We start from the raw sequence: 115,343 nt of genomic DNA on the forward strand, positions 1-115,343 counted from the left end.
TCTACCAATTACGTGAAGAATTTGGCTTCTCAGTATTATTTATTACTCACGATTTAGCTTTAATGAGCCAATTGTGCGATCGCATTGCCATCATGCGCTACGGAGAAATCGTAGAAGTGAACAAATCTCATGAGATCCGAAATAACCCGCAGCATGCCTATACACAAAAGCTGTGGAGTTCATTCCCTAATATTCACGAAACTAAACAAGCAATCGCTAGCTAGGAGCTCACATGACGCAACCAATAATGCAAGTTAAAAACCTCGTCAAAGAATTCACAGTCGGCGGCGGATTAGGAAAAGAAGACATATTCAGAGCCCTGCATGGCGTTAGTTTCGATCTTTACGCAGGTAAAACCCTAGCTTTGGTCGGTGAGTCTGGCTGCGGAAAAAGTACCTGTGCAAGGTTGATGACAAAAGTATACCCGCCTACAGAAGGCGAAATTTTGTTTGAAGGCAAAGACATTCGCGAACTAAATAAGCGAAAAGACGTGTTGGACTACAGAGGAAAAGTACAAATGGTATTTCAAGACCCATTTGGCTCTCTTAACCCAACTCACACAATAGAACACCACCTTACTCGACCTTTAAAGATTCATAAGCAAGTCAATGGCAATGCGCAATTACAAGACCGTTTACTTGAATTACTGACGCTGGTGGAGCTGCCTAAAGAAACGTTATCTAAATACCCACATGAATTAAGTGGTGGACAACGACAACGTGTGAACTTGGCACGTGCATTAGCAGTTGGTGCAAAAGTCATCCTAGCGGATGAACCAACATCGATGCTCGATGTATCCATCCGATTAGGTGTATTAAACCTCATGCAACGCATGAAGAAAGACTTAGGAATAGGTTTTCTATACATCACACACGATCTCGCGACCGCCCACTACATCGCAGAAGAGACCGCTGTGATGTACAAAGGGCAAATTGTCGAGTGGGGTTCAACGGAATCTATTTTGACGAACCCTCAGCACCCTTACACAAAATTACTGATCTCTGCGGTACCCGATCCTGATTTACCATTTGGCGAACTTGTTAAAAATGAACCAAACTATTCAATAGACGCAGATGTAATTCGAGAACAAAGTGGCGTCGTTCAAGAAAATGTTCATCAAGTTAATGAAAATCACTTTGTTAAACAGTGGGATAATGTCGCATGAATGATCTAGATGCATGGTTAGAAACGATCAGTGCTTGGTATAAAGACCAGAAGCATGATCAAGTATTAGCACTACAACCTTTGATCTTAAATCCGCCGGAAACCGTTTGGGGACCAACGATTACAGATCAACAAAGCAAAGGCATTGCTTGCTGGCTTGATGGCTGTTTGCGCTTACATACTTTCTACCTGCATCATGATTGTGAAAAAGCATATCAATACCTCATGCTGGCATACAGTAAGTTGCAATCTGTATGTTGTGACCCAATGGCAGAACAAGGCTTGAAAGAATGGTGTGTAAAGCGGATACAGCATCTGTGCGTTTTAGCGCTTGAATTTAGTAACCAACAACGAGACACCACTTGGCAAAAAGAATCGGAAAGTTTGATCGAATCACATGTGAAATTCATGGCTTCGATTTCTTGGAACGATGATCAAGTGATGCCTTCAGTAAGATCGCACTAATTAAGGAAGCATGATCATGGAGCATCGTGATCATGCTTCATAATACTCATATGATCATCACCTTGAATTTTAAGCAAAAAAAAGCGAGTTCATTAAGAACTCGCAAAAATCAATTCAGTATGATGTAACAATATGAGCCAATCTATTAATCATCAGAAAGGACAAAAAGGTTGTCTATTCGGGATAAATAATAACCAGCCAGCGGGCTGGCTATGTCAGTTCATTGTCAGCGTTATGTTCAATTATCATCAAATCTTGGATTTAGCGGTTAATGACCAATCGCGACTTCATCTAAAGCTAAAAAGACGTTTTCATCTAAATGGCCTTCATAAACTTGTTTACACACTTTACGTCGAACCGCTAAGCCAGAAATTAAACGCTCAATAGATAAATGCTTATTTGAACTTCGGTCGTTATACAACTCAATCACCTTGCTCAAAGTTTCGTAACTTAACACTTCACCATCAACTCTAAGCCAATCAAGCTTCTCAACTAGCTCTGTGCATTCGTCTTTGATTGAAGCATGTGAATGCCCTGTCATTGCTGACAATGCCGTTATACTGCGTTCTAGGGCTTCTGCTGACGTGTATTTGGATAGAGTAATCATTATTTCATCCGCATTAATTTCAACAGAGTGCTTACGTAATTTAACGCGGCGCCCTAGCTTCCCTCTTGGAGAAGGTGCTTTACGCTGAATAGGCTCAAACTCACCATCAATAATCTCCGAAAGTTCCTCTAGTTTCTGTTTAGAAACCATTTCGTTTCGTAGTGGGTTTGGCAGCGTCGGAGCCATATTTCTCTTACCTGCGTTCGTGGTACGAGCACGAGAATAACGCAATACCTCTTCAACGTTACATTTGATATCTACCTGATAATCCGTCGTTTTTCCTTTATCACTTAAAGTATTGATCGTTAAGTGGTAGCCCCAAAGGTTAACCTGGAAATGCTCAGCGGTGATTTCGACTTCCCCTAACTTTCTTAATTCTCGAATAAGATCCATAGAAAAACGGCGCCAATCGATATTACGAGCAAGTTTTTGATTAAGTTCACTTAATAACATGCTATCTGAATGACGGCGTGCCATTCGGCTTCTGAAATAAGAATACATTTGGAAAACAAGCGTATGTTGCTTAAGAATTTCAGGTGGAAATAAGAAGAAATAATCTCTTGTCAGCAGCTCTTCATAAAACGACGGTTCCCAAACCAAGATATATAGGTTTGGTTTAATGCGTATTTCGCCGTCAGCGCCTTCTGTAGGGGCTTCTTCTGATGCAGTGATAGTACGGGCTAGAAATCTAAAACGATCGCTCTTAAAGCCCTCTGGCATGTTTTCACTTAACCAGCGTCCTGTTAGCTCATGTAATTGAAAATCAGTAAATTCAATGCGATCAATACTATCGCGAATCGAGTCACGTGCAGGACCACTGTCTTTTTTGCCGCGAAGAGACAAAATATCAGTGATATACAAAGGTGTTTTATTTGGTGTGTGCTTAGCGTCTAGGTGATAATCGTCTTGATGGTGATCATGATATTGAACAGTAAGCGTAAACAACGCAAACAACGTCATAAGATCATCAACAGTCATAATATTTTTAGAAGATCGTGTCTCGATCACAGCTCGAGTTCCAGAGATCGAAACCATCGACTTTTGGTAATTCTTACGAGTTCTTGGTGGAGCAAGCGCTTGATCAATGATTCCAGCCCAATTTGTAGGAGAAACAATAAATTGGTCTGCTTCATCTTTCATTGAAGGTGGTGTGTTTAAGCCATGTTCTGTCAGTAAACGCTTGTTAACTTGCGTTTGAGCCAATGCTTTTGAGCGTTTTTGCTTTTCTGATTGTTTTACTGATTCAGTAACTAAGCTTGTTGCTCCCAATACAGATATAAGCTGGCTAGGATTAACAAAACGGTGAAGCATGGTTTTACCAGCTAAACCTTCTTCAAATCTAACAGGATGTTGTTTAAATAAACCAATGTTTACCGCAGCTCTTAATCGTTGCTGAAGTGCCGCTCGGGTAACTTGCCCATCCGTTGATTCAATTATTTCTGTTGTAGAAACATAGCCATCTTTGCTACTGAAGCCACGTAATGAGATTAAATTGAGTAATTCTACGATGCTTTTGGTGACACCTTTGAAATGCTGATATTGATCAATCCACTCCACAGCTGCTTCAGATACTTCAAACAGGTGGCCATCTTTATGGCTGCGGGCTTTTATTAATAATTTGTCTTCAGGTTTCATTGTTGATCCGTATCACACTAGCCGTAATATCACTATAGTTCCTGAAGGATAAAGAAATTTTGATCATAAATAAAGAGAATTTATTGGCTTTTAAATAACTGATCTTTTTGATTAATATGATCTATATTGATTAAGTGATCTAATGATCTGGTTGGCTTTTTGCTTTTATCTTATTGTAAATAAAAGACTTATTTTTTTTGTCTTTGAAAGCATGATCATAAGATCACCGAAACGATGATCATTTAATCTTGAAAGTATGATCACACTTATCTAGAAACATGATCATTACCTTGCTACAAAGATGATCAAGTAAGTCCCGAAAGAATGATCATCTTATTTAAACACGTTATCCACAAGCAAGAGTTTGTAAGAGAAGTTCTCTAGACCTTCACTCGTTTAATTTGGAATATTCTCTATGGAAGAATGATCAAGTAAAGTGAGTATTGGATGAAATTTGCGCATATATAACGCTTTATGTGTACTTGCATGACTTACTGTATTTAATCTACTGAAATTCACATAATTAGTATTTCTTTAGATAAACCTGAAAGCATGATCAGGAAATGAGCTAAATATGCTTATCTATTATGTTTGTTCATTGGATTTCGAGGTTACTGATATAAATTGAGCTCAAAAGCCCAGTACATCTACGTTTATCCGTAATCTAGACCGATAATATCATTCTTCCGATGTTTGTTTGTCTTGATCATTTTTCCGAAAGTAGATCTTATTGATATGACCAATCATAAGATCAATATAAGCGTATTTAAGCCTTGATCATGTTTCCTTATCAGCCTGTAAATGATTTATCCCTATCACTTTGCCTCTTGATCATTCTTCCAAAGTAAGTGATGTATTTATATACAACGATATGAGTAAATGACCACATTGCCTAATTATTTTCTAAGCTGAGACTTCGTTAGCCTCCATTATTAAATAGTACAATCCAAATCACATTTGCCGTAGTTTGTGCATAAATTTCAATCGTTCCGAGAGTTTTACTTTCACTCGTCATTTACATTGTAAATAAGTGATGCTGTAACACTTTTGTTTTAATTGTTTTTGTATGGTGTTTTATCCAAGATTTACTAATATATTTGTTCATTATTTCTATCGATTTACACAAACTATCGATTTGTTAGTTTATTTTATGTGATATTGCTCCTGAATGTATGTTCATGTTTTTGTTGGTTTTGGTGTTTATTGCTGTACAATGTGGGCAGGTTAATCATTACGGATATTGGCAATGAAAAGAGAACAAACGATTGAAAATCTCTATCAACTAGCCGAACAGACACAACAGGTTCAGGCTGATCGCATTGAGATTGTTTTAGAAGAGAGAAGTGATGAGCACTTTCCTCCTATGTCTAAAGCTTTAATGGAAACGCGTTCGGGTTTAACTCGTCGTAAGTTAGATGATGCGATTAATAAGCTTGAAGCTGAAGGTCATCAGTTTACTAAGAATAATGCTAACCATTATTCTATTTCTCTTGAAGAAGCACACATGCTTATGGATGCGGCTGGCTTGCCAAAATTCCATGAACGCAAAAAAAACGTGGATCATAAACCGTGGATTATCAATGTACAAAACCAGAAGGGTGGTACAGGTAAATCCATGACAGCGGTTCATCTTGCAGCTTGTCTATCGCTAAATTTGGATAAGCGTTACCGCATTTGTTTGATTGACTTGGATCCACAAGGGTCGCTTCGTTTGTTCTTGAACCCTCAAATTAGTGTATCCGAACACGAAAACATTTATTCAGCGGTCGACATTATGTTGGATAACGTGCCAGAAGATGAAGAAGTCGATATTGAATTCTTACGCAAGAACGTTCTATTACCGACTCAATATCCTAACTTAAAGACGATTTCGGCATTCCCTGAAGACGCAATGTTTAACGCAGAAGCGTGGCAGCATCTTTCTCAAAACCAGTCTTTAGATATTGTGCGCTTATTGAAAGAGAAACTGATTGATAAGATTGCTGATGATTTTGACGTCATCATGATTGATACCGGTCCACACGTTGATCCACTGGTTTGGAATGCAATGTACGCCTCTAATGCGTTACTTATTCCATGTGCCGCTAAACGTTTGGATTGGGCTTCTACCGTTAACTTTTTCCAGCATTTACCGACAGTATATGAAATGTTCCCTGATGATTGGAAAGGGTTGGAGTTTGTTCGACTCATGCCAACCATGTTTGAAGACGACAATAAAAAGCAAGTTTCAGTTCTGACTGAGATGAATTATTTATTGGGTGACCAGGTAATGATGGCGACCATACCAAGAAGCCGTGCATTTGAAACTTGCGCCGATACTTACAGTACCGTTTTTGATTTAACAACAAGCGACTTTGAAGGGGGTAAAAAGACACTTGCCACCGCTCAAGATGCTGTTCAAAAAAGTGCTTTAGAGTTGGAACGCGTACTTCATAGCAATTGGTCATCACTAAATCAGGGGTAAGTAACACATGGTAATTAAAACTTCAGACTTAAACGCAAAGCTATTTGGAAAAGCGAATAAGCGTCGTGTTGTGACTCCTCAAGAGGCTCAAACGGCGGCGAAAGAGCAGGCTCAAATTATTGAGCTTTCTGTCGCGGGTGAAGACCTAGTTTCGTTTGAGTTAGTACGTATTCCTGCGGATCAGGTAGCGAATAAAACGGTAGTATTTGAAGAAAATGCCCGTGAACAATCATTTCTAAATGAGCATGCACTATCGGATGTTCTTACGACTTTAAAAGAACGAGGTCAGCAATATCCTGCTGTCGGTCGTAAGAATAAAGATGGCAAGATTGAGGTACTTGACGGTAGTCGTCGTCGTATGTCTTGTATTCTTGCAGGGAAAGAGTTCTTAATTTATGTTGCTGAAGATATTAATTCAGAGCATGCTAAGTTTCTTTCTGATGTCGCTAATGCTCATAAGCCACTTTCGTTATATGAAAAAGGCAAAGAGATGCAAGCGAAACTAGACAAAGGTGAAGCTGAAGATCAAAAAGCACTCGCTAAAATTTTCCAGTGCAGTGAAGCATTAGTAAGCGGGGCGCTAAAAGCCGCGGCGTTACCACTTGAATTACTGCAAGCTTATCCTAATGTCAGTGATTTAGGTCGTCCAACTATTGTTAAACTGCATAAACAATTTGTTGGCTTAACTAGCGAACAGCAAATCGTTTTACTTGAAAAGTGTACTGGCTCAGAAGGGTTTGTTTGGCAAAGAAGCGATGCTCAAGGTGTGGCTCGATTAACAAAAGATGTGACTGAAACACTAGAAGCTTGGATTTTAGAATTGGCTCCAGCGCCTGTGAAAAAATCATCATCAAAAGTTGAGCTGATAAAAGGTCGTGCAAGCTACAGCCGTAAAGGTTCTAACTTGGCGCTTAATCTTAAGAAAGTCGATGATGCGACAATGCAAGATATCTTAGCTTTTGTTGAATCTAAACTCGTTTAACTTTTACACTTATATAAAAAGCCGCTCATGCGGCTTTTTTTGTACCTGTGGTAAACTGCATGGCAGATAAATCTGGATGCAATTTATGACTACTCAGCCGCTTAATTTTCTTACCGATCTTTCTTCTATCGCTCAGCACAATGACCATCGCTATGGGGTTGTTTTACGTGGCTGTGATAATTGGCAAGATGGTGTGATTCACTCTTATCTAGTGAACAATCCTGAATTGAATGCCTTTCAACTTGGGGGAGCCACCAGAGAAGGCGTGAATCATATCGTTATCAATAAAGGTCAGCAATTATTAGGACGTGAATGTCAGTTGCTGATATGTGATTTTAGGTTTGAATTTGATGCTAATAGTTTTAGTGCCGCGCTTGGCTCAATTATGGGTGGTGGGCTAGCGATCATATTACCCCCAGAGAAACATGAAAACCCCTCTATCGACCAAGCATGGTTAACTCAACATTTTGCGAAATTATTGCAGCTTGATGAAAACCATCCGCCTTCAGATCTACCTAAAAAAAACATAACAGCAAAAATAACCGATAAATTTAGCCAACAAAATCACGCTATAGAACTAATTTTGAAAGTGCTGTCTGGTCATCGTAAACGACCACTCGTGCTAACAGCTGATCGCGGGCGTGGTAAAAGTAGCGCGCTTGGTATTGCGACGGCACAACTTCTTTTGATGCGTTCGCCATTTAACGTTGTGGTTACCGCGCCTTCTATTAAAGCTGTGGAACCCATTTTTTATCACGCTCTGAATTTATTGGATGGAGCAGAGCGAGAAGGGAAGGGGACGCTTAAATTTGGTCAGTCTAGAGTGACCTTTGTTGCCCCGGACGAGTTACTTCAAACTAAGCCTAATTGTGACTTACTGCTTGTTGATGAAGCTGCCGCTATTCCTATTCCGATGCTGAAAAAAATGGTTGAGAGCTACCACCGTTTAGTTTTTTCAACCACGTTACATGGCTATGAAGGCAGTGGAAGAGGGTTTGGATTAAAGTTTGAATCTTGGCTTTCTAAGGTAAGACCGAATTGGAAAGCCTGCTCTATAGAACAGCCTATTCGCTGGAGTGTTAACGACCCTCTTGAAAACTGGCTGTTCGATTGTTTTCTATTGAATGTGGATATCAATCAAGGGGAGCAAGTCTTAGAAAGTGGTATGCGAGCTCGGTTAGAAGCGACTGCATTAGAGCTCTCATCAACTCAACTATCTAGGCAAGAAAATGGCGGTCATAGCCAGCGGATAAGTGAATCTCTCCTATGGGAAAAACTACCTAAGGCTGAGTTTGTTACTCATCCGGAGAAGCTGAAACAATGCTTTGCTTTATTGGTTGGTGCTCATTATCAAACAACACCCAATGACTTAATGCAGATATTGTCTAATCCATCAGTCGAGCTTTATGCATTATTTAATGGGCAAGTTTGTTTAGGATGTATTCTAACGGTGGGAGAAGGAGGGTTATCTTCTGATGTAATTAAAGATATCCAGCTTGGAAAGCGTCGTCCTAAAGGTCATTTAGCACCTGCTATATTAGCCAACCATTTAGGTTTTACAGAATCAGCAAGTTCTCGCTGTATTCGAGTCATGAGGATTGCCACTCACCCTTGTTATCAAAATCAGGGGCTAGGCAGTTTAATGTTAGATAACCTTTCAAGCTCATTATCCGATGTTGACTATCTTGCAACAAGCTATGGCGCAACGAGTGAACTGGTTAGCTTTTGGAAAAATAATGGATATTCTCCAGTTCATTTAGGGCATCAAAGAGACCAAGCGAGTGGTTGTCATTCTTTACTTATGCTTAAGCCTGTACAAAGTAACTCTCAACACTGGATAGGTGATGCTGTTCATGGCTTTGAACAAAGCTTCCTTTATTTAGCTTCTAGTTCTTTAACTTCACTTGAACCTCAAATGGTAAAGGCACTATTACCGAAGTCTTCAGGTTTGGAACTGTCTGCATCTGAAATTGGTTTGCTTGGATATTATGTTCAAGGTGGAAACAGTTTTGATAGCGTTGCTTATCTTCTGGTTAAAGCGATTCTACTCATCAATTCAAATGGAAATGATGAGGTTTCACTTTTATTGATATCTAAAGTTGTTCAGCAAAAAACGTGGTCTCAGTGCATTATTGAGCATGATTTTACTGGTCGTAAACAAGCTGAATCACAAGTTCGTTTGGATGTAGAAAAGATTATCTGCAATTTACAGTGTAAATAGAATCTGCCGCTGATTTGTAATTCCACTTTACAGTGTAAATTGAAAAACAGAATCAATTTACACTGTAAACTTCTACTTTATCCTTCTCATACAAAACTCTTCTATCCTCACCCAATTGAATTAGTCATAAAACTATTTGACGAATAACTACTGATAATTTCATTAACCCAACTCTGTGTTTAACTTTGAAATTAAATCCCATACATTTCTTAAACAAATGCTTAGGCTGAATTAACCTTGTTAGATTTGATAAATGGATATTCCAACCTACACTGAATAATAAGCGACAAGTTTCAAGGGTTAATACTTACGTTTACTGGCTAGCACTTAGGTTTATTGAATATTTGAGTTTCATGAACACTAAGTTTCGAAGGGATACATATGGAATATGTACTGGAAGAGTCCTTAGAGATTTCAACAGTTCTCAATTCGAAAGAAAAATATCTACAATGGCTTACTCACAATGAATCAATATCCATTGATGCCTCTAAAGTCACACGTGTCGACACTGCAGGTTTGCAAGCATTAGCATCTCTGTTTGTTTCTGCAAAGCATGTTGGGCTAGATATTCGAATTAAGAATACATCTGAAATCTTAAACGACTCGATTGCTTTGCTCGATCTCAAAGCGCAGTTTTACTCATAAATGGATGTTGAGGGTTTCAAATGAAGAAAATTTTAGCGGTAGATGATTCAGTATCGATTCGTCAAATGGTTAGCCATACTTTGAAAGACGCAGGCTACGATGTTGAAACGGCAAATGATGGAAGTGATGCATTACGAAAGTCTAAAACCACAAAGTATGATGTGGTTATCTCCGATGTAAATATGCCAATCATGGGTGGCTTTGATCTTGTTCGAGCTATTCGAGGCATTCCCCAATATAAGTTCATTCCAATCCTCATGTTGACGACGGAAACCAGTGTGGAAAAAAAGCAGGAAGGAAAATCTGCAGGTGCTACAGGCTGGTTAGTGAAACCGTTCAATCCAGAGACATTATTAAAAACGCTAAAGCGAGTGCTATAGCAGTTTAGATTCCAAAGAACTAATTCGGTAGTAACAAAAAATAGTAGTGCTCAACTCAGGGTAGGGACAGTTATGGCTTTAGACATGGACCAGTTACGTAAAATGTTCTACGAAGAATGTTGCGAGAACTTAGAAGTACTTGAAGAGATTCTTCTCGATCTTGAACCTGAGACTGTCGATATTGAAACCATTAACACTATTTTTAGAGCGGCTCATTCCATTAAAGGTGGTGCGGCAACATTTAACCTTTTTGATATTAGCGAGTTTACCCATTCCGTAGAAGCCTACTTAGATAAAGTCAGAAACAATGAAATGCAACTAACGAAGCAAACTGTGGATGTTTTGCTGAGAAGTTGTGACTGCATTAAAGCAATGCTGGAAGGGCATGAAGATAAAGTAGATGTAGATTTAAATTTCAAAGAGTCCGTCAGTAATGAATTAAGAAATTTGCTTGGTTCTGAACAAGTTCAAACAGCGAGTGGTGGCGATAACTTTGAAGATGAAGCTCTTACGAATCTCGAGAATTCAACGAATGTTGTTGATGGTGAAGTATTGGGGAATTGGAGTATAACCTTCATCCCACACTCTGATTTGTTTTTCAGTGGCAATGATCCGCTAAGAATTATCAGAGAATTAAAAGATTTAGATTCAGACATAGTGGTAACTAATACTCAGTTGGAACTACCTCATTTAGCTGAGCTAGAAGCAGAACTGTGTTATTTGAGTTGGACGTTTGAATTAAATGGCGAGATAAATAAAGAGGATATCGTTGAAGTATTCGAATGGGTTGAAGACGAATGCGACCTAAACATTGAAAAACAGGTTTCACCAAGTACTGAGAATGAAACGCCACCTTTAAATACACCTCTTCCCACTTCAAAAGAAACTCCCACTGAAACGACTCCTCCAGTTACAGAGGCTGAAGCTAATACTAAAGAGACGCAACAACAGCCAACCCCAGCAAAATCAAATAAAACAGATTCAGGTGTCAGCTCTATTCGAGTTGATATCGATAAAGTCGACGGGCTGATAAACCTTGTGGGTGAGCTTGTTATTACTCAGTCAATGCTGACAGAAATAGGCAATGATTTTACGGTCGATAAGCTTGAGAAACTAAAAGCAGGATTAGACCAACTTTTACAAAACAGCAAAGACCTTCAAGAGAATGTGCTCAACATACGCATGTTGCCAATGAGCTTTGCATTTAGTCGTTTTCCTCGTTTAGTTAGAGACTTGTCGGGTCGTTTGGAAAAACAAGTCGACCTTCAAATTATTGGTGAGAATACCGAGCTGGATAAAACCGTACTCGAAAGGATAGTCGATCCCCTCGTGCATCTCGTGCGAAATGGTATTGACCACGGGATTGAGATTCCCAAGCTACGTCAAGAAAGTGGTAAAGCGGAAATGGGGGTTATCAAACTCACAGCTTTCCATCAAGGAGGGGCAATCATTATAGAAGTAGAAGACGATGGCGCCGGAATTGATTGCGATAGATTGTGGAGTAAAGCTGTAGAAAAAGGCGTAGTGGTCAGTGACGCTCGCCGAGAGGAGATGACAGATAAACAAGTCTTAAACTTAATATTCGCCCCTGGTTTTTCTACCGCTGATCAAGTGTCTGATATTTCAGGGCGTGGCGTGGGTATGGATGTTGTGAAAAGAAATATTGAAGAACTCGGCGGACATATCGAGGTGGAATCAAAATTAGGCAAGGGCAGCAAATTCACCATTAGCTTACCTCTTACCTTAGCCATTCTTGATGGACAACTTGTTAAAGTCGGCGGAGAAGTTTATGTCATTCCACTTCTAACCATTATTGAATCTATCCAAATTGATACTCACTGCGTGAAGCATGCATCAGGCGGTGTGGAGCTATACCGACTTCGTGACGAAAATATTCCGATTTTACGTTTGCAAGAAGAGTTTGGTATGGGAGCAAGTGGGGATCTCCATAATCGAATTCTCTGTTTTGTTGAAGCGGCTGGTAACCGAGTCGGTTTACTTTTGGATGAGCTGCTCGATCAGCAGCAAGTGGTCATCAAAAGCTTAGAGTCTAATTACAATAAAGTGCCAGGCATCTCTGGTGCCACTATTTTAGGTGATGGCTCGGTTTCATTAATTCTCGATATCCAAGGTTTGATTACCTCATTTTTAGATAAGGCTTCAGACAGTAAAGTGAATAAAGGCGGTATCGCTGCCTAGCACTAATGGGGTTTCGCAGAAAAAAGTGACGAACCCATTATAGAAAATGGCTACGAGAAACCTTAAGCGATGGTGCCATAAACAAAATAAAACAAACCAAGCAAAGACAAACGAAGCAATGCAAGGAGCAAGTATGGAGCAACAAGTAGCGACTGATGCATCTGATTTACCGACTCATGTGATGAATGCTGAAATCAGCGAGAATGCTGACTTTCTCAGTTTCTGCTTGGCAAACGAATTGTATGGTGTCGTCATTCAAGATGTTGAAGAAATTCGAGTCTGGGAAAGACCTACTCCGATACCTCGTTCTCCAAGTTTTGTTAAAGGGGTGATAAACCTGAGAGGGATGATCGTTCCTATTGTCGATTTACGATCTCGCTTTGGAATTGGCACTTGCGATTACTTGCCTACCACGGTGGTGTTAGTTTTGCGTTCAGAAGATGACGAGGGTGAAAAGTTAATGGGGCTTGTAGTAGACGCCGTTTCCGACGTAGTTAGCCAAGGTGAAAATGAACTTTATCCTGCCGTTGGAGAGTCCCAAGTTAATCCATTTATCCAAGGTTTATTGAATGTCGATGATCAAGTGATGTCTCTGTTTGACACTGCTGAGTTACTTAATATCGAGCTCATCTTAAAACACACTAACCAGACACTTCCGCGAGGGTAAGGAAACCATGGCAGCAGAAGAGTATTTAAGCTTTATTTTGGAACATGAAGAGTACGCAGTGCCTATTTTGGATGTACGTGAAGTGCGTGGGTGGAGTGAAGTTCGGAGTGTGCCTAATTCACCTAATTATCTTAAAGGAGTGTTAGAAATAAGAGGGGAATACGTACCGATTGTTGATCTTCGAATGCGGTTCAATTTGCCCCCGTCTGTGATTAATCACACAACGGTGGTCATTGTTTTGAATGATGAACAAAAACATCCTTTAGGCATCATTGTGGATGCCGTGGCTGAAGTGTACGCATTCGAACCGACAGCAATTAAACCTGCTCCACATATGTCTGTAACGCTTGATGAAAGCTACATCAAAGGTATTGCATCAGAAGCTAATGGGCATCTCATTATAATAAATCTTGAAGCTCTATTTGATGTAGACGAGCTCAATTCGACGACAGTAGAAGACGCGCTAATGTGAGGTAAATATGTCATTTTGGAATAGAAAAAAGGAACCTGTTGCTCAGTTTGCAGAAGCAGCATCAGATGTATTAATGGAAGAAACCTCAGTGGAAGAGGATGGCTTATCCAAAGAACAATTACTTTCAGCTTTAGGCGCGGCTAAAACCGCTCTTATGATGGTAGATAGAGACTTTAAGGTCACTTATATCAACCAGCAATCCATTACTTTATTAAAAACACATGAAGCGACGTTTCAATCTGTGTGGCCAAATTTTCGAGCAGACAAAGATTTCATGGTTGGGTTTTGTATTGATGGCTTTCATGCCAACCCACAACACCAGCGACAGTTATTATCTAACCCAGCAAACCTTCCTTATAGCACCACTATTACTGTTCAAGATGTACTGCTCGAATTAAATGTTGGGGCGATTATTGATTCCTCGGGTAATTACGTTGGGAATACTTTGGAGTGGCAAGATGTTACGGCATTGCGAGCGCAGGAAAATAATGTTGCTCGTTTGCAAGCGGCGGTAGATCAAGCACAAACTGCCATGGTGATGATTGACCGAGATTTACTGATCACTTACATCAATAATGAAACTGTTAATTTATTTAAGAAACATGAAGCGACTTTAAGAAGCGTTTGGTCTGGATTTTTAGCCACAGAAGAATGGTTAATGGGCCGATGTATTGATGAGTTTCATAGAAACCCCGCGCACCAACGACAGTTACTCAGCAACCCCAGTAACCTACCTTACAGTACTGATATCACGATCGGACATTTAAAAATTGAACTTAATGTCGCGTCTATTTTTGATACCAAAGGTGATTATATTGGGAATACTCTAGAGTGGCGCGATGTTACCGAAGAGCGTGCAAAAGAAGCTGAAATTGGTCGTTTAGCCTCTGCAGTTGAAGGTATGACCACAAACCTCATGATGGCGGATGAAGAAGGCATTATTCAATATGTAAACCCATCTCTTTCTACCTTATTGAAAGGTCGTGAGAGTGAGATGCGTAAAGTGCTTACCGGCTTCGATGCGAGTCATTTAGTGGGTAAAAATATAGACATCTTCCATAAAAATCCTGCCCACCAGCGAAGTATTATTGCCAATCCTGACCGCTTACCATTTTCCTCCGATATAAAAGTCGGCTCATTAGAATTCAATTTAACGTGCATCGCCATGCGAGATGGTAACGGCAACTATATGGGACCTGCATTGCAGTGGGTTGATATAACAGAGCAACAGGATGGGCAGCGCCAAGTAGAAAGTTTAATCCAAAAGGCGACGGCGGGGCAGTTAGCCGAACGCATCGACACCTCGGTTTACAGCGGTTTCATGAAAGAGTTGGGGGATGGGATTAACGGGCTATTAGATACATTGGTTGAGCCATTAGGGCAGTGTATTGATGTCATGAGCAAAGTCGCTGATGGTGATTTAAAAAGTACGATGCCAGACAGTAATCAAGGTGAGTTTGGTCGTTTAGCGGATGCGGTAAATACGTCTATTTTAAATATTCGAAATATGGTCGAGAAGATAACTACCTCGTCAGCAAGAGTCGCGACAGCCTCTACTGAAATAGCCGAAGGCAATAATGACTTGAGCCAAAGGGTGGAAGCGCAAGCTTCGAATCTAGAAGAAACGGCAGCCAGTATGGAACAGATGACCGCAACGGTTAAACAAAATGCGGAAAATGCCAAAGGTGCTAATGAACTGTCTGATGATGCGGCGAAGAAAGCGGGGAAAGGAGGGGAAGTCGTTGGCCAAGCTGTGTCTGCTATGTCCGAAATTAACAGTGCGAGTAAGAAGATTGCCGACATTATAGGTGTCATTGATGAGATTGCATTCCAAACGAATTTGTTAGCTTTGAATGCTGCGGTTGAAGCAGCGCGAGCTGGTGAGCAAGGACGCGGTTTTGCTGTCGTTGCAGGAGAGGTAAGAAATCTTGCGCAGCGAAGCGCAGCAGCAGCAAAAGAAATTAAAGGTTTAATTAAAGACAGCGTAGAGAAAGTAGATGAAGGCTCCCGTTTGGTTGATGAATCTGGTGAAACTCTGAATGAAATTGTTGAAGCGGTAGCCAGTGTTTCACATCTTATCCAACAAATTGCCGAATCGAGTTTGGAGCAGTCGACAGGTATTGATGAAATAAACCGAGCCATTACCACCATGGATGAAATGACTCAGCAGAATGCGTCATTAGTTGAAGAAACGTCGGCTGCCAGCCAGTCATTAAGGTCTGAAGGTAAAGAGCTACTTAATCTCATGAATTTCTTCAGTACCGACAGTAATGTTGCTCAGTACAACGCTCAAAGTAATCTTTCATCTGTTCCTAAACGAGGCAATGTGAGCGAATTAAAAAACGCTAAGGTTGTTAATTCTGGAGTGACGTTTCGTGAGGATGGGGATGAATGGGAAGAGTTCTAACCAAGCAGGTTGATCAGTCAGAAAAGGTAAGCTCAATGGACCCAAGAGCGTCTTCTGTGAATCCAAGTTTAAATTCGATGAATCTCGGTAAGCAAGAGTTTGAGTTGACAGAAAAAGACTTCAAATTTGTGCAGTGGTTTATCCATAAGAATGCGGGTATTCATTTAACCGATCAGAAGTACGCGATGGTGTATGGACGAGTCAGTAGAAAAATGCGTGAGAAGAAGGTGGGACGCTTTGCTGATTATCGAAAGATGATTGAACATTCTAAATCTGAACAAATAGCATTTGTGAATGCTCTGACGACTAACAAAACGTCATTTTTTCGAGAGCAACATCATTTTGATTATCTTGAAAAAACATTGGTTCCAAAGTGGGTTAACCAACGAAAACAGGAAGTACGGATATGGTCGGCAGGTTGTTCTACCGGTGAAGAGCCGTACAGCTATATGGCGGCATTAAATCATGCGAATGCGTTCGAACATTTTTCTAAGGTGGCACTACTGGCAACCGACCTTGATACAAATGTGTTGGCTCATGCTAAGGCTGGAGTGTATGACGAAGAAGCGATAGACAGCATTCCTAAATCATACCTCAAGGGAAACTTTGTTAAAGGCAAAGGCGAGTTTTTAGGAAAAATAAAATGCGCCATAAAGCTTCAGCAACAAGTGGTTTTTAAGCAGCTCAATCTTTTAGAAAGCTGGCCAATGACAAAGAAATTTGATCTGATCTCTTGTCGTAATGTGATGATCTATTTTGATAAAGAAACGCAAAAATTGCTGATAGATAGATTTTGCCAGCAGCTTAATGAAGGAGGTTCTCTGTTTATTGGTCATTCCGAAAGTGTAGGGGCAGATTGCCAACAGTTTGAACACTTAGGCAATACCATCTATTTGAAGTTGTAATGTGCCCAACATCGGATGTTGAGCAGAGATGACTAGGGCGTAATGAATCGGTCATAGAGCGTCTAAATGGAACATATGGAGTGTGTAATGAAAGAATTTAGCCCGTGTTAGCCAAAGAGCAGGGCGCTTACTACAGTCGGTTTTATCATGAACTGAGGCAGCAACATGTTGTTAAAGTACTGCCTGGGGGGTTGTACTGCACAGCCGAAAAGGAAGTCATCAGCACGGGGTTAGGTTCTTGTGTCGCAGCTTGTATTTGGGACCCTTTTGCTCAGGTTGGAGGAATGAACCATTTCTTGTTACCGATGGTACACAGCAGTGAACATCACCACTGGTCACATGATGATGTGGTGTCGACAGCCTCTCGATATGGTAGCTATGCAATGGAAATGTTGATTAATCAATTGATTTCTCTTGGTGCAAATCGAAGTCGAATGCATATGAAGCTTTTTGGTGGTGCGCAAATGCACGGCATAAAGTCAGCCATTGGTGAGAAAAATGTCGACTTTGTTTTACGTTACGCTAAGCAAGAAGGCTTCGAACTTGATGCTTACGATTTAGGAGGATTAGAGCCTCGCAAGATTATTTTTGATCCACTTTCCGGAAAGGCTTGGCTTAAGAGGATTCCATTTGCCGAAGTGAGCCATTTAAGACATGAAGAAGACCATTACGCTCAGCAGGTTGAGTCTGATAGTCACCAACCCAACGACGATGTGGAGTTATTTTAATGTGTAGAAAAATTAAAGTGATCGTTGTGGATGATTCGCCCGTGTTCCGAGCATTGTTATCGGAGTTGATCTCGTCGGATCCCGCTTTGGAAGTGATCGCAACTGCTGAAGATCCTTATGAAGCAAGAGCTTTGATCAAAAAGCATAATCCAGATGTGATCACGCTTGATATTGAGATGCCGAAAATGAATGGCGTGCAGTTTCTAAAAAACCTTATGCGTTTAAGACCTATGCCTGTCGTGATGATCTCCACTTTGACTCAGCATGGAGCAGAAACCACGTTGCAAGCTTTGGAATTAGGCGCTATCGACTACTTTCCAAAGCCTGCGATGGACAGTACAGGAGACATGCTTAGCTATAGATCATTGATCAATAAAAAACTCAAAATGGCAGCTAAGGCTAACGTAAATGGGAAACCTCTAGAGAGTATGTCCAGTGATGTGGATTTAGCTCCAGTAGCGCCGGGTCATTCTAATATTGAGTTGATTGCAATAGGAGCATCCACAGGAGGAACGGAAGCTGTGCGTCATGTTTTATCAGCCTTACCAAGCGGGCTTCCTCCTATCGTTATTACTCAGCATATTAGCGCTTTGTTTACTAAACCCTTTGCAGCCCGTTTAGACAGCGTAAGTAAAGTCAACGTTCAAGAGTTGAGTGACGGCACTGTGCCGCTTATTCACGGAAGAGCGTATGTTGCTCCCGGAGATAAACATCTCGTGATTATACGTAAGGGAGGTAAGTTATTTGGCCAGGTGGACGATAGACCTCCTGTTAACCGACATAAACCCTCGGTCGATGTGATGTTTGACTCCGTTGCTGAAGTGGTGAGCGATAAAGCGCTGGGCATTATCTTAACTGGAATGGGCAGCGATGGCGCAAATGGCATGTTAAGAATGATGCAAAACGGTGCTATTACTATCGCACAAGATGAGCAGTCTTCAGTGGTATGGGGGATGCCCAGAGTCGCGGTTGAAGTAGGGGCAGTGCAGCATGTTAGAGCGTTATCAAAGATCCCCAAGGAGATTCGAAAGTGTGTATCTAGCGAATAAATACTCGAGATAACTTCAAAAATTAGAATGCAGAAATAGAAGAATGTCAGGGACGGCTTATGAACAATGAAATGACGTTACAGTCAAAAATGAAATATGCAGTCGTAATCACGACACAAGTCATATTGTTAGCAATTGCGGTGTTGTACGCAACATCGAGTATTCAGATAGGGCTAATGATAGTTGCAGCGGCTCTGCCTTGGTTCACTTTCCCTTCGGGTTTACATGTCAAAGAGAGTGATCCTGACCTTTCACAAGAAAAATCCGATCAGGTGAGCGCGCAGTTGATGAACTCGGTGAATCGCTTTTACTCCGATAACTTACCTAACATTCATCAGTCTTTAAATCGACAAACTCAAATCATCGAAGAATCAGCGGAAACGCTAAATGATAGCTTTTTTGGATTACAGAAAGTCAGCGAAGAACAAAGCCAAGTATCTGAAGGGTTAGTGAATGACATGCTTGCTAATCAAGATAGTGAATACAGCTTGTCGAGAGTACTGCCTCGTACCGAAGAAATTATTGATCAATTCGTAAAAACGCTGGTCGACATTTCTGAAAAAAGTATCTCGGCGGTCCACAGTATTCATGACATGTCAGACAAATTAGATACGGTATTCAAGCTACTAGAAAGAGTGAGAGGGCTTTCAGAGCAAACTAATTTGTTAGCGTTGAATGCAGCAATTGAAGCGGCGAGAGCGGGTGATGCAGGGCGAGGCTTTGCTGTTGTGGCGCAAGAAGTTCGAGAATTGTCAGTCAAAGCGAAAACATTGAATGATCAAATAGAGAGCGAAATAAACATAGCCCAAGAAACCGTAAAACAGGCGAACTCTACGGTAGGGGATATGGCATCTATTGATATGACGATAGCCATTGAATCAAAAGAACAAGTGGATGACATGCTTACTGGTGTTCAAAAAGTGAATGTCGCGGTAGAGAAAGAAGTACTGAAAATTAGAGCGCTTGGGCAAGAGCTTTCACAGCAAGTAGGGAATGGCATTCGTGCATTGCAGTTTGCCGATATTGTTTCCCAGCAAGGGGAGTATGCGAATAAAACGTTGTACTTGTTTGATGAGGTCGTACAGCTAGTGAATGTTTTCAATCGACAGGAAATTTCGGAAGATGAGTTTTCGTTAAGGCTTGAAGGATTACTGGATGCTTCACGAAATAGAGGCGGTCCTGCTGCGAATCAAAGCAGCATTGATGAAGGTGAAGTGGAGCTGTTTTAGACGGTAAATTGTTTTAGAAGGTATACCGAGAAATCTTTTAGAGAAAGTTGTGAGTTCAGAGCAGCTTTTGTCGAAAACAAGCGGGGGTAAGCGATGTCGCTAACAAGCACGGTAAATCACGGAAATAACAATATTGAAATTGCGATTGAAGGCGCTTTTGGCTTTAACTTAGTGCAGGAGTTTCGCCAATGTTATTACGAGAAAAAGGATTTCAACTACACCATTGATTTTCGACGAGTGGATTACATTGATAGTGCGGGGCTCGGCATGCTTCTTAATATGCAAAAGTATCTTTCTCCTAATCAAAAAATCACGATTACCAACACTATGCCTCAGGTAAAAAAGATTTTACTGATATCGAGGTTTGATAAGAAATTTATGATCGAATAGCACCGTTTTAAGGAGAGCAAGTATGCGAATAGTTGTTGTGGATGATCATGAAACAAACCGAGAACTGTGTCGGTTTATGCTCAATGATATCGCTGAGCAGTTTTATGCTTTCGAAGATGGTGCAAGTGTCGTTGAATCCATGAAAGAGATGTCAATATTGCCGGATATCATCATTTTAGACGTGATGATGCCTGTTAAAGATGGATTCGAAACCGCCAAAGATATTCGAAAGGCTTTCCCTGATCACCATATCCCCATTTTGTTTCTGAGCGTATTAGACGATAAAGATTCCTATAAAAGGTGTTTAAACCTTGGGGACGACTTTATTCCTAAGCCTATTGACCGGTCTGTTTTATTAGCGAAGGTTCAAGCGCACTTTCGAATTGCGCGCATGCATAATGAGCTTCGTGAGCAGAGAGATGAGCTCCACCACTTTCACGAACAAGTCAATTATGACCATTCGATAGCAGAATCAATTTTTACCAATTTGATGGATGAAATGAGTTCACTACTCTCGAATATTTCAGGGCTCAAATACATATCGACACCTTCAACGGTTTTTAATGGCGATCTTATTCTTGTGGCTAACCGCCCTCATGGTGGTGTTTACGTCATGATAGCAGACGCCACTGGGCATGGTTTACCCGCCGCTATTTCTGCAATTCCTGCTACTCGTGCATTTTTTTCTATGGCAGCCAAAGGCTTGTCACTAGGGGAAATTGTCACTGAAGTGAATGATTCTCTTGTTCGGTTTTTACCTATGGGAATGATGTTAGCGGCCAGTGTCTTCGAAATTAAAAGCAATGGTCTTGATGTGAGTTGGTGGGGAGGGGGCTTACCCGATAGTTATGTTTTAGATAGTGAAGGAAATATTCTTCACCAACTAAGATCAAGCCATATGCCGTTAGGTGTACTAGATAAACATGAGTTTGAAGTGAACTTAGTTAATATGAAGCTTGAAAAAGGGCATCAAATTATTAGCTACACCGACGGGGTTACTGAAGCTGTGAATTTAGACGGTGAACAGTTTGGTCAAGACCGTTTGGAATCGACCTTTCAGCAGCCATGTGCGGTACAGTCGGGCTCTATTATCGAAACCTTGTATGAAGAAGTGCATCATTTTTCGACTGAGAGAGAAAGTGATGATGTGTCTATTTTGCAAATGAATTTTCCGATCAAAAACCGCCAGCCACAAGTGAGTACAACTCAAGCGAGTGGTATTAGTAATGTCCCTAGTAGTGCTTCTCTGTTTTTTCCAAAGTCGGTGCTTACTCAGGTGACGGTTATGGCGGAAGTCAGGCAATACCTGACAGGGATCATATCTGGTGGGCAAGATCTTGATTTTGTCTGTTCGGTACTTTCGGAACTATTTGCGAATGCCATTGAACATGGCTTATTGAACCTGGACTCGAAAATGAAAGATGACCCTGATGGTTTTTACTCATTTTACCAGTTACGTGAGCAGCGATTAAGAAAGCTTGATGAAAGTGCGTGGGTGCAATTGAAACTCGATTTCAAACCAGAAGAAAGCCAGCTTATTATGCAACTAGAGCATAACGGCAGTGGGTTTGATATTAATCGGTATAACCAACCTGATGACATGCAGTCTTATGGAAGAGGGATCATCCTGGTGTCTCATTTATGCCATTCACTTCACTACTACAATGAAGGAAAAGGCGTTACTGCTGTCTATTGTTTAGGGGCCGCTAATGAATTTTGTGAATGATCCATGATTATTTAAGTATTTTTATGTAATTCTCATTATTGAGATGTTGTTTCAGGAATTAAAGTAAGTGATGTGACCCTGATAATTGTAATCAGAGCATTTTATCAAATTTATTTATTATATAGACTAATCCTTAGACACTTTTCTTGGAAGCCGTAACCTTATGTGGGATAGCATCGTTACATTATCAGAAAATAAGCAACAGGTTGTAGCCAAGCTGCAGTCTGGCTTTGTGGTTGATGCTGTGTTTGACCCTAAAGGTTTACCTGAAGTATTAGAAACGCTAAAAGTAACGGATTACTTCCTTATGGAAGATGAGGTACTTAGATTTGTTAACTTAGCGAAAGAAGGTAAAGGCGAAGCCTATGACGGTGTAGTGATAGCCGAAGTACGTAATGCGTCTGCTGAGGTTGAAGTTTCTACTGATGAGATGCTAGCAAGTATTATTGTCACGGGGGCTTTTAAAGGTCGAGGCTTACGTGGTAATGAAATTGTACATTGTTTGGCTCAAGCTCATATCACTAAAGGTATAAACAAGCTGGCGCTAAAGAAAGTCTTACTGATGAGTAATCAGCTTAAGCCTGGTGAGCAATTTACACAGGCGGTGGCGCAAGGCAAACAAGCGACAAAAGGTAAAGATGCTCAGTTCATCCCACTTGTAAAAGATGTCTCTAAACAAGTGCTAAAGCCAAGAAGTAATGACTCCGGCAAACTCGACATGAGAGACCTAGGTAAAACCATTACCGTAGGTGAAAATGATGAGGTTATGAAACGCATACCTGCGACAAAGGGGCAAGCGGGCTTTACGGTTCAAGGTAGAATTATTCCCCCTCTTCCAGGCAAAGACAGCCTGTTAAAAGCCGGTAAAGGCACTCATATTTCGTCTGAAGATCCGAACGTATTAGTCGCGACAAACTCTGGCCTTCCCATTATCAAAGAAAAGAGCATTGAAGTGGATAATGCGCTTTGTCTAAATAGTGTGGGAGTGGGAACCGGGCATGTGAAATTCAAGGGTAATGTATTTGTTTCTGGAGACATAGAAGCTGGTATGGTGGTGAAAGCTTCAGGTAGTGTCACTGTCGGTGGCTTTATTGAATCGGCGGAGGTTCAGGCTCAAGGTGATATCACGGTAGGTAAAGGGATTATCGGGCATACAGTCAGCGATGGTCAGCCGAAAAGCTGTAAGGTTTTTACTAAAGGTAATATTACCGCCAACTATGCTCAATTTTCTGAACTGCAAGCAGGACAAGATATTCAGTTAAGCGTGCATAGCATGAGTAATGATATTCGCTGCGGGCATGATTTACTTGTGATGGATGCGATGAAAAAGCATGGCACATTAAGCGGTGGTGAAGCCAAAGTTGGTGGAAGCGTGAAATGTGTTCTATTGGGTGTTGAGGGCGACACTGCGACGAAAGTACACGCGTTTGCAAAATATGACAGCTATAAGCAAAAAATTGTGGCTTTGAAAGATACCTATAAACAAGCTCAAGAAGCGACTATGGAAGTCATTCGCAAAGAATTAGAATTTAAGAAAAAACCTAAAGCGGAAAGAACAGAAGAAGAACAACGTTCAATCGAAGATATGAAGGTTCAAAATAGCCAAGCACTCGATGCTGGGCAATCTCAACTCGAACTACTTGAAATGGATTTCGAAGAACACTTACAAAACTGCAATATTGAGGCTTTCGATAAAGTATATACGCGAGTGTCTGTTCAGTTTGGTGATGAAGTGGTCACGACAAAGCGCACCCATGGCGGTAGCGTGTTCACATTTAACCAGTATGAGATTCAGTGTTCATTCAAGATGGATGATGAAGACGTCGCGGTTTAGTGGGCTTCTTTAGGTGTTATATTTGATGCGATGCAGCTTTGACTTGGTATAGATTGGAAATGGCATCGCATTGAATCGTAAGGTCGTTTTTAATATTGAATCATAACGAATTAGAAAAATAAAAAGGGAGCGTAATCGCTCCCTTTTTGTTTCGCTTAACTAACTAACTAACTAACTAACTAACTAACTAACTAACTAACTAACTAACTAACTAACTAACTAACTAACTAACAGCCCTGACTTTTCCTTGCTTCAAGTCAGACAAAACTTGCTGTTTAGGTCCGTCAGCAATAATGCTGCCTTTTTCCATCACAATTACTCGGTCGACAATATCAAGCATCGATGTTTTATGAGTGATGAGAATAAGAGTCTCACTTTTCTTCATTTGCCCAAGCTGGTGTTTAATATGCATTTCAGAACGGTTATCCATGGCGCTGGTCGGTTCATCCATTAATAAGACGGGTGGGCGACCTAGCATTGCACGGGCAATGGCAACCGCTTGGCGCTGACCTCCGGAAAGCTGAGCACCACCTTCTCCTACTTGCCTCTCTAAGCCAGCAGGGTCTTGCTGAGTAAATACCGTCACACCAGCTCGGTTGGCAGCGTCCATAACATCTCTGTCATCCACAAGTGGGCGTCCTAATGTTATGTTGTCGCGAATTGAGCCAAAGAATAAATTACTGTCTTGAGGTACACAGCCTATGTTGCGTCGTACGTCGACATGATGCAGTTGTTCGATGTCAGTATCATCAATACGAACATGTCCTGCTGTAGGCTTATATAGCCCCATAATGAGGCGTTCCAAAGTCGTTTTCCCCGAACCAATTCGCCCAATAATGGCAACTTTCTCACCAGGGTTGATGGTTAAGCTGAGATCTCTGATTGATGCTACTGATGCTTCCGGGTAGCTGAAGCTGACCTTATCAAGTTCTACACGTCCTTGAACTATAGGACGGTGAATATAGCGCTTACCTTCCTCTTGCTCATCTGGCATATCCATAACCTGTTCAATAATTGTCATGGATGATTTCGCTTGATTATACCGTGTTGAAAGCAAAGATAATTGAACCAGAGGACCAATAGCACGACCACTCAACATTGTCGCGGCAATCAACCCGCCCATAGTCAAGTCGCCTTCCGCAATCAAGTAAACACCTAGAATAATCATACCAACATTGGTGCTTTGCTGAACAAACCCGGCTGCATTTTGAATGCTGTCCGTGATTCGGCGGCTCTTGATATTCCATTCGGCCATGTGCGCGACAGCTTCTTCCCAACGGTATTGGAATTGACTTTGAGCACTGAAAATTTTTACGGTTTCTAGTCCTGCTAAGCTTTCTATTAAATTCGCGTATTTTTGCGAAGCTAGACGAGATCCTTCTTCAATGGTTTTACGCAATGGTCCTTGAATGAGCATTGCGTGAATAATCAAAATGACGACTCCAATAATTGGAACCAGTACTAAGTTGCCTGCCATTAGCCAGATCAGTAATAAAAACAGCATAGCAAAAGGTAAATCGATTAATGAACTAATCGTGGCAGAGGTAAAGAACTCACGAATAGACTCAAATTCTTGTAAGTGTCTTGCGAAAGCCCCGACAGAAGGCGGTTTTGCTTCCATTCGGATCCCTAAAACTTTGCTGAAGATTTTAGATGAAATCAGAATGTCGGACTTTTTACCGGCAACATCAATGAAGTAACTTCTCATCAATTTCAAAGCAAAGTCGAAAAGGAAGACAACAAAGATACCACTCGCTAACACCCACAGAGTTTCAAACGCTAAGTTAGGAACAACTTTGTCGTATACCAAACGCGTAAACATGGGGGCTGCAATAGCGAACAAGTTAATCAAAATCGAGGCGATTAATACGTCTCGGTAAATGTTTTTAGATTGCCAGATTGTGCTCCAAAACCAGTGACCATCGCGTGTTTTGAGTATTTCAGGTGATCGCTCGTCGTAGCGAAATTGTTTTTTTACTAGAAAGTAACGTCCAATGAATTGCTCTTTGAGTTCTTCCAAAGGGATTACAATTGGCACCATACCGCTTTCAGTTGTTGTAACTTCAGCTTCTGATTTTTCTAAATCGATACTGTTAAGAACACACGCTCCCCCTTGTTTAAGGAGCAAAATAGCAGGTAGGATCAGGTGTGGTATTTTATCGAGCTCAGCTCGGTTTTCTTTTGCTACTAGCCCTGCACGCTCTGCTGAGCGAGGGAATAAAAAAGGCGTAAGCTTGCCGTCTGTCAGTGGCAATCCATTGACCAAAGCTTCCGGCGAATTGGCTAATCCGTAATAACGACTTACGTAAATCAGCGAATTTAATAGTGGATCTTGCATGTAATTTGACCTTACAACTATTTGTCAACAATGAAGCCTTGGAACACTTCCACGAAGTGCTCAGACAAGAAGTCCAACTGTGTTTGAGTCTCTACACGTGAAGCAATAGTCGTAATACCTAAATTATGCGCAGTACGAGAAATTGATGTCAGTGTGAATTTCTGTTTTTCATCATCTAAATTATGCGTGAATAGGTAATCGAGTTTCACGTAACTTGGTCTGAACTCATTAATGTAATCCAGTGACTGGAAGTTTCGACCGTAGTTATCAACCCCGAATACTGAGTCAGCACTGCGTAATGTATTACATAATAGAGCTGTATAATGAGGTTCTTGAATGAAGCAGTTTTCAGGGATCTCAAAGTGCAGCTTAGGTGCATGAGTCGGATTTTTCTCAAGAATATTACCAACCCAGCGAATGAAACTTGGTTGTGCGACGCTGCTAGGCGAAATGTTAATTGCGACAGGATTTGTCACTTCACCAGTTTTCATTTTCTTAATCATTTGCTCAATTACAAATTGGTCAAGAATATGGCTTGATTCCAGTTGCTCTAATGCAAACAAGTACTGATTGGCACTGTAGCGAACCCCATCTTTTTCAATCGCAGAGAATACTTCTTGGTGGTAGGTAGAACCGAAAGTGTTATTAGCAGACTGTAGGCGGAAGGTCACTAATTCATCGTGGATCGCTTCTTCTACTAGATCACGCCACTGCTGTTTACCCATTATTGTTGCGTGGTCGTCACCGGAAATGTAACCGTACTTCTGCTCAGGGCTGGATTTTGCAATAGATAAAGCATTATCCACTAACGACATAATTTCTGTACTGGTCTTATTTTGACTACTGTAAGTCACACCTAAAGAAATAGCTGCGCTTGCTGTACCTGTCGGATCTGATTGTAAATCCTGTACGCATACGACAATGCTGTCGGCAATAATCTTTAATTCGCTTTCATCTACGTTTGGCAAAATAAAGCCAAATTCATCTTTTGATATACGAGCAATTGTAAGACCTGGGGAGGTGATCGATGTTTTCAGTTGGTCAGCAAGGTGGTGTACCAGAGAGTCACCTTCTTGATAGCCTTTTTCTTCGTATTCATCGGTAATGAACTGAGCTTGTAATACGGCCAAACCACCAATACTAGATTCCGTTAGCCATTGGTTTAATTGAGACATGTAGAACGCACGATTACCGAGTTGAGATACAGGATCGATGTATGCTCGCTCTCTTAATTTCTGAGCTTCTTTTGCTTGGTTCTTGAATGCCATCTCAACTTGAGTCGACATTTGATTAATACCATCAACCACCATAATTAAATCTTTGGTTTTAGGGCGAGTGAGAGGTTCTCCAAATTGGTTCCTAGCGATTTGGTCCATTTTCACGATGATAAGAGACAGCGGGCGTAATGCGCGTTTGAGTATCCATGAAATAGCCGCTAGCCCGATGATGAAAATTAAGCCGAACATAGTTAATAGTTTAATCAACGCTTGCCAGAGCTGCTCATAGGCAGCGCCTGGGTGGCTTACAATCTCAACTTCAGCCAATTGCATCCAGCCACTAGTGATTACACGACGTTCGTGAATTTGTCCGAAGAGATGTAAATCTGTAAACCAAGTCGGCACACCATTAGGTTTGACAGGATATGAGCGCAGAATTTCATCACTTGAATCAAGGAAAATTAAGCGTACGACAGAGTAAGAACTCCCATCAAAGAGAGCATTAATGACCGACTCGACCGCAATTGGGTCTTTATCTTCCAAATAAGGTGCTAACGCCAGCCCAACGGTATTTATGGTGTTATTCACTTCAGAGCGTTGTTGCTCTTCTAAGTGATCTCGGGTGGTATCAAATTCGATCATAAATACCGATGCCATAAGCAAGATAAAGACCGCAACCATTCCGACCACAAGCTGTTTATATAAAGTCATTGTACCTACTCGTCGTAATTGATAATGGGTTTGTTTAATTTTAGAGAGCGTTCACGTGAGCGTAAGTCGTTCCATAGACTCAATCGTGAAGACTTACCTGCTAGTTTTCCGTTACCTGCCTTGGACTTCATTAGCCAAAGGTTTTTACCATTGAAGCTATAAACAGGTAATAGGTCTCTTCGTTTTGAAGCGCGCATTATTTCAGGGTTAATGTTGTCTAAAATTAGCGGCTCGGCACTTGGTGTAGAGTAATACGCCAGTACCATGTGAAATTGGTTTAACTCAAGGGCTTTTACGTACACTAAACGTAGTTTTTTATCAGGTACGCCAAGCTCCAAAAGTGAAAAGTATTTAGCAATTGTGAAATCTTCACAGTCGCCGGCATTACTTCCTAAAAACTCTAAAGGTGTTGCCCAGTAGTCGTTTTTTCCCCACAAGACGTCATCATTCACAAAATACAGTTGGTTAAAAAACCGGTTAATTGAGGTTAACTTGTCTGCTTCACTTAAATTTTTATACTCGGAAATATTTGAGCGCCAAGTCGAAACTCGTTTGCCCGCTCTTTCACCGTATGTTTGGGTTACTGCACTAACCCATTGTTGATCTTTCGTATTCAGTGCTGAAGAGGCAAATGAAGCACACAGCGTTAAAATAAGCGCAGCACTGCTGAGGCTTTTAATGTTGTGTTTATTGCCGAGCTTCTTTCCTCGGAGGCTATATACCTTATTCTTTAAGGGCATTATTTTGAGCACTTAGTATTGGCTTCAATATATATTCTAGAACGGTTCTTTTCCCTGTAATGATATCAACTGAGGCGGTCATTCCTGGAATGATCGGCAGTTCTCCGTTGTTACCGAATGAATGCTGCTCTGTTCTAATTCTTACGATATAAAAGCTATTACCTTCCTCATCTTGAGTTGTATCGGCGCTGATATGCTCCAAAATTCCTTCTAAACCGCCGTATTTGGTAAAGTCATAAGCACTAAGTTTTACGATAGCTGCAAGCTGAGGGCGAAGGAAGGCGATATCTTGAGGTGCAATCTTTGCTTCAATTAATAGTGAATCTTCTGTAGGTACGATTTCTACAATGTCCATACCCGGCTGAATTACACCGCCGACTGTGTTAATGCCTAATGTTTTTACTGTTCCCGTTACAGGAGATACCACAACAGTTCGGTTTACTCTGTCAGCAAGACCAACGGCAGATTCTGTCAGTGCAGACAGCTTATCTTGTGCTTGGTTTAATTTCTCTTGTTGGTCTGAACGGAAATTAAGTGCGGCATCAATCCGGCTAAGTTGGGCTTCCTTAATCGCGGAGCGAAGTAGGGGGATCTTTAACTCACTAGAGGTCATCTCACGTCGAGTATCGTTCACTTGTCTTTGCAGTTTTAATAGCTCAATACGCGGTACAACGCCTTCATCAGCAAGAGGCTTTGTAATCTCAAGCTCTTTTCTAGCAAAGCGGTAGCTTTCTCGTAAGTTTTTAGTTCGCGCAAGAATTTCTACAAGGTCTTGTTGTTTCTGTTCGACTTGCTGGTCAAATACCGATAATTGGTTTTTAAGATTATTCAGGTCTTGTCTGTATTCTGCTTTTTGGCGACTAACGAGTTTTGGTTGGAGTTCGTAAAATTTAGGAGGGAAGGCTAATTTATTGAAATCAAGGCGGATGCTTTGTTCCCAATTTTTTTCAGCTGAATTTTCATCAATCACCACACTGGTTAAAGAAGCGGATAGCATCAAAACACTTGCTGTTAAGTTTGCAACTTGCTGCTCACGCTCACGAAAATCAGAACGAAAACGAGTGTCATCAATTAATAGTAACTGCTGGCCTTTTTGAACTTGTTGACCTTCTTTAACCAGAATCTCTTTTACTAAACCACCTTCAAGGTTTTGCACTACTTGAATTTGCGAAGAGGGAATGACTTTACCTTGTCCCACTGTCACTTTGTCTATTTCAGCCCATGCTGCCCACCCAATAGCAGCCACAAAAAATAGCACCATTACCCATAGCATGATGCGGGCACTTGTTGGAGTATTTAGTAGAAGTGCCGCCGTTTTGTCGTCGACATACTCCAATTCAGTGGTACTAAGCTTATTAAAACCTTTGTGGCTCATTTATTGTCCTTGTTTACGTAATAAAAGTAAGCTTCTTGAGTGTATTATTAGTTAATATAAATGTTAAGGCTTTGTTTTTATTTGCCCTTCAACTTAATGTATTTTATCAAGTCATCCATTTTTAAAATTGGTTTTATCAAGTTGGTGCTTTTTCAGTTTGTCATAAAGCGTTTTCCGAGATACTTGTAATTCTAGCTGCACATCTTTTAATCGTCCGTGATATCGATGGAGAACTTCAATCAACAGAGTTTGCTCAAACAGATCTATTCGTTGGTTGAGTGATTTTTGCTCATCGCTGGCCAGGCAATTGAGACCTGAAAGGTCACTTGGTTTGAGTGCTCTTAGCTCCGCATGTTGGCGTAGCTGCTTGATATTTTCTGACCATGATTTGTTTGTAAGTTGCTGAATTTCTTCTTCGGTAATAGTTGGTGGTGGTAATTGATAGCGACTCGCCGCGCTTCGTGCAAAGTGTTTAAACAATATACGAATGTCTTCTTTACGTTCACACAAGGGTAACAAATCGAAGCGACGGAACTCACTGTGAAATGTTGTCGGTGGGGTGTGGATCGCGATAATGACACTAGTTGCACATTCGTTGCACTCTAATTTTAAGTCAGTAAGCCAAGTCCATTGTTGAACGGTTAGTATGTCTGCTTGATAGAGGTAGATTGTGCCGATCTGAGGTTTAGAGAGCCTCTGAAAAAAAAACTGCTTAAACTCTGTTTCATTGTGAGCTGGTAATTCATGAGCAGCTAGTACGTAGAGCTCTGAATCATATGGGTGGTGAAGGTCGTGTAGGTATTGTGCGGTGATGCGCTTACCTGTGCCAGTATCACCGACCAATAACATTAAATTATCTTGCATTGGGTTCAATGCGACCAGATCCCGGCGCAGTTTGACCATCGATGGAGATTGCCCAAGGAGCTTTGGTCCTACGTGAGTCTGCATATCTAACTCTTTGCGAAGCAATACATTTTCTTGCATCAAGTCGAGCTTGTCAGTTGCTTTTTGGATTGCCGTTTGCAACTTATCAATCGCAAAAGGCTTTTCAAGAAAGTCATACGCGCCAGCTTTCATTGCAGACACTGCTGTTTGAACATCCCCATGCCCAGTTAAAACGATGACTTGGAAGTGGGCATTTTTTTCGAGTAACTGCTGAGTAAACTCAATGCCTGTCATTACTGGCATATGTATATCTGTGACAACGATACCTGCCTGCGAAGTGTCGATGCACTGCAAAGCTTCGACAGCGTTGGGGAAACAAGTGATCATTATCCCTTCAATAAGCATGGCTTGCTGTACTGAATCTCGAATAGCGGGTTCGTCGTCTACAAAGTAGATATTTGGCATGTTAACTCAGTCCTTCTGAATGCGTCACAGAATCTATTCATTCGTTAATTTTGGTGGGTGCGTTGTTTGGGGTGTTGAAAATTGTGTGGGCAGTTAACAACAGAGAAAACTGCATACCGGATGGCTTTCTTGTCTTAGCCTGTATTTCACCGCTGTAAGCTTCGATAATTCGTTTCGATATGGATAATCCGAGCCCTAACCCTTCTGATTTTGTTGTAAAGAAAGGATCGAATAATTTAGGCAGCTGTTCTGAAGCAATACCTGGTCCATTATCCCAGATGACTAACTCACATTGATCATTATTTAGATACCAGTCAATGCCTATTTGTGGACTAGGGTGTTGGTTAAGCGCTTGAGCCGCATTGTGAATCAGGTTAACGAGCACTTGCTCCAATTCTGTAGGATGAATGCTCAATAGGATGTTGTTGGGTATCGCCGAAAGTCTTAGCGTAATGCCTTGTTTAATCATGGCGGCACTGAGAATACTGGTGGCATTGCTAACTGCGTCGTGCAAGTTTGCTACGTGATGCTCTTCTTGGTTAACTTTACGGGTAAAGACTTTCAAGCGAGCAATAATTTCTCCAATCGACAAGTTAAGCTCAATCATCTTTTGGAGATTGCTTTTCACCATATCAGTCTGGTTCATTTCTAGCAGCTTTAAGCTATTTTCACTGTAAGTCCTCAGTGCAGCTAAGGGTTGGTTAATTTCATGATTAATACTGGCTGAAAGCTCTCCCAGTACGGCCAGTTTGGCGGTTTGAGTGAGTTCTTGTTCGGTTTGCTTGAGTTTTAGTTTGGACTCTTGGTATTGAAAAATAGTTTTCTGCAATTGTTGATTTGAGTGCTGTAAATATTGAGTGCGTTTGTCTACCGTATGTTCTAAGTGCTTATTAAGATCAGTCAACGCTATTTTGGCTGTGTATGTTTGTCGCCATGACCAAGCGATAAGCGCTAATAAGCTATAGATGATGAGAAAGATGAAGTCGGCTTGTAGCACTTTGATTTGCCCAATTCGGGCTTCTTTAAGGGCGATAACTTGATAATCACGGTTCTCTACTGCGATTGGATAAAGTTTAAATGCGTGATGGCTTAGTAACTGTGAGTGGGGCACAGAAGCATTCGGTGCAATGAGTGTTTTAAATTCATTAATGATCTGAATGGTGTTGCGACCGTATTGCCGGTTTTGATTAACTTCAAATTGTTGATCTTCATTAAGAGGACGAAAGGCTTGATATAACCAACGTTTATTCGTTGATAAGAATACTATTTTGTTGCTATCAAGAATCATAATTTCAAAACTATTGCTTGCTAAGATTGCCTCTATATTTTCCAAGCTAACTTTTACCGTAATCACGCCAGCGATTTCACCGTCAACAGTCAGTGGGGAAGAGATGAAATAACCCCGTATATTCGATAACGCCCCAAGCGCAACATACTGAGCTTGGTTACCTTGGATGGCCTCACTAAAATAAGGTCTGAAAGCGAAATTTTCACCTAAAAAGGTGCGTGGCTTTAAGTAATTACTAGATGCGATTACTTTTCCTGTTCGGTCGTGGATATAAATAGCATCAGCAAGGCTTTGATTTGACCATTCAAGTAGCAGTTCATTCAGGTTTTGCTTTGGTTCATTTGATGTTAAAAAAGTTAGTAGCCTTGGATCGTGTCGCAGTAAATTCGGAATTTGCTTAAATTTAGCTAATTCAGATTCAATTTGTAGGTTAGCTTTGTTGGCTGCGTCCTTTAGCTCTTTTGAAACCACTTTATCTTGGTATTGAGTAGCGATATGGTGGGTAGCATAGAGCCCAACCCCACCAAAAATTAGAGATAACATCAAAAAAGATTTCAAAAAAAACAAAGGTCTAACGTTCAAAATAAACTCAGTACAAATTAGCATTTTAAATATGTTATCAGTATGGGGAATGAAGTAACGAGATCTTGTTAACACCAAGGTTTTATACCGTGCAATATCCTACGTGATGGGCTTGTTTTTCAATAGATTAGAGCGCAAAATCACAGAAAATCCTAAGGAGCGACCAAATGGAACTGACAGATATTCGCCGCGAATACGCAAAAGGCGGGTTACGACGTAAAGACTTACATGCTGATCCAATCGACCAATTTAATTTATGGTTGGAACAAGCGATTGAAGCTAAGCTCACTGACCCAACTGCGATGACAGTGGCGACGGTGGATAAAAATGGTCAACCATTCCAACGCATCGTACTACTGAAGAATGTAGAAAAAGATGGATTTATTTTTTACACGAACCTTGGTAGCCGAAAAGCGCAGCACTTAGAAGATTGCAGTAAGATCAGCCTACACTTCCCATGGCATCCACTTGAGCGACAAGTTCATATTACCGGTACTGCTGAAAAGTTGACTGCTTTGGAGAACATGAAGTACTTTTCTTCTCGCCCAAAAGAGAGCCAATTAGCAGCCATTGCAAGTAAGCAAAGTAGCCGTATTTCAGCTCGTGGTGTTTTAGAGGGTAAATATTTAGAGCTGAAACAAAAGTTCGCTAAAGGTGAAATACCAGTCCCAACATTTTGGGGTGGTTTTAGAGTGAAGCCTGAAAGTATAGAGTTTTGGCAAGGTGGCGAACACCGCCTACATGACCGTTTCTTATTTTCGCGAGATGACAGCCGTTGGGATATTGATCGCCTGGCACCGTAGGTCACGATTCATAGCAAGCCTCTCGTATCAAATCGACTGTAATGTAAGCCGCTACTTTTCTATTATTTCAAGTCACTCAATCTATGGAGTGACTTGTTCTCATTTATTCGTTTAGACTCTTAATTGATTAAATTACGGATTACTTCTTCATACTTTTTGAGCTTGATGCATCACTGTGTAAAACGACTGATATCTGCTTCTTTAATAAGGTTTCAGGTATGACGGATCCTAACCCTGAGTCTAATGCATAATCCGTTAATTGGTTTTTGCTGGTGGCATTAAACTTGGTTTTGAGCCGCGCAACATGGCCTTCCACTGTCTTAATTGAAATGTTTAATGTGTTGGCTATGTACTGGGGCTTCTTTCCATAGAGCAAAAGGAATAAAACTTCAGACTCTCTTGTTGAAAGTGATTTAGATAATTTAGATTGGCGAGGCTTAGAGCCCGATAGTGAGCCTTCACCTACATCCGTGCTAGTTGCTCTACAAACCCAGTGTCCCACTTCAAGAATCGCCGTGTCGGTGAGTTCTTGCCCATAGAAAATCGTCCCATGGACTTTCCCATCTTCATTAAACCAAGGTGTTTTTGTGAAGATATGAGCGTGCCAACGCCCATCTGGGTAAGGGTGTATATCCAGTACTTTTAATGTTTTTTGTGTTTCCATCACGTACTTATCTTGGTCTCGAAACTCTTGCGCGCACTCAACTGTTTGGCTTGGCATGTCAAAATCAGTTAGCCCTTCACAACTGTCGCTATCACCTAACCCGATTAAGTCTAAGTAAGCCGAATTCGTATAAACGAAAACAGATTGAGTATCTTTACACCCCCAGCAACCAGGTAACTGTTCAAAGAGGGATTGTTGAAGATTAGGAGGAGGTGTCGACAAAGTTAAAATCTCTAATATAAGTCAAACTTAATGATACCAGTTTCTTATTGTGGTGTGTGCTGAAAAGCATGTATCAGTGCGCTTCAAAGTACTGTTCGCTTAGTAATTATCCAAAGTAGATTTGGCTTATTTTAAAGATAAAGATAAAGATAAAGGGATTAGGTGTGTTAGACGCTGAAATTTGAAAGCAAGGCAATAATAGATAGACGGCAAGGTATATAAACAAAAAAAGCCAGCCTGAAGAAGGGCTGGCTAAGGACAAGGAAAACCTTGTCGACGTGTAGAAGAGTTCTAAATGGGTTCACGAGGGTATGTAAACCCATTTAGAGACATCAAACGATGTCAGAGTGACTTACTACCCTGAAACGTAATTTACAGTGTGTGGCAAAACGAAAAAAGGGGGGATATCCCCCCTTTGTTGACTGGTAGCTAGTTAATTACAGCATTTCGGATTACAGTTCTCGAAGTACTCTAAATCCTAGGTAGTTTGCAGAAGTTGATGGCGCGATATTTAGCTCATTAAAGACTTTTGCTTCGTTTGGTGAGAAGCTCCAAGCTCCTCCTTTGGCACTACCTTGCGGGTTTTGTGTCCATTCCCATACGTTCCCTACCATATCGTAGAAACCTGTAGGTGTTGGTGGGAAGGTACGAACTGGAGAGGTACTGTTATTAGACCAAGGTGTACCAGACCAACCGGTATTCGCTTTCCCTGCACCAAAGTCATTTCCCCACCAGAAACTTGTCTCTTGACCTGCACGAGCAGCCACTTCCCATTCATCAGCTTGTGGTAAGCGGTAAGTGAAGCCCGTTTCTTTCGATAGCCAACGAGCGTAGTTCGCCGCATCACTTCGGCTAACGCATACTACTGGTGAGCTATCGGTCTGTTTAAAGCCAGGGTTACGCCAATAGCTATCTGGAATTGGCGTGATTTCAGTATTACTGATGCTATTGCAAGTATTGGTTAATTCAGCATCGGTTTGATAGCCTGTCTTTTCCACGAATGATTTAAACGCTTGAACTGTCGTTGGAGTTGCAGATAGAGCAAAAGGCTTATCCACAACCACTTGTCTCGCATTATTTTCACCGAGTAAGTAACGACCCGCACCAACCACAATCATCTCTGGGCTTTGGCTGTGATCAGGCATTGGGTCTGCAAACTTGCTGCCAACATTCAGTGAGTTTTGTTTCGCTTGCAGAACGGCTCTTAAATTCTGGTCGCGAGAAATTTCTAGTTCTTGATGGAAAGAAAGGTAGCCTTCCTTTGCAATGGTGATCATATGTTTGCCTGTAGGAAGCATTACTTCTACAGGAGTACTACCATACTTAACGCCATTGATAGCCACGTTGTCGTTGTATTGGTTTGAACGAACTACCAAATTTACCCAAGCCACTTCTTTTTGTTGATCGTTGGTTTGCTCATCGCTTTTTGTAAAACAACTTGATGACTTAATATTGAGTAGTCGACAAGGCGTATTCTTATCTGGTCGAGTTTCTAGATTAGCTTTTACAATTGCTTTGTATTTACTGCCTTCGTAAAAACTTGCGGTGGTTACGGTATGATCTAAAACATGAATATTTAAAGACGTTGATGCTAAGTTATCTTTGACTTGCTTCGTTTCCGTCGTGTTATCAATCACGCTGTTTTGAAATTGATTAACGGCTTTTTGAAGCGCTAAGGTAACCGTTTGATTTGAACATTGTGCAAGTGTCATATCGCTGCTGCAATTGTTCGTAAAGCTGACGGTTTGCGTGTCAGATTGAGTCAACTCACCGCGAAGGCGTTCTGCTCTTGCTCTTAATTTTGTGTTGTTCAGTGCCGCGATTGAAGTTTCTATTGAAGACTTTTCTGCTTGAATTGCGTTTAGTTCAAGCAATAAGGTTTGATGTACTTGCTCTGAATCACTCACCGCGCTTTTGCTGTCTTTTACTGTTTTCCAAGCCCCTTGGAAACGCTTTTGAGCCGGAGCAATATCAAAATCAGGTTCATCAATCATACGAGTGTAGTCTTGCTCTAAACTTGATTTAGCTTTTGCTAGGCTGCTTTCAGCTTGGTCTGCAAGTTTAGTTAAACGTACCGTTTGTTGCGCACGGTTATCAACTTGATTCTGCTTCTCTTCGAGTTTTTTCTTTAAAGATGCAAGGCTTGCATGTTCGTCAAATAACGAGCTTTCAATCTCCGTGACGGTAGAAACGCTGGTCACTGGTGAGGAAGAGGTTTGCGCTAGGACAGCAGGCGTCATGATGCAGGGAGCAAGTGCAAATAGTAGAGCAGGAAAACCTTGTCGCATGTTGGGCTACTTCAATCAATATTTAGGTGAGTAAGATATTCTAAACGAAAACGCCATTTTGTCTTAAGTTATCTTTTATAACTATCAACAAAATGGCGAATATTCATTCAGCTTTGTGAAATAGGCACGTCTATTTAGAAGTATTAGCTTTCTTTACTCGGAAGTAATTTTACCCAAATAGTATCGCTGCCATTAATGGTTACGGTGCGGTTGTAAGATTCGTAGCCATCTTTAGACACAGTAACTTGATGACGACCACTTGGTAAAGCCACCTCAATAGGTGTACTGCCGTATTTAATACCATTGATGGTGACAGAGTCATTGTACTGATCAGAACGAACCGTCACGTTAGCCCACTGTTTGTCATTTTTTTTGACTACAGCTGCTTGGCTACCGGTTAGACAGTAGCGAGTCGATACATTTAATAAGTTACATGCCGCAACAGCTTCTGGTTTTGCTTGAAGCTGAGCCTGAATCTGCATGAAGTAAGAGTTGTTGCCAGAGAAGCCACTTTTGATAGTTTGGCTATCTTGAACGTGAATATTCAGTTGAACATCTTGCAAGTTTTGTTTTGCTAACGTGTTCTCTGTGAGCTGTTCAAGTAACTGAGCTTTGAAGGTTTGAACTGCTTTTTGGTTGGTTAAGTATTTACCTTGCGAAGTACATTCACCAAGTGTCATGGTTGATGAACACGTTGTTGTGTAGCTGGTTTCAAGAACAGCACTCTCACGCAGCTCTGTTGCGATACGTTTAACACGTGCTTCAACTTTTGATTCTTTCAGGTTCGCTAATTCATTATTCAAGCGAGCTTGCTTTTGTTTGATTTGAGAAAGACGAATTTCGCTTTCACTCATCGCTTGTTGGTTATCAAGCAGAGAAGATTGATTTTCTTTAACTGCGGTCCAAGCATCTTGGTAGCTTTTCTGAAAAGAAATTAAGTCAATCTCTGGGTCTTCAAGTAAGCGGCTGTACTGTTTGTCCAGCACTGACTTACTTCTATTACGCTTAGCTTTTAATTCTTCGCTTTCACGTAATAACTTAATATTGGTATTTTTTAGCTGCTGTAGATCTTCAGTCGCTGATACTTTTGTCGCTGAAAGTTGCTCAATATCTGAGTTTTTATTATGTAATTTTGCATCGATAGCTGAAACGGGATCGACTTGATTCAGTTCTTCAGCTGATACCGATGCAGATACCCAAAAAGGGGATAGCGCAAGTAAAAGCGCTGAAATTCGAAAGTTAGTCATAGGTCCCTGCAGCATGTAAAAATTAAATTGGCTCATTCATTTAGTGTTAAATTTCTAGTTGTTGTTCATCAGTTATTAGCAATTAACACAATACTCTCCTTTATACCGTTTTATTGTATTCCAATCTACTCTAAAGCCTTGTTTCGGTACTTTCTCAGCATTTTTTGAATTTAAGACCAGCAATTTGAGCTTTATACGAAATTTAAAATAGAGAGTGTGAAGTAAAGGAGGGCTATTTTTCCAGAATTGATTTTACATAAACCGTAACTTAACACTTCTTGATCATCTTTCCGGAGGCATGATCATAAGGATCATTTTATTTTTTCATTCTTGATCTTCGAGATGTGGTGCTATAGCCGAAGCTATAACAAAGGATGCAATTTACAAATTCATCTTATTTCGATTTAGGAGTATCATTCATATCTTGTTGACCGGAATATTTATGCCATGCCTAAAACACCACTTTTTCCAAATATTGACCTTCAACCCCTTGGTTTATCAATGCCGCGCCCTGCGGAAATCATCACGCTGCCTTCACATATGGACTGCCATGAGCATCAGTATTCACAAGTTGTGATTGGCTTGAAAGGTCAGGCCGAATTTGAGGTTAGTGGTAAAGGTAATTTAGTGGGGCCTGGGCAAGGTTGTGTAGTGACGGCTAGCTCTGATCATGCTTTCGGGGGAGTTGTTGGTCAGTCGGATATTTTAGTATTGAATATGCCTATGCCAACCAATGATGATCCACTGATGCTAGAGAAAATTAATCAACTGGCTTCATCGAATATCTACTTTCAATTAGACATGCAAATTCAAAAGCTTATACAAATGTTAGTACAGGAAATGCAAGCCAGTCCTGATGATTTGTTGTTAAGCAGAGCATGTAATGACACGGTTATTGCCCTGCTTCAAAGACACATTTCTGAATTCGAAACATCCGTTAAAGATTCGCGTTTCGACCTTGATGCATTAGACAGATATATCGAACAGCACCTTTCTAATAAGATCTCAGTAGCTCAACTGGCTGGTAGCGTGTTTCTTGGCGAGAGCCAGTTCCACATGCTCTTTAAAGATCAAATGGGCATTACTCCCCATCAATATGTCCTAGGGAAGAGAATTGATCTTTCACGTAAGCTCATAGAACAAGGAAATTTAACCTTAGGACAAGTTGCCGAACTTTCCGGTTTTTCAGGTCAATCTTCATTCACCCATACCTTTTCTCGCTTACAAGGTATGTCACCATCTCAGTATAAAAAACAAAAACTTGTTAAATAGTTAAACAAAACGACATATTATTTTAAGCTTTTTCATGTGACCATGTTTTTATTTTGTTAATAAAGCGAGTTTTTAGCAAAAAACTCGGAGTTTTTGACAAGTATTCCTTATACACTCAAAATACACTGCTGCCATTGTAGAGATCCCGAACTAATTTCGGGTGTGAGATTAAGGAAAACGCATGTTTACAGCTACTGATGTGTTAAAGCCAGAATTTATTGAGCAGCCGCTTGATACACTTTGGACGCTTATCTCACCATTATATATGGTGGATGAAACCCAATGGCTAAAGCAACTACTGCCGCTAGCAACCCCTTCTGAGGCTGAAAAAGCGCAAATTACGGATAAAACGACTAGCTTAATTGAAGCTATTCGTGCCGATAAGTCATCGATCCAAATGATTGATGCACTGCTACTTGAGTACAGTTTAGATACCCATGAAGGGATCTTGTTGATGTGCTTGGCTGAAGCTCTTATGCGTATTCCTGATTCAGCGACCGCAGATGCTTTAATTCGCGATAAGCTAAGCGTGGCCGACTGGAAATCTCACCTTAAAAACTCTGATTCTGTTTTTGTTAATGCTTCTACTTGGGGGCTTATGCTCACTGGTAAAGTGGTTGGCTTATCTAGCAAAGAGCAGCAAAGCCCGACTCAAGCGGTTAATCGCTTAGTAAACAAACTCTCTGAGCCTGTTATTCGTAAAGCGATGCACCAAGCCATGAAAGTCATGGGGCACCAGTTTGTTCTTGGTCGCAGCATTGCTGAAGCTCAGAAAAACGGTAAACCCATGCGTGAAAAAGGTTTCACCTATTCGTTTGATATGTTGGGTGAAGCGGCATTAACTACTGCAGATGCGAACAAGTACTTTAAAGATTACTTGATGGCGATTGAAGCTGTTGGTAGAGATAACTTAAGTTCTAACAGTAGTAGCTCTAACAATGGCAGCGAAACAAGCCCGCTTCCCTCGGTTTCAATAAAACTATCGGCGCTTCACCCTCGTTACGAAGTAGCGAATGAAGATCGTGTCCTAAGTGAACTGTATGACACCGTGATTCAATTGCTTAACCGAGCAGTAGAGTTGAATGTTGCAATAACGATTGATGCAGAAGAAGCCGATCGCTTAGAACTGTCTCTTAAACTTTTCAAAAAACTGTATAGCAGTGATTTAGTTAAAGGCTGGGGCAAGCTTGGGATTGTGATTCAAGCGTATTCGAAGCGTGCTCTTCCTGTTCTTATGTGGTTGAACCGCCTAGCGAAAGAGCAAGGTGATTTAATCCCACTTCGTTTAGTAAAAGGCGCTTACTGGGACAGTGAAATTAAATGGTCGCAACAAGCTGGTTACGATGATTACCCTGTTTATACCCGTAAAGAGGCAACCGATGTTGCTTATTTAGCGTGTGCTCGCTTCTTGCTAAGTGAAGGCGTCCGAGGCAATATTTTCCCTCAATTTGCTAGCCATAATGCTCACACAGTATCTGCTATTGCAGTGATGGCTGAGCACAAAGACTATGAATTCCAACGTTTACATGGCATGGGTGATTCACTTTATAACCATGCAATGGAAGCGTACCAGCAGTCTGTTCGTATCTACGCGCCTGTTGGCAGCCACAAAGACTTACTGCCTTACCTTGTTCGTCGTTTACTTGAGAATGGTGCGAACAGTTCTTTTGTTCACCGTTTAGTGGATGCGCGTTGCCCAGTGGCAGAGCTCACTCAACACCCTGTTGATATGCTTTTAGCGTTTGATACGTTGAATAACACGAAAATCCCTTTGCCTTCACAAGTCTTCCCTGAGCGTAAAAATGCTTATGGCGTAAACATTGATATTGAAAGTGAAGCTCAGGTATTTGAGAAACAAGTACATTCTTTCCTAAATAAGCAATGGACAGCGGGTCCCGTGATCAATGGCCAATCTCTTGCTGAAAGCATGATCAAGGCGGATCACAATGTAGAATTGATTACCGCGCCTTACGATCGTCGCATTCCTGTTGGAAAAGTGGCTTTTGCAAACCTTGATCATGTTTCCGAAGCGATTCTGGGTGCGGAAGCTGCGTTTGGCGATTGGAAAGAAACATCTATAGAGATAAAGAGTGCTGCGCTAGACAAATTGGCGGATTTGCTCGAAGAGAACTTAGCGGAGTTGGTGGCGATTTGTCACCAAGAAGCGGGTAAAACCATTCACGATAGTATTGATGAAGTACGTGAAGCGGTTGATTTCTGTCGTTACTACGCAAAGCAAGCAAGTAACCTTGAAGCTTTCGAGTTGACTGGATTTGATGGTGTTTCCCGTAATGCTTCTCGCCAAGGTCGCGGTGTCTTTGTTTGTATAAGCCCTTGGAACTTCCCGCTGGCTATTTTCTTAGGTCAAATTACAGCGGCATTGGTCGCAGGTAATACGGTTGTGGCAAAACCGGCTGAACAAACCAGCTTAATTGCTGCTCGTGCTATGGAGTTGATGGCAGAGGCTGGGTTCCCAGCTGGTACTATTCAATTGCTGCCAGGTCGTGGTGCAGAAATTGGCAGCGCGTTAACTAGCCATAATGCGATTGCTGGGGTTGCCTTTACCGGCTCAACGCCAACAGCGCAGCGTATCAATGTTTCACTTGCGACTCGTAAAGCTAAGCCTGTTCCGTTTATTGCGGAAACCGGTGGTCAAAATGCGATGATCGTTGACAGTACTGCGCTTCCTGAACAAGTAGTACGTGATGTGGTGCGTTCTGCCTTTGCTTCTGCAGGTCAACGTTGTTCTGCTTTGCGTGTTTTGTTTATTCAAGAAGACATTGCAGACCGTGTGATTGGTTTGATTCAAGGTGCAATGGATGAGCTAAGCGTAGGCATTCCGCATTTACATAAGACAGATGTGGGTCCGGTTATCGACAGTAATGCCAAACTTAAGCTGCTGGCTCACTTAGAAACCATGACTCAAACACAGAAGAAAGTCGCGCAGCTGACGTTAGGTTCAGACTGTGAACATGGTGATTTTGTCCCTCCGAGTGCATTTGAAATATCCGACATCAGTTGCCTGAAAGAAGAACAGTTTGGTCCTGTGCTACACATCGTTCGTTTTAAGGCGAGTGAATTAACGCAAGTGGTTGAGCAAATTAACCAAACGGGCTTTGGTTTGACGATGGGCATCCACAGCCGTAATGAAACGACTTACCGCTGGATCGAGAAACATGTTCGAGTGGGTAACTGTTACATCAACCGTGACCAAGTCGGTGCTGTGGTCGGTGTACAACCCTTTGGCGGGCAAGGTCTATCGGGTACTGGTCCAAAAGCAGGTGGTCCACATTACTTGTACCGCTTTACTGACATTCAGTTTTCTCAATCTCAATGCAAGGCATAAGGAGCAGTATCATGGTTCATCAAGTGACGGGTTTTTCTGATGCTTTGCTGGCGTGGGAACAGTGGAATTTAACCGATTTCGATCATAAAAGTGCGTTTGTACTTTCACTTAAATCTGAAATCGAAAGTGTATCTCCAGAGCTAGCGGCAGTGGTTTCTTTCCATCTTCAGCAAGCGTCTTCGTTATTGGAAGAAGGGCACTCATTGGTTGGTCCAACCGGTGAAACAAATGAGTTATATGCTGCTGGTCGCGGTGTTGCATTAGTGGTTGTCGATCATTGTGATGCTTCTTTACAAGCTCAACAAACAGCGATGGCAATGCTCACTTCAGCGTTACTGGCTGGCAATAGCGTGCAGCTTTGTAGTGATGATGTGGAATTCACAAGCTTAATTGAAAAAGCGGTGCAGCAAGCTAGCTTTCCTTCAAACCTTGTTCAGGTTACACCTTATGATGCGGCTCAACAGCTGTTGTCATGCGATGTAAGAAGTGTTGGCTATGTTGGCAACACGGAAACAGAACAAGCTATCAATTTACAACTTGCTAAGCGTGACGGTGCTATCGTCGGTTTAGTGTCTGAAACGGATCTGAACGCAATGAATATTGCCCACGATCCACACCTATCGTTGCGCTTTATTACAGAGCGTACGCGAACTATAAATATAACAGCCGTGGGTGGTAATGCGACCTTGCTAGAGCTTGGAAGCGAAGCCCACTAACCTTCAATACTTTCCCACTTAAGCATCAATGTTTAAGTGGGTTCCCAGTACTATTTTTAATGCTGTGCAATACGGCAGTGGCGAGAGTGTGCTGGGCAGGGAAGGCGATTTTAAAATGAGGACTATCAAATGATAGAAAATAGTTTTGCAATAACATCCACGTTTATTGCGTATCTGATCATGATGCTTGCGATCGGAGTTATTGCTTACAAACGTACATCCAACTCAAGTGATTATTTCTTGGGTGGTCGTAGTTTAGGCCCTTGGCCTGCGGCACTTTCTGCCGGTGCTTCTGATATGAGTGGTTGGTTGCTGCTTGGTTTACCTGGTTATGCTTATGCTGCTGGTTTTGAAGCGTTTTGGCTTGCTGGTGGTTTATTAATTGGTACATGGGCAAACTGGCTTATCAGTGCTAAGCGTTTACGTACTTACAGTATTACGACTGAGTCTCTGACTTTACCTGAGTTCTTAGCTCGTCGTTTTAATGACAACTCGAAGCTGATCCAAACAATTTCTGCTTTCTTCATTCTTTTATTCTTCCTTTTCTACACAAGCTCAGGCTTGGTAGCTGGTGGTAAATTGTTTGAAACGGTATTTGGCCTAGATTACACAACAGCGGTTATCATCGGTACAGTGTGTGTTGTATCGTACACGTTATTTGGTGGTTTCTTAGCGGTATCTTGGACGGATTTAGTGCAAGGTCTACTGATGTCGGCAGCACTATTAATTGTGCCTATTGCTGCAATGAATGGTGGCTTAGGCCAACTTTCTAGCGACCTTCATACCATCAACCCAGAGCTTCTTACACTTTGGAATGATGCGAAAGGTGAGCCACTTTCAGCCATTGCTATTATCTCTCTTGCTGCATGGGGTCTTGGCTACTTTGGTCAGCCGCATATCCTTGCTCGTTTTAAAGCAACACGCTCGAATAAAGACTTAACTACGGCTCGCCGTATTGCGGTTGTTTGGTCTGCATTGTCTATGGTTGGTGCAATGCTGGTAGGTTTAGTTGGTTTGATTTACGTGACTAATTCTGGTTCTCCAGCATTAGATGACGGTGAAAAAATCTTCATGCTTCTTGTGAATGCAATGTTCCACCCTGTAATTGCAGGCATCTTACTTGCTGCAATTCTAGCGGCAATCATGAGTACTGCTGATTCACAACTTCTTGTTTCTTCTTCAGCTCTAGCAGAAGACTTTTACAAGCAGTTACTGAAGAAAGACGCTACATCAGAAGAGATCGTTCGCGTAGGTCGTATCGCTGTTGTACTTATTTCTCTAGTTGCTCTATTCCTAGCTATGACCCCTGATAGTTCAGTACTAGGCCTTGTATCTTATGCTTGGGCTGGTTTTGGTGCTGCATTTGGTCCAGCTATTGTACTTAGCCTATATTGGGCTCGTATGAACCGTAACGGTGCTCTAGCGGGTATTGTTGTGGGTGGTGTGACAATTGTACTTTGGAAGCAATTCACTGGCGGTTGGTTCGATGTGTACGAAATCGTACCAGGTATCATCCTTTCAACTATTTCAATTGTGGTAGTAAGTTACATGACTGGTGAACCAGAAGATTCAGTTAAGAAACAGCACGCTGCATTTGAAAAGAACTTAGTTGAATTAGATTAAGGCTTACCTAGATTAGGTTGAACTGAATTCAGTTTACAAACCTTATGGCTAAGTAAATGATACATAATGATTAAGTAAATTAAATAGAGTCACTTCGGTGGCTCTATTTTTTTATGTGGATTACACAGAAGGTGCCTATATGTAACCTTGTCTTTGTGTTGCAGTTTACGTTTTGAAGATGAGCTAATTGTCTAGCATTTTGGACAACCTACAACCTACAACCTACAACCTATTTCATCTGCAATACGAGTGGGTGGACACCACTTCTCTATTTAGTTAGAGGTGCGGTTTTTTATTCACGGCTAGGGGAGGTCATTGTTACGTAACAAGTGATTTACATTGTAAATTTAAGCTATATAAGGGAAAGCGTTGGTGAATAGTTTAGTTCTGAGGTTTTTTGAAACGTGACAGATGTTTCATGTCATATAAATGGACTTAAAAATGTCGATTTATTGAACACACTCCTCATTTTTATAATCCCCACGATGAATTACGGAACTCTATCGGACAAGATGTGTCAATTGTCAGTAACTACACAAACCTGATAGGACGAAGGTATGCCAGATCTATATTGCAAAGCATGTAAAAGAACGACGTTACATAAGTCAGTGATGAGACGTTGTGAATTGGAAGCCGATACCCTTCCCGGTCGAATGCAGCAGTGGGCAGCTAAGTTTTTTAGTGGTGAGTGTTATTATGAAATGGAAAGACAGCACTTTTGTAGAACATGTAACTGTCGTTCTGAAAGCCAAAGTACTGTCCCTCAAACCCAGATTGGGCTAGCCTGACATTGCTATTGAGTTATTCTTTTAAGCATTAAGCATTAAGCATTAAGCAGCGTTGCTGAAGTGTAGTGTTGCTTCACCGTCAATCATGACTGGCCAACCATAACTTGCGTATTCTAGAGCTAAGACTCGCGCTACGTCTTTAGAGACTGTTGTGTGAGTCCATGAGCCTATTCCGTAAGGCTTGTATGCAAGTACTTGTGTCATCATTATCGAGTATCCTTCTCATATTTTTCTCTATTATTAGCTTTACCTTATTTAAGTTCTTGTCTGTATAGCTCAACTTATTTGTTACAAAGGTCATTATTATTTCAAGTTATGAATATCGAGCTCTCATATTTATGGTTGATCATTTAATATTTGTATTATTTATAATTTAGTGTGATTTTTGTTAATTAGGGTAGTGCTCTACCTAGGCTTGGCTGCTTACCTCACTTAATATTCGTTTCATGAATTGTGATCTCAAACTGTTTATTCTTACTCTATGTACTCTTCTCTGAGATAAACTTCCCTGCAATCAAAATGTAATTTAATTGTTAATTTGTGAAGGGACTTTTCTTCCTATTTTACCATTTAGAATATAATCCGATATTCAACGTCACATTAGAGTTTTTATGCCGCAGCATCATTTAGATCGTATTGATAAAGAAATACTACGAATTTTACATATGAAAGGGCGCTTGCCTGTTGTTGAGCTTGCTAAGCAAGTTAACTTGACAACTTCACCGTGCTCAGACCGATTGAAGCGACTTGAAAAAGAAGGTTTTATTAAGGGTTATCACGCAGAGCTGTGTTCAGAAAAACTGGGCTTGGATGTGCAAGTTTTTATCCATATTCGCTTGGATCAAACTAGTTTTTCAATCTTTGAGAAATTTGCTCAGGCAGTAGAAATGATGCCAGAAGTGGAAGAGTGCTACTCACTGTCTGGTGATTTTGACACTATGATTAAAGTCAGAGTGAAAGACATGAAAGCTTACCAAGCCTTTATGGCTACAAAATTGGGGACATTACCTGGAGTCATTCAAACTCGAAGTGAAGTTGTGATTGAAGAACACAAAACTGGCTTTGGCGTGAATGCTGAACTGCTGGATACTTTGCCCTAAGAAGCGGCTTACTTGAGAAAATACGAGCGCCTTTAGGGCAACTGTTTAAGCGAATATAAAAAATGGAAGCTCATGAGCTTCCATTTTTAATTCGGGAAGGCTGACCTATGTATCAATCAACTTCCATTGCTTGAGTGTCAATTCCGAGCTAAACAGTTTTGTAGTTGCAGAGCTTCAGAGTAATTCACACAGCATAGACTTATACAGTTAACGCTGCTGAGATTAAACCGATTAAACCGCCGAACACTCCGCCCCAAACAACAAGCCAGCCTAAGTGCTGCTTAATCATTTGTTGAACCATCTCTTTGACCAGTTTAGGTGTCAGTTCATTCAATCTTTGGTCGATAATCGCTTCGATGTTTTGTTTAATCTCATCCATCATCGCTGGAGACTCTAGCTCTTCTTTTATCGCATTTTTCACCGCATCACTTTGGCTGATCTCTACAACTGAAGCTTGCATCTTTTCTACAAATGGAGCCTTTAACGGTTGAAGAGCTTCTGTTCCGCCAACCATAGCAAGCATTCCGCCGAAAGAAGAGTTAGCGATCACTTCTACTAAAGAGTCGAAAGTGGGGTTGAAATCAATCTTGTTGATTACTGGCTCTAGGTTAAGTGACTTACCTGACATTTCGCTGTTTAGAAAGCGGTCAATATTATTGTCAGTGAAGAACTGTTCCATCATTAAATGCTTGATAGCGGCTTTGAATTCTTCAAAACGAGCGGGGATAACACCTGAGCCATATAGCCCCGGTACTTTTTCGAAAAGCATATGAATGGCTAGCCAGTTGGTGACGGCGCCAGAAAAAGCGAATAAACCGGCGTATAAAAGATATTGGCTCGGTAGCGAATAACCAGCACCTAGTAAAGCAAGTGCAAGGAGGTTAGTAAGAATACTTTTGTTCATGATTGATCTCGATATAAGTCATTGGCCGAGATTTTAAGAAAAAAAGATAAAATATGAAAGGAGAACATCGTGAGGTGGTAGGTAAAAGCAAGGCTAGCCTCCCCCCGAAGTCTAGCCTTATTCCAGAAACGCGCAAGCGAAGCGTCTTGGTTTATTGTGTGATTATAATGTTACAACATGTCGTTTTGCTATAGCTGCTTTGCAATTACTGGCCTACAAAGAGTGAAGTGAATCGCATGTTTTGTAACCAATATTTTTAATCTTCTTTTTCTTGTCCTAAATCGTCGCCAATGAAGCCACCTGTTTGGTGGGCCCATAATTGAGCATAGATACCATCTTGGCTGATTATCTCTTTATGGCTACCTTGTTCAACAATGTTACCTTGGTCAAGTACGATCAAACGATCCATTGCAGCAATGGTTGATAGGCGGTGTGCAATTGCAATAACCGTTTTGCCTTCCATCAGTTCAATCAAACTTTCTTGGATAGCAGCTTCAACTTCTGAATCGAGGGCTGAAGTAGCTTCATCAAGTATCAACAAAGGTGCGTTTTTCAGTAATACACGTGAAATGGCAATTCGTTGACGTTGGCCACCAGAAAGCTTCACGCCGCGCTCGCCGACTTGAGCATCATAACCAACATTACCAAACGGGTCGGTCAGAGTTTCCACAAACTCGTGAGCATGGGCTTGCTTAGTTGCGGCATACAGTTGTTCGTCGGTCGCATCTGGATTGCCATAAAGAATATTGTCTTTAATTGAACGGTGCAGCAATGAGGTATCTTGTGTCACCATGCCAATCTTGCTGCGTAGTGAGTCCTGTGTCACCGATGAAATCACTTGGTCATCAATGCGAATCTCACCACTTTCAACATCATGGAAACGCATTAGCAAGTTTACAAGGGTAGATTTACCCGCCCCTGAACGCCCAACTAATCCAACCTTTTCACCAGGTTTGATGTCTAAGTTTAGGTTATTGATGACACCTTTATTCTCACCGTAGTTGAAACTGACGTTATCAAAAGTGATACCACCTTGTGGAACGGTAAGTGGTTTAGCGTCAGGTTTATCTAAAATATCGACTGGCTTAGATAAGGTCTTAATACCATCAATTACGGTACCAAGGTTTTCAAAAAGCCCACCAATTTCCCACATGATCCACTTCGACATGCCATTAATACGCAGCGCTAAACTGATCGCAATGGCAATTGAACCGACACTAATCGCGCTGTCCATCCATAACATGATAGAAATGGCAGCAATACTGAATACCAGTAGATAGTTCGCAATCTCTACCCAAATATTAAAGGCTGTAACTAAGCGCATTTGTCTATGCACAGTATCTAAGAAACCTTCCATGCCTTCTTCAGCGTATTCGGTTTCTCGCTTACTATGAGAGAAAAGCTTCACTGTAGCGATGTTGGTGTAGCTATCTACAATGCGCCCTGTCATTAATGAACGGGCATCTGCTTGCTCTGAAGATACGTCTTTTAGTTTCGGTACATAATGCAGCTGAATACTAATATAAATGAATAGCCAGATAAGCATTGGAGCCATTAAGCGCCAATCTGCTTCAGCTAACATGAAAATCATGGCAGTGAAGTAGACAATCACATAGACAAACACATCGACCATTTTCATGACCGTTTCACGCACAGCCAGCGATGTTTGCATTACTTTTGTTGCTATTCGCCCTGCAAAGTCATCTTGGTAAAAAGATAAGCTTTGCTTCAGAAGGTAGCGGTGAGCCAACCATCGAATTGCCATTGGGTAATTACCAAGCAATGTTTGGTGAAGAAGCAATGAATAAATCGCGATGGTCACCGGCATAATGATTAGCAGCAACACACCCAAGCCAATTAGGGTTGATTGGTTATCTGCTAAGAAAGTTTCTGGGTTGCTTGTCGATAGCCAATCAACAAGTTGTCCCATAAAGCCGAATAATGATACTTCAATAACCGCAATTGCCATGCTCATTAAGCCAAGGATAATTAACGGTTTTTCAAAGCCTTTGGTGTAATGTCGACAAAATGCCAATATCCCGCTAGGCGGTTGTATTGGCTCATCCTTAGGGAAAGCTTCGGTGAAGCTTTCAAATTTCTTATACATATAGGTTTCCTTACAAAGCCTCATTCATGAGTGCTTAAAGCCATTTTTGTTGTTATTTCTTTTATATACTCTGTGACGTTACATATCTGAATGCCGATCTAAATGTTAAAAGTTTAGTGTTCTCGCTGTGATGGCGAGAAAAGTGCTGGGTTAAGTTTTCGTTATAATAAACAGGGAGTTTGCTTGAAAATTAGAAGAGATACCGCGTGACTCTGTCCGTTATGCTGCTGATTTTATAATCCTACCGTTTATTGGATTAAAATGTAACCAGATCAATGCTTTTACACATTTAGTTTATCTTGATAAATGAGTTGTTAACATCCTAGTAATGTTAAATGCGGTTCAAACAACAGTTAAAATTACGGCTATTTACTTATTAGTCAGTAAAAAAACGTTGTAGAAGGGAAAATAGCTGCGATTTCAGTGAATTTTAACGTAACATCTTGTTTACAATTCTCGTTAGTTAAATGAGGGGGATAGTCCAGATGTTAAGCCTACATAAAAAACCACTGCATGTTACCAACGTTCAAAATGCTAACTGCGTTGTTATGGTGCCACCTAAAGAGTTTCGTTTTAATGAAGAAACCGCGCGCGATAATGAATTTCAGCATCAAGTGAATTTAAGTGAAGCTGAAGTGAAACAACAGACTATGGATGAGTTTAAAACCATGGTGATGTTATTGCGTAAAGAAGGTGTGCAAGTTGTAGAGTTTGATTACCCTGAGTCTGATGTTGAAACTCCTGATGCCGTATTCCCTAATAATTGGTTTAGTTCATGTTCTGATGGCAGTTTGTATACGTTTCCTATGGCTTGTGAAAACCGCCAGCAAGAAGTTAAGCCTGATGCATTAGTTACCGCACTGGAAGAGTCTGGTCGTATTGTTAACCAAGTGGAGTCTCTTGAGTCTTACCTTAAAGAAGGCGCTTATTTGGAAAGCACAGGTGTGATGGTGATCGATCACATCAATAAAACGATTTATGCTGCACTGTCGCAACGTTGTGATCGTGAAGTGCTAGAAGATTATGCCAAACGTATTGGCTACAATCGTGTTGTGTCTTTTCAAACTGCTTTGCCTTCAGGGCACCCGATCTACCATACCAACGTAATGATGGCGATAGGTGACAATTTCTGCGTAATTTGTGATGAAGTCATTCCTGAGTTCGAAAGACGTTTTGTGATTAAATCTTTAGCGAAAGATAAGCAAGTGATCTCTATCTCTTTAGATCAAATGAACCGTTTTTGTGGCAATATTTTACAGTTAGAGACGATCAACGGAGATAAAGTTATTGCTATGTCTCAGTCAGCTTACGATGCCTTTTCACCCGCACAGCTCGCGCAATTATCGACTCACGGAAAGTTGCTGCCTTTCAACGTAAAAACGATTGAAGACATTGGCGGTGGTAGTGTTCGTTGCATGCTAGGTGAAGTATTCTTGCCTACCAGAGTCAATCAACTTTAATACCACTCCCCATTTTATGCGATAGCTTTTCATATGATCGACTTTTGCTTTAGTAGAGTTTATTTTTACTAAAGCAGTTGTCTCTGTGGAAATTGACACTTCTACTTCTACTTCTTAGCTCCTAACCTCATTCTCCAATAATTTTTTACTCTTATTTTCATCTATTTATATTGTTAGATTTATTACTAGCTTGGTTTCATATTTCTGATGTATAAATAACCACAAAATATCTATTGCAAATATAAATGATATTTGTTCTTATTCTCATCCGTTGGTTTTTACAGCCTAAAATGGAATTAAGAATGACTACATTATTACCCACTAAGAGCTTTCTCTCTTTAGCAATTAAAGCTTCATTTTCTACTCTTGTTATGACGACTTATGCCTTTGCGAATACAGGGACTTCTAGCCAAGAGTCTGACGTTGAGACCATGCAAGTCTATGGGCATCAATATGAGGGCTATGCTGAGCATATGCCGCAATCGGGAACGAAAACAGATGTCGAGTGGTTAGACGTTCCGCAATCTGTATCGGTAGTGACAAAAACTGAAATGGAAGACCGAGGCGCGGTACGTCTAGTGGATGCACTTGACGGCGTTGCTGGGGTGAATAACACGCTGGGCGAAGGAAGCCGAGATCAATTTGTCATTCGTGGCTTTGATGCTTTAAATGATATGTACCGAGATGGCATGCGTGACGACGGTACGCTTCAATCCTACCGCAGTTTAGCCAATATTGAACGAGTCGAAGTGGTTAAAGGCGCAGCAGGCGCTTTATATGGAAGAGGTTCTGCGGGCGGTATTATCAACTTAGTCACCAAGCGTGCGAATGGTGACACGTTTACCCATGTTAATGGCAGTGTTGGCAGTAATAGCCAGTATGTTGGCCAAGTCGATAGCTCATTTTCCTTTTCAGATAAGGTCAACGGACGTGTGAATCTAGAGTATCGCGAAGGAGACTCATACGTTGATCACGTTGATTCGAATGACTTCTTCATTGCACCGACTCTTCGTTTCTTACCCGCTCAAAACCATATCATTGATATTGATGTGGAATATGCTCATCAAGAATTGGTGCCATACCGTGGCGTTCCGTCACATAATGGTAAGCCAGTCGATGTACCCGTTGATACTTTCTATGGCGGCACCAATGATTATCAAAAGTCTGATAGTTTACGTCTAGCGGTCAATTATGAATGGCAGTTGAATCAAGATTGGGTGTGGAATAACCGAGCATCATACAGCCATATAGAATTAGAGCAGAAAGGTACACGCCAAGGGACAGTTACCGCAGGTGAAGTCTCACAAACGGTCAATAACTTTGGTTATGATCCCCGCACCACCACCACCCTCCAATCAGAATTGGTATGGGAAACCAGCGATAACCAACTGATGATTGGCGCGGATTACAATCAGATCAATATCGACTTAACGTTGGCGAGTGATAAAACTCTTCCTCCTAAAGATATTTATGATCCAGTAGTGGGACCAACTCCAGACCCTGGCTTCAAACCATTCCGTGATAACACGACCACTACCACAGGCATTTATATTCAAGACGTTTATACCTTAGGTGATTTATCGCTGATCGGTAATGTGCGTTATGACTCCATGGATCTTGAACAACAAAAAGCCGGTGCTGAAAAAGAAAACTTAGATGACGATAAAGTAAGTTATCGCGCCGGTTTGGTGTACCGAATTAGTGATGATGTTTCGGTTTACGGCAGCTTAGCGCGTTCATGGCAGTTGCCTTATTCAGGGATTTACATTAACCCCAAATTGGCAGAGTTCTTCCAAACAGATTTAAAGGAAGTGGGAGCCAAAGCCTACCTTCTTGATAACGCTTTAATGCTTAACGCCGCTATTTTCCAAATCGATCAAGAGCAACCTCAAACGAATACTGATGGGGATGTGATTGCCAAAATTGAAGCTCGTCACCAAGGTCTAGAACTTGAAGCCCGAGGAAAAATCACGGAAGAGTGGGACATCTCTGTGGGTTATAGCTACTTAGATGCGGAAGACAAAGATACAGGTAAAAAGCCAAATGATGTGTCTGACCACCTGTTTTCACTTTGGAGCACTTACCAACTGGATGACAACTGGCGTCTTGGTGGTGGGGTGAAATATGTAGGTGACCGTTATTCAGGTAACGATGAAGCGGTAGCTCTCGGCGATTACACCACGGTTGATCTGATGACGGCTTACACCACTGGATCACACAAAATACAAGCCAACGTTTATAACCTATTTGACGAAAAATACATTTTGGGTGCAACGAATGGCAAGTCGGGTCTGAATCAGATTGGTTACGGTGCTCCTGTCGAATTCATGTTGAGTTACGGATATCAATTCTAGCTCTTTATCAATAATAAAGAGCTATCAATACTGGAGCTCCATAAATACTAGAGTTTCATCAATAGCTTGCCCATGAAAACTCGAAAATAAACAAGCGTTTACAGCTTGTTATCGAAATTATTCATTTTTATCTTATTACTCAATATGAGTCTTAATTTTTTATGGCGACTTAAAAAAACAATTAAGTCGCCTAATTTTCTTTAAGGATTCCCATGTCTAACCAGAATTTGGATGGTGCATTACGTAATCATTTTCCGCGTCTTAGTTTTTTAAGCATTGCGGTTATGTCTGCCACTTCGATGAACGCTCTCGCGGCGTCTAACTCGAATGACAATGTGACGGCGATGGAAACGGTGGTGGTTACCGCAAGTGTTATCGGCAACTCTCAAGTGGAAGATGTCCGTGAGTACCCTGGTGCTCGTACGGTACTGACCAGTGAACAAATTGAAAAAACTGCGGCTCATTCTATTGATTCTGCTTTGCAAAGCGTTCCAGGCATCAAAGTGCAAGATGAAACGGGCACTGGAGTCTTGCCTAATATTTCAGTTAGAGGTTTAAAAGCAAGCCGAAGTGGTCATGCTCAGTTCTTGATGGATGGCGTGCCACTCACTTTGGCTCCATATGGTCATACTGGGCAATCCATTTTCCCAGCGACACTTTCTATGCTTGAAAGGATTGATATTGTTCGCGGTGGTGCTGCAGTTCAATACGGACCAAACAACGTTGGGGGTGTCATTAACTTAGTCACAAAGCCGATTCCTCACCAATGGCAGACAGAGATCAGTAACCGATTAACGGTATTTGAAGACGGTGATACACCTCTTAATGATTTTTACTTGAGAACCGGCGGCTGGTTAACGGACAGCTTAGCTTTACAGCTTGAGGGTAACTTCTTAAAGGGAGAAAGCTTCAGAGATCATTCCGATACGGACGTTAAGAACTTCCAAGCAAAAGTTCAGTGGTTACTGAGTGATACACAAGAGTTACAAGCTTTTATTCAGCGTTACGATGCCGATACTCAAATGCCTGGGGCATTATCGCCTGATGACTACAAGCAAGATCGCACTCAATCTAAACGCCCTTATGACGAATACCAAGGGCAATCTACACGTTGGAGCCTTAAATATCTTCATGATTTAGATATTGCCGATGGTGCTGAGTTTGAACTACTGACTTTTGGTCATAAGTCGGAACGTTTCTTCCAATGGGGCTTTAATAGCGCAGGTGGACATTGGGCTGATCCAGCTTTGCCATCTACTCATATTCGCACGTCCCCACGTGAATTCAATGTATACGGAATCGAGCCAAAATTGGCACTTTATGTCGGTCAAGGTAAATCCGTGAGCCAAAACTGGATTGTTGGTGCGCGTTACGTTAATGAAGATGTGGACTACAAATTAACTCAAACACCTATTGCGGGTGGTGCAACCGCAACACCACGTGATTGGCACTTGGATACGGATGCCTTCGCAGGTTATATCAGTAATGAAATTGGCTTCTTGAATGATACTTTAAAAGTCACGCCTGGGGTTCGCTATGAATCAATAGATATGGCATTTAAAGACATTGGAAAGAGTGAAAATGCGAACAACAAAGTGACGGAATGGTTACCAGGCTTAACGCTTGCTTATCACTTGAATGAAAATTGGGTTAGCTATGCGAACGCGCAGAAATCATTGAGAGCACCGCAAATTGCGTACATCCGAGGCTTGGGTGAAGAAGGCAGTGAGCTTGCGTGGAACTACGAATTAGGGGCGCGTTACACTCAACAATCCACTAGCTTTAATGTTGCGCTATACCGCATTGATTTTAAAGACCAACTTCAGTGGCAAAGTGGAACGCAAACCTTTGACAACATTGGTAAGACACTTCACCAAGGTATTGAAGTGTCTGGTCGTTACACTCCTGAATCTATGCAGGCGTTAAGCTTAGGGGCAAGCTATAACTTCCTAGATGCAACCCTTGAAGAAGACGGTGCGAATAAGGGAAATCAACTTCCTCATACATCACAGCATCAACTTAGTTGGGATGCCACTTACGCATTCACCAAAATTGATACAACGTTATCAGGTTTCTACTTCAGTGATGCGTATACCGATAATGCAAATACGAGTGAAGAAGATGCAACCGGAGCGAAAGGAAAAGTACCGTCTTACATGGTCTGGAACTTTAATTTAGGCACAGATCTTTATAAAGATGAAAACAACCTGTTACGTATGAATGTTGCGGTAAATAACCTCTTTGCTGAGGAATATTACTTCCGCGGAATTGATACCAGTCCTGTTGGGCGCTATCCGGCACCTGGACGCTCTTACACGCTTGATCTTAACTACCAGTTTTAACTCTAGTTAAATAAGAGATAAATAAAGTTAAATCAAAGTTATCTCAAGAAGTTGCCAATCTGAGCATGGAATGTGAGTTGGCAGCTTTTTGACTTGTAAGTTAATCAATTTACAAGCGAATCAATTTTTAAACCTGTTAATTTATCAGGTTATGGAATGTGAAAAGATGAATAATAAAATACAGTGGAACTGGGTATATGCCATCTTCGGAGCTGTAATGATGTTGCTGTCTCCTTTTTCGAGTGCTGAAATACGCACGGTAAAGGATGAACAAGGTCAGTTTCAAATCGAGTCAGTACCGACACGAATTGTGGTGCTTGAGTTTTCTTTTGTAGATGCTTTGGCTGCGGTTGGAGTGTCGCCGATTGGAGTGGCTGATGATAATGATGAAACTCGGGTGATTGCTTCTGTTCGGTCAAAAATTGGTAAGTGGCAATCCGTTGGTATGCGATCTCAGCCAAGCTTGGAAGCCATTGCGGTATTGAAGCCTGATTTGATTATTGCAGATGCAGAAAGGCACCGAACTATTTATCAAGATCTACAACGCATTGCCCCGACTTTATTGCTTAAAAGCCGAGGTGAAACATATGAAGAAAACTTAGAATCGGCTCAAAAAATTGGCGTTGCGTTAGATAAAGAAGTGAAAATGGCGCTGCGTATAAAGCAGCATCAACATCATATGGCTCAAAGCAAAAACCGATTAGTCAGTAAAGAAACGGTTCAATTTGCAGTCGTTTCGGATAAAGGCATGTGGCTTCATAGCCCTGTTTCCTACGCTGGTGGGGTGTTAAGTTCTCTTGGAATTTTAAGCCCTCTTGCTAAACAGGAAGAAGACAAAACTCCTTCCGAAGATCTACATTCAGGTAAAGCCTACCTACCGACAAGCTTTGAGTTCTTATTAAAAACAAACCCTGATTGGCTGTTGGTTGGTGCTTATTCACAACCCAATATTGTGGATGAATGGAAAAACAACCCTTTATTCAAGATCCTAAAATCATCAAAAAAAGAGCAAGTGGTCGAAGTGTCTCCGGCACTATGGTCTTTAAATCGTGGCATGCTTGCCGCTGAAGAAATTGCTCATGAGCTTGAGACTTTACTAGGTCACTAATGAATATGTCTGTTCTTACACAGGGTAAAGCGATGGTTAAGCCGCATTGGCGCACCGTCGCTTTTACGGTTTTGGTGGTGTTCATTACTTGTTCCGGCTATGCCGCGTCTATGCTGGGTTGGTCGAATTTTTCATTAACATTAAACAGCCTATTTCAGTATTGGTTCCACTTTGATGAAGCCAATATGATACAGCAGATTTTAGCAACGCTTCGTGCGCCACGCGCTCATGCTGGCTTAATGATTGGAGCATGTCTGGCTGTTGCGGGTGTGTTAATGCAAGGGCTCACTCGTAACCCATTAGCTTCACCCTCCATTCTTGGTATCAACGCTGGTGCTGCATGTTTTATGGCTCTTGCCTCTATCGGGGTTCCAGTTTTAAGCCAAATCAACCCTGTTTTAAATGCGGTGACAGGTGCACTGCTCAGTGGTATTACAGTCATGATTTTGGGCGGCTTTTTTTCTTCTCGCTTTCACCCACTACGTTTAGTTTTAGCTGGAATTGCGGTTAGTGCTTTGCTTATTGGTTTAACTCGCGCTGCGGTGATCTTAGCGGATGACATGGCTTACAGCGTACTGCACTGGCTAACAGGATCGCTTTCAAGTGTCGATGCTTCTCAATGGCAACTGCTTTGGCCGCCAGCATTATTGGGGCTGATTTTAGCCATGGGTTTAGCGCGCAACTTGAATCTATTATCGTTAGGTGAAGAAGTGGCTGTTGGGCTAGGCAGTAATGTATCAATGACTCGGTTAGCCAGCGGAGTCGCGATAGTTTTGCTCGTGGGAAGCTGCGTGGTGATAGCCGGTCCTATTGGCTTTGTCGGTTTGCTTGTCCCTCATTTAGTGAGACCAATAGTCGGTCATAATTACCACGTGCTTATTCCTGTTTCTGCTTTAAGTGGAGCGGCATTGGTCGTGTGGTCTGATGCGCTATCTCGCTCGATTGCGTTCCCGGTAGAAACCCCCGTCGGCGTAATTACTGCATTACTTGGGACGCCTTGCTTCATTGTTATTGCTGTGAGGAGATCCTTATGAGCCTTACCGCCAAGTTGATGGCTTTATTGACACTATTGATTGTGTTTTCTTTTGCGACGCTTTTCGCTGGTGCTGCTCAAATGCCTTCTGGACAAGTGATCGATCATCTCTTTGCCTTCTCGAATACCGATTTTGTTATTCACCAATATCGCTTACCCCGAATGGTACTGGCGATTGGTGTCGGCGCGGGGTTAGGGCTCTCGGGCGTTTTAGTTCAAGGGGTTATCCGTAACCCGCTAGCGTCCCCCGATCTCATGGGAATAAGTGCTGGTGCAGGGCTCGCGGCGACTGCATGTTTAGTGTTGTTCCCTAATGCCCCCGTATCACTTCTTCCTTTTGTTGCTATGTTTGGTGGTTTATTTGCAGCAGGTTTGATTGCGGTACTGGCTTATTGGTCAAAACCCACAGCGGCTCGACTTGCTTTAATTGGTATTGCAGTCAGTGCCTTTCTCGCGAGTGGCATCGATTTTTTATTGATCGTCAATCCAGTTGAAATTAACACTGCAATGGTCTGGTTAACGGGCAGTTTGTGGGGGCGAAATTGGCAGCAAGTCCCTTATATTTGGTTCATTTTACTTCTGTTACTGCCATTGGCTTTTTGGCTTGCGTGGCGTTTAGATGTGATGGGACTTGGTGATGAAAGTGCGACAACACTTGGAGTGGCTCCTAAAAAAATCCAAATATGGGCGTTGATCGCAGCAGTCTTGCTTGCCAGCGTCAGTGTGTCTGTTGCGGGTACCATTAGTTTTGTTGGGTTGCTTGCTCCTCACTTAGCGCGTTTGTTGTTTGGTCATAATCATAAATTCTTAGTCCCAAGTGCCGCTATTCTCGGTGCCTTACTCGTGGTTTGCGCTGATGGCCTTGCTCGGGGTATCCAGCCGCCAATTGAACTACCCGCAGGTGTATTAACGTCTGTGATTGGCGCACCGTATTTCATCTTTCTACTGTATCGTTATCGAGGTTGGTAAACATGCTACAAACGCAGAACCTTTCCGTCGCGTACGGCAAGCAAACCATCATTCAAGATTTGTCTTTGAATATTCCTAAAGGGAAAATTACGGCTCTTGTAGGGCCTAATGGCTGTGGCAAATCCACCTTATTGAAAACCTTGGTGCGTATAAATAAACCGTCTTCTGGGGAAGTACTGTTTGAGGGTAAAGCCATTAGCAGTTATCAAGATAAATCTTTAGCTCGCTTTTTGTCGCTATTGCCTCAAATCTTAGTTAGCCCCGAAGGAATTACTGTTAGGAAGCTGGTGGAGTACGGCCGCTCACCTTATTTATCTCATTGGGGGCGTCTGAATCAGGAAGATAAAAAGATCGTTGAACAAGCCATGTTAGATACAGGGGTGGCGGAATTTGCAGATAAACCGGTTGAGTCGCTATCTGGAGGTCAAAGGCAAAGGGCTTGGATTGCAATGGTGATGGCTCAAGATACAGATATTGTGATGCTGGATGAGCCGACCACTTACTTGGATATGTCCCATCAAGTGGAACTCATGAACTTAATGAGGCAAATGAACGACAATGGCAAAACCGTTGTTGTGGTGTTGCACGATTTAAATCAAGCTTGCCGCTACTGTGACCATTTGATCGTTCTAGCGCAAGGAGCCTTAGTCACACAGGGATCACCAGAAGAAGTCTTTACCGAATCATTACTTAATGATGTTTTCGATCTAAAAGCCAAAGTCTTCAGCGATCCTGTTTCCGGCACTCCAATGTGTGTTGCGGTGTAGGGGATAGGTCGAAGCTAGACGTAGAGAGGCAAGATAGACGTAGTGGTATAAATAAATTTCGATACTTTTCGGTCATTGAGATGTTTATAGCGAGTATGATGAGTGAATGAAGCTTGTTTAAAGTATGAAAAATTGCTTAATGCTAAGAACGTCAGACAACGAAAGGTATTCGTATGCAACAGTTAAAAAACCAAAGCTTACTGTCTTTTATGGTTACAGAATCAGACAGTGCTCTTGCTGTCAGCAACCCCGCGACTGCTGACATTATCGGTTATGCTCCAATTTCAAGTGACGCTGAAATAAAAGCTGACATTGAGCGTTCGCATACGGCGCAAAAAGACTGGGCAGCCCTACCTGCGAAAACTCGTTCAGGGTTTTTACAACGCTGGTTTGAATTACTGCTAGAGAGCCAAGAAGATTTAAGCCGTTTAATGACCTTAGAGCAAGGTAAACCACTACATGAAGCGCAAGGTGAAGTGCTCTATGGGGCAAGTTTCATTGAATGGTTTGCAGAAGAAGCTAAGCGAACATATGGCGAAACCATTCCCGCTCATTCTGGTGATAAACGCTTTGTTACCATCAAACAACCAATTGGCGTTGCATGTGCGATTACTCCTTGGAATTTCCCTATTGCGATGATCACTCGCAAAGCGGCTCCGGCATTGGCTGCTGGGTGCAGCTTTATCGTAAAGCCTTCAGAACTGACGCCCTTATCAGCGTTTGCTGTGGTTGAATTGGCCTATCAAGCTGGCATTCCGCGTGATGTCATAAAAGTAGTGTTAGGAAATACAGCACCTCAAGTGGGAGATATTTTCACTTCACATCCATTGATACGAAAACTGTCATTCACCGGTTCGACTAGAGTTGGAAGCCTGTTAATGCAGCAAAGTGCGCATGATATTAAACGTACTTCCATGGAGCTAGGCGGCAATGCGCCCTTTATTGTATTTGCAGACGCAGATATTGATGCTGCGGTAAAAGGCGCACTGGCGTCTAAATTTCGTAATGCTGGGCAAACTTGTGTCTGCGCGAACCGCTTTTATATTCACAGCAATGTGTACGACACCTTTGTGACTAAGTTAGATGCTGAGGTGCAAAAGCTAAAAGTAGGGAATGGCTTAGAAAACGATGTGAATATTGGTCCCGTGATTAGTGAGTCGGCAAAGACGGGTATCCAATCTAAAATTGACCGAGCAATCGAGCAAGGTGCAATTCCTGTCACTCCTATCCAAACGTTACCTGGGTTATTCATGCAGCCAGTGGTACTTCGAAATGTGTCTCATGATATGGATATCGTCCAGCAAGAGATCTTCGGTCCTGTGGCACCAATCATGCGCTTTGACAGTGATGAAGAGTTAATCCATATGGCTAACGACACTATTTACGGCTTAGCGGCGTATTTTTATAGTCAGAATATTCATCGAGTATGGAAAATTGCTGAAGCGTTGGAATATGGCATGGTGGGGATTAATGAAGGGATCATTTCAACAGAAGTTGCCCCTTTTGGTGGAATCAAGCAGTCGGGTATTGGGCGAGAAGGTGCTAAACAAGGCATCGATGAATATTTGGATGTGAAGTATTTATGTTTTGGCGGTAATTAATCCGTTATTTACTCATGTTTATAATTCCCAATTTTGTCATCCTGCATCATTGGGAATACAAAACCGGTTAGGCCCTTTTATGAGCGAATATAAATAGGGCAATATAAGAAATTAGTTTAATTCTTCGAATAAAACTTGCCCGTTGGCGTATAGTGTATAATTAAAGTTAACTTCAAGTTAATGTCTTTTTTATATTCGCCTCATCGTTGTATTTTAGGTTTAACATCATGATAAATAATAACTACCTAACCGTAGGGCAACTTTCAGAAAGAAGTGGGGTTGCGGCATCGGCTCTGCGTTTTTACGAAACTAAGAATCTTATTTCGTCGATAAGGACCAACGGTAATCAACGTCGATATAACACCTCTATGCTGCGTAGAATTGCTCTTATTCAAGTCGCACAATCTGTCGGTTTCACGCTTGAGGAAATCACGGTTGAGCTTGCTAGTTTACCGATGAACAAAACACCGACTAAGCGAGACTGGGAAAAGGTCGCGAAGAAGTGGCAAAAAGATCTCGATACCAAAATGAAACAAATCCAGTCTTTGAGTGATAACTTAACGGGCTGTATAGGTTGCGGTTGCTTAAGCATGAAAAAATGTCATTTACTCAACCCTGAAGACATTCTGCATGAAAATGGAAATGGTGCGCAGCGGTTAGTCGATGAATTTGAAGACGAAGGCAGTAAGTAATGAGCCGCCCATTTCAATTTAGAACCATTCTTTTAGCCTGCTTAATTATCAGTGTTGGTCAACTGAGCATGGGTTTGGTATTTCCGTCACTGCCTTGGATAGCGAAAGACTTTTCTATCTCGCTTGAAGAAGCTCAACTGCTTGTCAGTATTTATCTATTGGGCTTTGGACCTTCTCAGTTTATTTACGGACCTATTTCAGACGCATTAGGGCGTAAGAAAGTGCTACTGACAGGGCTGTTTATTGCTTTGCTCGGTTTGTTGATGATCATCTTTTTGAGTGATTCCTTTACTGGAATTGTGATGGGGCGTTTCCTGCAAGGGTTAGGCACAGGGTGCTGCGCCGTACTTGCTAGGGCATCAACGCGTGATCGCTTCAGTGGTGCAGAACTGCCTGTTGCGATGTCTTATATTGCTATGGCTGCCTCAATTACTCCTTTAATTGCACCTGTGCTTGGCGGTTTCATCAACTTCCACTTCGGTTGGAGTATGGTGTTCATCTCTTTGTTTGGTTATGTCTCATTAGCGTGGGTGGTGATTGCGTTTCGTTTTAAAGAAACGGTGACTGAGCGTTCAAGTATTCCATCGGTCAAGAATATGGTGCTGCAATACAAAGATCTGCTGACCTCACGTTACTTTATGAGTTTTGCGAGTATTGGTTGGCTGAATTTTAGCTTAATGATCACCACGGTTTCCGTGATGCCTTTTATTATGCAAAATCAAATTGGAATGACTTCAGATGAATATGCAATGTGGGCGGTGATTCCTGCGTTGGGTATGCTGGGCGGCACCAGTATTTGTAATCGATTTCGCCCTATTTTAGGTAGCAAGAAAATGCTGCTATGCACGCCAGTTTTGCATGTAGCAGCGGCTCTGTGGTTCTTTTTATGCCCCGTTGAACCTTTGTATCTGATGCTTGGTCAACTGCTAATGATTTTGGGTAACGGTATTGCCTTGCCTTGTGCACAAGCATTAGTCATGCAGCCTTATAAGAAAAATGCAGGCGCAGCGGCTGCGATGTCGGGCGGCGGGCAAATGGTGGTGTCATCGCTAGTCAGTATGGGATTGGTGAAGTTAGGTTTAGGTGAAGCGTGGCACTTATCCTTCGTGATTATTGTATTTACCATGATTACGTTGATGAACATTTTCCGCGGATTTAACAGCGAAGCATAGTTTATGAAGAGCATGTGCTGAGTAAACTGAAGCTGTCTAGAAACTAAAACGGGCTAGCAACTAAACCGGATAAAGCGGAGGCTAAAATGAAATGGAGCTTTAATATTGAAGATGCAAGCCAGATATTCGTTGGCGCATTTGCTTTAGCAGTACCTATCTCTTTTTCTGAAGAAGCGTGGCGATTGGGGGAAACCTTACCAGCCACTAATTTAATGCTGCTGTTTACTCTGTCAGTTGTGTTCCTTGGGTTATATACCTATGAAAGTGTCTTTCAGAGACAAATCAGTAATAGGAAGTGGGTGTTCGTTTCTCGAATCGTCATTGCTTATTTAATGGCGGCTTTTGTCGTTGCGTTAGTGCTGTTTTGTATTGATAAGTTGCCTTTGATTGATGATCCTATCGTTTCGTTTAAGCGGGTCATTGTGATCACCATGCCTGCTTCAATGGGCGCGATTATTGTGGATAGTTTTGATAAAGAATAACGTTTACTTGAACCCTTAATCAGGCTGCCAAAGAACAAGTATGATTTTCTACTTTGTACAATGAAATTGATATACTATAAATGTGATTTAATAATACAAATAAAGAAGTTCCAATATGAGTAATGTATACAAGCAAGCCGCTCAAGAGCTATTAAGCCGTAGAGTCGCTGGAAAGAAAGCGCCATGTTTAAGCGCAGACCTTCGCCCGAGTAATGTTGAAGACGCGCTGTGCATTCAATCGGCAATGATGGAACTGCATGATGACAGTGTGGCGGGTTGGAAATGCTTGCAACCATTAGCGGGAGGTAAGTTGGTTGTGGGACCTATCTTCGCCAATGACATGCAGCAGGGCGAGCATTGTGAGCTTTATGCAGACAAAGGCGTAGTACGCATTGAGCCAGAAATTGCGTTTGTGTTATCGAAAGGGTTGCCTGCAAATAGTGAAGGCTACACTGAGGCACAAATCAATGATGCTATTGGCTCTTGTCATATGGCTTTGGAACTCATTCAAGCACGCTATGCAGCAGACAGCGGGGCAGAATTTCCAGATTTATTAGCTGATGGGCTAGCGAATCAAGGTTTGTTTATTGGTCCTGAAATTGAGCGTGATAAAGCGTTCTCGGCAGCCTCTATCGCGATTGAAGTTACTCAGGGGGATAACACGCAGTCTTTTGCTGGTGTTCACCCAAATGATAACTCAGTCAGTCCTATCTACTGGTTAGTGAATTACATGACTCGCAGAGGCGTTAATTTTCAAGCAGGTGAAGCGTTGATTACAGGTTCTTACTGCGGTGTTGTTGCTGTTGAGTTTAATCAACTTACCCAAGTTACCTACAGTGGGTTGGGTCAATATGAAGTGACTTTTACTGAAAAACAGTAGAGTCATAATAAGCTGGCAATTTTGCGTTTTAAGCCGCATTTCTGGTTGAGATTTACTTCTATACTAACGAACAATCAGACTATAAAAGGAAATGCCGATGCTAAATGAAAACCATGCTTTTATTTTAGATTTTCCAGAGCTTAAACTCGATATTGTCCAGCTAAATCATGATGATGCAGTATTCAAAGCCGCTCTCCAAAAATATCATGAGCTTGATTATGACATTCGCCAATTAGAAATTTCTGGTAGCCCGATTGATGACGATAATATGCACAATCTTAAAGTTGAACGCATGGAGCTTAAAGACAAACTGCATACACAACTGGTAAGGCATCACGCTGCGGTGAATTAATCACTGACAGATATTCCCGTACTTCTCGGATCATCATGATTTAGGTGGTTGGTATAAGTATCGTAAACGTTCGCTTTACGGTACTTATCTTCAAATTATTTCTTCTCTCTATTCTCTTTCTTTCTCAGCCTTCTCTTTTTCGCATAACCAGCTTTAGTTTGCTGTTAATCAAAATTGGCTCTTCTGCACTTTATTTTTTGCTAACAGTAAACTCGCGTAAAACTATTTATCGTGTAGACAAAATCCCCTAGTTGCGATGAATTAACGACCTAACTACTATGCCTGCCCTAAACCAAGAGCTTCAGGTGTACGACTTAATTCGTCCTCTCAAGTTCTGATATATATTTATCCTGAAAAAATTGTCATTAGATAACCCTTTTAAAGATCTGTTTTGCCACAGTTTATGAGCCTTTAAATGCTCTTTTATATCTATATAAAATTTTTGGAGTACCAGCTGTGAATGGTTTACAAAACCTTAGCCTGAAAAAAATGGGTTATGAACGTACTAAACGTGAGTATGACTTACGTGCAATGAACCGAGTAAGTGAGAGTGAATACGAATCTCGGATGGTGGTATGGGATAATCTAGCCCTTTCTGCGGGCACAGAAGGGGGAGCTGGCGGTTTTATTGATACTGTTTTTAGTAAGCTTCAACAAAATTTAAAAGATTCGAACAGAGAGTTATCAATCGATTATTCTGAGTTTGTCACCATGGCAAATGAAGAGGTTAACTATATTCGAGTGAACGTGGCTGATAAGAAAGTGCAAGCATTTTGGTATGCGACCATCTTGTTAATGCTTTGCGGCTCGATTGTATTGTGCATTTAAAACGGTTTGTTTTACCTAAATAGATTTGTACTTACCTAAAAATATTTGTACCTACCTAAAGCGATTTATACCGACCCCCAGAAATAAAACACCGCTTCGAAATTGGAGCGGTGTTTTATTCATTGCCTTGCTGGGCTCTGCTTGATTTAACTGATTTTATCTAACGTGACCTTAAAACGGTTAAGCAGGAGAACCAGCCTCGTCTTCTTTTACGATGTCGGTTTCTAGGCTTGCTTCGGCTAACCACTGCTTTATCGCAGAGCTATTCAGTACCTTTTTCTGATAGACAGTCGCTTTTTCAGATAGCTTAATACCGTAAGTTTCTACTCTTAATGCAACTGGCGCATACATAGCGTCTGCAATGGACCACTCGCCAAATAACCATCCGTCTGGATACTGCTCCACCTGTTGCGACCAAAGCTCATCAATACGAGCTAAATCTCTTAATGCTCCCTTACTTAGATCCAGCTTGCGCTTGGCGCGGCAATTCATTGGCAGTTCATTTCTTAAGTCAAAAAATCCAGAATGCATTTCAGCGGCAATGGCTCGTGCGTGAGCTTTGTCTTTTGCGATAGCTGGCCACGCTTGCCCATTTAGATAGGTTTCATTCACGTATTCCAAAATGGCGAGAGAGTCCCACACATGAATATCACCATCGACCAATGTGGGTACTTTTGCCGTAGGTGTCACTGTTTGCAATGTGTTGTAAAAATCATCACTAAACAGTTGAAGCTTAGTAATGTCGGCTTCAATCTCATATTGGGCGAAGATAAGCCAAGCGCGTAATGACCAAGTGGAGTAGTTTTGATTACCAATAAAAAGCTGCATGATTCTTCCTTGTGTGTCGCGAGTGTGAGTTTTGCCTTGTGTGTTTTCAGATTAAGGGATTGTGTTATCCGGGACTAACGGATAATTTTGATGTCATACATTTATAGAAACGATGGATAGCGAAAGATATGGATATTGATGCGTTGAGAAGCTTTCTAGCGTTTGTTGAAACCAGCAGCTTTACCCGAGCAGCCAAGCAGATTAACCGCACCCAATCGGCGTTCAGTGCGCAAATGCGCAAGTTGGAAGAAGAGCTTGGTGTCACCCTGTTTGAGAAAGAAGGGCGAAATTTGGTGCTAAGTGAAGCTGGGCTAGCATTACGTTCTCATGCTGAACAGCTGGTGGCTTTACATAATAAAGCTTTGAAACAAGTGAAGCGTTACGAAAATAAACAACCACTTCGGCTGGGTTGCCCTGAAGATTACAACGATGCCATTCTTCCAAAAGTCATCCGTATTTTACAGCAGTCAGAACCAACGTGTTCTATCCAAATATTCAGCCAACCCAGCATTACACTGCGTGAATGGTTAGATGAAGGAAAGCTAGACGCGGCAATTCTGACTCGTGCTCCTGGCACTGAAGAAGGGTACTGGCTAACCAATGACGTAGGTGTGTGGATAAGCCATCCCGATTATGAGATTGATGAATCACAACCTTTACCGCTTGCGTTGTTTCAGACAGATTGCAAATACCACGGCGCGGCAGTTGATGTGCTGACCAAACAAGGCATCCCTTACCAATTGCTCGCATGTTGTAATACTGCCTCAGCATTGCGGGGAATTGTTCAAGAAGGCCTAGCTATAGGTGTGCTGGGTAAATTGAGCACGACTTCGAACCTGAAAGTCTTAGATAATATGCCAGCATTACCCTCTGTGGATATTGTTTTGGTTTTGGGCGTGAAGCCTCATCCAATATTAGATAAAGATGTCCTTGATCAGCTAGTGGAACTGACATCGTGTAAAGCATAGAAACCTGCACTTTTTTCATACTCTTATATACTTTGTAAAAAGGGAGAGGAGTATGACTAAACCAATGATGTTTCAAGACCAAATTCCAAATAACCATTGCTACGGGTGCGGTGCAGAAAACCCTGATGGGCTGCAAATCAAAAGTTATTGGACAGAGGAAGATGCCTCTTCTTGTGTTTTTATGCCATCTTCCCATCACTCAGCAGGACCTCTCCACTTTCTTAACGGCGGTATAATTTCCACAATTATCGATTGTCACTGTGTCTGTACAGCCATTGCGAAAGGCTACCAATTGGCAGGGCGTTCAATTGGTGAAGGTGAAACCATTTGGTTTGCCACGGGGAAATTAGATGTCTCGTTTTTAAAGCCTGTCGCGATAGATTGTGAAGTCGAATTGCAGGCAACGATTCAAGAAGCCAAAGAGAATAAAATCACAATAGATTGCCAGTTATTATCAAAAGAGGTTGTATGCGCCACAGCAAATGTGGTGGCGGTCAGAGTGCCGAATGAATGGCTGGGGAATTAGTGATGAGCATAGAAAAATCGCGAGGTCGTAAGAACTCGCGATTCAGGGGGGATCGAGTAACGGTAAGTGAATGGATTAAGCCTTTTCGGCAGTTTATCTCTACTAGAGCCGAGAGCCTTGGTTACGCTACTTCTTTATTGTCTTTTAAGCTTGCTAAGTAAGTATTGGTTAGGTAAAAACCACTAAACTTCTCAACAAAATCAGCTGGAACTGTCTTAGCCGTTAGACCCGATTCAATTAATGCCGCTTGCCATTTTTGGACTTTAGGGAAACCATCTAGCATGTCGTAGCCTGAGTGATTTTTGATAACCGATGCTCGGTGAAGTAGTGGTAGCCATGCAATATCTACGTTAGACACATAGTCACCTTTGAAGAATGGCGTATCACCGAGTTTTCCTTCCGCTTTTGCGAAGGCTTTAGCAAGGTTAGTAAGACGAGTTTCAAAGGTCTCTTTGTCTTTACTGGCCATGGTGCCACATTGAGGCATGTAGTGCTTACTTGCTTGATAAGACCATGCTCGATCTAATGCTTTTTGCTCTGCGGATACTTCCTCGATTGGTGCGTATTTATCATCCAAGTATTCAACAATCGCATCAGACTCAAACAGCACCGTGTCATTTTCTGTGACTAAAACTGGCACTTGACCATTTGGTGAAATATCTAAGAACCATTGAGGCTTGTTATTCAGTTCGATGTATTCGATTTCAAACGGAACATTTTTCATAACAAGCGCACCCATAACACGTTGTACAAAGGGGCAATTCTTAAAGCTAATCAATTTAACCATGGTTTTTCTCCGAAATTATTCATTATTTTGTAGTTGCACCCTTAAGACGGTGACCAACAAGAAAAGACGAAATTAATAACAATAAATGTCAGATTAATTTTTATTATTGGTTTAGTTTGTTTGATTTCATAGGCTTATGGGCTGGTTGATTTTTGATAGTTATTGCTCCAGAGTGCGCGGAGTCTTAAGTCAATCAGATAACCGAACGAGGTAATCTGAAAGGTTGAAGAAAAGTCGACCATAATGGCTGTAAAAGAAGCGTATTAGCATTAGAATATGCGAATGCCATACTATTATTTGTAATGCTTGAGATTTTATAATGAATAATTCGTACCCCTCGCTGTTTACTGGCCGTTCGACATTAAATTTTACTCTATCAAGTGTTGCCACCGCTTTTTTACTCTTGCTGAGCTTCCAACTTTCCTTTTGGTTTACGCTTGAAGCCGATAGAGTGCATGTTATTTCGTTGACCGCTGGTTTAGTTTCCGCCCTTCTTCTTCGTTACCGAAAACAAGCTTTGCTTGGCATAATTTCAGGGCTCGCTTTACACTATTTGTTCATTTCACAGCGCGGGCTCGCGGTTGCCTTAACTTTCTCGTTTGCATTGCCATTAGTCATGATGCTGTTTTCAGAACTGTTTCTTTATGTCCAAAAACGGCTATCTGATAAAAACCTCACTCTTGTTGCAATTGCCTACACAGGTTTGATGATCGTGCTTTATCCGATTATCAATACTCTAGTAATGACGTTGATTGCATACATGTATGATTACCCGCTAATGACGGACTTAAATTATTACGGTTACGCTATTTTAAGCGGTTCGATGACGCAGTTAGTCTTAACTCCCTTGCTGTATTTTATGTTGGCGTTTGCTTCGGTTGAGGGAGGGAAAAATTTGCTTTCGCTCAACCGCGCTATGTATGAACAATCTAATCGTTCAAAGCTTCACTGGTACTGGTTGGGAGCGATAGGCTTAGTGCTATTAACTGCGTTTGGAGCTAAAAATCATGTTACCTCTAGTGCACTTTCCGTATTAATTATGCCGATTGTTGGATTAGGGTTAGGGCAATTTGGCTTTATTCTACCTGCAATTTTTACCGCGATAATTGTGCTGTTTAATGTTGCTAGAGCGGTCAGTGCCTACGAACAGCAGTTAATTGATAGTAGTGTTTTCTATGGTTTGATTGTGGTGCTGTTCTCACTGTGTGTGACTATTTTCTTGATGATCACGCAAGCCATCAAAAACTACCTCACGAATAAAGCGGCAATCGAGTCTGAGCGTAGGGACCCATATACGCGCTTGTATACGCTTGCACAACTTAAAGTAGATGCTAAAGCCTTCCCAGAGGTCCCTGTGCTTGCTGTGATCGATCTTTCTCAAGTATCAAGGCGCGTAAAAGCGTTAGGGTTGGCTGAAAAAAGTGAGTTACTCAAGCAACTCAGCGAGTTCCTACAAGAGAACAATCGCTTATGTCACCAAGGTTATGTTGCTCCATTTACTACATCATTACTCTACCTTTTACCCAAAAATTCAGGCTTAGATAATGAGCTTGAACAGCTGCATAATCAGCTAGGAGAGTTTTCTTTTGATTGGAATAACCGCTCGATAAAAATCCTTGAACCTCAAGTGCGTTATGTGTTCCTTGATACCGATTTAGAATTCGAACAAGTGGTGTCACAGCTTTGTTCACGAACCATTGATATCCACTCGCAAAGCCCTATTTCGCAAGTCATTCTATCCAGTGGGGCTGATCCTTCTATTCGTAAATTAAGTCAGATTCAAGCTGCGTTTGATGAAGATGAATTTGAGCTGTATTGCCAACCATATCGAAACTTACAGAACCCTGAAAGTTCAGAACTCTCATTTGAAGTCTTGTTACGTTTGCCAAAGCAAGGCGGTGATGTGTTAGCGCCTGCGGATTTTTTTCCTTTGATTAATGAGTTTGGTTTAGAAGTAGAGCTCGATAAGTGGGTAATCAGAAATACCTTTAAACAGCTTTCGAAGCATGTGAACCAATGGGAAAGCATTGATCGATGTGGCATCAACCTGACAGCGCAGGCATTAATGCAGCTCGATTTTGATCATTACATTTTAGATTGTGCAAAAGAATTTGATATTCCGTTAAATAAGATTTGTTTTGAAATAACCGAAAGCATGCCTTTGACCAACGAATGTTTGGTTATCGACAACCTTACTCGCCTGCAGTCTTTTGGCTGCACTATTGCGCTTGATGACTTTGGTACTGGCTATGCTTCGTTTGATTATTTACGCCGTATCCCCGTTGATATTCTAAAAATAGATGGCTCATTCGTTAAAAACATTAATACGGATGAAACCGACCGAGCCATCGTAAAAAACATCAGCCATATTGCCCAAAATATGGGGTTATTGACGGTCGCTGAGTTTGTTGAAACTGAGTCTCACGCTGAATTGCTGACAACGTTAGAAGTGGTGTACGCCCAAGGTTTTGGGATCGCGAAACCTAGACCGCTTATTGACGAACTGCAGAAACATTGTGGTCATTGACCAGATTAATATGCTTCTAAAGGCTAATGCAAAATGGCTGGAAGTTTGCACATTGACGGGAAGTTTGCTCATTGGCTTGAGGTTCGCAAACTGGCTTAAATTGGCATAAGCTTTAGGTACAGGCTTTCGCATGTGTTTTGCTTTTACAGTCGCTTCTAGTCCTGAGAATTCAGCCTATAAATCTCAGTCGATAAAGCTAAGTTGATAAAGCTCAGCGCAGAAATTAAATTTTTTGAACAAACTAGCCAAATATAGCTTCAGCATACTTAATGGCTAGTTTAGAAGGTGTTAGGTCTGGTGAGTCATTTTCCTTAAAATCCTTAACTGTCTCACTTTTGATAATTAAGTAAATTGCATTAGTAAAACCACCAGATCTAATCTATAGAAGTGTCATCAATAACTTATTTGCATGAGTTTGTGTGTAATTAAAAGTACGGGTGATGACTTGATTATGAAAGCCCTTTTCAACCCCCCCAAAGTTTATCTTACTAAGAAGTATGACTCTTTAATTGAGCAACCGTTGGCTCTCTATAAAGAGCCTTTTACCGCTGCCTCAAACCTCAACTACACATCACAAAGCCAAACTGTGGGAAGTGTCACTGCGAAAAGCACATCCATAAGAAAAGTTGCCGTAGCCAATAAGGATAAACAGAGCGGTATTGCCGTGATTGAATTTACCGCGGTCGTTGCTTTTTTCTTAACTCTTATCCTAACGATCATTGATATAGGTATGTACGGTTACGTCAAACTCACCATGCAAAATGCTGTGAGAGAAGGGGCGCGATATGCAGTGACAGGTCAGTCAGGGCTAGACCCAGATGCTTCTAGTAACCGAGAAGCGGCAATCATCCAAAAAATGACTAACTCATCAAACGGCTTGTTCTCACAAGTTATCGAAGTCGATGAAATACGCGTTGAAGATCTTGATGGTAATGCGGTAACAGGCTTTGGTGGCCCTGGTGATCTTATAGCAATCCACTTAGATTGTGAGTGGGCAACATCGAGCCCTTATATATTACCTTTTGTTGACGATGGTACTTACAAATTCACGGTCAGCGCCGCGATGAAAAACGAGCTGTTTTAGGTGTACTTATGTCTAATCACTTTTCCTCTTCTTTAGCTCATTCCCAAGCCAGTCACCTCAAATCTGTTTACTCAAAACAGCGTGGTTTTGCGGCGGTTGAAACCGTTATTGTTAGCCCTGTTTTGTTACTGATTCTTGTCGGGTTGATTGAATTAATTCAAATGATTCAGGCGAACTATTTAATCATAAGTGTGAGTAGAGAAGGGGCGAATATCATTTCTAGGAGTAGCACTGAAACTCCACAAGACATTATGGATATTGTTGCTAGTACAAGCTCCCCATTAGATTTGAGTACGGACGGAAATATCTATATCACTTTAGTTGTTGGTCAAGATGATGATGATCCTTATGTAAGTAGCCAGCACCGATGGGATGATTTTGGTTACTCCGTGGACAGTGGTACATGGGGTGATTGTGCCAATTGGGATAACGACGATCAATGTGAGTTGGATGAAGATAATCTGCCTACTTTATCTAACTTTGCGATTGATTTAGGAGAAGGGGAATCTGTCTACGTTGTTGAAGTTTTGTATGAATACAACCCGGCTTTCAGCTTCTTTTTAGAAAGTGGTGTTTCAATAACTGATACCACTTATTTATAGAATTTACAGGTCGCAAAGCGACAGGTCATAAGAGCTTCTTGCTTATAGAAGACACTGGTTCATAAAGCTATGGGCTTATAGAAGGTACAGGTTATGAAGAAGTTACCTCCAATAAAATGGAAACGTTCAAAAGGGTTAGTCGCAGTACTGACCATTCTTACGTTACCACTTTTACTTGCCGTTATTGGTTTAGCTGTGGATACCGGTCGTACTTTCTTAGTAAAAGCGAAGCTGTTCTCTGCGGTCGATGCGGCAAGTATTGCGGCTGCTAGGGCGGTTGCAAATGGTGAAGATGCAGGGCGAGAAGCCGCCAACCGATATTTTTCCGCAAATATGCCCGCTGATTTTCATAACAGTACCGCTACCTTAAATAATGTGAACTATGGGTATGATGAGTTTGGCAATATTTCAATCGATATTGACGCCACAGTAGAAGTGCAGAACCTGTTTTTAGGAATACTAGGTTTTGATAGCTTTGAATCGCATGTTGAAGCTCAGTCTGTTCGGCGACCTGTAGATCTGGTCTTAGTCATTGATAACACAACTTCTCTACGTTACGGCAGCATTGGCGATGTCACCCAAGATGTGGTGGATCGATCGAAATCATTTGTAGAAAATTTTCATGAAAGCTTCGACCGTATTTCATTAGTTAAATTTGCCTTCGGGGCGCAAGTTCCTGTTGAGTTTACTGACGCAAGAGGGCACAGCCGCTCGGATATCACCACCGCAATAGATGCGTTCAGCTTTGGGAGCTTTTGGAACGCTCAATATACTAATGCATCTGAGGGGATGTACCGTGCGCTTGATGAGATGAGAAATGTTTCTAATCCTGCGAACTTAAAGGTCATCGTATTTTTTACGGATGGCGCACCAAATACATTCGCCTCTCACTTTGAGTTTTCTGATGGTAATACCTACGCGGGTGCAATTCGTACTAACGATGAAAGCAGCGGCACCCCTTATGGACTGTGGCGGCATGACTCGATGGCAACAAGACTATCTGGGGATGGGTATTCTGGTAGTTCTATTTACACGGACTTGGAAGAATTGCCTGACCATTATAATCCGCATGATGAAGATGAAGCTGAGTTTAAAGTATTGAATCCAAGTCACACGGTGAGACCCGTAACACAGTACACAACCCACAGTACCAGCCAGCTTTTTACCAGAGTGAATCGAGTCGCGCGTAACTTAGTGGAAGACATGGCTGAAGCCGCAAGGCTAGAAGGTACTTATGTGTTTACGCTTGGGCTCGGATCATCGTTAACTTCGACCTCAGGACCTGATGGTGAGTATGGGGAAGATCTTCTTCTGAGAATGGCAAATGATCCTGCAATGTTGGATGATGCTGATCTCGCCAGTGATTATAAATCGGATCAGTTAGAAGGGGTATATTGCCATGCTGTTGATGAAGAAGCGCTAGGTCCATGCTTTGATCAAATGCTGGATGTGATTATCCGTTTAACTATGTAGCGAGGGTTACGTCATGAGGCGAGTGAAAGCTGCCGTGAGGAATAAACCAGCTTTCGCTAACTTACGAATTTGCACAAAATAAAATCGGAACATAATTACCAAGTTATGTTCTGTTTTTTGTTCCTCTATTTCCCATTAACCTATCTGTATTGAATTGTTCGGTACTGAAAACCATCAGTACTGAAACGAACAGTCTCGAAATTAATGGGAATACTTGAGAATGAAAATTGAACATATCGCGATTTGGACCAACCAACTTGAAACATTAAAAGATTTCTACATCAAATACTTTAATGCCACAGCCAACGATAAATACTTTAATCCTAAGAAGAAGTTCTCCTCTTACTTCTTGTCTTTCGAGAGCGGTAGCCGTTTAGAGATCATGGAAATGCCTTCTATTCCTCAGTCTCAAGACGACCGATATGAACAGTTTACCGGTTTTATCCATATGGCGATTTCTTTAGGCTCAGAAGAAGCGGTAGATGAGCTCACAGTACGCTTAGTGGAAGATGGATATGAGAAGATTGACGGCCCGAGACGCACTGGTGACGGCTACTATGAAAGTTGCGTGTTTGATCCAGATGGCAATCGACTGGAATTGACGGCTTAATCAAACTTTCATTGTGAGTCTTTTACTTCCTAATTAATCCTTCTATTCGTGCGCTCAAGATAATAAAGCTCAGACAATCTTGAGCGCGTAATTCGTACTATTTTGAAAGGCGATTTTTTAATGTTTTGCGGAACACGAACGGAATCAGTGCGCTGATTATAATGATGACAGCGCCTCCAAGTGCCGGTGTATTTGGTAATTCTGAAAACAGAAAGTAGCCGAGTAACATGGAATAAATCATCTGAGAGTATTCCACGTTAGAAACGACATTCGCTTCCCCCCATTTATAAGCAGTTACGCCAAACCACTGACCAATTGATGAAATCACGCCAACCAACACAAGTAATGTCAGTTCAGTGATGGTTGGCCATTGCCACGCCAAAATACTTGGAATTAGGGTGACTAATCCTACAAAAATAGCTTGGTATGCGAGTACAACGACTTTGCTCTCAACAACCGACATTTTCCTCACGCAGATCACTGCTACAGCCGCGCCTAATGCCGCTACTAAGCCCGTCCCTATATAAAACAACGAGTCACTGTCCATCGTAGGCTGTACTACTAGAAGCACTCCTATGAACCCTATAATGATCGTGATGATTCGCATCACTCCAACGGCTTCTGCGAGAAATAAGCGTGAAATAATGGCAACGAAAAGCACTTTCATAAAGCCTAATGCCGTGGCATCTGCAAACGGGATATTACTGACGGTCAGGAAGCTGAAATACAATGCGATGAATGCGCCTGTTACTCGCATTGCATGCATCATGGGCATTTTCGGATGAGTCATCGCTTGCCAACTACTGACGATGGATGGCATCAAAAGCGCCACAAAGACCAGTTGTCTGAAGAGTAGTATTTGGAAAATATCGATAGTTTGGCTCAAATCTCTAACAATCACGCCCACTAAAATAAACAGCGCATTAGAAATTAAAGCTAGCGTAATGCCTTTGGTTGGATCAGATAAGGAATGAAAATAAGATGTGAAAGGGGTTGGAACCAAGAATGTTTTTAAGTTAGACATATCGACCTCATGTAGTTAGAGGAAGAGCCTAAAGCCTACACTAGTAGACGGGTCAATGCATAAAAAAGCCAGCAGAGTGAAATGCTCTTCTGGCTAAGTGGTGTAACTCTTTATGTAATTTATCATCTAAGACTCTATTGGTATCACTAGAATGTCGATAGGAGATTTATTGATAAGGTGTTTAGAGTAAGAAATAATTCGGCTCCAAAAATCGTGGTGATGACCACAAATTAATAAATCAAAGTTATTATCCATTATCGTCTCTGCAAGTTTATCGGCTAAATCCCCCGTTCCCACTAATATGTTACTCACTGGGTAGTCTATAGCGGCTTCAAAATCTCTCAGTTGCTTAATTGAATGGGTGTTTAATGGCGCTAACCCTTCTGTCGTCTGTAAGTTAATCAGGTCTGGGTATATTTCTCCGTGTGATCCATCAATATGAATAAAAGAAACTCTAGCATCGAGTAGTTCTACTAAAAATTTCGCTCTTTCTATCAGCACATGACTTTCTTCTGAAAGCTCAAGCGCGACAAGTATGTGTCTATATTCCATAGCGTGCCCTCTTGTTACTTATGCTCATATAAGCATAGTGTTTATGGGGCTATTTTATTGGTAAGGAGGTCTCAAATTAGAGTGAATCTTACTTTTTTCAGAGAGATTATTTTTGTTGTGTGTCTATGAAGAAGGGCATGAACAAATCATGCCCTGCGACTTAATGAATACCGATAAAAAGCTCGGTTGTCGTTTTTGTTCAATCTACAAAAAGGGAAAAACTTTACTATTCTCTGCATCGAAACCTTAGGGTGAAAGTTGAATAAAAGTGTACGTAGAAAACGTACATAAATAAGAATGTACGTGAGGAATATTACGATGCTGGATATTAAAAAAATTGAATCAATCAGTGAACTCGGTGAACTAAAAGCTGCGTATTTTGCTGAGGCAACCGCTCCTTTAGATGGCATGTGGCACTTCGGGTTTGTTCCAATGTCGGATCACTTTGGCTTTTATGAAGACAACTTGCTGGTGGGTTATTGCGTGGTGAATAGTGAAAACTATCTGCTTCAATTTTACCTTTCTCCTATTGCGACAGCTCAAGCTTCGGAGCTGTTTACTTTGATCGCTCAAGGTAATAGTTCTGAGATTGGCACGTTAAGCGGTGCATTTGTCAGTACAGCAGAAACGCAATACATGGCGTTAACTCTTGATAATTCGTTGTCATTTAACGTGAATGCCAAGATGTATAGATTCGATCAAGCATTAAAAACTCAAGAACATAAAACAAATGAAGCTTTGCCAATGCAGCTTGCTGCGCCTGAACAGTTAAATGATTATGTCGATTTTGCGGTAAATGCCATTGGTGCACCTAAAGAATGGCTGTCTGGCTACTTTGCAAACCTAATTCAACGTGATGAGCTTTGGGGCTACTGGGTGGAAGGTCAATTGATTGCGACTGGAGAATGCCGATTCTTTGATGATATTCAAAAAGAATTTGCTGATTTAGGTATGATTGTTGCTGAATCTGAACGTGGCAAAGGCATTGCAACAGGTGTCCTTGAGCACTTGGTTCAACACGCGTTAAGTAAGCAATTAACCCCGATTTGTTCGACAGAAATGAGTAATATTGGGGCGCAAAGAGCCATTAGTCGAGTGGGTATGCGATCTCAAAACCGCATTGTTCAATTTGAGTTTGATCAGTCATAACTCGTTTAATGCTCTCCCGTTAAATTTTTTATTGCTAAACAATTTTTTCGTTAAACACGGATCCAAACAACGGAAGGCATAATTTCTCATGATCAGTTGGATACAACCTCCACGCTCCTCTCAAATTGCGAAATACGTAGAATGCTACTGGCTGATAGAAAAGCAGCCAGACAGCGATAGCCATGCCTTTCCTAAGTTGAATCCGGAATCCAACGCTCATTTTATTATTTCGCCTTCAAACCAGCCTTACCACTATCAAGCAAAGTCGGCTTTACTTGATGGCTTAGGTATCCATTGGCTATTTCCCTACCGTGAAACGTTGCAGCTTGATCATTCTAAGCCGTTTGTTCACCTTGGTATTAAATTCAAAATTGGGGCGTTATATTCTTTGGAAGTGCCAGGTTGTGCTCATCCACAGCTAGATAATGTATATGCTCAAAGCCTACAAGCATTGCTGAACCATTGCCAAATGACAGAAGATGCGATGATTCATTTGGCTTTAAACCATCCTGAAGAATGCAGCAAAATGTTAGATCAAGCCTTGCTGCCTTGGGTTAACAAAGCCTCAGAAGACAAGCACAGTGAACTGACTCGTAAGGTATTGCCTTTATTAGCTGATAGACCAATATCGGAGTTGGGAGAAGCTTTGTTTTGTTCTCAAAGAACGCTAGAAAGAAGTTTTAGCCGAGTCACTGGATTAACTCTTAAACAGTGCCATACCATGCAAAAACTTGAAGCGATGTTGGAATACCTTTATCAACGAGATTTGAAAGATATTGATTGGGTGGAAGTGGCGTATTTGTTTGGTTTTAGCGACCAGCCTCATTTGATTCGTCATTTAAAAAAGCAAATTGGGCTAACACCTCAAAACTATGCAAAGCAAAGAGACTTTACGATTGATGTTTATGGTGGTGTCGAAACCCAGTCATTGGCTCGCCATCATTCTAGCGACTAGTGACATAGCATTTAAGCTGTATGCATTCGTCTTAAAACCCACCCGCCCATGAATCAAACTCATTAATATTATCTATTTCCTGCTGGGTTTTCGGTGCAGGATAGAAAGGCAAAGCCAAAAGTACTTGAGAAGGCAGTAATACCCATTCAGGGGTTATTTTGAAGTGCTTCAATTCAGTGTCGATACGAACATACATATAGTAGCCATCGGCGTGAGTATTTGCGTAACTTGCGATGGTGGCGACTTCTCCATTCGGCAGTTTTACGTCTCTACCCAAAGGATAAAGCTGATGTAAAGCGAAGCTAACTTTTGGATCTTCCAGCTTACCTTGTTTGAAGCGCTCTAGACCAATCGCTGTTGAAGTGGCGCGAGGCTTCCATCCAGTAAGAAATAGCCCAGCCATAGAATCAGTAAAAGGTTTGCCTTTACGAACCCCTTCATTACTAATGAATTGGACGGTGATAACGTCGCCTAATTCATCCAGTATCTGTAAAAACTGCTCGCCGGTTTTATCTACTAAAAGTCTCATGTGCTTTCAAATGTATATTTAGAATGAAGTGCCATAAATGATACTACTTTAGAGTAGGGTGAGGTAGAGGGAAATCAAGTTTTAATCATTCTTGCTCAACTAATAACGCTTACGAATAAAGTGACTCTGCACAATCGCGTCTAGATAAGTTGTAGAGCTTTGTAGCTGAAAGTCCCCAGTATTAAAGATGGAAGCATTGGGGCCTTCAGATGTCTTTAGTGAGCGTTTTGATCATGTATGAAGCCTGCTATCTTTAAATGATGAAACAAAAAACGAGCGTTAGATCTGCTGGTGGGCTATCTTCATGGCTATGCATTAGCTTTGAATTGTAACCAAAGTTCAGAGCCTTTAACGCCTGATATGCTTGATGGGTCACTCCATCTATATTGCTTAGCTTTAGTGCATGCATAGCGAATAACATAAAGAGTGGTGTAGATGATAAGAACTATGGTGAAATTTTTTGAAGCGTGTCGATCAACATTAGTATTGTTTTCGGCTTTAGCGCTGGGCGGATGTGTAAGCTACAACATTACGGAAAGTGATATGACCCAATACCTGCAAGATAATGTCAGTCTTGAACAGTCGGTTGGTGTTCAAAATGTTATGTATGCTCGAGTATCGGTAGAAGACATCAACGTTAAAATTGGGCGTGAAGAGGCAGAGCGAATTTCTGTTTTTTCCAGTACAAATGCATTGGTTCAAGTGCTGAGTGCACCTAATATGGGGCTAGATTTAGACATCGAATTTAGTGCTATTCCTGAATACAATCAAGAAACAGGGGAAGTGTTTCTTAAATCATTAAGACTTGAAAAACTGGAAGAGCATAGCCAGAGCTTGACGCCTGAAGTGAAAACTTTATTAAAGCCAGCCGTTGCGATGATAGGACAAGCTTTATCTCAGCACCCTGTTTATAAATTGGATGGCGCTAAGGTTCAAGAAGCGTTAATTAAAACAGCAGAACCTAATTTAGTCATTAGAAATAATCAGCTTGTTATTGAACTGTTTGACTAAAAAACTTAAGGACATCACCATTCGTATTCAAAGTTAAATACTCGGTAATCCCCTTGCCATATGACCTTTATTTCATGCTGTGCCCTAGATCTCATTTGTTCAATATGGCAATTGCTATGGTAAATCACTGAAGGCTTGCATAAGCAATCAATAGGTTTTATTTATCGATCAAAGGGGTCTCTATGCTAGGTGAAAATCACTCTCTTCTAAGCGAATTTCCAGAAATGAAAGATGCAATTACGAGTTTGGTAAAAACAGACGAAGTGTTTGCAAGTGACATGGCGAAATATGACGAGCTTGATAAAGAAATACGTAAACTTGAGCTAGATGGCTCTCCAATTGATGATGGTGAAATGCATCAATTGAAGCATGATAGAGCGGTGCTTAAAGATTCACTACATCAACGTTTAGTGGGCTAAATTGCCCTAAACTTCTATTAAACCGTTATAACAGATTACTGGTTTCGGTTAAGTAAACACCAAATTGAAAAGCCTCATTATGAGGCTTTTTCTTTTTTTAAAGTAATCCACTCAGCCATACCTATATTTATACTGACTTATGCCAAGTAAGCAGGGTGTAGACTTGGCAGATAATAAATGGGTGTGGATCTTTATAATAAGAGTCGATAAAATTGAACAGATGTTCATATTTACTAAGTGGTAGAACAATGGCGAATATAGCAAAGTTTGATCGAGAAGAGGTTATCCAAAAAGCGACCAACTTGTATTGGGAGAAAGGCTTTCATGGCACCTCGATGCGCAACCTTCAAGATGTAATTGATATGAGGCCTGGCAGTATTTATGCAAGTTTTGGTAGTAAGGAAGGTTTGTTCAAAGAAGCGTTAGCGAAATACGCGGATATGGGCTTAGCGCATTTAGCTCAATGCCAACAAGAAGCAGGCTCGCCACTGCAAGCATTAAAGTTATTTGTTCGTCATACCATAATCGATAAATCAGCAACGGCACCAAGCGGTATGTGCATGTTGGCGAAAACCATATCTGAATTAACTGAAGATAATTCCGAAGTATTAGCAGAAGCCCAGCGTTTGCTTGGTGTGATGGAAAATGCCTTTTTACAAGTTATTGAACTTGCACAAGAGCAAGGTGAAGTTTCTCAAGATAAAGACCCACAGCAGCTAGCAAGGCATGTTCAGGTTCAGATTATGGGTTTAAGAACTTACGCACGAGCCAATAAAGGCCAAGCACTGCTCAATGACATGATTGACGATATTTTTAAATATCACCCATTTTGAGGCCAATCAAACTCTCATATTTTTATCTAGGTTATTCATACTGAGCTGTTTAGCTGTCGCCACTATTTAGAATCACATATAGAAAAGACCACGTATAAATACGTGGTCTTTTTGTATCGAAATTCAGCCATTAGTGGATGAATTTGTTTAACGTTAATTCAGACGTTGTTGATTGTTACCCTACTTGTGAAAACTCCACGACCTTTTTTGGGTCTTTTGTTTGTACGCTTACATCCTTTGCACTTTTGTCTTTCACGTATTGAGAAATTGCCTCTTGCTCAGATGCATTAAGGTACAGCCCTAATTTCGTACGGCGCCATAGAATATCTTCATCTGTTACAGCCATCTCTTGGTTGATCAGGTAATCAACTTCGATTTGGTACACGCCATTTGCTTCATCTGAAAAAGCAATGCCTAAGTCTTCTGGGGTGCTCACGCCCTCCAGTAAATTCCACGTTAACGTGCCAAATTGGGTAACGTAACGCAGCAGTAAAGCTTCAGACATCCACTCATATTTTGAATGAATCATGTCAGCGAGTTGCTCACGGCTACAGCTAAAGTTACCGCCCGGTAGCGTGTCATTTGCTGTCCATGGAGCCCCCATATTTGAAAGGTATGGGCTCAGCTTTTTAAGCGCTGCTTCACCTAATTTACGGTAAGTAGTTAGTTTCCCACCGAAGACAGAAAGCAGCGGTGCTTGGTCAAGTTCTGCATCTAATTCTAGTGTGTAGTCGCGAGTAATCGCTTGTGGAGAGTCAGATTCATCATCACACAGTGGTCTTACACCGCTGTAGGTCCACACTACATCTTCACGAATTAACTGTTCGACAAAATGTTGATTAACGATATCGACTAAGTAATCCACTTCATCATCAGAAATAGCCACTTCACGAGGGTCGCCTTTGTACTCTAGATCGGTGGTTCCGATAATAGAAAACTTATCTAGATACGGGATCATAAAAACAATGCGGTTGTCTTTATTTTGCAAGATATAGGCTTGTGGTTCATTGTGAATTCGTGGAACGACAATGTGTGAGCCTTTGATTAAGCGAATATTACGTGGTGATTCTTGCTCTAAACCATCGTCAAAGAACTGCTTCACCCAAGGTCCTGCTGCATTTACTAACGCTTTTGCTTTACGTTCAAAGCGCTCATCCGTCACGACATCATGAATCGTTACATGCCAAATATCACCTTCACGGTGGGCTTTCTCTACGCGACAGTAGTTACGAACTTCTGCGTTGTTTTCTTTTGCTGCTAACACATTGAGAAGCACCATACGCGCATCGTCGACCCAACAATCTGAATACTCGAAGCCAGTTTTCATTTCCGGTTTGAGTAGCCCTGATTTTGCTAAGTTAACCGTTTTACTGCCAGGAAGAGTCGTACGTTTACCTAAATTATCGTAAAGGAATAAGCCACAGCGGATCATCCACGCTGGGCGTAAAAATGGGCGATGAGGTAAACGAAAACGCATAGGTTGAGCAACATGCGGTGCTTTTCTTAATAGCACTTCACGTTCAGCGAGTGCTTCGGAAACTAAACGGAACTCATAATGTTCTAGGTAGCGTAAGCCGCCATGGATAAGTTTAGAGCTGGCAGAGGAAGTCGCTGATGCGAAGTCATTGGCTTCATACAAACCAACATTAAGACCTCGACCTGCAGCGTCAGCTGCGATACCTGCGCCATTAATGCCGCCACCGATCACGATTAAATCTAAAGTGGAGGATTGGCTATTTTTTGAATTATTTTGTTGAGCACTCATAATTTATGATTCCTTCGTGAGCGAACGAGCATTTTAGAACATAAACAAATCCTATATGAACTTTCGTTTTCGGTCACTTTTTATTTTCGTTTATGAGCGTTTTCTGTGATTTGAGCATAAAAAAACCTCTACTTATAAATAAGAAGAGGCTTAGTGAGGTTTTATTGAGTATAGAAGTAAATACTCCTACCATCGAATGCAGTTATAGCTTTTCAGTAAATTAACTATTCTGTTATTCGATGGTTAGATTATTCAGAGGGAACGATACCTGTTTCGATGACTTCTAAAGGAATCGATGCCTCATTGAGAATACTGAGAATTTCTTGTGGTGGTTGTTGGTTAGTAAACACCATATGAGCTTGAGTGATTTGACCCAGCTTAACCATCGCGTTACGCCCAAATTTTGTATGGTCAACCGCAAGGAAAATGCTGCGGCTATTGTCGATGATGGCTTGTTTCACTCTTACTTCATGGTAATCAAAATCAAGCAGTGAGCCATCAAAGTCGATACCACTGACACCTAAAATTCCGAAATCAAGACTGAATTGTTTAACAAAATCTAAAGTTGCTTCCCCTACAATTCCACCATCGTGACTGCGGACTTCACCCCCGGCAAGAATGACTTTGATTTCAGGATTGGGAAACAAAATACTAGCCACATTGATGTTGTTAGTGACAACGCGCAATTGTTTATGATTTTTGTTCAGTGCGCGTGCAACAGCTTCCGGCGTAGTGCCTATGTCTACAAATAATGTTGCGCCATCAGGAATGTGCTTGACCAAGTCTTCGGCTATTAGATCTTTCTCATTAAAATTCAGAGCTTTACGAGTGTTGTATGAGGTGTTCTCTGAACTAAGAGGAATGGTCGCCCCACCATGATAACGGCGGATTTTATTGCTATCTGCCAGTTCATTGAGGTCTCTACGAATAGTTTGCGGGCTCACCTCAAATTTTTCTACCAACTCGTCGGTACTGACATATCCTTGCGTTTTCACCAGATCAACAATTTGCTGGTGTCTTGGTATTTGTTTCAATTACCACTCCTTCGCACACAGAAAAAGCTCTAGTGCATCAAATTCGAAAATATATACTCGCGCTATTGTGCTCGAATTGGAGAGTGTAGAGAAGTGACGAAAGTCAGTAATTATGGTTTAAAGTCCCAAAAGGGGGCGGAAATACCAAAACTTGGGAGCTAATAAGTAAAAAGAGCACCTAAATAGATGCTCTTTGATGTCATTTTATGAAATCGAGTTATTCTTCGTCATCATCGTGAAGCTGAGACCACGTTTGTGCACACTTGATTGCTCGCTTCCAGCCTTTGTAGCGACGCGCGCGTTTTTCTTCGTCGTGATGCGGTTCGAAAGTACGATCCAATACGGCTTTGTTTTGTAGCTCATCAATGCTATCCCAGAAGCCAACAGCAAGACCTGCAAGGTAAGCAGCACCTAAAGCTGTCACTTCCGTTACTTCAGGTCGGTGAACTTCTGTGTCCAATACATCAGATTGGAATTGCATTAAGAAGTTGTTCGCAACCGCGCCGCCATCAACACGAAGGTTCGCCAGTTTAATTCCAGAGTCCGCTTGCATTGCATCTAGTACATCACGAGTTTGGTAGGCAATACCTTCTAAGGTTGCTCGGATGATGTGGTTAGAGTTCACACCACGAGTTAAGCCAACAATGGTACCGCGAGCGTAAGCATCCCAATATGGTGCGCCTAAACCGGTGAATGCAGGAACTACGTACACGCCGTTTGAAGAATCCACTTTTGTTGCAAAGTATTCAGAATCTTTTGCATCGGCAAGTAACTTCATTTCATCGCGTAACCACTGGATTGATGCGCCACCCATGAAGACTGCACCTTCCAGTGCGTAAGCAGGTTCACCTTGAGGACCACAGGCTAGGGTTGTCAGTAGACCATTCTTAGACGTCACTTTTTCTTTGCCAGTGTTCATCAATAAGAAGCAGCCCGTGCCATAAGTGTTCTTCGCTTGGCCCGCTTCTACACACATTTGGCCGAATAATGCAGCTTGTTGGTCACCAGCAATACCAGCGATTGGAATACGCGTTCCGCCTTTACCACCTAAGTTCGTTTGGCCATACACTTCTGAAGAGCGTTTTACTTCAGGCATCATTGACGCTGGAATGCCCATTTCATCAAGTAGCTTTTGATCCCAGCATAAATCATTGATATTAAATAACATGGTACGTGAAGCATTGGTGTAATCCGTTACATGTACGCGACCTTGTGTCATCTTCCAAACTAGCCAAGTATCCACAGTACCGAAGAGTAATTTACCTTCTTCTGCTTCTTCGCGAGCACCTTCCACGTTGTCTAGAATCCATTTTACTTTGGTTCCTGAGAAATACGGGTCAAGGACTAAACCAGTATTATCACGAACGTAGTCTTCTAAACCGCGTGCTTTAAGGTCTTCACAAATGTCAGCAGTACGACGACATTGCCACACAATCGCGTTATAAACAGGCTTACCCGTTTCTTTATTCCATACAATCGTCGTTTCACGTTGGTTGGTAATACCAATGCCGGCTAGCTCGTCACTGCGAATGCCTGTTTTTGCTAATGCTTCAACTAACGTAGAGCTTTGCGTAGCCCAGATTTCCATTGGGTCATGCTCAACCCAGCCCGCTTTCGGGTAAATCTGTGTGAACTCTCTTTGAGATGAGCTGACGACGTTTGCATCATGGTCGAGGATTACAGCGCGAGAGCTGGTTGTGCCTTGGTCTAATGCAACAATGTATTTTTGCTCGGTCATGGTAAGAATCCTTTTGTTTCGTTATTTATATTTTAGTCAATGTAGAGTGCTTATGGCTTATGGCTTATGGCTTATGGCTTATGGCTTATGGCTTCTAGGCGATAGCTAACAGCTCATAGCAAAAGTTTAAGCTCGAGCTTGTTCAGCTTCTTTTTCTTCTTCTGTGTCACATTGGTTTGGGATTGTGCAGCCTTGTCCTTCTACAGGTAGGTAAGCTGCAATCGCTTTCGGATACAACCAACCACCGAAACACGCACCAGCAATTGGAGCAAGAATAGGTACGATGAAGTATGGAATATCGCGAGCACCGGTGAGTGCGAATTCCCAGCCAGCAAAGTAAGCGAAGAGTTTTGGTCCAAAATCACGTGCTGGGTTCATAGCGAAACCAGTCAGTGGACCGAGTGAGCCACCGATCACTGCAATCAAAATACCAATCAGTAATGGGTTCATTGCGCCGCGTGATGCGCCGTTGTTCTCATCACCTAAAGCCAAAATAGCGAACATCAGTACTGCTGTAATCACGAATTCCACAGCAAAAGCGCCGAAGAAAGAAAGTGAAGCATGTGGGTATGTCGAGAAAATACCAGCAGTTGATAGTGCATCTTGACTGCTACGAACGAAGTTGTTTGCGATTTCGTAGTCAGTAAATAAGTTGCTGTAGAGGCTGTAAACTAAAGCCGCAGAGCAAAATGCGCCAAGTAATTGAGAGATAATGTAAGGTACAACTTTCGCCTTATCAAAGCCGTGGAACATGGCCAAGGCAATGGTTACCGCAGGGTTAATATGTGCACCGGAAACGCCGGCAGTACAGTAGATAGCAATAGAGACACCAAAGCCCCATACAATGCTGATTTCCCACTGCCCAAATGTTGCGCCTGTTAAAACCAGTGCAGCTACACAGCCTACGCCAAAGAATATTAGTAGCCCAGTACCAATAAATTCCGCGAGGCACTCTCCGAATAAGGAAGGGTGTTTGTTTGTTGTCATGTTCGAGTCCTTGTTAGTTGTGCTTATTTAGCAGGGTGTATTTTGCATAAATTTGCCAATTCGAAAACAAACGAACATTAAAAGTGAGTGTTTGAGCATGAATTTGTTAATGAAAGGAGCGTTAATTGTTAAATGGAGCAACTTTGCTCATTAGTCGGGGCTCATTTGAAAGTGTTTTATTCCAAATAAATCTGTTATGGGGGCTAAAACTACGCTTATGAGCGGTAATATACAACTGGTTGGAGGAGTTTTGTGATACTGCTGCATGAGTGGTGAATAATTACACTTGGGGAGCGTTTTAAAGGGAGAAATGGCTGGTAATGAACACTTACCAACCATTATATTCATTTGAAATGTTACGAGCTTGTCACGTGGAGCTTAAATGATTAAACCAGAGCTGCTACTTTCCCTTTTGCGACCAATTGGTTTCTGACCGAATCGTATGCCCAATTGAATCCAATAGCGTACAGTACAAAGAAAATCACTAATCCAATATCCATAATAAATACGGTTAAGAAATCAAGTTGCAGTACCCACATCAGCACTGGCAAGGTCACCACAAGTAAGCCTAATTCGAATCCAAGCCCGTGTAGTACCCTAACTGATTTTGTTCTTTTGGTGCGGTCTGCGCCGAACAGTTTGTCGTAACCCAAGTTATAAAGGTAATTCCATCCCATTGCGATTAACGACATCGCAAGTGCCAAGCCCGCCATTTCTCCAGCACCATTACCTGTAATATAGGTTGCTAGCCCTGCCATTATGACTAAAGCAATAAGTTCAAATAGCACCATGTGTAAAATTCGTTCTTTATGTGACATGCGTTTCTCTATTTTTTCGTTTATCTGGATTTTCTGGATATAATAATATCTTTATTTGTGATTATAAGAAGATTATAACCATCACTATTGCTGATGGTTTGGCGAGTTAAAAAGAAGGTAAGTGAGATGTATAACATTGAACAACTCAGGATGTTTGTTGCGGCTGTGGAGCTTGGATCTTTTTCTGCCAGCGCACGTAAGCTAGGAAAAGTGCAGTCAGCCGTTAGCCAAGGGATCAGTAATCTTGAGATTGATTTCGATGTTCAATTATTTGACCGTTCAACACGAAAGCCGACCTTAACTCAAGAAGGCGAACAGCTTTTCAAACAAGTTAAAGCCATTGTCTTGCAGGTAGAAGATCTCAATGTGACGGTCAATGCGATAGGTAATAATGAAGAAGGGTTAGTGAGAGTCGCTTTTGATGACGCATTATTCTTACCTTCTTTAGCGAAGATCCTTGATGTATTTAGTCAGACATTTCCCGCCACAGAAGTTGATCTGATCTCTACATCAAGTACTGATGTGATTGGGTTAATTGAAGAGTCTCGTGCGGACATTGGGCTTATGTTTACTGATTTGAATTTCAATATGGATACCAATCCATGCTTTATCGGTAACTTACCTTTTTATGCAGTTTGTCATCCATCTCATCCTTTAGCCCAACTAGAAGAAGCTAAAGTGAGTGATTTCATTTTGCATCGTCAGCTTGTGCTACGAGGTCATAATAGCGGGCTTATTGATCAATTCCCGACTATTGCTGGCAAGTTCTGGTGGTCTACGAGTTTTAGAGCAATCAAAGACGTTGTTTTGAATAGTAAAGCGGGTTGGGCGTATTTGCCGCACCATATGGTAGAAGCAGAAGTTAAGAACAAAACGTTAGTCGAGATTAATAGCTCGTTTGATCATAAAGCTTGGAGCCCGCCTGTTGATCTCGTCACTTCCAAATTACAGGTGAAAGGGCCTGCGCAGCTTTGGTTGGAAGACAAATTGAAGACTTTACTGGATTAATAAAAAACCTTGCCAGATTAATAGAAGACTTTTTTGAATTAATAGAAGCCAGAACACAGCTTAAGATTACATCTATCAGAGAACTAGGGTATAAGGATGCTATGAAAATACCTAAGAGAATACAGCCTCTAGTTGACGATGGTTTAGTCGATGAGGTGAAAAGCCAGTTAATGAGTGGCAAAGAGGCTTCAGTGTACGTTGTGCGCTGTGGTGATACGATTCGTTGTGCCAAAGTGTACAAGGAGGCAAGCCAGCGCAGCTTTAAGCAAGCTGTGGCTTACCGTGAGGGTCGTAAAGTTCGTAATAGCCGCCGAGCAAGGGCAATGGAAAAAGGCTCTGGCTTTGGTCGAGAACAGCAGGAAAAAGTGTGGCAAAGCGCAGAAGTGGATGCGTTATATAAACTGGCAGCGGCTGGCGTAAGAGTACCAGAACCTTTTGGCTGTTTTGACGGTGTTCTGCTTATGGAGCTTGTGACTGATGACGAAGGGTATGTCGCTCCTAGGTTGAATGACGTGGAGATCCCTGCTGAGCAAGCGGTGCGAGACCATAAAACAATGATGGGCTATGTCGCGAAGATGCTTTGCGCGGGCATCATTCATGGCGATTTATCTGAATTTAATGTGTTAGTAGATGAGCATGGACCGGTCATTATTGATTTACCCCAAGCGGTTGATGCGTCTGCCAACAATAACGCCGAATGGATGTTAGCGAGAGATGTTGACAATATCCGTCAATATTACGGTCAATTTGCACCAGAACTATTAACAACTGAATACGCCAAAGAAATGTGGGCTCTGTATGAAAAAGGTGAATTGACGCCAGAGACAGAACTGACTGGTGAATTCCAAGAGCTCGATAGTGAAGCCGATATTGACGCAATCATGAAAGAAATTGACGATGCTCGTGCTGAAGAACGCTTTAGACGAGAGCGAATTAAAGAGGCGAAAGAAGGGGTAGATGAAAGCAAGTTTAACTGGGCAGATAATAACGAATAACGTTACTTCTGTTTTCTTTGAATGCTTGCTGATGAATTTAAGTTCGAATCTTTCTCTATCTGATTAAATAAGCGTAGTGAACAATAAAAAATAGCCGTGTCAGTTTTATACTGGCACGGCTATTTTTTGTAGGGCTTAGCTTAACGCCCTTCATGCCGCTGAGTACGAGTTATGATTCAGTTGTTACCGTCTGTGGGTAGTATTTGTCTTTCATTTTTAGAGCCACATTAACTAAGTAAATCAATACGGGTACTTCAATCAGAGGACCTATCACTCCAGCAAACGCTTGATCTGAATTAATGCCGAAAACCGAAATGGCGACTGCAATCGCGAGTTCGAAGTTATTGCCTGTTGCCGTGAAAGCAATCGAAGCATTCTTGTCGTAAGCGATGCCCATTCTTTTACCAATGAAGAAGCTGATAAAGAACATCACCGTGAAGTAAATGGTCAGTGGCACAGCAATGAGTAAAACATCCATTGGCAGTTCAACAATCATTTCACCTTTTAAGCTAAACATCAGTACGATAGTGGCAAGCAGCGCAATCAACGTTATTGGTGAAATACGTGGAATGAATACCTCGTTGTACCATTGCTCACCTTTCATCGACACTAAGATCTTACGGCTTAAGAAACCCGCTAGGAATGGAATACCAAGATAGATAAGCACACTGTGGGCAATATCGGTCATTGAAATATCAACCATCATGCCTTCATAGCCAAATACTGGTGGAAGAACGCTAATGAACAACCATGCCATGAAGCTGTAGCTGACAACTTGGAATGCGCTATTCAATGCAACTAAGGCTGCACCGTATTCTTTGTTACCGCCGCCAATATCATTCCAAACCAATACCATCGCCACGCATCGAGCCAAACCAATCAGTATTACACCGACCATGTAGCCTGGGTGGTCACCTAGGAAAGTAATCGCGAGCACAAACATTAAAATCGGGCCAACAATCCAGTTCATGATAAGTGACAATTTGATGGCTTGTTTATCTTTAACAACGGTACCTAACAGGCTGTAATTCACTTTAGCCAAAGGTGGGTACATCATTAAAATTAAGCCAATCGCGAGGGGTATGTTGGTTGTGCCAACAGACATGGATTCATTCCATTGCTCAATTTGTGGAAATAGAATGCCAAGCAATACTCCAATCCCCATCGCGGCAAAAATCCACAATGTTAAATATCTATCTAAAAAACCGAGTTTTGGTTGCATAACAATTACCTCTAATTTGGTCATGTTGGGGACAAAAGTTTATCAATCGTAAGCTTTCGAATTGTAATTTTTAAATCGTAAATCGTCGAAATACGATTAATGTGTTTGTTAAAAAAGCACGCATATTATTGATGTACAGAGCGTGCTTTGTGAGTTCTATTAATTTAAAACGTTATCTATGATGCCTTCAAAACGTTTAATGGTTTCTCTATTTATGCGGTAACACATCTTAGGTGGAATCGATTCCGCCGTGATAAAACCCGATGTTTTCAAAATGCGTAAATGTTCAGAAACGGTAGATTGTGCGAGTCCAAGCTCAGTCACAAGATCACTATTCAAGCAGCCTCCAGATTTCTCTAATGCGGATAATATACTGAGAATTCTGATGCGTGCCGGGTGTGAGAGGGCTTTTGCTAATGCGGCTAAATCACTTTCCTGCTGTTCATTTTTTTCAGGAATAAGGCAATTCAGTGATGGTTGGCATGTTGAAGTCATTGCTCACTACCATTAATCGTTAAAAGGCGATTAATGGTAGTCCTGATCAGTTTTTGGGTCAACTGATTATTTTAGTTGCAGTGATTTTATTGGATTCCTTCCCCTCAAGCACAGAACTGAAGTGAGTTATTATTTTGATTATTGGCTGGTTGAGCTTTTACGAGTCATTCCGTGCCAATAAATTGGCCAGTTTTGTGCTGTGGATGTGTTGTTCACGACTAAACCTATCAACACGAGTCCTATGCTTCCCACAAGTACAGGCGTGAACAGAAAAGACCAATCAACAGCACTGGTTCCTGCAAGAATCACCACAATTGGGTTTGCCCCTGCTGGTGGGTGAACGACTCTTAAAAATTGCATCAACATGATTGCCGTACCTACTGAAAATGAGAGCACAATGTAAGAATCACCTAAGCCGTAAAGTGCCAAAAGCCCAACAGCAGCAGAGATAAAATGCCCGCCAATAACATTCCTTGGTTGTGCCAAAGGAGAAGAAGGTACGGCAAAAATGAGCACGCAGGTTGCGCCAAACGGTGCGATTAACCAAGGAGAACCTGAATACTCAGCTAAAAGTGAAAGAACCAGAATGCCTAAAGTCCCGCCAACAAACCCTTTCAAAATCTGGCTGAATGTTGGTTGCGGGGGTAAAGCGCCCCCACCTTTTAATTTATCCATCATATGCCCCTTATTGGTTTACAAAATTAATGATCCTAAAAATCAAAGTGTACAGATCTGTACCGATCGACATTTATAATACAGATCTGTACACTCTCTGCAACCCCATTTATTCGTGGAAAGTGAATGAGTAAGAAAGAACATATCCTTGATGTTGCAGAAAGCTTGTTTAATCAGTTTGGATATACTGCTGTAGGAGTCGATATGATTCGTGATTCTGCAGAGGTCTCTAAGACGTCGATGTATCGCCACTTTGGTTCGAAAACTAAGCTGATTGAAGCGGTGTTAGCCAGAAGACACCAGCGATTTGAATTAAGCTTAGCGAGCTGGGTGGATGGTCATTCATCAGCAATGGATCGTTTGGACGCCTTGTTAGATTGGCATTTTGATTGGTTTGAGCAGCCAGATTTCAAAGGTTGTATGTTCATGCATGCTTTAGCTGAGTTCAAAGAGACAGAAGAAACGGTGGCGATGTTGTCTTATCAGCACAAAGCGTGGCTTAAAGAGTCGATTATTGGCTGTCTAGAATTGAGTGATAATTTGAACGCAGTACAAATAGAGATGAAGACTGAAATTCTTATGACCTTTATTGAAGGGATGATTGTAAGAAGTGAGTTTGGAGTTAGCATGGCAGACCAAAACCAGTATCGCCAGTCTGTGCAAGCGCTGGTACAAGCTTGATTATCTAGCAAGCTAGTGCTGCTAATCCGCTTGTATCAAAAAATGTTAAGTGATAAATCTTACGCCAAGTAATATATGAATATTTCCATCATCGAAATGGTGGTATTCCATTTTTAAGTGCACTTTTGATGCACCCAATTTTTTAAGGTAAGCCCTACAGATGCTACAACCATCAATTAAATTCATTGCCACTGATATGGATGGCACGCTGCTGAATGAATATAGCCAGTTAGACCCTGCATTCTTCGATGTGTACCAGCAGTTAGAAGAAAAAGGGATTATGTTTGCTGCCGCTTCGGGCCGTCAGTACTACAGCTTAATTGAAACGTTCGCACCGTTAAAAGATCGAATGATGTTTATTGCTGAAAACGGCACATTAGTGATGCATCAAGGAAAAGAGCTTTACAGCTGCACAATTGATAAAGCATCAATCGTAACCATAATTGAAGAAGCAAGGCAGATTGAAGGCGCGCACATTGTATTGTGTGGTAAGCGATCAGCTTACGTAGAAACAAAGAATCAAGACGCACTAAAAGAATTCTCTAAGTATTATCACCGTTGTGAGCAAGTTGCTGATTTACTAGCGGTTGAAGATGATTTTATTAAGGTGGCAATCTGCCATTTTGATGGTTCACAAGAACATGTAAACCCGTCAATTGAAGCCAAGTTTGGGGCTGATTATCAGGTGGTGGTAAGTGCGAAGATTTGGTTAGATGTCATGAATGCCGAAGCATCGAAGGGCGCGGCTTTAAAGCACTTACAGCAAACCTTAGATTTTACTCATGAACAAACCATGAGCTTTGGTGACTACCTGAACGATTTAGAAATGCTGAAAGAGAGCTACCACTCTTACGCAATGGAAAACGCCCATGAAACCGTAAAAAAGACGGCGCGTTTTATGGCTCCAAGCAATAAAGATTCAGGTGTTCTGACTGTGCTTCGTGAGTTACTAGCGTCATAGTCAACTTTCACATAAAAATCTAAAATAAAAAAGCCAGTGGCCCACAGTACATACTGATAGTCACTGGCTTTTTTGTTATTCGTTAGTGAGCTTTTCTAGCTTAACTTCTATCACTTAGCTTTTATCATTTAGCTTCGATAACTCAGCTATGACCACTCAGTTTCGATTATTCAGCTTCTAAGGTTTAGTCGTCAGCTAGGTTGTCAAATTCTTGTTTTTTCGTGGCGAACCACTGCATCATAGCTGCAGGATCTTGAAGCATTTTTTGTACTTCCATCATCGCTGCCATATGAGTCGCATCTTGCTGTTGGAACATTGCCATTCCGTGTGTCTTACTTAGTTCAACAATCTCTTCAAATGTTGCTGCTGTGAATGCCTCATCACACGCGCCACCCAGTTGTTTACAAGTCATCGTTTTCATTTGAGCTCCTTTGCCTTTTTCTTATTAAGTCCTCAGACTTTTGTGAGCTCTTTATAGCCTTGTTCAGGTAATAAATTCAACCATTAGCGACTTAACTACGAGTATTTTTTGTTTGAAAGTTATGATTTTGTGAAAACGGATGAAATCGCGTATGTTAATCGGCTTCGAACAGATTCAAGAGAGTATGAAAATGGATTCTTTGTCTCCTTCCCAAGCTAAAAAGTTAGTCTTGTTATCGCAAGACCTTCCACCCACAAATAAAGCGCAAGGAAGTGCGATTTCTCATACTCTTTCAGCGATAGAACAGCTTGGCTATATCCAAATAGATACTATTTCTGTGATTCAAAGAGCCCACCACCACACGCTGTGGAATCGGAATCCGCGTTATCAGCTTAATCATATTGATGAGTTAGTAGAAAATAGAGAAGTCTTTGAGTATTGGTCCCATGCTGCCGCTTACTTGCCTATGCGTGATTACCGTTTCAGTCTGTACCGAAAACAAGCCTTTAAAACGGGTGCGTTAAGTCATTGGTATAAGCCTAATCATGAATTGATGAAAAGTGTTATTCAACGCATCGAAAGTGAAGGTCCGTTAATGGCTAAAGATTTCGAGGGTGAAAGAAAGCACAAGGGGGGCTGGGGTGGAAAGCCAGCTAAGCAAGCATTAGAAACCTTGTTTATGCAAGGGGACTTAATGGTGTCTTCACGTTCAAATTTTCATAAGGTTTATGACTTAACGCAGCGAGTTGTACCTGAAACTATAGATAGTTCGGTTCCCACAGCGGGAGAGTATGCACGCTATTTAGTGACTCAATTTTTGAAGGCGAATGGGCTTGGACTGGCTGCTGAAATGTCTTACTTACTAAAAAACACCAAGCCGCTGGTGATGAAAGCGCTGTCTGAAATGCTAGAAGAGGGAAGTGTGGTACAGATTTCGGTCAATGGTCTCGCATACTTTGTCTTGCCGGGATTTTTAGATTTGTTAAATCGTCCACTCGCGAGAAGCAAGCTCAAAATCTTGTCTCCCTTTGATAACCTATTGATTCAAAGAAAGCGCATGAAGGCATTGTTTGGCTACAATTACTTGCTTGAATGCTATGTGCCAGAGCCAAAACGGCAGTTCGGATACTTCTGCTTGCCCATTTTATGGCAGGGTGAATTGGTGGGAAGAATGGATTGCAAAGTGGATCGAAAAACATCAGTGCTGAATATTAATAATTTAGTGGTGGAAGGCGCTGTTGAGAAGTGGGGATCCAGCAAGCAAGAAAGTTTTGTTCAAGCTTTACGAGAAGAGCTCACCGGTTTTATGGATTTTAATCAAGCACAAGAACTTATCATACACAAAGCTAACCTGGCTGGTATTAATGGGTAGCTCAGCAAAATTTGCACTCGTTTTTATTTAGCAGTAATGATGGTAGGTCGACTCTAACTCAATGAGCGTATAAATGCTTATGAAGCGAGCTCCGTTCTGCAAGTTCATCTCTATGTTACATGGGGAATTTAGAACGATACCGTTTAACTTGTTGTCCTAATTGGATTTCTAGTCCCTTGAACTTGTTGTTTTTATGTTAACCTCCGGGTTTATAAAATACTCAGGGAGAGGGGGCATATGAAAAAGATAAATACTATTCCGATGCTGCTAACGACGATGTGCTTCAGCGCTGGTATTGCTGCTGGTCAGGCTATTCCAGAAGCCTATGTCATTGGTGGTGATGATGCAGACGTAAGTAAGTTCAAAAGTTACGCACAATTACGTTTGGAACAAGGTCAAGCAAGTAGTCAGTTCTGTGGCGGCTCTATTCTTAGTGATACGCTTATTTTAACGGCTGCGCATTGTCTTTATTATCAAACCTCTGCTCCTGTCTATAATGTTCCGGGTAATACTTCTTCGGGAATCCAAAGAGCTGCGGTTTATGCACCTATAGATAAGCATAGTCTTAAGATTTTAGTAAAAAACCCGACAAGGGATGTTAATCAATCTGAATTAAAAGCTGTTAAAAACTTTTACGCTAATCCGAACTTTAAATTTAAACATCAAGCACTCGGCTTTACGCTTGCTGATGAAAGAATTTACGACATCGCAATTATAGAATTACAAACACCGATTAACCCTATTGATAATGTTGAATCCATTACATTGCCTTTTGATAAGGAATACGATGTGCCGGATACAATGCTAGACATGGTTGGGTTAGGGTATGCAAAAGAAGACAACGGGTTTATCACCTATATCCCTGACGTGCTGCAATATGGTCAAACCAAGCTGCTAGGGGATGACACATGTTATGTCTCAGGTTATGCCCATATAGATAAGTTAATATGCACTATCCACCCTGACTATAATCGCGGTGACTATGGTGTTACAGGACAGGGTGATTCTGGTGGTCCTCTATTTTACAACCATTCAAACGGGCAGCAGATTCAGGTTGGGATTGTAAATAGTGGTAGTAGTGTACATTCTAACTTTACTGAACTTATTCATTACCAAGATTGGATTAATGATGTCATCAATAATGAAGGCTATAACCCTGGAAGCCCTCTCGTTTATGATAAGAATTTAGACACGAGCAATTATCATTCTGTGGGTGATCAAGCTCCGGAACCAACGCCAGATCCGGTTCCGACTCCAGAGCCTGAACCAACACCAGACCCAGTTCCGACTCCTGAGCCTGAGCCTGTGCCAACGCCAGATCCGGTACCAACACCTGATCCAACTCCAACACTTGAACCTCAACCTGCTCCTGCTTTAAATAGCGGCGGATCTTCAGGAGGCTCTATCGGATTCTTATCTGTTCTTGGTTTGTTTGGGCTTGGGCTGTATAGAAAAAGAAAATGATTAAGTATGAATAATAAAAAGAACCGGCAGCGGTTCTTTTTTATTAGGTTCGTATATTGATTAGTATGAAATACATCACTAACGCCATTAAAACGACTGGATAAAACCTGCCAACGAAATGACAGTGCTGTTTGAACGAGTTCTCTCGCTGTCATTTAACCCTTCAATATCACCTTCTCCAATCAGAAATTTTACTAATGTAAGCGTTCTTTAGTTGTTATGGCTTACAAATGGCTAAGTGCCTTACAAGCAATTACATTCCCAATGTGTGATTTGAGTCATATAGATGTTTTAATTCGACCATAATTTGACGCGCCAATTTTTAGGCGAAATATTTTGACTGGTAAGAGAATTCATCACATGAAAAAGACAATTTTAGCGTTAGTAATCGCATCAGCTTCATTCACTGCTTCCGCAGCACTAGTTAGTGTTCCAACTGGTCAGGATGGGAATGAAAATAAGCCAACCAAGCCAGGTGCGACAATGACATTCAAAGAAAAGGTAGACTCTGTATGCGGTATCGTAACTAAAGATCCTGGTAATGCTTATCATGAAGGTTCGATTAAATTTAATGATGAAGATGCAAATGGAGAGGTGTTCGTTGAGTTTACATTAGCTACTAATGATACCAGCAAAAAGCATGTAAGCATCAATGTTGCTACAAAGGAAAATACAATTCAAAACCTTACTGGTGGTGGAAAAGCAAACGCAAACTTATGGCTTGGTACTAATAAAGCGGATGCTAGCTATACAAACGCAGTTGTAGATGGTACTTCAAAGATCTTCCCAATAAACTCAAATTTAAAAGCTATTGCTGTTACTGAGCTTGATTCTACTAAGATTGCAAAAGGTTCTTACACTTTTCAAAGTGTTGTAACTGTTAGTTGTTCAGGTGCGCCCGCACCTGCAAATACGTAACCAAAAAGTTGACACGCCAGCGCTTTGACCGGGTGATTGATATTTGTGAATGCAGATCATAAAGCCCATCAATAGCGTTGGAATATAGAGCCATGCTGTTGCATTACTTGTATATCGACAAGTAATGCAAGGGATAGGTATGGCTATTAAATTAATCACGACATTGTTTTTGTTGTTTTTCTCTTTTGGTTCTTACAGTGCAACACTGGTTTTTTCTGAAAAAGTACCAAGAATTTGCTGGATTAAAAAAGTTGATGTGAATGATAGCCGTCTGGAGTTTTACAAAAACGACAAAGACGGAAATGCGATTTACACCATCAACACGGATAAGGCAAAAGCGAAAAGCAAGAAGGATGATTTAATCTCATGTAACTAGAAATGAAAAAATTAGTGATGATAGCCGCTGTAATGGCGGCAACCTCTTTCAATGTAATGCCACATTCGCAAAACCAAGATGAAATTAAAGAGATCGTATACAGCCAAAGACCAACCATTCAAATTCAATTCGGCAATTTAAATAGCACTCCATACACTTATGACATTGAAGTGAATGGAATCATGACGGGGCAAACCGTCAAGCTACAAGCGCGAGAGCAGAAAAAAGCGTACATAAGATTGCCGAATATCGAGCCAGATAAAAAAGTCTCATTAGAAGTGTGCACCATTGCGCGAAGCCCGAAAGCGGGGATCCCAAGAACAAGAATGTGCACCCCCGTAAAAGTCTATTTCCCAAAATCTAAATTGATACAGGCAAAAGAAGGATGAGAAAACGACTTCTATTATGCCTATTGCCTATCGGTTTATTACCAATGTTTGCGGATGCTACTTATATCACAAGCTCAAATCAGCAGTTGTGTAAGAACTTATCAATAAAAAATGCTATTGATGATAAGCAATATCCAACGAAAGTCTGCTATTCCCCTTCTGCTCCTATTGTGAAAGATAAGAAGTACATTCGTGAACTTGGAGCTTATTGGACGATAACGCCGCCAAAGGATAAAGACGGAAATTACATCAGGTTTAAGGGTAACGTAAAATTAAACCGAACCGATGATGAGCTTTATACTTCAATCTATATCAATCAAGGGCTTCAACCTCCCGAGAAAGCCAGTTCTAACGGTTATAATTTTGAGTTTGTTCCACACTCGAGTGATCCAAAGCGTTGGATAGCGTCGTTCAGTATGATGGCAATTTATGCTGATGATGACGATTATTTGGGAGGAGATGAACAAAGAGCGAGTCTTTTAATTAATGGTGAGCTAAAGAGAGAGCTTGAAGTTACGTTCAATCCATTATTAAAGGAAAGCTACTGTTTCATTAAGGTAGATGACAGCTCAGGAGGCTTTATTTTCAATGACAAACCTCCAGTTTCATCAACGTATGCTGGTTTCAATGTTGGGGCAATGGCGACTAAACAAAACCCAGTAACCTTGTCTTTTGAACATAAATTTAATAACCGTTCGAAGTATTTCGAGCCTTACTTCGAAGATTATAAAATATTGAACTTTGGTTTTCCTGATAATAAAACAGGGAAGAATCAAAGTATATTAATTCAAAGTGAATTTTACCGTTCTAGTGTAAGGATCGCCCCTATCATTAATTTAAATCGATCTGATTTATTAGCGGGTGAATATAAAATGGTGACGACAATAAGATGCGGAGTTTAATTTTAATATTAATATGCATGGTGAGTTTTAATTCATTTTCTCATGTACAGCACCCTTTGAAAATTAAAGAATTGTCCACGGATGGACAACCACGGATAAAAATAACTGTGGGAAATATTAGAGAAATTAAACAATCATTCAATGTGGAAGTGAATGGTGTTTTAACGGGTCAAAAAATTCATTTAAGTACAGAACAATTTAAGAATATTAGCGTTAGGTTGCCAAGAGTTCAGCCTAACCAGTTATATAAATTTACTGTTTGCACTGTTTCAGTGCCAAAGCCAACAGACAAGGTTAAAAGTAAGATATGTTCAGAAGTAAAAGTGTATTATCCGCAGTCATCTCAGTAGTCACATTTGCAACGTTTAAAGCTGCCGCAGTGTCTATTCCATCTGCCAGTGTACCAAGTGGTTATGACCGCGTGACAACCGCTGATGGGGTAACTTGTGAATCAACAATCGCAAGTGCGACTTATGTGCAAACGGGCTTAGTGGGTTCGCAGACTGACCAAAAATACGATAAAAGCCAAAATGGATACTACAACAATATCCAAGATAAAAACGAAGTGGGTGCCTACGTACAAATGGTTATTCCGATTGGTGAAAAGCGTGAACGAATTAACTGTAACCGATTGTACAACCTTGAGATTGACCGCTTAAGAGCTGAAATAACAAAACTAAAGGTAGAGGCGAGCCTAGGTGATATTTGGAATGAGCCAGCAATAGAGCCAACACCAGTTGCAGCCCCACAACCTGCACCAGTAGCGCCTGTTTTGCCTAAGAAAAAGACTATTACTTTTGATTCCCAAAAAGGCGTGGCGATTTTTGAACCAGGAAGCGATAGGCTAAAACATTCAAGCCTCTACAAATTTGATGAAACTCTAGATACCTTATTAAAGTATGAAGAATCTAGTGTGGTGATTGTTGGTCACACAGACTCAACGGGTTCAGAGACATTGAATAAGCGCCTATCAGAAAAACGAGCGGAATCTATTGCTGATTACTTCATATCAAGAGGTGTGAATGCTAGCCGAGTGGAATCTTATGGACGTGGGGAAACTCGCCCTATTGACTCTAATGAGACAAAAGAAGGTAGGCAGAGAAACCGCCGTGTAGAGGTTACTATTCAACCTTTCACGATTGAAAAATAGACGCCAAGCCGCACGTCATGTGCGGCTTTTTATTATATAGAAAGCTCTATATTTATATGAAAGTTATCTTTTTAACAATCATGCTTACATACACTTACATCGCCAATAAAACTTCCTTGATAAAATTAGCTCTAATACTCTATAGCGTTTATTAGTAATAAGGTGTAGTTAATGAGTAAAACTATTATTTGGATATTATCCTCTGTTTTCGTCCTGACGACTGGTGCTTTTTTATTTAAAAATGATATATATGAAATATATTTATCTAATCAAGTCCATAGTGGTTTGACAATAAATAATGAAAACAGAGTTGTCCTATGTAGCCATTATGAAAAATTTGATTCTGAATCGGTGGAGCAGTTAATAACCCGATCAAAAACATTACTTTCTCAAATAAAATCATTGAACCTTAATGAATCGGATTTGATGGACAAACTTGCGGAATCAAATGGGATACTGACGAAACGAGATAGAACGATTCTTCGAGAGCAGGCTTTATATCGCTTTAAACATGAAAAATGTATTACAGGCAATGATTATCACCAAGAGTTTAATGATTATTTAACGTTATTAAATATGAGTAACAACTAATTAATAGGCGAAGAGTTGGAATGAAAAGGTTAATTCTAGTCATGGTAATTGCCAGTGCTCTTATGGGGTGTATGAAGAGTCATGATTTCGATTTTTTGGAAGAAGGTAAAACGACACCAAAACAACTGGTGGAATATTTAGGTGAAGCCTCCACGGTTATCGATATGGGTGGCACTATTTCGTATGTATACAATTATAATCTCCACCAAAAAGCATTCACCTTTGAAAATGGTGTTTTTATCCTTTTAGAGAAGATTACGGAAGTGGATGGTGAATATGTTTTTGAAACTATGGAACTGCACTAACAATAAAGAAATTAATCTAATCGCATTACCCACGATGCTTTTACTTGGGTGTAATTCAGATTCGGCAAGTATCGAATAGTTCTTTAAAGCTCAATAAGGCAACGTTCTCGGTTCAAAATCAGAGAATAAGTTTAGTTCAATAAGTTATCGTTCTTCGGTTGGTAGCGCTGACAACCAGCGCTGTCTATCGACATTTTATCGCTTTACCTTCCCATCATTCATTTTCCTTCCTTCTTCCTACCTCCTTCTTTCTTTCTTTCGTAGTTTTAAGTGCTAAAACTGATTTCAACAATGGCACATTTTAGGTTAATTCACCGTGTGTGAGATGCTACTTACTTTGACTTACAGATTATTATCGTAAAGCCATGTAGGTTATACCCGTCATAGTCGTGGTGGAATCGGTTACATGGATAGATTAGATAGTATTTGTTATTTGATAATAATAATTTGCTTATTACTTATTAAACACTATTACTAATTGTCATTTACCGGCTAAGTTGATCATTGGTATTAAGTGAAATTTATAATCATCTGCTTAATTATTTTGTCTTTGTCGCTTGGATTAGCTTAATCAAATGAATGACATCAAAACTCTAAGGCGTTGAGGTACCGAAAGTGGCGAGTCTCTCTAAATAAACGATTGGAACTATTGGAATAACTGTGAGAGTAATGAACACTGATCTTAATGCATTTTCTAATGGAATAAACTATGGATTTTGAAAACAACATACTACATCTAGGCTCATTCTTTGCGGTAACTATGGGTATTGTTGTCCTTTTTATAGGGCGTAGACTTAATCAAGTCGTGGGGTTTCTTAAGGAGTTCAGTATTCCTGAGCCCGTTTCTGGGGGGATTATTGTCTCGACTCTTTTTGCGCTACTGTACGCAACTACCTCAATTGAGGTTCAATTCGATTTAATGGCTCGTGACGTGTTGTTGGTTTACTTTTTTACCACTATCGGTATCAACGCCAGCCTAAAAGACTTATTGAAAGGGGGAAAGCCATTAGTTGTACTTCTCGCTATCACGATATTCTTTATGGTCATGCAAAATGTAGTAGGGATTTCAGTCGCTTCATTATTTGGTCTTGAACCTGTTTTTGGCTTGTTGAGTGGAAGTATTTCGTTAATTGGTGGTCACGGAACTGCTATAGCATGGGCGCCAAGAGTAGGGGAAGAATTTGGTTTAGAAAGTGCAATGGAGATCGGCATTGCGAGTGCTACATTTGGTTTGATTTTGGCGAGTTTAATGGGCGGTCCAATTGCTAAATATCTAATCAAAAAGCATGAGTTAGTGACTAATTCAGAATTAGAAGGGATGGGTAGTGTTGCAAAGAAAGAAGAAAAAGCCACACGCGAATCCATGACTTCATTTGAGTTTCTCGACGCGGTATTAGCGATTCACGTTTGTGTCATTCTTGGTGTTTTGTTAAATGAAGCCATTAGTCAAACTGGCCTGCAACTACCGCTATTTGTATCATGTTTGTTTGCTGGCATTGTTATCACCAACCTGATTCCAGATTCTTATCCAAGAATCACTGGCACCAAGTGGCCAACACGTACTGCTGCCATTGATTTAATCGCTGAAATTGCTCTGGGTACATTCCTTGCGATGTCCTTGATGAGTATGCAGTTATGGACTTTGATTGACCTTGCTGGTCCTATCTTTGCGATACTTGGTATGCAGCTACTACTGGCTGTTGTTATCAATATATACGTTGTTTTCCCTGCTATGGGTAAAACATATGATGCAGCGGTGGTGTGTGCTGGTTTTGGCGGTATCTCACTGGGTTCTACGCCTACAGCAATGGCGAATATGTCGGCAGTTAGCCATAAATATGGTCACTCGGCTCAAGCCTTTATTATTGTTCCGCTTGTATGTGCATTCTTTATCGATTTAGCGAATGCGCTTATCATTCCTTATTTTATGCGTTTAATGTAACGCATTTAGCACACACTATTTAGTGAAAAAATCGTTTTTTAAATAGGAAATAGTAATGACTCATCGCTTCTACACGTTCTTGATCATGGCTGGTGTTTTGTCAGGATGTTCTTCGATTAACCAGCCTAACAATGTAGTAAAGGATGAATCGAAAGAGGCGAGTGATTACACATTAACTGAATTGACGAACTCTACCGAGAATGATGTCACCATCATTTTAGCTTTTTCTGGTGGTGGTACTCGGGCAGCCGCTCTGTCTTACGGTGTGCTTGAACAACTGCGTGATACTCAGATTGTTATTAATGGCAAACAGAAGCGCCTGTTGGATGAAGTGGATGTGATTAGCTCCGTTTCAGGTGGCAGCTTCACTTCAGCTTATTATGGTATTCATCAAGATAAGATATTTGATAGCTATAAGAGTGACTTCTTGTACCGAGATGTTAAAGATGATCTTGTCTCTATTATTCTAAGTCCAGTTCACTGGTTTTCAAGCTTAGGGCGAACAGATGCGGCGAACCAATATTATGAAGAAAATATTTTTGGTTCAGCCACGTTTAACGATATCGACCCGCAAAGTTCGCCTTATATCATTATCAACGCATCAGATATTACCACTGGGTTGCGTTTCTCTTTCATACAAGAATACTTTGACCTGTTGTGTTCAGATATAGGCGAATACCCGATATCTAAAGCTGTTGCCGCTTCTGCTGCGGTTCCGGTTTTATTTGAGCCTGTTGTTTTAGAAAACTATGAAGGTTGTTATGAGCAACTGCAAAGGCAAGCTGCTCAAGTTGTCACGAACGATCTGTCATATCAGTCGAAGAAAACCATCCAAGATATTAGAGACTATTCAGACAAAGACAGTAACCGCTACATTCATTTAGTGGATGGGGGGATTACAGATAACCTAGGCTTACTGGCTATTTATGATTTACTAGAATTGGGTAACTTTCACAGCAAACACGTCATGCCTGATGGTGTTAGCACTCATCAAGTGATTGTGATTTCGGTTGATGCCTCAACAAGCCCTGAATTGGGAATTGGGCAAAGCATGGAGGTGCCATCAGTGCCTCAAACCTTGAACTCAATTACCGATATTCAGCTACACCGCTATAACGATGCGACGAAGGCGCTATTTACTAAATCGATGGAACAATGGGCGAAAGAGAGTTCGACAGAAACGACTAAGGTGTACCCTCATTTTATTGATATTGGTTTTGAACATACGAAAGACTTGCAGAAAAAGTACGAGTTTAATCAGGTGCCAACCGACTTTACTTTAGAGAAGGGGCTTGTGGACGCATTGATTGAAGAAGGTCAACTGCAACTGAAAACTAATGATGAATTTAATCGCGTTCTACAGCAGTTGAATAGCGAAGCCTTGTAACTATCTGCTATTTCGCCCTTCAGGTTCTTATTTCGTTTTCCATATAGTTTCATTAGATAGGGCTTATCAAATTAAGCCCTGCTTTACACAGCCTTACATAGCCTGCGGGAAATATCAGTATCATGGTTCTTTTCCGTTAAAGGCTTATCGTTTGTTTGTTAAAGTTAAAACAGATATTGAAGCGTCTAGAATCATCAATACCCTCAGGCTTTTTTATACATCACATTCATCCCCTTCTATTCATCAAAGTTTAAAAAGATCTAGCCTAGCTTTTGGATCCACAGGCGGTATCTATGCTGATGATTTGGATACTTTGTATCTCGTTTGTATTGATAGGCTTCGGCTTACATCAGATAGCTCAATCAGCAAAAAAGCGGCGACTTATATTGTTTTTAAGCTGGTTTCTAGTGGCTATGTAAAAGCGAAATATAAAATCTTTGGCACTAATGTGGTTCAGATATCGCCTCTGGTGAGCATGACTTGTGAAGATCTCGCAATAGATACCGCGATTTTAAAGCACAAGTGCGGTGATTTTGGAGCAGTAGATATGGTTCGTATGAAGCTGAATTTTGCGGGTATGTTGAATAATGGAACCGTTGAAAGCGTGCATAAGCTCGATGGACAAAAAATCTCGATAGTGACTGATCAGGTGGGCACTGAGCGAGAGCAAACCCGAGTCAATATTCAAACAGAAATAACGCGCTTAAACTCCATTTTGTAGGGATGCAATTGGTGTTTGCCCTTTGTTTACTTTACTCGCACCTCACTCGCCACGGCAACGCTTGATCACGAAGTCAGCAAAGGTTCGGTTTTTTAAAGAGAGTTGCTTGCTCTTATACAATAGATGGATGGGTCTTCTTTGGGGAGAGCTGTCTTTTAAAACTTGTATAAGTTTCTGCTGTTTAATTTCCTGCTCGACTAAAATCATAGGTTGTAATAGTACTCCAACCCCTTGCAGCGCAGCATATTTAAGCACGTCACCATTATTGGATGCTAATCGGGTATGGTTGCTTTTAAATGGGCTGGTTGGCGCATTGAGCGTATGCTGACTTTGACCATTTGTATAACGAAACCCCAAACAGTGATGTTGTGATAAATCGCTGATGGATTCGATTTTTGGGTGACGGCTTATGTAATCGGGAGAGGCGCAGTAAATCATCTTGTAATCACCGATATGTCTTGCAACTAAGCTTGAATCACTCAGCTCTCCAATTCGTATAATGAGGTCAGTCTCACTTTTGTAAGGGTCAATTAGCTCGTTTGATAGCATTAATTCAACGTTGATTTCAGGGTGTTCAATGAGGAACTCAGCCACAATAGGCGCGAGAACTTTGTTGCCATAGGTTACCGGGCAGTTAATGGTCACAGTACCTTGTGGGCGGTTCTCAAGAGTTTGAATTAAGTTTTCAGCATTACTGATGTCTTCTAAAATTCGTTGGCATTCTTGAAAATAGAGTTTGCCTGAATCAGTCAGAGATTGCTTACGAGTAGTGCGGTGAATTAAACGTGTATTCAGACTTTCTTCTAGTGATGAGACATGCTTGCCAATCATCGTTGGTGATAAGTTGAAGTGATCAGCAGCACTGCGAAAGCTGCCATTTTCTACCACATACGCAAATACCTTCATGCTTGTTAGCTTATCCATCAATCATCACCTACAACTATTAATTATGTACTGTTAACTATGCGCAGTTAGTAGTTGGCTATAACAACCTGAATCGCATTGCTTGCTAAGGATTTTTTCTTAACTGCTGTCAATTGAGCACTATGAGTTTATAAACAATAAACTAAAGGTTAGTTTATCAATTAAATGTGTCTAATTATATTGAGTACCTTATTTAGAACGCTGATAACGTGAGATTCCCCAATGGATAGCAGTATTTTTGTCACCGCAGAACTTAGAATTCAAGACGGCATAGACCGTGAACAAACAATAAAAGCGATTGAACAATTTTGTTTGGATATGCAAAGTGAAGAAGGATGCTTACAGGCAACCGCTAGTTATGACTCGGAAGATTTACAACGTGTGATCTTATGGGAGCGTTATCAAGATAAAGCAGCAATACAAGCGCATTTTGTTATGCCTCACACACAGGCTTTTATTGACTGTGGACTAACGACTTTGGTTCAAGTATTTCAAACTCAGTGCCAAAGCCAAAGCCAAAGCCAAAGCCAAAGCCAAAAATCAAGCTCAGAGACGAACAAAGAAGGGACGGCAGTATGAAGTGGGGAATATTAGGTACGAGCTTTATTTCAGGTGTGATGGCAGACGCAATAAACAATGATGAAGGCAGCGAGTTGTATGCTGTTGCTGGGCGAACGCATTCTACTCTTAATGAATTTACCACCCAGTACAAGCCTACAACGTCATATAACAGTTACGATGCATTGCTTAACGATGATTCGGTAGATGTTGTATACATTGCGTTACCTAACCATGTACACCACGAATATGTGATTAAAGCAGCAAATAAAGGTAAAGCTATTTTGTGCGAAAAATCATTATCCATTGATATGGAAAAAACGGATTTAGCGCTCACAGCTGTAGCGGAAAACCAGGTCTTTTTCGCTGAGGGTTTGATGTATCTTAATCACCCATTGGTTGAACAACTTCTTTCTGAATTGGAATCTGGCGAGATTGGCGAAGTGCGTTCTATACAAGCTTCATATATCGCGGCTATTGATCAATTTGTGAATCCGGCAAGTAAGGGGGCACTGTATAACTTAGGGTGCTACCCAATGTCGCTTATTCATTCAGTTATGCAGCAACAATATGGGGATCAGATATTCGATAATGTTGATATTTCAGCATTAGGTCGTCGCGGCTTAGATGGGAATATTTGTGAATCTTCGGCTTTAATGCGATTTAATGACGCAGTCAGTGCCCAAATCCACACTGCCGAAGATCATGGTTTGAAGCACCATTTTACTATCTTGGGCAGTAAAGGCTGTATCACACTGACAACCAATCCTTGGTTACCTTCAATTGATAATCACTTTAGTGTAGAGCTATACGAAACTTCACATAGAGAAGTTACAGTAAAAGCGCAGGGCGATGGTTTCCATTATCAGGTTAGAAATATTCGTGGAGCTATTCAAGCGGGGCATAAACAATTACAACCCCCATGCGCAACCATTAATGATTCGAGAGCAATCATGGACCTGCTGACTCGCTGGGAACATGCAGCAAGCTAACGTTTGAGCGACAACTATTCGTAATAATGAACGCCTAAAACTTCTTGTTTTAGGCGTTTTTATTTTAAAAACTTATATTAGTTACGAGTGGCATCATCATTTTTAATTTTCCGTGTTGAGTTGATTTTTATAAATAGAATAAAATACTATAAATACGAGCAGGGTTAAATTTTACGCCCTTGCCGTTATTGGCACTATTCTTCTGTCATTACTTGGCTCAATATCACATTGATTGTGTAATGTTGCATATTGTTGTAACGAGTTCGATAAAGTGCGTATTATTTTTTACTATTACTTGCCAAGGGCAGTGAATGTATGAGCGTTTTGAAAAAACCTAAGATGAGAAAAGGCAGGGAAGCATTGAATGGCTGACATCTTTGTTAATATCGCACCATACTTCAAATTATCGCTGCTGTTAGGTACAAGCCTCATCATACTTTGTTGGTTAAGCTACTTTGTACGCTTTGTTTACCAGCAAGAAGTGAAAGTCCTTACCTCTTTGTACACGTCATACATTGTGTACTCTGTCTCTATCCTATTTTGGGTTCTCAGCAATGCTTATTTTCATTCTTCTCTATTGGTGGGGTTAGGAGATGATGCTGGAATATTAATGGCAAGAGCCGCCAATATCTTCTCGTATATGGCGTTTGTTTGCGCTTTCCATTTCTCATGCAAAGTGACTTCTGAATATAAAAATCACCAACTTCTTAAGTGGCAGTGGGGTTTAATAGGGCTTGCAACCTTATACTCTGTACCGATTAATTTAATGTCGGGCTACACCGTCATCGGTATTGATATCACCGCTCAAAGTGATTTTATTCTCCATTTTGGATCTGGTACTCCGCTTTTCTTTTTTACTATCTTACTGTTTTTCTTTTTAACGCTGAGTAATCTGTTTTGGTACGGGTTGAAAAAGAGTCAAATTAAGCGTCTTAAAGTGACGTACATGGCGGCTGGTATCATTATCTTCATGATATCGACCACGCTTGTTCATCTCTTTGCGACATTGATTCTTAACGATTTTTCAATGACATGGCTTCCCCCTGCATTATCCATAAGTGAGTTGCTATTTATGGGGTATGCCGTGGTCTGTAACCGTTTTTACAGCTGGCGATATCTTTTGCATATTGGCAGCAGTTTAGCGTTAACACTGGGAGTGTATTTTACTTTTCTTGCGTGGTCTTTTGATGGATTTAATATGCAAGAAGAGGCTTTTGAGCTTGTATTACTGGGTGCGCTAATGGTTATCGGAACTTGGCGGCTTACATGGAAAGTTGCTCGTTCAATCTCAAGCGTATTGATTTATGGAAGCATTAAAGATCCGACAGATAAAATTGCAGGTTTAGTTGACGATTTTCAAACCTCAACCGAGCAAGCGATGGAAAAATTAGCTGGTATTCTTCATGTAGACAAAGCGCTGCTTGTTTTGGATGCAAATTCCAATGATCTCTACTCATCTGTTCTTAATCAAACTCGTTCTGCTCTCCTAGTTAAAGAAGTTGAGTACGAGGTAAGCAGTCAACCGAATACTAAGTTGCACGCTATTCGCGACAAAATGCTGAAAAGTAATACCGCAATGATTCTTCCTTTGCATGACAAACAAGATACGTTGTCGTATTTCATTATGTCTTCAGGGAAGCGCGATGGTTCACTTTTCACAAATGAAGAAATTTCAGCCCTCCAGAAGCTATTGAAAAAGGCGTGGCCGTATATTCATAACGAACGTAAGGTTCAGCATTCCCAAGCGATGGCCAAATCAATAGCTCATGAAATGCGCAACCCTTTGGCACAAGTTCAGCTGCACTTAGAAAAGATCAGTGAGCTTACGGCTCGATTCCCTGAGACAACGCCTAATTTGGCAAATGAAGAGTGGACTGATTTAGAAGCGAGGCTAGCGCAAGAGATTAACCGTGGTAGAGACGCTATCCAGCGCGGTAATTTACTGATTGATGCAACATTACATGAAGCCCATGATCTCTATTTGAATCAAGACTCTCTGGGTTACTACTCAGTTGTTGAGCTCATCAATAAAGCATTGGATGACTATGCCTATGGGTCTGAAGCTTTTACTAGCCGTGTCCAATTTGAACCTGAAGAGCAAGATTACTTAGTGCATGCAAACGACACTATGTTTAGTTTCATTCTGTTTAACTTATTGAGAAATGCTCTGCACTATTTCGATGATTACCCAAAAAGCTATATTGAAATAAAACTTAAAACGGGTGAAAAATTCAATCAAATTTTGTTTAAAGATTATGGACCAGGTATTGATCCAAAAGTGGTGGAACGGATTTTTGATGACTTTTTCACGCACCAAAAATACGATGGTAGTGGTCTAGGGCTGAGCTACTGTAAACGCGTCATGACTTTGTTTGATGGCAGTATTCATTGCCAGTCGGTTTACGGGAAGTTTACCGAATTTAAGTTAGTGTTTCCTAAAGTTGCTTCTAATGTAAGAAGAGAAAACGACGATAGTAACCTAGTTGATACGGATAGCTTACGAGACTACTTAGCAGGGGTTCAGTTGCCTGAATCAAGCATCAAAGAAGGTATTCAAGTTCTTGTTACAGATGACAATAAAGGACAGAGAGCGCTCACACGTATTTATTTAGAGCAGCTTGGGACAATGGTTCATGAAGCTGAAAATGGGCTGCAAGCGGTGAAGTTCGTTGAGGAGCACCCTGTTGATATTGTTTTTATGGATATACAAATGCCTGTCTTGGATGGTTTAGCGGCAACCAAACAGATAAAGTTATTGAAGCCGACTTTACCTGTGATTGCCCTCTCGGGAGAGTCTGGCAAGAGAGAAATTGATAAAATTAACCAGTTGATGGATGGACGATTATCTAAACCTACTAGTAAGCAGTTATTAGATAAAACAATCCGACAATACTTCTAAAAACATGTTTGTAGGGTATTAGAAAGCTCAGAGTTCAGCTATTAAGCTCCTAATAAGATCATTGCTTGAATGACTTATTAGAAGCTTAATGGATTACCTTATATATGGTCAGAGCTTTATGGTAATAGCTATACAATATGGTCAGAGTTATATGATTAGACTCGGTAAACATCAACGTTTATGAATAGCAAAAGCTTATTCATAATAAAAGCTTATACATAACTCATGCTTATACGTAGCCCAAACTTAAGTTGGTTGAATAACCTTAAGACCTTTTTCGTTTAATTCATCGGTCACACTGCTTGAAAGCTTACTATCAGTAATGACCCCATCAAGTTCGCTCATATCTAGAGCATGGAAGCTAGCAATCCGGCCGTATTTGGTCGAGTCTGAAATTAGATAGTTAGTATGAGCTGCCTTAATAATGGCTTGCTTGACCAATACCTTATTTTCACATGGCGTGGATAATCCTTTCAGGTTCCAAGATGAAGAAGAGATAAACGCAATATCAATATTCATCCCTCTCAAAAATTCAGCCACTTTACCACCAATGCTGGATTGGTTTTCACGATCAATCTTGCCACCTGTATGGTAAATCTCAGATTGAGTGTTATTCATTAAATACGCGGCAATTGCAAAATCATTGGTAATGATCAGAAGATCATCGCGACCAGCAAGTTGATGGGCGATCTCTAAAGAAGTCGTCCCTGCATCAAGATAAATCGTCGAAAATTCTGGGACTGCTTGAGCTGCAAGTTGACCAATTTGAGCCTTCTCATTGGCTTGTTGCTCGACTTTAATGTCATGTGACAATTCACTGTGCAGTGCTTTAGCCAGTTGTACACCGCCTGACACGGAAATTACCTTTCCAGACGTTTCTAGTTTTACGATATCTCGACGAATGGTCATGTGAGATACCTCTAAGTGCTCAACGAGCTCAGAAATACTGATCACTTCCTGGTGTGATAATAGTGACAGAATGGTTCTCTGGCGTTCTGCTGGAATCATGATTCTTCTTCTATATTCTTATTTTTCATCATCCTACCAACCTTTTCTCGATTTGTGAATATATGTGAATATCTGTTGTGAAATAGTCACTCGAACTGTGATAGCGGCTGTGAATACGGTTGTTCAGTGCCTAAAAAGGGGTAAATCATCTTTAAATGTTAATTTTTGTTAAAAGTGTGACTTGTCACTAAGTCGCATTCGGTTGCTTCACATATAATCACAAACATAAACAAGAATTAACAAAATCTAGAATTTAATAATTACGTGAAAGGCATCCTGTTATGAGTGAAGTTCAATCTGTTGGTGTTATCGGTTTAGGTTCTATGGGGATGGGCGCGGCAAAGTCATGTGTTCGTGCTGGGCTTGATGTATATGGTTTCGACCTGAACCCGCAAGCACTTGAAACCTTGGGTGAATATGGGGCAAAAGCGGTATCGACTAATGCGCTAGAGTTTGCAGACAAGCTTGATTCGGTTTTGGTATTGGTTGTGAATGCAGCGCAAGTAAACACTGTGTTATTTAAGACGGGGTTGGCAGCAGCATTGAAACCGAATACTCCAGTAATGGTGTCAGCTACGATTTCTGCAGAAGATGCGAAACAAATCGAAACTCAGCTATCTGAATTCGACCTTGTGATGCTTGATGCGCCAGTTTCCGGTGGTGCAGTAAAAGCAGAAGCTGGAGAGATGACAATTATGGCTTCTGGTGCTACGAGTACTTTCGAGGCATTGACTCCGGTACTCGATGCTACTGCGGCAAAAGTTTACAACATCGGTGAAGCGATTGGTCTTGGCGCAACAGTGAAGATCATCCATCAACTGTTGGCTGGTGTTCACATTGCTGCGGGCGCGGAAGCGATGGCATTAGCGGCACGAGCAAACATTCCTCTAGATCTTATGTACGACGTAGTGACAAACGCTGCGGGTAATTCTTGGATGTTCGAGAATCGAATGAAACATGTGGTTGATGGCGACTACTCTCCAAAATCTATGGTCGATATCTTCGTTAAGGATTTGAATTTGGTATCGGATACCGCTCAAGACCTGAAATTCCCACTTCCACTATCAAGTGCTGCACTGAATATGTTCGTAAGTGCAAGTAATGCAGGCTTTGGTCAAGAAGACGACAGTGCTGTGATTAAAGTATTTCAAGGCATTGACTTACCAGGTGTGAATGCGCCGAAAGTGGAGAAGTAATCATGTTGTTAGGTGTTATTGCAGACGACTTTACAGGTGCAACAGATATTGCTGGTTTCCTAGTTGAAAACGGTATGCGCACCATTCAATTAAATGGCATTCCAGCAGGTGACTTTGATGTATCGGCAGACGCGGTAGTCATCAGCCTTAAATCTCGCTCTTGTCCTGTAGATGAAGCGATTACTGATTCCGTTACTGCTCTTAAATGGCTGCAATCCCAAGGTTGCCAACAGTTTTATTTTAAATATTGCTCTACGTTCGACAGTACTGCACAGGGGAATATTGGCCCTGTTACCGATGCACTCTTGGCTGAGCTCGGTGAGTCTTTCACTATGGTTTGTCCGGCATTACCAGTCAATGGTCGCACGGTTTATAACGGTCATCTGTTTGTTTTTGGTGAGCTATTAAGTGATTCGGGAATGCGTAACCACCCCGTTACGCCTATGACAGATTCAAGTGTGGTTCGCATGATGAACGCGCAATCGGAAGGTGTTTCTGGTTTGGTGAATTTCCAAACTATTGAGCAAGGTTCTGATTCGGTTACTGCTCGTTTTGAAGAATTAAAAAGCCAAGGAAATCGCTATGCGGTGGTTGATGCTTTTAACTCCGAACACTTAGTGACACTAGGACAAGCTGCGAAATCTCTGAAGCTAATTACTGGTGGTTCAGGGCTAGCTGCTGG

At 41.3% G+C, this 115,343-nt stretch carries 102 protein-coding genes (2 of these 102 running past the window's edge); 73 read left to right on the forward strand and 29 right to left on the reverse strand.

Translation table 11 applies throughout. The features are described 5' to 3' along the window. The 3 genes in view from OCU78_RS22075 to OCU78_RS22085 are tightly spaced (at most 8 nt apart) and all read left to right on the forward strand, a layout consistent with a single transcriptional unit that may run on beyond the window. A protein-coding gene (locus OCU78_RS22075) for an ABC transporter ATP-binding protein (RefSeq protein WP_137371799.1) crosses the window boundary here: on the forward strand, window positions 1–224 show its end. Its footprint begins 601 nt before the window's first position; the window shows 224 of its 825 coding nt (coding positions 602–825); its start codon lies beyond the left edge, outside the window; it ends in the stop codon at window positions 222–224. Between the two features lie 8 nt (window positions 225–232). After that, complete coding sequence (locus tag OCU78_RS22080; protein ID WP_137371800.1) at window positions 233–1,165, forward strand: ATP-binding cassette domain-containing protein; 933 nt, start codon at window positions 233–235, stop codon at window positions 1,163–1,165. Continuing rightward, a complete protein-coding gene (locus OCU78_RS22085; RefSeq protein WP_137371801.1) occupies window positions 1,162–1,629 on the forward strand; it encodes a transcriptional regulator in 468 nt (155 codons plus the stop codon). The genes OCU78_RS22080 and OCU78_RS22085 overlap by 4 nt, the downstream gene beginning before the upstream one ends. Window positions 1,630–1,897: 268 nt before the next feature. Here OCU78_RS22085 and OCU78_RS22090 read toward each other — a convergent pair whose 3' ends face one another. After that, the gene (locus OCU78_RS22090) at window positions 1,898–3,871 is read right to left on the reverse strand and encodes a replication initiator protein RctB domain-containing protein (RefSeq protein WP_137371802.1); all 1,974 of its coding nucleotides are present in this window, start codon (window positions 3,869–3,871) and stop codon (window positions 1,898–1,900) included. Between the two features lie 1,246 nt (window positions 3,872–5,117). Between OCU78_RS22090 and OCU78_RS22095 the strand changes: the two genes are divergently transcribed. From OCU78_RS22095 to OCU78_RS22170, 16 genes are all read left to right on the forward strand, one after another. After that, complete coding sequence (locus tag OCU78_RS22095) at window positions 5,118–6,335, forward strand: ParA family protein (RefSeq protein ID WP_137371803.1); 1,218 nt, start codon at window positions 5,118–5,120, stop codon at window positions 6,333–6,335. Between the two features lie 7 nt (window positions 6,336–6,342). Further along, window positions 6,343–7,317 (forward strand): ParB/RepB/Spo0J family partition protein, encoded by a 975-nt coding sequence (locus tag OCU78_RS22100; protein ID WP_137371804.1) that lies wholly within the window; start codon window positions 6,343–6,345, stop codon window positions 7,315–7,317. A gap of 85 nt (window positions 7,318–7,402) precedes the next feature. Next, window positions 7,403–9,538, forward strand: a complete 2,136-nt coding sequence (locus OCU78_RS22105) for a GNAT family N-acetyltransferase (RefSeq protein WP_137371805.1) — start codon at window positions 7,403–7,405, stop codon at window positions 9,536–9,538. Between the two features lie 381 nt (window positions 9,539–9,919). Beyond that, on the forward strand, window positions 9,920–10,183 hold the full coding sequence (locus OCU78_RS22110) for an STAS domain-containing protein (RefSeq protein ID WP_137371806.1): 264 nt from the start codon (window positions 9,920–9,922) through the stop codon (window positions 10,181–10,183). Between the two features lie 20 nt (window positions 10,184–10,203). Continuing rightward, entirely contained in the window at window positions 10,204–10,563 is a 360-nt protein-coding gene (locus OCU78_RS22115) for a response regulator (RefSeq protein ID WP_137371807.1), read from the forward strand. Window positions 10,564–10,635: 72 nt separating this feature from the next. Continuing rightward, on the forward strand, window positions 10,636–12,762 hold the full coding sequence (locus OCU78_RS22120; RefSeq protein ID WP_137371808.1) for a chemotaxis protein CheA: 2,127 nt from the start codon (window positions 10,636–10,638) through the stop codon (window positions 12,760–12,762). A gap of 181 nt (window positions 12,763–12,943) precedes the next feature. Next, the gene (locus tag OCU78_RS22125) at window positions 12,944–13,429 is read left to right on the forward strand and encodes a chemotaxis protein CheW (protein ID WP_240701693.1); all 486 of its coding nucleotides are present in this window, start codon (window positions 12,944–12,946) and stop codon (window positions 13,427–13,429) included. A gap of 7 nt (window positions 13,430–13,436) precedes the next feature. Next, on the forward strand, window positions 13,437–13,901 hold the full coding sequence (locus OCU78_RS22130) for a chemotaxis protein CheW (protein ID WP_137371810.1): 465 nt from the start codon (window positions 13,437–13,439) through the stop codon (window positions 13,899–13,901). Between the two features lie 7 nt (window positions 13,902–13,908). Further along, complete coding sequence (gene aer2 / locus OCU78_RS22135; RefSeq protein ID WP_137371811.1) at window positions 13,909–16,308, forward strand: aerotaxis transducer Aer2; 2,400 nt, start codon at window positions 13,909–13,911, stop codon at window positions 16,306–16,308. A 35-nt stretch (window positions 16,309–16,343) separates the two neighbouring features. After that, window positions 16,344–17,213 (forward strand): CheR family methyltransferase, encoded by an 870-nt coding sequence (locus tag OCU78_RS22140; RefSeq protein WP_373367614.1) that lies wholly within the window; start codon window positions 16,344–16,346, stop codon window positions 17,211–17,213. Between the two features lie 104 nt (window positions 17,214–17,317). Next, window positions 17,318–17,941, forward strand: coding sequence for a chemotaxis protein CheD (locus OCU78_RS22145; RefSeq protein WP_137371812.1), 624 nt, complete (start codon window positions 17,318–17,320; stop codon window positions 17,939–17,941). Beyond that, on the forward strand, window positions 17,941–18,990 hold the full coding sequence (locus OCU78_RS22150) for a protein-glutamate methylesterase/protein-glutamine glutaminase (protein WP_137371813.1): 1,050 nt from the start codon (window positions 17,941–17,943) through the stop codon (window positions 18,988–18,990). The genes OCU78_RS22145 and OCU78_RS22150 overlap by 1 nt, the downstream gene beginning before the upstream one ends. A gap of 59 nt (window positions 18,991–19,049) precedes the next feature. Beyond that, on the forward strand, window positions 19,050–20,219 hold the full coding sequence (locus tag OCU78_RS22155; RefSeq protein ID WP_137371814.1) for a methyl-accepting chemotaxis protein: 1,170 nt from the start codon (window positions 19,050–19,052) through the stop codon (window positions 20,217–20,219). Between the two features lie 93 nt (window positions 20,220–20,312). Then, on the forward strand, window positions 20,313–20,609 hold the full coding sequence (locus OCU78_RS22160; protein ID WP_137371815.1) for an STAS domain-containing protein: 297 nt from the start codon (window positions 20,313–20,315) through the stop codon (window positions 20,607–20,609). A 22-nt stretch (window positions 20,610–20,631) separates the two neighbouring features. Then, on the forward strand, window positions 20,632–22,335 hold the full coding sequence (locus tag OCU78_RS22165) for an ATP-binding SpoIIE family protein phosphatase (protein ID WP_137371816.1): 1,704 nt from the start codon (window positions 20,632–20,634) through the stop codon (window positions 22,333–22,335). Window positions 22,336–22,498: 163 nt separating this feature from the next. Continuing rightward, a complete protein-coding gene (locus OCU78_RS22170; protein WP_137371817.1) occupies window positions 22,499–24,169 on the forward strand; it encodes a DUF342 domain-containing protein in 1,671 nt (556 codons plus the stop codon). Window positions 24,170–24,392: 223 nt separating this feature from the next. On the opposite strand, the gene OCU78_RS22175 is transcribed toward OCU78_RS22170, so the two are convergent. The 6 genes from OCU78_RS22175 to OCU78_RS22200 all read right to left on the reverse strand — a co-directional run bounded on the left by OCU78_RS22175 (window position 24,393) and on the right by OCU78_RS22200 (window position 33,794). Next, window positions 24,393–26,507: a type I secretion system permease/ATPase gene (locus tag OCU78_RS22175; protein ID WP_137371818.1), complete on the reverse strand. Its 2,115-nt coding sequence runs from the start codon at window positions 26,505–26,507 to the stop codon at window positions 24,393–24,395. Window positions 26,508–26,524: 17 nt separating this feature from the next. Next, window positions 26,525–28,435 carry a bifunctional diguanylate cyclase/phosphodiesterase gene (locus OCU78_RS22180; protein ID WP_137371819.1) on the reverse strand — a complete coding sequence of 637 codons (1,911 nt, stop codon included), beginning with the start codon at window positions 28,433–28,435 and terminating at the stop codon, window positions 26,525–26,527. A gap of 5 nt (window positions 28,436–28,440) precedes the next feature. Beyond that, complete coding sequence (locus tag OCU78_RS22185; RefSeq protein WP_137371820.1) at window positions 28,441–29,175, reverse strand: transglutaminase-like cysteine peptidase; 735 nt, start codon at window positions 29,173–29,175, stop codon at window positions 28,441–28,443. Then, entirely contained in the window at window positions 29,159–30,550 is a 1,392-nt protein-coding gene (locus OCU78_RS22190; RefSeq protein WP_137371821.1) for an HlyD family type I secretion periplasmic adaptor subunit, read from the reverse strand. Before OCU78_RS22190 ends, OCU78_RS22185 begins: the two co-directional genes overlap by 17 nt. 111 nt (window positions 30,551–30,661) lie before the next feature. Further along, window positions 30,662–31,900 carry a sigma-54-dependent transcriptional regulator gene (locus tag OCU78_RS22195; protein WP_137371822.1) on the reverse strand — a complete coding sequence of 413 codons (1,239 nt, stop codon included), beginning with the start codon at window positions 31,898–31,900 and terminating at the stop codon, window positions 30,662–30,664. Window positions 31,901–31,937: 37 nt separating this feature from the next. Continuing rightward, entirely contained in the window at window positions 31,938–33,794 is a 1,857-nt protein-coding gene (locus OCU78_RS22200; protein WP_137372255.1) for a sensor histidine kinase, read from the reverse strand. A gap of 143 nt (window positions 33,795–33,937) precedes the next feature. On the opposite strand from OCU78_RS22200, the gene pdxH reads away from it, so the two are divergent. Continuing rightward, window positions 33,938–34,573 carry a pyridoxamine 5'-phosphate oxidase gene (gene pdxH, locus OCU78_RS22205; protein WP_137371823.1) on the forward strand — a complete coding sequence of 212 codons (636 nt, stop codon included), beginning with the start codon at window positions 33,938–33,940 and terminating at the stop codon, window positions 34,571–34,573. A 139-nt stretch (window positions 34,574–34,712) separates the two neighbouring features. Here the strand turns inward: pdxH and OCU78_RS22210 are convergent, their stop codons facing one another. The 3 genes from OCU78_RS22210 to OCU78_RS22220 form a co-directional block, all read right to left on the reverse strand. Next, on the reverse strand, window positions 34,713–35,459 hold the full coding sequence (locus tag OCU78_RS22210) for a helix-turn-helix transcriptional regulator (RefSeq protein WP_137371824.1): 747 nt from the start codon (window positions 35,457–35,459) through the stop codon (window positions 34,713–34,715). A gap of 452 nt (window positions 35,460–35,911) precedes the next feature. After that, the gene (locus OCU78_RS22215; protein ID WP_137371825.1) at window positions 35,912–37,747 is read right to left on the reverse strand and encodes a formylglycine-generating enzyme family protein; all 1,836 of its coding nucleotides are present in this window, start codon (window positions 37,745–37,747) and stop codon (window positions 35,912–35,914) included. A 143-nt stretch (window positions 37,748–37,890) separates the two neighbouring features. Further along, window positions 37,891–38,994 carry a PEGA domain-containing protein gene (locus tag OCU78_RS22220; RefSeq protein WP_137371826.1) on the reverse strand — a complete coding sequence of 368 codons (1,104 nt, stop codon included), beginning with the start codon at window positions 38,992–38,994 and terminating at the stop codon, window positions 37,891–37,893. Window positions 38,995–39,441: 447 nt separating this feature from the next. On the opposite strand from OCU78_RS22220, the gene OCU78_RS22225 reads away from it, so the two are divergent. The 5 genes from OCU78_RS22225 (at window position 39,442) to OCU78_RS22245 (ending at window position 46,739) form a co-directional block, all read left to right on the forward strand. After that, on the forward strand, window positions 39,442–40,266 hold the full coding sequence (locus tag OCU78_RS22225; RefSeq protein WP_137371827.1) for an AraC family transcriptional regulator: 825 nt from the start codon (window positions 39,442–39,444) through the stop codon (window positions 40,264–40,266). 181 nt (window positions 40,267–40,447) lie between these two features. Beyond that, entirely contained in the window at window positions 40,448–43,612 is a 3,165-nt protein-coding gene (gene putA / locus OCU78_RS22230) for a bifunctional proline dehydrogenase/L-glutamate gamma-semialdehyde dehydrogenase PutA (protein ID WP_137371828.1), read from the forward strand. Between the two features lie 11 nt (window positions 43,613–43,623). Then, window positions 43,624–44,328: a 1-pyrroline-5-carboxylate dehydrogenase gene (locus OCU78_RS22235; protein WP_137371829.1), complete on the forward strand. Its 705-nt coding sequence runs from the start codon at window positions 43,624–43,626 to the stop codon at window positions 44,326–44,328. Window positions 44,329–44,460: 132 nt separating this feature from the next. Beyond that, window positions 44,461–45,951, forward strand: a complete 1,491-nt coding sequence (putP, locus tag OCU78_RS22240; RefSeq protein ID WP_137372256.1) for a sodium/proline symporter PutP — start codon at window positions 44,461–44,463, stop codon at window positions 45,949–45,951. Between the two features lie 557 nt (window positions 45,952–46,508). After that, on the forward strand, window positions 46,509–46,739 hold the full coding sequence (locus OCU78_RS22245) for a hypothetical protein (protein WP_137371830.1): 231 nt from the start codon (window positions 46,509–46,511) through the stop codon (window positions 46,737–46,739). A gap of 42 nt (window positions 46,740–46,781) precedes the next feature. On the opposite strand, the gene OCU78_RS22250 is transcribed toward OCU78_RS22245, so the two are convergent. Next, window positions 46,782–46,946: a hypothetical protein gene (locus OCU78_RS22250; protein ID WP_167493981.1), complete on the reverse strand. Its 165-nt coding sequence runs from the start codon at window positions 46,944–46,946 to the stop codon at window positions 46,782–46,784. Window positions 46,947–47,350: 404 nt separating this feature from the next. On the opposite strand from OCU78_RS22250, the gene OCU78_RS22255 reads away from it, so the two are divergent. Further along, window positions 47,351–47,839 (forward strand): Lrp/AsnC family transcriptional regulator, encoded by a 489-nt coding sequence (locus tag OCU78_RS22255; RefSeq protein WP_137371831.1) that lies wholly within the window; start codon window positions 47,351–47,353, stop codon window positions 47,837–47,839. A gap of 199 nt (window positions 47,840–48,038) precedes the next feature. Here OCU78_RS22255 and OCU78_RS22260 read toward each other — a convergent pair whose 3' ends face one another. Together OCU78_RS22260 and OCU78_RS22265 are read right to left on the reverse strand one after the other, a co-directional pair. Further along, complete coding sequence (locus OCU78_RS22260) at window positions 48,039–48,743, reverse strand: DUF445 family protein (RefSeq protein WP_137371832.1); 705 nt, start codon at window positions 48,741–48,743, stop codon at window positions 48,039–48,041. 256 nt (window positions 48,744–48,999) lie between these two features. Continuing rightward, the gene (locus OCU78_RS22265) at window positions 49,000–50,850 is read right to left on the reverse strand and encodes an ABC transporter ATP-binding protein (protein ID WP_137371833.1); all 1,851 of its coding nucleotides are present in this window, start codon (window positions 50,848–50,850) and stop codon (window positions 49,000–49,002) included. A gap of 485 nt (window positions 50,851–51,335) precedes the next feature. Here OCU78_RS22265 and OCU78_RS22270 point away from each other — a divergent pair, with 485 nt between their 5' ends. From OCU78_RS22270 to OCU78_RS22335, 14 genes are all read left to right on the forward strand, one after another. Further along, on the forward strand, window positions 51,336–52,310 hold the full coding sequence (locus OCU78_RS22270) for an arginine deiminase-related protein (RefSeq protein WP_137371834.1): 975 nt from the start codon (window positions 51,336–51,338) through the stop codon (window positions 52,308–52,310). Between the two features lie 371 nt (window positions 52,311–52,681). Next, window positions 52,682–54,664, forward strand: a complete 1,983-nt coding sequence (locus OCU78_RS22275) for a TonB-dependent receptor (RefSeq protein WP_373367615.1) — start codon at window positions 52,682–52,684, stop codon at window positions 54,662–54,664. Window positions 54,665–54,876: 212 nt separating this feature from the next. Beyond that, complete coding sequence (locus OCU78_RS22280; protein ID WP_137371836.1) at window positions 54,877–57,006, forward strand: TonB-dependent receptor family protein; 2,130 nt, start codon at window positions 54,877–54,879, stop codon at window positions 57,004–57,006. A gap of 166 nt (window positions 57,007–57,172) precedes the next feature. Further along, a complete protein-coding gene (locus OCU78_RS22285) occupies window positions 57,173–58,114 on the forward strand; it encodes a Fe(3+) dicitrate ABC transporter substrate-binding protein (protein WP_240701684.1) in 942 nt (313 codons plus the stop codon). A gap of 32 nt (window positions 58,115–58,146) precedes the next feature. Next, window positions 58,147–59,148 (forward strand): FecCD family ABC transporter permease, encoded by a 1,002-nt coding sequence (locus OCU78_RS22290; protein WP_373367616.1) that lies wholly within the window; start codon window positions 58,147–58,149, stop codon window positions 59,146–59,148. Beyond that, window positions 59,145–60,116, forward strand: coding sequence for a FecCD family ABC transporter permease (locus OCU78_RS22295; RefSeq protein WP_137371838.1), 972 nt, complete (start codon window positions 59,145–59,147; stop codon window positions 60,114–60,116). The genes OCU78_RS22290 and OCU78_RS22295 overlap by 4 nt, the downstream gene beginning before the upstream one ends. A 2-nt stretch (window positions 60,117–60,118) precedes the next feature. Next, window positions 60,119–60,883, forward strand: a complete 765-nt coding sequence (gene fecE, locus OCU78_RS22300) for a Fe(3+) dicitrate ABC transporter ATP-binding protein FecE (protein WP_137371839.1) — start codon at window positions 60,119–60,121, stop codon at window positions 60,881–60,883. 173 nt (window positions 60,884–61,056) lie between these two features. Beyond that, on the forward strand, window positions 61,057–62,484 hold the full coding sequence (locus OCU78_RS22305; RefSeq protein ID WP_137371840.1) for an NAD-dependent succinate-semialdehyde dehydrogenase: 1,428 nt from the start codon (window positions 61,057–61,059) through the stop codon (window positions 62,482–62,484). A gap of 227 nt (window positions 62,485–62,711) precedes the next feature. After that, entirely contained in the window at window positions 62,712–63,176 is a 465-nt protein-coding gene (gene soxR, locus OCU78_RS22310) for a redox-sensitive transcriptional activator SoxR (RefSeq protein ID WP_137371841.1), read from the forward strand. After that, window positions 63,176–64,348 (forward strand): multidrug effflux MFS transporter, encoded by a 1,173-nt coding sequence (locus OCU78_RS22315; RefSeq protein ID WP_137371842.1) that lies wholly within the window; start codon window positions 63,176–63,178, stop codon window positions 64,346–64,348. Before soxR ends, OCU78_RS22315 begins: the two co-directional genes overlap by 1 nt. A gap of 86 nt (window positions 64,349–64,434) precedes the next feature. Then, window positions 64,435–64,830 carry a DUF2391 family protein gene (locus tag OCU78_RS22320; RefSeq protein ID WP_137371843.1) on the forward strand — a complete coding sequence of 132 codons (396 nt, stop codon included), beginning with the start codon at window positions 64,435–64,437 and terminating at the stop codon, window positions 64,828–64,830. A 115-nt stretch (window positions 64,831–64,945) separates the two neighbouring features. Then, window positions 64,946–65,710 (forward strand): 2-keto-4-pentenoate hydratase, encoded by a 765-nt coding sequence (locus OCU78_RS22325; protein ID WP_137371844.1) that lies wholly within the window; start codon window positions 64,946–64,948, stop codon window positions 65,708–65,710. Between the two features lie 97 nt (window positions 65,711–65,807). Beyond that, entirely contained in the window at window positions 65,808–66,062 is a 255-nt protein-coding gene (locus OCU78_RS22330; protein WP_137371845.1) for a YdcH family protein, read from the forward strand. A 489-nt stretch (window positions 66,063–66,551) separates the two neighbouring features. Further along, window positions 66,552–66,890, forward strand: coding sequence for a thiamine-phosphate diphosphorylase (locus tag OCU78_RS22335; RefSeq protein WP_137372258.1), 339 nt, complete (start codon window positions 66,552–66,554; stop codon window positions 66,888–66,890). Between the two features lie 180 nt (window positions 66,891–67,070). Here the strand turns inward: OCU78_RS22335 and OCU78_RS22340 are convergent, their stop codons facing one another. Beyond that, window positions 67,071–67,718, reverse strand: a complete 648-nt coding sequence (locus OCU78_RS22340; RefSeq protein ID WP_137371846.1) for a glutathione S-transferase — start codon at window positions 67,716–67,718, stop codon at window positions 67,071–67,073. Between the two features lie 128 nt (window positions 67,719–67,846). On the opposite strand from OCU78_RS22340, the gene OCU78_RS22345 reads away from it, so the two are divergent. Then, window positions 67,847–68,686, forward strand: a complete 840-nt coding sequence (locus OCU78_RS22345) for a LysR family transcriptional regulator (RefSeq protein ID WP_137371847.1) — start codon at window positions 67,847–67,849, stop codon at window positions 68,684–68,686. A gap of 52 nt (window positions 68,687–68,738) precedes the next feature. Further along, a complete protein-coding gene (locus tag OCU78_RS22350; protein ID WP_137371848.1) occupies window positions 68,739–69,212 on the forward strand; it encodes a PaaI family thioesterase in 474 nt (157 codons plus the stop codon). Window positions 69,213–69,333: 121 nt separating this feature from the next. Here the strand turns inward: OCU78_RS22350 and OCU78_RS22355 are convergent, their stop codons facing one another. Continuing rightward, entirely contained in the window at window positions 69,334–69,999 is a 666-nt protein-coding gene (locus OCU78_RS22355) for a glutathione S-transferase family protein (RefSeq protein WP_137371849.1), read from the reverse strand. A 319-nt stretch (window positions 70,000–70,318) separates the two neighbouring features. On the opposite strand from OCU78_RS22355, the gene OCU78_RS22360 reads away from it, so the two are divergent. From OCU78_RS22360 to OCU78_RS22380, 5 genes are all read left to right on the forward strand, one after another. After that, window positions 70,319–72,526, forward strand: coding sequence for an EAL domain-containing protein (locus OCU78_RS22360; RefSeq protein WP_137371850.1), 2,208 nt, complete (start codon window positions 70,319–70,321; stop codon window positions 72,524–72,526). 616 nt (window positions 72,527–73,142) lie between these two features. Further along, window positions 73,143–73,610 carry a TadE/TadG family type IV pilus assembly protein gene (locus OCU78_RS22365; protein WP_240701694.1) on the forward strand — a complete coding sequence of 156 codons (468 nt, stop codon included), beginning with the start codon at window positions 73,143–73,145 and terminating at the stop codon, window positions 73,608–73,610. Between the two features lie 8 nt (window positions 73,611–73,618). After that, the gene (locus OCU78_RS22370) at window positions 73,619–74,212 is read left to right on the forward strand and encodes a TadE/TadG family type IV pilus assembly protein (RefSeq protein WP_137371852.1); all 594 of its coding nucleotides are present in this window, start codon (window positions 73,619–73,621) and stop codon (window positions 74,210–74,212) included. A 93-nt stretch (window positions 74,213–74,305) separates the two neighbouring features. Continuing rightward, complete coding sequence (locus OCU78_RS22375) at window positions 74,306–75,685, forward strand: vWA domain-containing protein (RefSeq protein ID WP_137371853.1); 1,380 nt, start codon at window positions 74,306–74,308, stop codon at window positions 75,683–75,685. Window positions 75,686–75,905: 220 nt separating this feature from the next. Continuing rightward, the gene (locus OCU78_RS22380) at window positions 75,906–76,295 is read left to right on the forward strand and encodes a VOC family protein (RefSeq protein WP_137371854.1); all 390 of its coding nucleotides are present in this window, start codon (window positions 75,906–75,908) and stop codon (window positions 76,293–76,295) included. Window positions 76,296–76,392: 97 nt separating this feature from the next. On the opposite strand, the gene OCU78_RS22385 is transcribed toward OCU78_RS22380, so the two are convergent. Beyond that, a complete protein-coding gene (locus OCU78_RS22385; protein ID WP_137371855.1) occupies window positions 76,393–77,319 on the reverse strand; it encodes a DMT family transporter in 927 nt (308 codons plus the stop codon). A 126-nt stretch (window positions 77,320–77,445) separates the two neighbouring features. Next, entirely contained in the window at window positions 77,446–77,871 is a 426-nt protein-coding gene (locus OCU78_RS22390; protein ID WP_137371856.1) for a universal stress protein, read from the reverse strand. Between the two features lie 318 nt (window positions 77,872–78,189). Between OCU78_RS22390 and OCU78_RS22395 the strand changes: the two genes are divergently transcribed. Further along, window positions 78,190–79,020 (forward strand): GNAT family N-acetyltransferase, encoded by an 831-nt coding sequence (locus OCU78_RS22395; RefSeq protein WP_137371857.1) that lies wholly within the window; start codon window positions 78,190–78,192, stop codon window positions 79,018–79,020. Window positions 79,021–79,108: 88 nt separating this feature from the next. Further along, window positions 79,109–79,975, forward strand: coding sequence for a helix-turn-helix domain-containing protein (locus OCU78_RS22400; protein ID WP_137371858.1), 867 nt, complete (start codon window positions 79,109–79,111; stop codon window positions 79,973–79,975). Window positions 79,976–80,006: 31 nt separating this feature from the next. On the opposite strand, the gene OCU78_RS22405 is transcribed toward OCU78_RS22400, so the two are convergent. After that, a complete protein-coding gene (locus tag OCU78_RS22405; RefSeq protein ID WP_137371859.1) occupies window positions 80,007–80,504 on the reverse strand; it encodes a hypothetical protein in 498 nt (165 codons plus the stop codon). Between the two features lie 435 nt (window positions 80,505–80,939). Between OCU78_RS22405 and OCU78_RS22410 the strand changes: the two genes are divergently transcribed. The 3 genes from OCU78_RS22410 to OCU78_RS22420 all read left to right on the forward strand — a co-directional run bounded on the left by OCU78_RS22410 (window position 80,940) and on the right by OCU78_RS22420 (window position 82,767). Then, the gene (locus OCU78_RS22410) at window positions 80,940–81,515 is read left to right on the forward strand and encodes a DUF1439 domain-containing protein (RefSeq protein ID WP_240701686.1); all 576 of its coding nucleotides are present in this window, start codon (window positions 80,940–80,942) and stop codon (window positions 81,513–81,515) included. A gap of 182 nt (window positions 81,516–81,697) precedes the next feature. Beyond that, the gene (locus OCU78_RS22415) at window positions 81,698–81,934 is read left to right on the forward strand and encodes a YdcH family protein (RefSeq protein ID WP_137371860.1); all 237 of its coding nucleotides are present in this window, start codon (window positions 81,698–81,700) and stop codon (window positions 81,932–81,934) included. Window positions 81,935–82,182: 248 nt separating this feature from the next. Next, window positions 82,183–82,767, forward strand: coding sequence for a TetR/AcrR family transcriptional regulator (locus OCU78_RS22420; protein ID WP_137371861.1), 585 nt, complete (start codon window positions 82,183–82,185; stop codon window positions 82,765–82,767). 175 nt (window positions 82,768–82,942) lie between these two features. On the opposite strand, the gene glpD is transcribed toward OCU78_RS22420, so the two are convergent. The 5 genes from glpD to OCU78_RS22445 form a co-directional block, all read right to left on the reverse strand. After that, entirely contained in the window at window positions 82,943–84,532 is a 1,590-nt protein-coding gene (glpD, locus tag OCU78_RS22425; protein WP_137371862.1) for a glycerol-3-phosphate dehydrogenase, read from the reverse strand. A gap of 248 nt (window positions 84,533–84,780) precedes the next feature. Continuing rightward, on the reverse strand, window positions 84,781–85,566 hold the full coding sequence (locus OCU78_RS22430) for a DeoR/GlpR family transcriptional regulator (RefSeq protein ID WP_137371863.1): 786 nt from the start codon (window positions 85,564–85,566) through the stop codon (window positions 84,781–84,783). Between the two features lie 217 nt (window positions 85,567–85,783). Continuing rightward, window positions 85,784–87,304, reverse strand: a complete 1,521-nt coding sequence (glpK, locus tag OCU78_RS22435) for a glycerol kinase GlpK (RefSeq protein WP_137371864.1) — start codon at window positions 87,302–87,304, stop codon at window positions 85,784–85,786. Between the two features lie 126 nt (window positions 87,305–87,430). Beyond that, window positions 87,431–88,291 (reverse strand): MIP/aquaporin family protein, encoded by an 861-nt coding sequence (locus OCU78_RS22440; RefSeq protein ID WP_137371865.1) that lies wholly within the window; start codon window positions 88,289–88,291, stop codon window positions 87,431–87,433. 386 nt (window positions 88,292–88,677) lie between these two features. Next, window positions 88,678–89,109, reverse strand: a complete 432-nt coding sequence (locus tag OCU78_RS22445; protein WP_137371866.1) for a PACE efflux transporter — start codon at window positions 89,107–89,109, stop codon at window positions 88,678–88,680. Window positions 89,110–89,235: 126 nt separating this feature from the next. Between OCU78_RS22445 and OCU78_RS22450 the strand changes: the two genes are divergently transcribed. Together OCU78_RS22450 and OCU78_RS22455 are read left to right on the forward strand one after the other, a co-directional pair. Next, window positions 89,236–90,117, forward strand: a complete 882-nt coding sequence (locus OCU78_RS22450) for a LysR family transcriptional regulator (RefSeq protein WP_137371867.1) — start codon at window positions 89,236–89,238, stop codon at window positions 90,115–90,117. A 101-nt stretch (window positions 90,118–90,218) separates the two neighbouring features. Further along, window positions 90,219–91,112, forward strand: coding sequence for a PA4780 family RIO1-like protein kinase (locus OCU78_RS22455; RefSeq protein ID WP_137371868.1), 894 nt, complete (start codon window positions 90,219–90,221; stop codon window positions 91,110–91,112). A gap of 169 nt (window positions 91,113–91,281) precedes the next feature. On the opposite strand, the gene arsB is transcribed toward OCU78_RS22455, so the two are convergent. From arsB to OCU78_RS22470, 3 genes are all read right to left on the reverse strand, one after another. Beyond that, window positions 91,282–92,334: an ACR3 family arsenite efflux transporter gene (gene arsB / locus OCU78_RS22460; protein WP_137371869.1), complete on the reverse strand. Its 1,053-nt coding sequence runs from the start codon at window positions 92,332–92,334 to the stop codon at window positions 91,282–91,284. A gap of 159 nt (window positions 92,335–92,493) precedes the next feature. Beyond that, complete coding sequence (locus tag OCU78_RS22465; protein ID WP_137371870.1) at window positions 92,494–92,829, reverse strand: ArsR/SmtB family transcription factor; 336 nt, start codon at window positions 92,827–92,829, stop codon at window positions 92,494–92,496. Between the two features lie 138 nt (window positions 92,830–92,967). Next, window positions 92,968–93,507, reverse strand: a complete 540-nt coding sequence (locus OCU78_RS22470) for an HPP family protein (RefSeq protein WP_137371871.1) — start codon at window positions 93,505–93,507, stop codon at window positions 92,968–92,970. Window positions 93,508–93,630: 123 nt separating this feature from the next. On the opposite strand from OCU78_RS22470, the gene OCU78_RS22475 reads away from it, so the two are divergent. Further along, complete coding sequence (locus OCU78_RS22475; protein WP_137371872.1) at window positions 93,631–94,185, forward strand: TetR/AcrR family transcriptional regulator; 555 nt, start codon at window positions 93,631–93,633, stop codon at window positions 94,183–94,185. 160 nt (window positions 94,186–94,345) lie between these two features. Then, entirely contained in the window at window positions 94,346–95,146 is an 801-nt protein-coding gene (locus tag OCU78_RS22480) for a Cof-type HAD-IIB family hydrolase (RefSeq protein ID WP_137371873.1), read from the forward strand. A gap of 184 nt (window positions 95,147–95,330) precedes the next feature. Here the strand turns inward: OCU78_RS22480 and OCU78_RS22485 are convergent, their stop codons facing one another. Further along, the gene (locus OCU78_RS22485) at window positions 95,331–95,567 is read right to left on the reverse strand and encodes a DUF1059 domain-containing protein (RefSeq protein WP_137371874.1); all 237 of its coding nucleotides are present in this window, start codon (window positions 95,565–95,567) and stop codon (window positions 95,331–95,333) included. Window positions 95,568–95,757: 190 nt separating this feature from the next. Here OCU78_RS22485 and OCU78_RS22490 point away from each other — a divergent pair, with 190 nt between their 5' ends. From OCU78_RS22490 to OCU78_RS22545, 12 genes are all read left to right on the forward strand, one after another. After that, window positions 95,758–96,939, forward strand: a complete 1,182-nt coding sequence (locus OCU78_RS22490; RefSeq protein ID WP_137372260.1) for a winged helix-turn-helix domain-containing protein — start codon at window positions 95,758–95,760, stop codon at window positions 96,937–96,939. Between the two features lie 237 nt (window positions 96,940–97,176). After that, complete coding sequence (locus tag OCU78_RS22495; protein WP_137371875.1) at window positions 97,177–98,403, forward strand: S1 family peptidase; 1,227 nt, start codon at window positions 97,177–97,179, stop codon at window positions 98,401–98,403. A 360-nt stretch (window positions 98,404–98,763) separates the two neighbouring features. After that, the gene (locus OCU78_RS22500) at window positions 98,764–99,321 is read left to right on the forward strand and encodes a hypothetical protein (RefSeq protein ID WP_137371876.1); all 558 of its coding nucleotides are present in this window, start codon (window positions 98,764–98,766) and stop codon (window positions 99,319–99,321) included. Window positions 99,322–99,460: 139 nt separating this feature from the next. Next, window positions 99,461–99,697 (forward strand): hypothetical protein, encoded by a 237-nt coding sequence (locus OCU78_RS22505; RefSeq protein WP_137371877.1) that lies wholly within the window; start codon window positions 99,461–99,463, stop codon window positions 99,695–99,697. Between the two features lie 2 nt (window positions 99,698–99,699). Further along, entirely contained in the window at window positions 99,700–100,086 is a 387-nt protein-coding gene (locus OCU78_RS22510) for a hypothetical protein (protein ID WP_137371878.1), read from the forward strand. Between the two features lie 44 nt (window positions 100,087–100,130). After that, window positions 100,131–100,988, forward strand: a complete 858-nt coding sequence (locus tag OCU78_RS22515; protein ID WP_137371879.1) for a hypothetical protein — start codon at window positions 100,131–100,133, stop codon at window positions 100,986–100,988. 307 nt (window positions 100,989–101,295) lie between these two features. Continuing rightward, on the forward strand, window positions 101,296–102,138 hold the full coding sequence (locus OCU78_RS22520) for an OmpA family protein (protein WP_137371880.1): 843 nt from the start codon (window positions 101,296–101,298) through the stop codon (window positions 102,136–102,138). Window positions 102,139–102,309: 171 nt separating this feature from the next. Beyond that, on the forward strand, window positions 102,310–102,729 hold the full coding sequence (locus OCU78_RS22525) for a hypothetical protein (protein ID WP_137371881.1): 420 nt from the start codon (window positions 102,310–102,312) through the stop codon (window positions 102,727–102,729). A gap of 20 nt (window positions 102,730–102,749) precedes the next feature. Next, window positions 102,750–103,034, forward strand: a complete 285-nt coding sequence (locus OCU78_RS22530; protein ID WP_137371882.1) for a hypothetical protein — start codon at window positions 102,750–102,752, stop codon at window positions 103,032–103,034. A gap of 709 nt (window positions 103,035–103,743) precedes the next feature. Further along, on the forward strand, window positions 103,744–104,976 hold the full coding sequence (gltS, locus tag OCU78_RS22535; protein ID WP_137371883.1) for a sodium/glutamate symporter: 1,233 nt from the start codon (window positions 103,744–103,746) through the stop codon (window positions 104,974–104,976). 55 nt (window positions 104,977–105,031) lie between these two features. After that, window positions 105,032–106,363, forward strand: coding sequence for a patatin-like phospholipase family protein (locus OCU78_RS22540; RefSeq protein WP_137371884.1), 1,332 nt, complete (start codon window positions 105,032–105,034; stop codon window positions 106,361–106,363). Window positions 106,364–106,514: 151 nt separating this feature from the next. Next, window positions 106,515–107,084 (forward strand): hypothetical protein, encoded by a 570-nt coding sequence (locus OCU78_RS22545; protein ID WP_137371885.1) that lies wholly within the window; start codon window positions 106,515–106,517, stop codon window positions 107,082–107,084. A gap of 42 nt (window positions 107,085–107,126) precedes the next feature. On the opposite strand, the gene OCU78_RS22550 is transcribed toward OCU78_RS22545, so the two are convergent. Beyond that, window positions 107,127–108,008: a LysR family transcriptional regulator gene (locus OCU78_RS22550; protein ID WP_137371886.1), complete on the reverse strand. Its 882-nt coding sequence runs from the start codon at window positions 108,006–108,008 to the stop codon at window positions 107,127–107,129. 222 nt (window positions 108,009–108,230) lie between these two features. Here OCU78_RS22550 and OCU78_RS22555 point away from each other — a divergent pair, with 222 nt between their 5' ends. The 3 genes from OCU78_RS22555 (at window position 108,231) to OCU78_RS22565 (ending at window position 112,457) form a co-directional block, all read left to right on the forward strand. After that, entirely contained in the window at window positions 108,231–108,587 is a 357-nt protein-coding gene (locus tag OCU78_RS22555; protein ID WP_137371887.1) for a putative quinol monooxygenase, read from the forward strand. Next, a complete protein-coding gene (locus tag OCU78_RS22560; RefSeq protein WP_137371888.1) occupies window positions 108,584–109,558 on the forward strand; it encodes a Gfo/Idh/MocA family protein in 975 nt (324 codons plus the stop codon). The genes OCU78_RS22555 and OCU78_RS22560 overlap by 4 nt, the downstream gene beginning before the upstream one ends. Window positions 109,559–109,922: 364 nt before the next feature. After that, complete coding sequence (locus tag OCU78_RS22565; RefSeq protein WP_137371889.1) at window positions 109,923–112,457, forward strand: hybrid sensor histidine kinase/response regulator; 2,535 nt, start codon at window positions 109,923–109,925, stop codon at window positions 112,455–112,457. Window positions 112,458–112,703: 246 nt separating this feature from the next. Here the strand turns inward: OCU78_RS22565 and OCU78_RS22570 are convergent, their stop codons facing one another. Further along, complete coding sequence (locus OCU78_RS22570; RefSeq protein WP_137371890.1) at window positions 112,704–113,465, reverse strand: DeoR/GlpR family DNA-binding transcription regulator; 762 nt, start codon at window positions 113,463–113,465, stop codon at window positions 112,704–112,706. A gap of 281 nt (window positions 113,466–113,746) precedes the next feature. On the opposite strand from OCU78_RS22570, the gene ltnD reads away from it, so the two are divergent. Beyond that, window positions 113,747–114,661, forward strand: coding sequence for an L-threonate dehydrogenase (gene ltnD, locus OCU78_RS22575; RefSeq protein ID WP_137371891.1), 915 nt, complete (start codon window positions 113,747–113,749; stop codon window positions 114,659–114,661). Between the two features lie 2 nt (window positions 114,662–114,663). Beyond that, on the forward strand, window positions 114,664–115,343 hold the 5' portion of the coding sequence (gene otnK / locus OCU78_RS22580; protein WP_137371892.1) for a 3-oxo-tetronate kinase. It continues 577 nt past the right edge of the window; 680 of the gene's 1,257 nt are visible here — the first part of the coding sequence; the start codon lies at window positions 114,664–114,666; the stop codon falls past the right edge of the window.

The sequence above is a fragment of the Vibrio gallaecicus genome (assembly GCF_024347495.1).
Lineage (GTDB): Bacteria > Pseudomonadota > Gammaproteobacteria > Enterobacterales > Vibrionaceae > Vibrio > Vibrio gallaecicus.

Coding starts and splice junctions, on each gene's coding strand:
- OCU78_RS22080 (WP_137371800.1), top strand. CDS start 233: ATGACGCAACCAATAATGCAAGTTAAAAACCTCGTCAAAGAATTCACA.
- OCU78_RS22085 (WP_137371801.1), top strand. CDS start 1,162: ATGAATGATCTAGATGCATGGTTAGAAACGATCAGTGCTTGGTATAAA.
- OCU78_RS22090 (WP_137371802.1), bottom strand. CDS start 3,871: ATGAAACCTGAAGACAAATTATTAATAAAAGCCCGCAGCCATAAAGAT.
- OCU78_RS22095 (WP_137371803.1), top strand. CDS start 5,118: ATGAAAAGAGAACAAACGATTGAAAATCTCTATCAACTAGCCGAACAG.
- OCU78_RS22100 (WP_137371804.1), top strand. CDS start 6,343: ATGGTAATTAAAACTTCAGACTTAAACGCAAAGCTATTTGGAAAAGCG.
- OCU78_RS22105 (WP_137371805.1), top strand. CDS start 7,403: ATGACTACTCAGCCGCTTAATTTTCTTACCGATCTTTCTTCTATCGCT.
- OCU78_RS22110 (WP_137371806.1), top strand. CDS start 9,920: ATGGAATATGTACTGGAAGAGTCCTTAGAGATTTCAACAGTTCTCAAT.
- OCU78_RS22115 (WP_137371807.1), top strand. CDS start 10,204: ATGAAGAAAATTTTAGCGGTAGATGATTCAGTATCGATTCGTCAAATG.
- OCU78_RS22120 (WP_137371808.1), top strand. CDS start 10,636: ATGGCTTTAGACATGGACCAGTTACGTAAAATGTTCTACGAAGAATGT.
- OCU78_RS22125 (WP_240701693.1), top strand. CDS start 12,944: ATGAATGCTGAAATCAGCGAGAATGCTGACTTTCTCAGTTTCTGCTTG.
- OCU78_RS22130 (WP_137371810.1), top strand. CDS start 13,437: ATGGCAGCAGAAGAGTATTTAAGCTTTATTTTGGAACATGAAGAGTAC.
- aer2 (WP_137371811.1), top strand. CDS start 13,909: ATGTCATTTTGGAATAGAAAAAAGGAACCTGTTGCTCAGTTTGCAGAA.
- OCU78_RS22140 (WP_373367614.1), top strand. CDS start 16,344: ATGGACCCAAGAGCGTCTTCTGTGAATCCAAGTTTAAATTCGATGAAT.
- OCU78_RS22150 (WP_137371813.1), top strand. CDS start 17,941: ATGTGTAGAAAAATTAAAGTGATCGTTGTGGATGATTCGCCCGTGTTC.
- OCU78_RS22155 (WP_137371814.1), top strand. CDS start 19,050: ATGAACAATGAAATGACGTTACAGTCAAAAATGAAATATGCAGTCGTA.
- OCU78_RS22160 (WP_137371815.1), top strand. CDS start 20,313: ATGTCGCTAACAAGCACGGTAAATCACGGAAATAACAATATTGAAATT.
- OCU78_RS22165 (WP_137371816.1), top strand. CDS start 20,632: ATGCGAATAGTTGTTGTGGATGATCATGAAACAAACCGAGAACTGTGT.
- OCU78_RS22170 (WP_137371817.1), top strand. CDS start 22,499: ATGTGGGATAGCATCGTTACATTATCAGAAAATAAGCAACAGGTTGTA.
- OCU78_RS22175 (WP_137371818.1), bottom strand. CDS start 26,507: ATGCAAGATCCACTATTAAATTCGCTGATTTACGTAAGTCGTTATTAC.
- OCU78_RS22180 (WP_137371819.1), bottom strand. CDS start 28,435: ATGACTTTATATAAACAGCTTGTGGTCGGAATGGTTGCGGTCTTTATC.
- OCU78_RS22185 (WP_137371820.1), bottom strand. CDS start 29,175: ATGCCCTTAAAGAATAAGGTATATAGCCTCCGAGGAAAGAAGCTCGGC.
- OCU78_RS22190 (WP_137371821.1), bottom strand. CDS start 30,550: ATGAGCCACAAAGGTTTTAATAAGCTTAGTACCACTGAATTGGAGTAT.
- OCU78_RS22195 (WP_137371822.1), bottom strand. CDS start 31,900: ATGCCAAATATCTACTTTGTAGACGACGAACCCGCTATTCGAGATTCA.
- OCU78_RS22200 (WP_137372255.1), bottom strand. CDS start 33,794: ATGCTAATTTGTACTGAGTTTATTTTGAACGTTAGACCTTTGTTTTTT.
- pdxH (WP_137371823.1), top strand. CDS start 33,938: ATGGAACTGACAGATATTCGCCGCGAATACGCAAAAGGCGGGTTACGA.
- OCU78_RS22215 (WP_137371825.1), bottom strand. CDS start 37,747: ATGCGACAAGGTTTTCCTGCTCTACTATTTGCACTTGCTCCCTGCATC.
- OCU78_RS22220 (WP_137371826.1), bottom strand. CDS start 38,994: ATGACTAACTTTCGAATTTCAGCGCTTTTACTTGCGCTATCCCCTTTT.
- OCU78_RS22225 (WP_137371827.1), top strand. CDS start 39,442: ATGCCTAAAACACCACTTTTTCCAAATATTGACCTTCAACCCCTTGGT.
- putA (WP_137371828.1), top strand. CDS start 40,448: ATGTTTACAGCTACTGATGTGTTAAAGCCAGAATTTATTGAGCAGCCG.
- OCU78_RS22235 (WP_137371829.1), top strand. CDS start 43,624: ATGGTTCATCAAGTGACGGGTTTTTCTGATGCTTTGCTGGCGTGGGAA.
- OCU78_RS22245 (WP_137371830.1), top strand. CDS start 46,509: ATGCCAGATCTATATTGCAAAGCATGTAAAAGAACGACGTTACATAAG.
- OCU78_RS22250 (WP_167493981.1), bottom strand. CDS start 46,946: ATGATGACACAAGTACTTGCATACAAGCCTTACGGAATAGGCTCATGG.
- OCU78_RS22255 (WP_137371831.1), top strand. CDS start 47,351: ATGCCGCAGCATCATTTAGATCGTATTGATAAAGAAATACTACGAATT.
- OCU78_RS22260 (WP_137371832.1), bottom strand. CDS start 48,743: ATGAACAAAAGTATTCTTACTAACCTCCTTGCACTTGCTTTACTAGGT.
- OCU78_RS22265 (WP_137371833.1), bottom strand. CDS start 50,850: ATGTATAAGAAATTTGAAAGCTTCACCGAAGCTTTCCCTAAGGATGAG.
- OCU78_RS22270 (WP_137371834.1), top strand. CDS start 51,336: ATGTTAAGCCTACATAAAAAACCACTGCATGTTACCAACGTTCAAAAT.
- OCU78_RS22275 (WP_373367615.1), top strand. CDS start 52,682: ATGACGACTTATGCCTTTGCGAATACAGGGACTTCTAGCCAAGAGTCT.
- OCU78_RS22280 (WP_137371836.1), top strand. CDS start 54,877: ATGTCTAACCAGAATTTGGATGGTGCATTACGTAATCATTTTCCGCGT.
- OCU78_RS22285 (WP_240701684.1), top strand. CDS start 57,173: ATGAATAATAAAATACAGTGGAACTGGGTATATGCCATCTTCGGAGCT.
- OCU78_RS22290 (WP_373367616.1), top strand. CDS start 58,147: ATGGTTAAGCCGCATTGGCGCACCGTCGCTTTTACGGTTTTGGTGGTG.
- OCU78_RS22295 (WP_137371838.1), top strand. CDS start 59,145: ATGAGCCTTACCGCCAAGTTGATGGCTTTATTGACACTATTGATTGTG.
- fecE (WP_137371839.1), top strand. CDS start 60,119: ATGCTACAAACGCAGAACCTTTCCGTCGCGTACGGCAAGCAAACCATC.
- OCU78_RS22305 (WP_137371840.1), top strand. CDS start 61,057: ATGCAACAGTTAAAAAACCAAAGCTTACTGTCTTTTATGGTTACAGAA.
- soxR (WP_137371841.1), top strand. CDS start 62,712: ATGATAAATAATAACTACCTAACCGTAGGGCAACTTTCAGAAAGAAGT.
- OCU78_RS22315 (WP_137371842.1), top strand. CDS start 63,176: ATGAGCCGCCCATTTCAATTTAGAACCATTCTTTTAGCCTGCTTAATT.
- OCU78_RS22320 (WP_137371843.1), top strand. CDS start 64,435: ATGAAATGGAGCTTTAATATTGAAGATGCAAGCCAGATATTCGTTGGC.
- OCU78_RS22325 (WP_137371844.1), top strand. CDS start 64,946: ATGAGTAATGTATACAAGCAAGCCGCTCAAGAGCTATTAAGCCGTAGA.
- OCU78_RS22330 (WP_137371845.1), top strand. CDS start 65,808: ATGCTAAATGAAAACCATGCTTTTATTTTAGATTTTCCAGAGCTTAAA.
- OCU78_RS22335 (WP_137372258.1), top strand. CDS start 66,552: ATGGGTTATGAACGTACTAAACGTGAGTATGACTTACGTGCAATGAAC.
- OCU78_RS22340 (WP_137371846.1), bottom strand. CDS start 67,718: ATGCAGCTTTTTATTGGTAATCAAAACTACTCCACTTGGTCATTACGC.
- OCU78_RS22345 (WP_137371847.1), top strand. CDS start 67,847: ATGGATATTGATGCGTTGAGAAGCTTTCTAGCGTTTGTTGAAACCAGC.
- OCU78_RS22350 (WP_137371848.1), top strand. CDS start 68,739: ATGACTAAACCAATGATGTTTCAAGACCAAATTCCAAATAACCATTGC.
- OCU78_RS22355 (WP_137371849.1), bottom strand. CDS start 69,999: ATGGTTAAATTGATTAGCTTTAAGAATTGCCCCTTTGTACAACGTGTT.
- OCU78_RS22360 (WP_137371850.1), top strand. CDS start 70,319: ATGAATAATTCGTACCCCTCGCTGTTTACTGGCCGTTCGACATTAAAT.
- OCU78_RS22370 (WP_137371852.1), top strand. CDS start 73,619: ATGTCTAATCACTTTTCCTCTTCTTTAGCTCATTCCCAAGCCAGTCAC.
- OCU78_RS22375 (WP_137371853.1), top strand. CDS start 74,306: ATGAAGAAGTTACCTCCAATAAAATGGAAACGTTCAAAAGGGTTAGTC.
- OCU78_RS22380 (WP_137371854.1), top strand. CDS start 75,906: ATGAAAATTGAACATATCGCGATTTGGACCAACCAACTTGAAACATTA.
- OCU78_RS22385 (WP_137371855.1), bottom strand. CDS start 77,319: ATGTCTAACTTAAAAACATTCTTGGTTCCAACCCCTTTCACATCTTAT.
- OCU78_RS22390 (WP_137371856.1), bottom strand. CDS start 77,871: ATGGAATATAGACACATACTTGTCGCGCTTGAGCTTTCAGAAGAAAGT.
- OCU78_RS22395 (WP_137371857.1), top strand. CDS start 78,190: ATGCTGGATATTAAAAAAATTGAATCAATCAGTGAACTCGGTGAACTA.
- OCU78_RS22400 (WP_137371858.1), top strand. CDS start 79,109: ATGATCAGTTGGATACAACCTCCACGCTCCTCTCAAATTGCGAAATAC.
- OCU78_RS22405 (WP_137371859.1), bottom strand. CDS start 80,504: ATGAGACTTTTAGTAGATAAAACCGGCGAGCAGTTTTTACAGATACTG.
- OCU78_RS22410 (WP_240701686.1), top strand. CDS start 80,940: ATGATAAGAACTATGGTGAAATTTTTTGAAGCGTGTCGATCAACATTA.
- OCU78_RS22415 (WP_137371860.1), top strand. CDS start 81,698: ATGCTAGGTGAAAATCACTCTCTTCTAAGCGAATTTCCAGAAATGAAA.
- OCU78_RS22420 (WP_137371861.1), top strand. CDS start 82,183: ATGGCGAATATAGCAAAGTTTGATCGAGAAGAGGTTATCCAAAAAGCG.
- glpD (WP_137371862.1), bottom strand. CDS start 84,532: ATGAGTGCTCAACAAAATAATTCAAAAAATAGCCAATCCTCCACTTTA.
- glpK (WP_137371864.1), bottom strand. CDS start 87,304: ATGACCGAGCAAAAATACATTGTTGCATTAGACCAAGGCACAACCAGC.
- OCU78_RS22440 (WP_137371865.1), bottom strand. CDS start 88,291: ATGACAACAAACAAACACCCTTCCTTATTCGGAGAGTGCCTCGCGGAA.
- OCU78_RS22445 (WP_137371866.1), bottom strand. CDS start 89,109: ATGTCACATAAAGAACGAATTTTACACATGGTGCTATTTGAACTTATT.
- OCU78_RS22450 (WP_137371867.1), top strand. CDS start 89,236: ATGTATAACATTGAACAACTCAGGATGTTTGTTGCGGCTGTGGAGCTT.
- OCU78_RS22455 (WP_137371868.1), top strand. CDS start 90,219: ATGAAAATACCTAAGAGAATACAGCCTCTAGTTGACGATGGTTTAGTC.
- arsB (WP_137371869.1), bottom strand. CDS start 92,334: ATGCAACCAAAACTCGGTTTTTTAGATAGATATTTAACATTGTGGATT.
- OCU78_RS22465 (WP_137371870.1), bottom strand. CDS start 92,829: ATGACTTCAACATGCCAACCATCACTGAATTGCCTTATTCCTGAAAAA.
- OCU78_RS22470 (WP_137371871.1), bottom strand. CDS start 93,507: ATGATGGATAAATTAAAAGGTGGGGGCGCTTTACCCCCGCAACCAACA.
- OCU78_RS22475 (WP_137371872.1), top strand. CDS start 93,631: ATGAGTAAGAAAGAACATATCCTTGATGTTGCAGAAAGCTTGTTTAAT.
- OCU78_RS22480 (WP_137371873.1), top strand. CDS start 94,346: ATGCTACAACCATCAATTAAATTCATTGCCACTGATATGGATGGCACG.
- OCU78_RS22485 (WP_137371874.1), bottom strand. CDS start 95,567: ATGAAAACGATGACTTGTAAACAACTGGGTGGCGCGTGTGATGAGGCA.
- OCU78_RS22490 (WP_137372260.1), top strand. CDS start 95,758: ATGGATTCTTTGTCTCCTTCCCAAGCTAAAAAGTTAGTCTTGTTATCG.
- OCU78_RS22495 (WP_137371875.1), top strand. CDS start 97,177: ATGAAAAAGATAAATACTATTCCGATGCTGCTAACGACGATGTGCTTC.
- OCU78_RS22500 (WP_137371876.1), top strand. CDS start 98,764: ATGAAAAAGACAATTTTAGCGTTAGTAATCGCATCAGCTTCATTCACT.
- OCU78_RS22505 (WP_137371877.1), top strand. CDS start 99,461: ATGGCTATTAAATTAATCACGACATTGTTTTTGTTGTTTTTCTCTTTT.
- OCU78_RS22510 (WP_137371878.1), top strand. CDS start 99,700: ATGAAAAAATTAGTGATGATAGCCGCTGTAATGGCGGCAACCTCTTTC.
- OCU78_RS22515 (WP_137371879.1), top strand. CDS start 100,131: ATGTTTGCGGATGCTACTTATATCACAAGCTCAAATCAGCAGTTGTGT.
- OCU78_RS22520 (WP_137371880.1), top strand. CDS start 101,296: ATGTTCAGAAGTAAAAGTGTATTATCCGCAGTCATCTCAGTAGTCACA.
- OCU78_RS22525 (WP_137371881.1), top strand. CDS start 102,310: ATGAGTAAAACTATTATTTGGATATTATCCTCTGTTTTCGTCCTGACG.
- OCU78_RS22530 (WP_137371882.1), top strand. CDS start 102,750: ATGAAAAGGTTAATTCTAGTCATGGTAATTGCCAGTGCTCTTATGGGG.
- gltS (WP_137371883.1), top strand. CDS start 103,744: ATGGATTTTGAAAACAACATACTACATCTAGGCTCATTCTTTGCGGTA.
- OCU78_RS22540 (WP_137371884.1), top strand. CDS start 105,032: ATGACTCATCGCTTCTACACGTTCTTGATCATGGCTGGTGTTTTGTCA.
- OCU78_RS22550 (WP_137371886.1), bottom strand. CDS start 108,008: ATGGATAAGCTAACAAGCATGAAGGTATTTGCGTATGTGGTAGAAAAT.
- OCU78_RS22555 (WP_137371887.1), top strand. CDS start 108,231: ATGGATAGCAGTATTTTTGTCACCGCAGAACTTAGAATTCAAGACGGC.
- OCU78_RS22560 (WP_137371888.1), top strand. CDS start 108,584: ATGAAGTGGGGAATATTAGGTACGAGCTTTATTTCAGGTGTGATGGCA.
- OCU78_RS22565 (WP_137371889.1), top strand. CDS start 109,923: ATGGCTGACATCTTTGTTAATATCGCACCATACTTCAAATTATCGCTG.
- OCU78_RS22570 (WP_137371890.1), bottom strand. CDS start 113,465: ATGATTCCAGCAGAACGCCAGAGAACCATTCTGTCACTATTATCACAC.
- ltnD (WP_137371891.1), top strand. CDS start 113,747: ATGAGTGAAGTTCAATCTGTTGGTGTTATCGGTTTAGGTTCTATGGGG.